General features: G+C 70.6%; 100 protein-coding genes and 3 tRNA genes (1 of these 103 running past the window's edge). 49 read left to right on the forward strand and 54 right to left on the reverse strand.

Annotated elements, in window-relative coordinates; translation table 11 throughout:
* The 3 genes from DJ021_RS00005 to DJ021_RS00015 all read right to left on the reverse strand — a co-directional run.
* Positions 1–562, reverse strand: a 562-nt coding sequence (locus DJ021_RS00005) for a GTP-binding protein (protein WP_133254904.1), incomplete at its 3' end; no start/stop codon positions are given.
* A 44-nt stretch (positions 563–606) separates the two neighbouring features.
* A tRNA-Gly gene (locus DJ021_RS00010) sits at positions 607–680 on the reverse strand.
* A gap of 46 nt (positions 681–726) precedes the next feature.
* Positions 727–812: transfer RNA gene (locus DJ021_RS00015), tRNA-Tyr, on the reverse strand.
* A 130-nt stretch (positions 813–942) separates the two neighbouring features.
* On the opposite strand from DJ021_RS00015, the gene rlmB reads away from it, so the two are divergent.
* The 4 genes from rlmB to DJ021_RS00035 all read left to right on the forward strand — a co-directional run bounded on the left by rlmB (position 943) and on the right by DJ021_RS00035 (position 3,524).
* Positions 943–1,740, forward strand: coding sequence for a 23S rRNA (guanosine(2251)-2'-O)-methyltransferase RlmB (gene rlmB, locus DJ021_RS00020; protein WP_111455581.1), 798 nt, complete (start codon positions 943–945; stop codon positions 1,738–1,740).
* Positions 1,741–1,801: 61 nt separating this feature from the next.
* Positions 1,802–2,563, forward strand: coding sequence for a YjbE family putative metal transport protein (locus DJ021_RS00025; protein ID WP_111455582.1), 762 nt, complete (start codon positions 1,802–1,804; stop codon positions 2,561–2,563).
* 72 nt (positions 2,564–2,635) lie between these two features.
* The gene (locus DJ021_RS00030; RefSeq protein ID WP_111455583.1) at positions 2,636–2,998 is read left to right on the forward strand and encodes an ArsR/SmtB family transcription factor; all 363 of its coding nucleotides are present in this window, start codon (positions 2,636–2,638) and stop codon (positions 2,996–2,998) included.
* Complete coding sequence (locus DJ021_RS00035) at positions 2,991–3,524, forward strand: SRPBCC family protein (RefSeq protein WP_111455584.1); 534 nt, start codon at positions 2,991–2,993, stop codon at positions 3,522–3,524. The genes DJ021_RS00030 and DJ021_RS00035 overlap by 8 nt, the downstream gene beginning before the upstream one ends.
* A 166-nt stretch (positions 3,525–3,690) precedes the next feature.
* Here DJ021_RS00035 and metG read toward each other — a convergent pair whose 3' ends face one another.
* On the reverse strand, positions 3,691–5,514 hold the full coding sequence (metG, locus tag DJ021_RS00040) for a methionine--tRNA ligase (protein ID WP_111455585.1): 1,824 nt from the start codon (positions 5,512–5,514) through the stop codon (positions 3,691–3,693).
* Positions 5,515–5,693: 179 nt separating this feature from the next.
* On the opposite strand from metG, the gene DJ021_RS00045 reads away from it, so the two are divergent.
* Positions 5,694–6,122 carry a DUF1761 domain-containing protein gene (locus DJ021_RS00045; protein ID WP_111455586.1) on the forward strand — a complete coding sequence of 143 codons (429 nt, stop codon included), beginning with the start codon at positions 5,694–5,696 and terminating at the stop codon, positions 6,120–6,122.
* Between the two features lie 40 nt (positions 6,123–6,162).
* On the opposite strand, the gene DJ021_RS00050 is transcribed toward DJ021_RS00045, so the two are convergent.
* Positions 6,163–6,516, reverse strand: a complete 354-nt coding sequence (locus DJ021_RS00050; protein WP_111455587.1) for a DMT family protein — start codon at positions 6,514–6,516, stop codon at positions 6,163–6,165.
* Positions 6,517–7,046: 530 nt separating this feature from the next.
* Between DJ021_RS00050 and DJ021_RS00055 the strand changes: the two genes are divergently transcribed.
* Genes DJ021_RS00055 through DJ021_RS00065 form a run of 4 tightly spaced genes read left to right on the forward strand, consistent with a single transcriptional unit; the run spans position 7,047 to position 8,096 of the window.
* The gene (locus DJ021_RS00055) at positions 7,047–7,241 is read left to right on the forward strand and encodes a hypothetical protein (protein WP_111455588.1); all 195 of its coding nucleotides are present in this window, start codon (positions 7,047–7,049) and stop codon (positions 7,239–7,241) included.
* Between the two features lie 25 nt (positions 7,242–7,266).
* Positions 7,267–7,626: a DUF6481 family protein gene (locus tag DJ021_RS00060; protein WP_111455589.1), complete on the forward strand. Its 360-nt coding sequence runs from the start codon at positions 7,267–7,269 to the stop codon at positions 7,624–7,626.
* Between the two features lie 27 nt (positions 7,627–7,653).
* On the forward strand, positions 7,654–7,824 hold the full coding sequence (locus tag DJ021_RS18775; protein WP_165837055.1) for a hypothetical protein: 171 nt from the start codon (positions 7,654–7,656) through the stop codon (positions 7,822–7,824).
* Between the two features lie 11 nt (positions 7,825–7,835).
* Positions 7,836–8,096 (forward strand): hypothetical protein, encoded by a 261-nt coding sequence (locus DJ021_RS00065; RefSeq protein WP_111455590.1) that lies wholly within the window; start codon positions 7,836–7,838, stop codon positions 8,094–8,096.
* On the opposite strand, the gene DJ021_RS00070 is transcribed toward DJ021_RS00065, so the two are convergent.
* Positions 8,093–8,383 carry a hypothetical protein gene (locus tag DJ021_RS00070; RefSeq protein ID WP_111455591.1) on the reverse strand — a complete coding sequence of 97 codons (291 nt, stop codon included), beginning with the start codon at positions 8,381–8,383 and terminating at the stop codon, positions 8,093–8,095. The genes DJ021_RS00065 and DJ021_RS00070 overlap by 4 nt on opposite strands.
* A gap of 13 nt (positions 8,384–8,396) precedes the next feature.
* Positions 8,397–10,499 (reverse strand): catalase, encoded by a 2,103-nt coding sequence (locus DJ021_RS00075; protein ID WP_111455592.1) that lies wholly within the window; start codon positions 10,497–10,499, stop codon positions 8,397–8,399.
* Between the two features lie 243 nt (positions 10,500–10,742).
* On the opposite strand from DJ021_RS00075, the gene DJ021_RS00080 reads away from it, so the two are divergent.
* Positions 10,743–10,818, forward strand: a tRNA-Thr gene (locus DJ021_RS00080).
* A 34-nt stretch (positions 10,819–10,852) separates the two neighbouring features.
* Here DJ021_RS00080 and DJ021_RS00085 read toward each other — a convergent pair.
* Positions 10,853–11,563 (reverse strand): superoxide dismutase, encoded by a 711-nt coding sequence (locus DJ021_RS00085; protein WP_111455593.1) that lies wholly within the window; start codon positions 11,561–11,563, stop codon positions 10,853–10,855.
* A 38-nt stretch (positions 11,564–11,601) separates the two neighbouring features.
* Positions 11,602–12,648, reverse strand: coding sequence for a Cj0069 family protein (locus DJ021_RS00090; RefSeq protein ID WP_111455594.1), 1,047 nt, complete (start codon positions 12,646–12,648; stop codon positions 11,602–11,604).
* Positions 12,649–12,881: 233 nt separating this feature from the next.
* Here DJ021_RS00090 and DJ021_RS00095 point away from each other — a divergent pair, with 233 nt between their 5' ends.
* The 3 genes from DJ021_RS00095 (at position 12,882) to DJ021_RS00105 (ending at position 17,456) form a co-directional block, all read left to right on the forward strand.
* On the forward strand, positions 12,882–13,910 hold the full coding sequence (locus DJ021_RS00095; protein ID WP_111455595.1) for a LacI family DNA-binding transcriptional regulator: 1,029 nt from the start codon (positions 12,882–12,884) through the stop codon (positions 13,908–13,910).
* Between the two features lie 127 nt (positions 13,911–14,037).
* On the forward strand, positions 14,038–15,666 hold the full coding sequence (locus DJ021_RS00100; RefSeq protein ID WP_243625861.1) for an MFS transporter: 1,629 nt from the start codon (positions 14,038–14,040) through the stop codon (positions 15,664–15,666).
* A gap of 14 nt (positions 15,667–15,680) precedes the next feature.
* Positions 15,681–17,456, forward strand: coding sequence for a glycosyl hydrolase family 28-related protein (locus DJ021_RS00105; RefSeq protein ID WP_165837056.1), 1,776 nt, complete (start codon positions 15,681–15,683; stop codon positions 17,454–17,456).
* Here the strand turns inward: DJ021_RS00105 and DJ021_RS00110 are convergent.
* The 4 genes from DJ021_RS00110 to DJ021_RS00125 are packed head-to-tail and all read right to left on the reverse strand — an operon-like array spanning position 17,435 to position 24,671.
* A complete protein-coding gene (locus DJ021_RS00110) occupies positions 17,435–18,478 on the reverse strand; it encodes a cupin-like domain-containing protein (protein ID WP_111455597.1) in 1,044 nt (347 codons plus the stop codon). The two genes, DJ021_RS00105 and DJ021_RS00110, sit on opposite strands and share 22 nt — an antisense overlap.
* 5 nt (positions 18,479–18,483) lie before the next feature.
* Entirely contained in the window at positions 18,484–20,004 is a 1,521-nt protein-coding gene (locus tag DJ021_RS00115) for a tryptophan 7-halogenase (RefSeq protein ID WP_111455598.1), read from the reverse strand.
* The gene (locus tag DJ021_RS00120) at positions 20,001–21,578 is read right to left on the reverse strand and encodes a tryptophan halogenase family protein (protein WP_341538124.1); all 1,578 of its coding nucleotides are present in this window, start codon (positions 21,576–21,578) and stop codon (positions 20,001–20,003) included. The genes DJ021_RS00115 and DJ021_RS00120 overlap by 4 nt, the downstream gene beginning before the upstream one ends.
* A 51-nt stretch (positions 21,579–21,629) precedes the next feature.
* On the reverse strand, positions 21,630–24,671 hold the full coding sequence (locus DJ021_RS00125; protein WP_111455599.1) for a TonB-dependent receptor: 3,042 nt from the start codon (positions 24,669–24,671) through the stop codon (positions 21,630–21,632).
* 412 nt (positions 24,672–25,083) lie between these two features.
* Between DJ021_RS00125 and DJ021_RS00130 the strand changes: the two genes are divergently transcribed.
* The 6 genes from DJ021_RS00130 to DJ021_RS00155 all read left to right on the forward strand — a co-directional run bounded on the left by DJ021_RS00130 (position 25,084) and on the right by DJ021_RS00155 (position 31,279).
* A complete protein-coding gene (locus tag DJ021_RS00130; RefSeq protein ID WP_111455600.1) occupies positions 25,084–26,475 on the forward strand; it encodes a sugar MFS transporter in 1,392 nt (463 codons plus the stop codon).
* Positions 26,472–27,491, forward strand: a complete 1,020-nt coding sequence (glk, locus tag DJ021_RS00135) for a glucokinase (RefSeq protein ID WP_111455601.1) — start codon at positions 26,472–26,474, stop codon at positions 27,489–27,491. The genes DJ021_RS00130 and glk overlap by 4 nt, the downstream gene beginning before the upstream one ends.
* 65 nt (positions 27,492–27,556) lie before the next feature.
* Positions 27,557–29,644, forward strand: a complete 2,088-nt coding sequence (locus tag DJ021_RS00140) for a glycoside hydrolase family 97 protein (protein ID WP_111455602.1) — start codon at positions 27,557–27,559, stop codon at positions 29,642–29,644.
* Positions 29,645–29,725: 81 nt separating this feature from the next.
* Positions 29,726–30,220: a cupin domain-containing protein gene (locus tag DJ021_RS00145; RefSeq protein WP_111455603.1), complete on the forward strand. Its 495-nt coding sequence runs from the start codon at positions 29,726–29,728 to the stop codon at positions 30,218–30,220.
* 11 nt (positions 30,221–30,231) lie between these two features.
* Positions 30,232–30,684 (forward strand): YaiI/YqxD family protein, encoded by a 453-nt coding sequence (locus DJ021_RS00150; protein WP_111455604.1) that lies wholly within the window; start codon positions 30,232–30,234, stop codon positions 30,682–30,684.
* An 85-nt stretch (positions 30,685–30,769) separates the two neighbouring features.
* Positions 30,770–31,279 carry a c-type cytochrome gene (locus tag DJ021_RS00155; protein WP_111455605.1) on the forward strand — a complete coding sequence of 170 codons (510 nt, stop codon included), beginning with the start codon at positions 30,770–30,772 and terminating at the stop codon, positions 31,277–31,279.
* Positions 31,280–31,506: 227 nt separating this feature from the next.
* On the opposite strand, the gene DJ021_RS00160 is transcribed toward DJ021_RS00155, so the two are convergent.
* From DJ021_RS00160 to mnmH, 4 genes are all read right to left on the reverse strand, one after another.
* On the reverse strand, positions 31,507–34,755 hold the full coding sequence (locus DJ021_RS00160; RefSeq protein ID WP_111458907.1) for an efflux RND transporter permease subunit: 3,249 nt from the start codon (positions 34,753–34,755) through the stop codon (positions 31,507–31,509).
* Positions 34,755–35,891 (reverse strand): efflux RND transporter periplasmic adaptor subunit, encoded by a 1,137-nt coding sequence (locus tag DJ021_RS00165; protein WP_243625862.1) that lies wholly within the window; start codon positions 35,889–35,891, stop codon positions 34,755–34,757. The genes DJ021_RS00160 and DJ021_RS00165 overlap by 1 nt, the downstream gene beginning before the upstream one ends.
* Positions 35,892–36,085: 194 nt before the next feature.
* Complete coding sequence (locus DJ021_RS00170) at positions 36,086–36,856, reverse strand: class II aldolase/adducin family protein (protein ID WP_111455606.1); 771 nt, start codon at positions 36,854–36,856, stop codon at positions 36,086–36,088.
* A 29-nt stretch (positions 36,857–36,885) separates the two neighbouring features.
* A complete protein-coding gene (gene mnmH, locus DJ021_RS00175; RefSeq protein WP_243625863.1) occupies positions 36,886–37,986 on the reverse strand; it encodes a tRNA 2-selenouridine(34) synthase MnmH in 1,101 nt (366 codons plus the stop codon).
* A 28-nt stretch (positions 37,987–38,014) separates the two neighbouring features.
* Between mnmH and selD the strand changes: the two genes are divergently transcribed.
* Positions 38,015–39,058 carry a selenide, water dikinase SelD gene (gene selD, locus DJ021_RS00180; protein WP_111455608.1) on the forward strand — a complete coding sequence of 348 codons (1,044 nt, stop codon included), beginning with the start codon at positions 38,015–38,017 and terminating at the stop codon, positions 39,056–39,058.
* Between the two features lie 62 nt (positions 39,059–39,120).
* On the opposite strand, the gene DJ021_RS00185 is transcribed toward selD, so the two are convergent.
* Both DJ021_RS00185 and glpK read right to left on the reverse strand, forming a co-directional pair.
* Entirely contained in the window at positions 39,121–40,230 is a 1,110-nt protein-coding gene (locus DJ021_RS00185) for a hypothetical protein (protein ID WP_111455609.1), read from the reverse strand.
* A gap of 362 nt (positions 40,231–40,592) precedes the next feature.
* Positions 40,593–42,089, reverse strand: coding sequence for a glycerol kinase GlpK (glpK, locus tag DJ021_RS00190; RefSeq protein ID WP_111455610.1), 1,497 nt, complete (start codon positions 42,087–42,089; stop codon positions 40,593–40,595).
* Positions 42,090–42,218: 129 nt separating this feature from the next.
* Here glpK and DJ021_RS00195 point away from each other — a divergent pair, with 129 nt between their 5' ends.
* The 3 genes from DJ021_RS00195 (at position 42,219) to DJ021_RS00205 (ending at position 44,734) form a co-directional block, all read left to right on the forward strand.
* Positions 42,219–43,340: a DUF2336 domain-containing protein gene (locus tag DJ021_RS00195; RefSeq protein WP_243625864.1), complete on the forward strand. Its 1,122-nt coding sequence runs from the start codon at positions 42,219–42,221 to the stop codon at positions 43,338–43,340.
* Between the two features lie 46 nt (positions 43,341–43,386).
* A complete protein-coding gene (locus tag DJ021_RS00200) occupies positions 43,387–44,169 on the forward strand; it encodes an NAD kinase (RefSeq protein ID WP_111455611.1) in 783 nt (260 codons plus the stop codon).
* 100 nt (positions 44,170–44,269) lie between these two features.
* Complete coding sequence (locus DJ021_RS00205; RefSeq protein WP_111455612.1) at positions 44,270–44,734, forward strand: Hpt domain-containing protein; 465 nt, start codon at positions 44,270–44,272, stop codon at positions 44,732–44,734.
* Between the two features lie 4 nt (positions 44,735–44,738).
* Here DJ021_RS00205 and DJ021_RS00210 read toward each other — a convergent pair whose 3' ends face one another.
* Together DJ021_RS00210 and spbR are read right to left on the reverse strand one after the other, a co-directional pair.
* Positions 44,739–45,524, reverse strand: a complete 786-nt coding sequence (locus DJ021_RS00210; RefSeq protein WP_111455613.1) for an NUDIX hydrolase — start codon at positions 45,522–45,524, stop codon at positions 44,739–44,741.
* A 53-nt stretch (positions 45,525–45,577) separates the two neighbouring features.
* Positions 45,578–46,726, reverse strand: coding sequence for a SpbR family protein (gene spbR, locus DJ021_RS00215; protein ID WP_111455614.1), 1,149 nt, complete (start codon positions 46,724–46,726; stop codon positions 45,578–45,580).
* A gap of 181 nt (positions 46,727–46,907) precedes the next feature.
* Between spbR and DJ021_RS00220 the strand changes: the two genes are divergently transcribed.
* A complete protein-coding gene (locus tag DJ021_RS00220; protein ID WP_111455615.1) occupies positions 46,908–48,104 on the forward strand; it encodes a CaiB/BaiF CoA transferase family protein in 1,197 nt (398 codons plus the stop codon).
* 15 nt (positions 48,105–48,119) lie between these two features.
* Positions 48,120–48,857, forward strand: coding sequence for a proteasome-type protease (locus DJ021_RS00225; protein WP_111455616.1), 738 nt, complete (start codon positions 48,120–48,122; stop codon positions 48,855–48,857).
* On the opposite strand, the gene DJ021_RS00230 is transcribed toward DJ021_RS00225, so the two are convergent.
* Positions 48,854–49,681: a transglycosylase SLT domain-containing protein gene (locus tag DJ021_RS00230; protein WP_111458910.1), complete on the reverse strand. Its 828-nt coding sequence runs from the start codon at positions 49,679–49,681 to the stop codon at positions 48,854–48,856. The two genes, DJ021_RS00225 and DJ021_RS00230, sit on opposite strands and share 4 nt — an antisense overlap.
* A 146-nt stretch (positions 49,682–49,827) precedes the next feature.
* Between DJ021_RS00230 and DJ021_RS00235 the strand changes: the two genes are divergently transcribed.
* Positions 49,828–50,514, forward strand: coding sequence for an energy transducer TonB (locus DJ021_RS00235; protein ID WP_243625865.1), 687 nt, complete (start codon positions 49,828–49,830; stop codon positions 50,512–50,514).
* On the opposite strand, the gene DJ021_RS00240 is transcribed toward DJ021_RS00235, so the two are convergent.
* Positions 50,511–51,680: an acyl-CoA dehydrogenase family protein gene (locus tag DJ021_RS00240; RefSeq protein WP_111455618.1), complete on the reverse strand. Its 1,170-nt coding sequence runs from the start codon at positions 51,678–51,680 to the stop codon at positions 50,511–50,513. The two genes, DJ021_RS00235 and DJ021_RS00240, sit on opposite strands and share 4 nt — an antisense overlap.
* Positions 51,677–52,711 (reverse strand): NAD(P)/FAD-dependent oxidoreductase, encoded by a 1,035-nt coding sequence (locus DJ021_RS00245; protein WP_111455619.1) that lies wholly within the window; start codon positions 52,709–52,711, stop codon positions 51,677–51,679. Before DJ021_RS00245 ends, DJ021_RS00240 begins: the two co-directional genes overlap by 4 nt.
* A gap of 110 nt (positions 52,712–52,821) precedes the next feature.
* Between DJ021_RS00245 and DJ021_RS00250 the strand changes: the two genes are divergently transcribed.
* Positions 52,822–53,388: a hemerythrin domain-containing protein gene (locus tag DJ021_RS00250; protein WP_111455620.1), complete on the forward strand. Its 567-nt coding sequence runs from the start codon at positions 52,822–52,824 to the stop codon at positions 53,386–53,388.
* A 211-nt stretch (positions 53,389–53,599) separates the two neighbouring features.
* Positions 53,600–54,394, forward strand: coding sequence for an enoyl-CoA hydratase (locus tag DJ021_RS00255; RefSeq protein ID WP_111455621.1), 795 nt, complete (start codon positions 53,600–53,602; stop codon positions 54,392–54,394).
* 10 nt (positions 54,395–54,404) lie between these two features.
* Here the strand turns inward: DJ021_RS00255 and DJ021_RS00260 are convergent, their stop codons facing one another.
* Both DJ021_RS00260 and DJ021_RS00265 read right to left on the reverse strand, forming a co-directional pair.
* Positions 54,405–55,469, reverse strand: coding sequence for an AI-2E family transporter (locus tag DJ021_RS00260; protein ID WP_165837059.1), 1,065 nt, complete (start codon positions 55,467–55,469; stop codon positions 54,405–54,407).
* Between the two features lie 29 nt (positions 55,470–55,498).
* A complete protein-coding gene (locus DJ021_RS00265; protein WP_111455623.1) occupies positions 55,499–56,425 on the reverse strand; it encodes a LysR family transcriptional regulator in 927 nt (308 codons plus the stop codon).
* A gap of 105 nt (positions 56,426–56,530) precedes the next feature.
* Between DJ021_RS00265 and DJ021_RS00270 the strand changes: the two genes are divergently transcribed.
* Entirely contained in the window at positions 56,531–57,109 is a 579-nt protein-coding gene (locus DJ021_RS00270) for an NADPH-dependent FMN reductase (RefSeq protein ID WP_111455624.1), read from the forward strand.
* 12 nt (positions 57,110–57,121) lie between these two features.
* Entirely contained in the window at positions 57,122–57,934 is an 813-nt protein-coding gene (locus tag DJ021_RS00275; RefSeq protein ID WP_111455625.1) for a DODA-type extradiol aromatic ring-opening family dioxygenase, read from the forward strand.
* 81 nt (positions 57,935–58,015) lie between these two features.
* On the opposite strand, the gene DJ021_RS00280 is transcribed toward DJ021_RS00275, so the two are convergent.
* From DJ021_RS00280 to DJ021_RS00295, 4 genes are all read right to left on the reverse strand, one after another.
* Positions 58,016–60,439, reverse strand: coding sequence for an ATP-binding protein (locus tag DJ021_RS00280; protein ID WP_111455626.1), 2,424 nt, complete (start codon positions 60,437–60,439; stop codon positions 58,016–58,018).
* 63 nt (positions 60,440–60,502) lie between these two features.
* Complete coding sequence (locus tag DJ021_RS00285) at positions 60,503–61,309, reverse strand: TrmH family RNA methyltransferase (RefSeq protein ID WP_111455627.1); 807 nt, start codon at positions 61,307–61,309, stop codon at positions 60,503–60,505.
* Positions 61,310–61,352: 43 nt separating this feature from the next.
* Positions 61,353–62,252 (reverse strand): NAD(P)H-hydrate dehydratase, encoded by a 900-nt coding sequence (locus DJ021_RS00290; RefSeq protein WP_111455628.1) that lies wholly within the window; start codon positions 62,250–62,252, stop codon positions 61,353–61,355.
* Complete coding sequence (locus tag DJ021_RS00295; protein WP_111458911.1) at positions 62,249–63,013, reverse strand: histidine phosphatase family protein; 765 nt, start codon at positions 63,011–63,013, stop codon at positions 62,249–62,251. The genes DJ021_RS00290 and DJ021_RS00295 overlap by 4 nt, the downstream gene beginning before the upstream one ends.
* A 202-nt stretch (positions 63,014–63,215) precedes the next feature.
* Between DJ021_RS00295 and DJ021_RS00300 the strand changes: the two genes are divergently transcribed.
* Positions 63,216–64,472 (forward strand): cytochrome P450, encoded by a 1,257-nt coding sequence (locus tag DJ021_RS00300; RefSeq protein ID WP_111455629.1) that lies wholly within the window; start codon positions 63,216–63,218, stop codon positions 64,470–64,472.
* Here the strand turns inward: DJ021_RS00300 and DJ021_RS00305 are convergent.
* Both DJ021_RS00305 and DJ021_RS00310 read right to left on the reverse strand, forming a co-directional pair.
* Positions 64,469–65,149, reverse strand: a complete 681-nt coding sequence (locus DJ021_RS00305) for a 2OG-Fe(II) oxygenase (RefSeq protein ID WP_111455630.1) — start codon at positions 65,147–65,149, stop codon at positions 64,469–64,471. The genes DJ021_RS00300 and DJ021_RS00305 overlap by 4 nt on opposite strands.
* Positions 65,150–65,219: 70 nt before the next feature.
* A complete protein-coding gene (locus DJ021_RS00310) occupies positions 65,220–66,038 on the reverse strand; it encodes an acyl-CoA thioesterase (protein WP_111455631.1) in 819 nt (272 codons plus the stop codon).
* Between the two features lie 98 nt (positions 66,039–66,136).
* On the opposite strand from DJ021_RS00310, the gene DJ021_RS00315 reads away from it, so the two are divergent.
* Positions 66,137–66,997 (forward strand): pirin family protein, encoded by an 861-nt coding sequence (locus DJ021_RS00315; protein ID WP_111455632.1) that lies wholly within the window; start codon positions 66,137–66,139, stop codon positions 66,995–66,997.
* Here the strand turns inward: DJ021_RS00315 and DJ021_RS00320 are convergent.
* Both DJ021_RS00320 and DJ021_RS00325 read right to left on the reverse strand, forming a co-directional pair.
* Positions 66,994–67,764 carry an SDR family NAD(P)-dependent oxidoreductase gene (locus DJ021_RS00320; protein WP_111455633.1) on the reverse strand — a complete coding sequence of 257 codons (771 nt, stop codon included), beginning with the start codon at positions 67,762–67,764 and terminating at the stop codon, positions 66,994–66,996. The two genes, DJ021_RS00315 and DJ021_RS00320, sit on opposite strands and share 4 nt — an antisense overlap.
* 23 nt (positions 67,765–67,787) lie before the next feature.
* Positions 67,788–68,024, reverse strand: a complete 237-nt coding sequence (locus DJ021_RS00325; protein ID WP_111455634.1) for a hypothetical protein — start codon at positions 68,022–68,024, stop codon at positions 67,788–67,790.
* A gap of 439 nt (positions 68,025–68,463) precedes the next feature.
* Here DJ021_RS00325 and DJ021_RS00330 point away from each other — a divergent pair, with 439 nt between their 5' ends.
* Positions 68,464–69,240 carry a Crp/Fnr family transcriptional regulator gene (locus DJ021_RS00330; RefSeq protein ID WP_111455635.1) on the forward strand — a complete coding sequence of 259 codons (777 nt, stop codon included), beginning with the start codon at positions 68,464–68,466 and terminating at the stop codon, positions 69,238–69,240.
* A 13-nt stretch (positions 69,241–69,253) separates the two neighbouring features.
* On the opposite strand, the gene DJ021_RS00335 is transcribed toward DJ021_RS00330, so the two are convergent.
* Positions 69,254–70,657 carry an AMP-binding protein gene (locus tag DJ021_RS00335; protein ID WP_111455636.1) on the reverse strand — a complete coding sequence of 468 codons (1,404 nt, stop codon included), beginning with the start codon at positions 70,655–70,657 and terminating at the stop codon, positions 69,254–69,256.
* Positions 70,658–70,690: 33 nt separating this feature from the next.
* Positions 70,691–73,402, reverse strand: a complete 2,712-nt coding sequence (ppc, locus tag DJ021_RS00340; RefSeq protein ID WP_111455637.1) for a phosphoenolpyruvate carboxylase — start codon at positions 73,400–73,402, stop codon at positions 70,691–70,693.
* 93 nt (positions 73,403–73,495) lie between these two features.
* Between ppc and DJ021_RS00345 the strand changes: the two genes are divergently transcribed.
* Positions 73,496–74,776, forward strand: coding sequence for an amidase (locus DJ021_RS00345; protein ID WP_111455638.1), 1,281 nt, complete (start codon positions 73,496–73,498; stop codon positions 74,774–74,776).
* On the opposite strand, the gene DJ021_RS00350 is transcribed toward DJ021_RS00345, so the two are convergent.
* Together DJ021_RS00350 and DJ021_RS00355 are read right to left on the reverse strand one after the other, a co-directional pair.
* Entirely contained in the window at positions 74,773–77,286 is a 2,514-nt protein-coding gene (locus DJ021_RS00350; RefSeq protein WP_111455639.1) for an ABC transporter permease, read from the reverse strand. The two genes, DJ021_RS00345 and DJ021_RS00350, sit on opposite strands and share 4 nt — an antisense overlap.
* Positions 77,283–77,972, reverse strand: a complete 690-nt coding sequence (locus DJ021_RS00355) for an ABC transporter ATP-binding protein (RefSeq protein ID WP_481374184.1) — start codon at positions 77,970–77,972, stop codon at positions 77,283–77,285. Before DJ021_RS00355 ends, DJ021_RS00350 begins: the two co-directional genes overlap by 4 nt.
* 65 nt (positions 77,973–78,037) lie before the next feature.
* Between DJ021_RS00355 and DJ021_RS00360 the strand changes: the two genes are divergently transcribed.
* Positions 78,038–78,682: an arylesterase gene (locus DJ021_RS00360; RefSeq protein WP_111455641.1), complete on the forward strand. Its 645-nt coding sequence runs from the start codon at positions 78,038–78,040 to the stop codon at positions 78,680–78,682.
* On the opposite strand, the gene DJ021_RS00365 is transcribed toward DJ021_RS00360, so the two are convergent.
* Together DJ021_RS00365 and DJ021_RS00370 are read right to left on the reverse strand one after the other, a co-directional pair.
* Positions 78,679–79,677, reverse strand: coding sequence for a YncE family protein (locus DJ021_RS00365; RefSeq protein WP_133254906.1), 999 nt, complete (start codon positions 79,675–79,677; stop codon positions 78,679–78,681). The two genes, DJ021_RS00360 and DJ021_RS00365, sit on opposite strands and share 4 nt — an antisense overlap.
* Before the next feature lie 73 nt (positions 79,678–79,750).
* Positions 79,751–80,437, reverse strand: coding sequence for a phosphatase PAP2 family protein (locus tag DJ021_RS00370; RefSeq protein ID WP_165837060.1), 687 nt, complete (start codon positions 80,435–80,437; stop codon positions 79,751–79,753).
* A gap of 411 nt (positions 80,438–80,848) precedes the next feature.
* On the opposite strand from DJ021_RS00370, the gene DJ021_RS00375 reads away from it, so the two are divergent.
* Both DJ021_RS00375 and DJ021_RS00380 read left to right on the forward strand, forming a co-directional pair.
* Positions 80,849–81,898, forward strand: a complete 1,050-nt coding sequence (locus DJ021_RS00375) for a glycosyltransferase family 2 protein (protein ID WP_207801737.1) — start codon at positions 80,849–80,851, stop codon at positions 81,896–81,898.
* Positions 81,862–83,373 (forward strand): ArnT family glycosyltransferase, encoded by a 1,512-nt coding sequence (locus DJ021_RS00380; RefSeq protein ID WP_133254907.1) that lies wholly within the window; start codon positions 81,862–81,864, stop codon positions 83,371–83,373. Before DJ021_RS00375 ends, DJ021_RS00380 begins: the two co-directional genes overlap by 37 nt.
* A gap of 13 nt (positions 83,374–83,386) precedes the next feature.
* On the opposite strand, the gene DJ021_RS00385 is transcribed toward DJ021_RS00380, so the two are convergent.
* Both DJ021_RS00385 and DJ021_RS00390 read right to left on the reverse strand, forming a co-directional pair.
* Positions 83,387–84,064 carry a sugar transferase gene (locus DJ021_RS00385; protein ID WP_111455645.1) on the reverse strand — a complete coding sequence of 226 codons (678 nt, stop codon included), beginning with the start codon at positions 84,062–84,064 and terminating at the stop codon, positions 83,387–83,389.
* A gap of 369 nt (positions 84,065–84,433) precedes the next feature.
* Positions 84,434–84,625: a hypothetical protein gene (locus DJ021_RS00390; RefSeq protein WP_111455646.1), complete on the reverse strand. Its 192-nt coding sequence runs from the start codon at positions 84,623–84,625 to the stop codon at positions 84,434–84,436.
* A 153-nt stretch (positions 84,626–84,778) separates the two neighbouring features.
* Between DJ021_RS00390 and DJ021_RS00395 the strand changes: the two genes are divergently transcribed.
* The 7 genes from DJ021_RS00395 (at position 84,779) to DJ021_RS00425 (ending at position 95,744) form a co-directional block, all read left to right on the forward strand.
* A complete protein-coding gene (locus DJ021_RS00395; protein WP_111455647.1) occupies positions 84,779–87,502 on the forward strand; it encodes a family 16 glycosylhydrolase in 2,724 nt (907 codons plus the stop codon).
* 62 nt (positions 87,503–87,564) lie between these two features.
* The gene (locus DJ021_RS00400; protein ID WP_111455648.1) at positions 87,565–88,467 is read left to right on the forward strand and encodes a glycosyltransferase family 2 protein; all 903 of its coding nucleotides are present in this window, start codon (positions 87,565–87,567) and stop codon (positions 88,465–88,467) included.
* Between the two features lie 122 nt (positions 88,468–88,589).
* Positions 88,590–89,267 carry a polysaccharide biosynthesis/export family protein gene (locus tag DJ021_RS00405; protein ID WP_165837061.1) on the forward strand — a complete coding sequence of 226 codons (678 nt, stop codon included), beginning with the start codon at positions 88,590–88,592 and terminating at the stop codon, positions 89,265–89,267.
* Between the two features lie 237 nt (positions 89,268–89,504).
* Positions 89,505–91,715: a GumC family protein gene (locus DJ021_RS00410; RefSeq protein WP_165837062.1), complete on the forward strand. Its 2,211-nt coding sequence runs from the start codon at positions 89,505–89,507 to the stop codon at positions 91,713–91,715.
* A gap of 20 nt (positions 91,716–91,735) precedes the next feature.
* Positions 91,736–92,659 carry a glycoside hydrolase family 16 protein gene (locus tag DJ021_RS00415; RefSeq protein WP_111455651.1) on the forward strand — a complete coding sequence of 308 codons (924 nt, stop codon included), beginning with the start codon at positions 91,736–91,738 and terminating at the stop codon, positions 92,657–92,659.
* Positions 92,656–94,197: an O-antigen ligase family protein gene (locus DJ021_RS00420; protein ID WP_111455652.1), complete on the forward strand. Its 1,542-nt coding sequence runs from the start codon at positions 92,656–92,658 to the stop codon at positions 94,195–94,197. Before DJ021_RS00415 ends, DJ021_RS00420 begins: the two co-directional genes overlap by 4 nt.
* Entirely contained in the window at positions 94,194–95,744 is a 1,551-nt protein-coding gene (locus tag DJ021_RS00425) for an oligosaccharide flippase family protein (protein ID WP_111455653.1), read from the forward strand. The genes DJ021_RS00420 and DJ021_RS00425 overlap by 4 nt, the downstream gene beginning before the upstream one ends.
* 7 nt (positions 95,745–95,751) lie before the next feature.
* On the opposite strand, the gene DJ021_RS00430 is transcribed toward DJ021_RS00425, so the two are convergent.
* From DJ021_RS00430 to DJ021_RS00440, 3 genes are all read right to left on the reverse strand, one after another.
* Positions 95,752–96,738 carry a glycosyltransferase family 2 protein gene (locus DJ021_RS00430; protein ID WP_111455654.1) on the reverse strand — a complete coding sequence of 329 codons (987 nt, stop codon included), beginning with the start codon at positions 96,736–96,738 and terminating at the stop codon, positions 95,752–95,754.
* Positions 96,735–98,000: a glycosyltransferase family 2 protein gene (locus DJ021_RS00435; RefSeq protein WP_243625867.1), complete on the reverse strand. Its 1,266-nt coding sequence runs from the start codon at positions 97,998–98,000 to the stop codon at positions 96,735–96,737. Before DJ021_RS00435 ends, DJ021_RS00430 begins: the two co-directional genes overlap by 4 nt.
* 193 nt (positions 98,001–98,193) lie before the next feature.
* Complete coding sequence (locus tag DJ021_RS00440) at positions 98,194–99,375, reverse strand: glycosyltransferase (protein ID WP_243626096.1); 1,182 nt, start codon at positions 99,373–99,375, stop codon at positions 98,194–98,196.
* 139 nt (positions 99,376–99,514) lie between these two features.
* On the opposite strand from DJ021_RS00440, the gene DJ021_RS00445 reads away from it, so the two are divergent.
* The gene (locus DJ021_RS00445) at positions 99,515–100,615 is read left to right on the forward strand and encodes an acyltransferase family protein (RefSeq protein WP_165837064.1); all 1,101 of its coding nucleotides are present in this window, start codon (positions 99,515–99,517) and stop codon (positions 100,613–100,615) included.
* On the opposite strand, the gene DJ021_RS00450 is transcribed toward DJ021_RS00445, so the two are convergent.
* Positions 100,612–101,760 (reverse strand): L-lactate dehydrogenase, encoded by a 1,149-nt coding sequence (locus DJ021_RS00450; protein WP_111455657.1) that lies wholly within the window; start codon positions 101,758–101,760, stop codon positions 100,612–100,614. The two genes, DJ021_RS00445 and DJ021_RS00450, sit on opposite strands and share 4 nt — an antisense overlap.
* A gap of 124 nt (positions 101,761–101,884) precedes the next feature.
* On the opposite strand from DJ021_RS00450, the gene DJ021_RS18610 reads away from it, so the two are divergent.
* Entirely contained in the window at positions 101,885–102,190 is a 306-nt protein-coding gene (locus DJ021_RS18610; protein ID WP_133254908.1) for a hypothetical protein, read from the forward strand.
* A gap of 34 nt (positions 102,191–102,224) precedes the next feature.
* Here the strand turns inward: DJ021_RS18610 and DJ021_RS00460 are convergent, their stop codons facing one another.
* The gene (locus tag DJ021_RS00460) at positions 102,225–102,983 is read right to left on the reverse strand and encodes a hypothetical protein (protein WP_133254909.1); all 759 of its coding nucleotides are present in this window, start codon (positions 102,981–102,983) and stop codon (positions 102,225–102,227) included.
* Between the two features lie 172 nt (positions 102,984–103,155).
* On the opposite strand from DJ021_RS00460, the gene DJ021_RS00465 reads away from it, so the two are divergent.
* Positions 103,156–103,485, forward strand: coding sequence for a hypothetical protein (locus DJ021_RS00465; RefSeq protein ID WP_165837065.1), 330 nt, complete (start codon positions 103,156–103,158; stop codon positions 103,483–103,485).
* Positions 103,486–103,500: 15 nt separating this feature from the next.
* On the opposite strand, the gene DJ021_RS00470 is transcribed toward DJ021_RS00465, so the two are convergent.
* The 6 genes from DJ021_RS00470 to rlmJ all read right to left on the reverse strand — a co-directional run bounded on the left by DJ021_RS00470 (position 103,501) and on the right by rlmJ (position 108,998).
* On the reverse strand, positions 103,501–104,184 hold the full coding sequence (locus DJ021_RS00470; RefSeq protein ID WP_111455661.1) for a cytochrome b/b6 domain-containing protein: 684 nt from the start codon (positions 104,182–104,184) through the stop codon (positions 103,501–103,503).
* Position 104,185: 1 nt separating this feature from the next.
* A complete protein-coding gene (locus DJ021_RS00475; protein ID WP_111455662.1) occupies positions 104,186–104,692 on the reverse strand; it encodes a c-type cytochrome in 507 nt (168 codons plus the stop codon).
* A 66-nt stretch (positions 104,693–104,758) separates the two neighbouring features.
* Complete coding sequence (locus DJ021_RS00480; RefSeq protein ID WP_243625868.1) at positions 104,759–106,909, reverse strand: AsmA family protein; 2,151 nt, start codon at positions 106,907–106,909, stop codon at positions 104,759–104,761.
* 69 nt (positions 106,910–106,978) lie between these two features.
* The gene (locus DJ021_RS00485) at positions 106,979–107,539 is read right to left on the reverse strand and encodes a sugar transferase (protein WP_111455663.1); all 561 of its coding nucleotides are present in this window, start codon (positions 107,537–107,539) and stop codon (positions 106,979–106,981) included.
* Positions 107,540–107,603: 64 nt separating this feature from the next.
* The gene (locus DJ021_RS00490) at positions 107,604–108,095 is read right to left on the reverse strand and encodes a flagellar biosynthesis protein FlhF (protein WP_111455664.1); all 492 of its coding nucleotides are present in this window, start codon (positions 108,093–108,095) and stop codon (positions 107,604–107,606) included.
* Positions 108,096–108,176: 81 nt separating this feature from the next.
* Positions 108,177–108,998 carry a 23S rRNA (adenine(2030)-N(6))-methyltransferase RlmJ gene (rlmJ, locus tag DJ021_RS00495; RefSeq protein WP_111455665.1) on the reverse strand — a complete coding sequence of 274 codons (822 nt, stop codon included), beginning with the start codon at positions 108,996–108,998 and terminating at the stop codon, positions 108,177–108,179.
* Positions 108,999–109,076: 78 nt separating this feature from the next.
* Between rlmJ and DJ021_RS00500 the strand changes: the two genes are divergently transcribed.
* Both DJ021_RS00500 and DJ021_RS00505 read left to right on the forward strand, forming a co-directional pair.
* Positions 109,077–110,174 carry a DNA topoisomerase IB gene (locus DJ021_RS00500; RefSeq protein ID WP_424444175.1) on the forward strand — a complete coding sequence of 366 codons (1,098 nt, stop codon included), beginning with the start codon at positions 109,077–109,079 and terminating at the stop codon, positions 110,172–110,174.
* 134 nt (positions 110,175–110,308) lie between these two features.
* Positions 110,309–111,526, forward strand: a complete 1,218-nt coding sequence (locus DJ021_RS00505) for an LLM class flavin-dependent oxidoreductase (RefSeq protein ID WP_111455666.1) — start codon at positions 110,309–110,311, stop codon at positions 111,524–111,526.
* Between the two features lie 6 nt (positions 111,527–111,532).
* Here the strand turns inward: DJ021_RS00505 and DJ021_RS00510 are convergent, their stop codons facing one another.
* A protein-coding gene (locus DJ021_RS00510; RefSeq protein ID WP_111455667.1) for a TonB-dependent receptor crosses the window boundary here: on the reverse strand, positions 111,533–111,704 show its final stretch. The gene runs 1,829 nt beyond the window's last position; only the last 172 of its 2,001 coding nucleotides appear in the window; its start codon lies beyond the right edge, outside the window; its stop codon occupies positions 111,533–111,535.

Raw genomic sequence — 111,704 nt, forward strand, 5'->3', positions numbered from 1 at the left:
CGCCGATCGGCGCGTCGCGGTTCTCCACCGCCGCCAGCGCCGAGCCCTTGACGATCGGGATGTCGTCGCCCGGGAACTGGTAGGACGACAAGAGCTCGCGCACTTCCATCTCGACGAGGTCCAGCAGCTCCTCGTCGTCGACCATGTCGACCTTGTTCATGAACACCACCAGCGCCGGCACCCCGACCTGGCGCGCCAGCAGGATGTGCTCGCGGGTCTGCGGCATCGGGCCGTCGGCCGCCGACACCACCAGGATCGCGCCGTCCATCTGCGCCGCGCCGGTGATCATGTTCTTCACGTAGTCGGCGTGCCCCGGGCAGTCGACGTGCGCGTAGTGGCGGTTCTTGGTCTCGTATTCCACGTGCGCGGTGTTGATCGTGATCCCGCGCGCCTTCTCTTCCGGCGCCGCGTCGATGTCCGCATAGGCCATCGCCTTCGCACCGCCCGCCTTCGCCAGCGTCATCGTGATCGCCGCCGTCAGCGTCGTCTTGCCGTGGTCAACGTGACCAATCGTGCCGATGTTGCAGTGCGGCTTGTTGCGTTCGAACTTTTCCTTGGCCATCGGGATCCTGCGGACTTTGCTTTGAAATCGGGTTTCTAGACGGTTGGAGCGGGTAGCGGGAATCGAACCCGCATATTCAGCTTGGAAGGCTGCTGCACTACCATTGTGCTATACCCGCATAAGGCTTGCGGGGTGACCGCATATCTCCTCATCGGTCCGACGCGTGGTGGGGGAAGTAGGACTCGAACCTACGAAGGCGTACGCCAGGGGATTTACAGTCCCCCCCCTTTGCCACTCGGGACATTCCCCCGCGCGCTCGGAGCCAGTCGAGGCTCTGACAAAGGCTTCCGCCTGAAGGCGCGGGCGGTGATAAGACCGCCTCGCAAGGCCCTACAAAGCGGCAACCCCGTCTAGGGCCCCAATTTGGAGCGCGTCTTATAGTGGCCTCGTATCCCGAACGCAACGACGCCCGGAAGGGTCGAAAGCCAGGCCGCCCGGGCCACTTCCACAAGCGTCCCGAAACCGCCTCCGACGACTGGATCTGGGGCTGGCATGCGGTGGAGGCCGCACTGGGAAATCCGCGTCGCGGCGAGCCGCTGCGCCTGCTGGCGACGCCCGAGCGCGCCCGTCAGATCGAGCAGGGATTCGGTCGGCTTGCGGCGCTGGAGTCCGCCGACAACCAGCTGATCGCCCAGCAACTGCCGCAAGGCGCGGTCCACCAGGGCGTGGCCCTGCGCACCCCGCCGCTCGAATCGGCGGAGCTGGAGGACTTCGAGGCGCGGCCCGGCGCCGTCCTGCTGATTCTCGACCAGGTCACCGACCCGCAGAACGTCGGCGCCATCCTGCGCTCCGCCGCCGCCTTCGGCGCGGCCGGGGTCGTCCTGCAGGAACGGCACGCCCCGCGATTCACCGGCGCGCTGGCCAAGGCCGCCGCCGGTGGCCTGGAGCGGGTGCCGGTGGCCCGGGTGGTCAACCTCTCCCGCGCCCTCGAGCAGCTCACCGAGCTCGGCTGGCGTGCGGTCGGCCTGACCGGCGAGGCGGAGCGCGACCTGCACGCCGTGCTGGACGGCGGGCCGGTGGTCCTGGTGCTCGGCTCGGAAGGCGAAGGCCTGCGCCGGCTGGTGGCCGAGCATTGCGACGAGCTGGCGAAAATTCCCATGCCCGGCGGCTTCGAGAGCCTGAACGTCTCCGCCGCCGCCGCTGTGGCCCTCTATGAGGCCGCCCGCCCGCGCAGCTGAACCGGAGCCTTCCGCCCGCGGAGGTGTTGCTGCGTCTCCAGCCCTGTCACATGAGGTCTTGATGGCGTTTGCGATCCCCAACCTGGCCGGCGCCGGCGCCGTCGCCGCCTTTGCCCAGGTGGTGATGATCGACCTGGCCCTGGCCGGCGACAACGCCGTGGCCGTGGGTCTCGCCGCCTCCGGCCTGCCGCCGCACCAGCGCCGCCGGGCCATCGTGCTCGGCCTGGCCGGCGCGGTGGTGATGCTGATCGGCTTTGCGCTGATCACCGTCCAGCTGCTGAAGCTGATCGGCCTGCTGCTGGCCGGCGGCGTCCTGCTGCTCTGGGTCTGCTGGAAGATGTGGCGAGAGCTGCGCGAGCAGGGCCGCGAAGAGGGCGCCGAAGGCGAGGCCGCGCTGGAGGCCGCCACGGGCGTCGTCATCGGCGCGACGCCGCGCGCCGCCCCCAAGGCCAAGACGCTGCGCCAGGCGCTGCTGCAGATCCTGCTCGCCGACCTCACCATGTCGCTCGACAACGTGCTGGCGGTGGCCGGCGCGGCGCGCCAGCACCCGACGGTGCTGATCGTCGGCCTGCTGCTCTCGATCACCCTGATGGGGGTGGCCGCCAGCTGGATCGCCAAGCTGCTGCACCGCTTCCGCTGGCTGGGCTACGTGGGCCTGGCGATCGTCTTCTACGTGGCCCTGCACATGATCTGGGAAGGCGCCCGCACCGTCGCCATCGATCTGAACAGGACCGCCGGCTACAACGCCGCCATGCCGAAATCGCTCGATATCAAGCCGGGCGAGGTTGTCGAGCGCAAGGCCGGGGCCAAGCCGGCGCCTTAGGGCCAGACGCGCACGCGACGATCCTCAACCATCCGGTTGACAGTCCGATTCGCCGCCTTCATATTCAACCACATGGTTGAACTTCAAGCCGCGACAAAGCTCGACGCCGTATTCCACGCGCTGGGAGACGCCACCCGCCGCCACATGCTGCGCGACCTCGCCGGCGGCGAGCGCAGCGTCGGCGAGCTGGCCGCCCCCTTCGAGATCTCGCTGGCCGCGGCCTCGAAGCACATCAAGGCCCTGGAGCGCGCCGGCCTGGTTCGCCGCACGGTGGCCGGCCGCAAGCACCTCTGCCGCCTGGAGGCCCGCCCCCTGGAGGGCGCCCACGAGTGGCTCGGCTTCTACAAACAGTTCTGGAGCGGACGCCTCGACATCCTCGAAAGCCTCCTTCGCCAGGAGGACGCCGCTAAATCGCAAGGAGAAGACCATGACTGACACCACGACCCTCGACGCCTACGGCGTTCTGATTGAGCCCATGACGCTCCGGCTCCAGCGCATGCTGCCCGGCCCGATCGAGCGGATCTGGTCCTACCTCACCGAGAGCGAACTGCGCGGGAAGTGGCTGGCCACCGGCGAGATGGAGTTGAAGCCCGGCGGGGCCTTCGAGTTCGTCTGGCACAACGACCGGCTCACGGATCACCCGGAGGACCGGCCGGCAGGCATTGAGGCGCAGCACAGCATGCGCAGCCAGGTCGTGCAGGTCGATCCGCCGCGGCTGCTCACCATCGCCTGGGGGGAACGCGGCGACGTCACGTTCGAACTGGAGCCGCGCGGCGCCGAGGTGCTGCTGACCGTCACCCACCGCCGCCTGCCGGACCGCGACACCCTGCTGAAGGTCAGCGCCGGCTGGCACGCCCACCTCGACCTCCTGGGCGTCCGCGTCCGAGGCGGTCAGTCGACGTCCTTCTGGCGCGAATGGTCGCGGTTGCGCACGGACTACGACGCGCGCCTGCCGCATTAACGAGGAGTCATTTGGCCCGGACGCCGGCGCTTGCTTAAGTCCGGGCCATGCTCAAGCTATCTATCTGGGACAGCGGTCGGCACGACCGGCCTGCTCGGACCCGATGGCGTGGTGGAGATCCAGATGATCGCCTACGCGCCGCGGAAAGCCCGCTAGGCCAGTCAGCCTAGGCGGGCTCGACCGCCGTCTCCGCGCCGCCGAACCGCGCGACCCACTCCGCCACCTGGGCCTCCTCGACCTTGCGGAACAGCACCTCGGGCGCCTTCACCGTCCGGCCGGGCTCCAGGATGTCCAGCACGCCCTCGCCGTCCAGGCTCGGCCAACGGCCGGGGAAGCTCTCGCCCACCGCCAGTGCGATGGTCTCGGCGGCGAACGGGATGAACGGCTCGGAGACCTTGGCGAACAGCGCCACCAGGTTCAGGCCGTAGCGGACGCTGACCGCGGCGCGCTCGCGGTCGGTCTTCACCGCCGTCCAGGGCGCGGCCTCGGTGAGGTACTGGTTGCCCAGCACCCAGAGCTGGCGCAGCGCCGTCGCCGATTTGCGGAACTCGCGGTCCTCCATGTGGCCGCTGAGCTCTCGCAGCTTGGCCAGCACCTCGTCCTCGAGCTTCGCCTCCAGCGGCCCTGGCTCGCCGCCGGCGGGCACGACGCCGTCGAAGCGGTTCTCGGTGAACTTCAGGATGCGGTTGACGAAATTGCCCAGCACGTCGGCGAGGTCGGCGTTCACCTGCGCCTGGAACTGCTCCCAGGTGAAGGTCGCGTCGGAAGTCTCCGGCGTGTTGGCGGTGATCCACCAGCGCCAGTAGTCGGCCGGCAGCAGCTCCAGCGCGTGGTCCATGAACACCCCGCGCTGCTGCGAGGTGGAGAACTTGCCGCCGTAGTAGTCCAGCCAGTTGAAGCCCTTCAGCTGGTCGACCAGCTTCCAGGGCGCGTTCTCGACCGTCGCCCAGGTCCCGTCCGCCTGGAGGCGCTCGTTGATCCCGATCAGCGTGCAGGGGAAGCCGACGGTGTGGAAGGGCACGTTGTCCTTGCCCATGAACTCCACATAGGTGACGTCCGCCGCCGCCGGCTGCCGCCACCAGCGTTCCCAGTCCTCGTCCTTGGCCGGCCCCTGCTCCGCCTCGGCGGCGCGGGCGTCGGCCCATTCCCAGGTGGCGGCGATGTACTCGATGGGCGCGTCGAACCAGACGTAGAAGACCTTGCCGGCCAGCCCTTCGATATCGGGCGTCTGGCCCTGCGGGTTCGGGCCCCACTCGAAGGCGTTGACCGGCACGCCCCATTCCAGGTCGCGGGTGATGCCGCGGTCCTGCAGCCCCTCGTCCAGCCACTTCAGCGCGATGGAGGTGACCAGCAGCGGCCAGGCGTGGCGCTTGGACTCGATCCAGCTGCGCAGCTTCCCGGAGAACAGGCTCTGGCGCAGGAACAGGTGCTTGGAGCCGCGGATCTCGATGTCCGTGGAGCCGGAGATGGCCGAGCGCGGGTGCAGCAGGTCGGCGGGGTCGAGCACCCGGGTGCAGTTCTCGCACTGGTCGCCGCGGGCCGCGTCATAGCCGCAGTGCGGACAGGTGCCGATCACGTAGCGGTCCGGCAGGAAGCGCTTGTCGGCGTTGGAATAGACCTGCTGGGTGATCCGCTCCTCGATGAAGCCGGCCTCCCACAGGGTCTGGGCGAAGCGCTGCGTCAGCCGGTGGTTCTGCGGCGAGGACGAGCGGCCGAAATGGTCCCAGGACAGGCCGAACCGGCGGCCGAGGTCGTGCTGGACGGCGTGCTGCTCGGCGCAGAAGGTCGCCGGATCCTGCCCCGCCGCCGCCGCCGCCAGCTCGGTCGGGGTGCCGTGCTCGTCGGTGGCGCAGATATAGAGGGTCTCGCGGCCGCGCGAGCGCTGGAACCGGGCGTAGACATCGGCCGGCAGCATCGACCCCGCCAGCGTCCCCAGGTGCTTGATCCCGTTGATGTAGGGCAGAGCCGAGGTGATCAGGATGCGGGACATGGGCGCTTTGCAGGGGGTTCGCGGAAACCGGGGCTTATAGGCTCACCCTCCCGGTTCGCCAAAGCCGCGCACAAGAAATCCTCGCCAACCACCGTTATCGGAGTCACGGTCCCGCCAGGGCGAAGACGGCGGCCCTTGAGTCGTCAAGAGAACACGCCGTCTTATAAGGGAGAATACGCATGTTGAAGGGCGTCAATTGGATCGCCGTCATCGTTGCGGTGGTGCTGCTCGAAGGCTTGGGGATGCTCTGGTACGGGCCGTTGTTCGGCCAGGCCTGGGTCGCCGCCTTGGGACACACGCCGGATATGGCCAACCAGAACGTGATGATGGCCTTGGGCGCGGTGAATACTCTGATCGTGGTGCTGGGGCTCGCCTGGCTCCTCCGCCGGGCGGGGGCCACAAGCGTCAACGCGGCGATCATGGCCTCGCTGGCCGCCTGGTTCTTCTTCAGCTTCACGACCCAGGCGCTGGAGTACCTCTACATGGGCATGAGCCTGCCGTTCGTAGCCATCAACATGGGCTACCTGCTGGTGTCCTTCGTGGTCGCCGGCGCCACCCTGGCGCTGGTGAAGATCGGCGCGCCGGCCGGCCGCGCGGCCACAGCCTGAGCGTCTCGGAACGCCCCGCCCGGGCGGGTGGGGCGTCTCCTCAGAACGGTCCCTTGAAGACCACGAAGGCCCCGGCGGCGATCAGGCCGAAGCCGACGGCGTGGTTGACGGTCAGCCGCTCGCCCAGCCAGGTCACCGAGAAGACGGCGAACACCGCCAGGGTGATCACCTCCTGCATCGCCTTCAGCTCCGCCGGCTCATAGACCGCCCGCCCGATGCGGTTGGCCGGCACCGCCAGGCAGTATTCGAAGAAGGCGATCCCCCAGCCGATCACCACGATCAGCCACAGCGGCCGGTGCTCCACCTTCAACTGGCCGTACCAGGCGAAGGTCATGAACACGTTGGAGGCGACCAGCATCAGCACCGGCGCGATCGCCGTCCAGTTCAAGGGCATCGACGGGGGACTCCGGTTGTTCCGCGGATGGGCGTTGGCGGCGCTGTAGCTCGCGCTCGCGCGGGGAGCTAGAGCGCCGGAACGTGGTCGAACCATGGCTGCGCCTGCTCCAGTTGCGCCGCCAGCCGGAAGAGCACCCCTCCTCGCCCATCCGTCCGACGAACTGCATCCCGATCGGCAGGCCGGAGCGGCTCCGGCGGAGAACCCATCGACGCAGCCGGTTCAATTTACTCAGCAATCGCGGCCCTCTGCGGACCCGAAGCGCGACAAAAATCCGCCGGGCCCGGAATTTTCGTGGCTTTCGGAGAGGTTTCGTGACACATTCAGCCTATCGAATATCGTTCTGGTTCGGTTGCTCTCCATGCTCGTTCCTCGGATCGAGCTCCCGGGCCTGCCTCGACCCTCCTCACGAATTTGATCGTCCGCGCTGCCGGCGCCGATGAAAACTTACACTCGAAGGTGACACCTGTGGCGACCCGCGCCACGTCGGCAGGGCGTCACGCGCCAAAACCAAGGAAGGCCGCACGCTGATGACCATGCCAACCGTCGAACGCGCCTACGCCCTGGCCCGCTCCGGCCAGTTCAGCGATCTCGACCGGCTCAAGGACCGGCTGAAGGCCGACGGCTGCCGTGCCGTCGACGCGCTGCTCGCCGCCCGCTCCATCCGGGGCCATCTCGAGGCGATCTGCGCCGCCTCCTTCAAGCCGCCCGTGCATCCGGAGTGATCCGGCCGGCCAACCCGAAAGCCACATGAACGAGATCCAGAAGACCGGCTACGCCGAGCGGTTGAAGACTGCGGCGGACGCCAAGAAGGCCCTGCTCGAGAAGTTCAAGCCGAAACCCACCGTCACCGATCCGCTGTTCGCGGAACGCGCCGCGATGAAGGCCGCCGAGCTCGACCGCGTGCGCGATGAGCGCGCCGTCGCCAAGGCCGACGCCAAACAGGCTGCGGCCGACGCCGAGGAAGCCGCACGCCAGGCCGAAGCCGACGTGGCCGCCGCCGCCCTCGACGCCAAGCGGGGCGAGCGCAAGGAGCGCAAGGCCCTGACCAAGGCCGAAGCCCAGGCCAAACGCGACGCTCGTTACGCCGCCCGCAAGGCGCGCCAGTAACCGCCGTCCCCTACCGGAGATCGCCACATGGCCCGCAAGCCCAACTACCAGTTCGAACGCATGGAACGTGAGCGCATCAAGGCGAACAAGGCCGCCGAGAAGGCGCGCGCCAAGCGCGAGCAGCAGGAACACGACCGCGCCCAGTCCGATCCGGCCCAGTCCGCGGGCGAAGCCCCGGCCGCTGACGACGACAGCTGAAAGACACCCCGATGCAGACCGCGACCATCTTCAACCATGAGACCGTCGTCCTCGACGGGGAGAGCTTCGCGGACTGCGAATTCCGGTCCTGCCGGATGATCTATTCCGGCGGCGAGCTGCCCCACTTCGACAGCTGCCGCTTCGACGAGTGCGAGTGGAAGTTCGAAGAAGCCGCCATCCGCACCCTCGGCTTTCTGAAGCTGGTGTGGGGCGTCGGCGGCAAGGCCCCTGTGCAGGCCATGATCAAGGAAATCACCGGCGGCGGCCGCTAGCCCTTGCTCAGACGCCGGCCGTTGGCGCGGACCTTCCGGCGGTAGCTCGCAACCGCGCGTGACGGCGCCAGGTGGCCCTTTCCGGTCATCACGCTCGTCACCACCTGCGCCTGCGTCTCGGCTGCGGCGCGCATCTTCTCCGTGACCATCAGCTGAGCCTCGGCCGCGGCGGCGGGACCGCCGGCCGCGAGCTTCATCATCCGCAGAGTCATGACCCTCTGAGCCTCGACGCCCAGCCACAGGCTGTCGACGCCAAGCCTCAGCCAGGGATTTCCACGCGTCCTCATCCGAGCCTCCCGGTCACGCCAGCATCCTGACGCTCGGCTCGCGGTCCCATTGGCGGGTGCGCGCCGGCGGCAGGAAGGCTTCGGCGCCCGAGCCCAGGTCCACCACCCCGGCGTCGGTCTGCACGCCGGCCTTGTCGAGCAGCGGCTTCGCCTGCGCCGTGAAGCCGATCGCCTTCAGGTGCACGAAGGCGTTCGCCACGAAGTCCGTCGCGGCGCTCTCGCCCAGCAACTGGGCGCAGCCCTCGGCGGACACAACCACGGCGACCGCGTCGAAGATCACCGACGGACTGCCGGCGAGCTGGCCGTCGGCCTTCAGGACATCGCCGCCCTTCAGGGTGACCCCGCCGATCTTCGGCGCCACGACCTTCACCGTCGCCCCCTCGCCTTCGGCGGCCTTGCGAACCGCCTCGACGATGGCGCCGTCCGCGCCGTCGGTGACCAGGATGCCCACCGCCCGCCCCATCAGCGTCTGCGGATATTTGCCGACGATCCGCAGCATGGGCGAGAGCTCCATGTCCTTCGGCTCGACCGCGGGCTCGGCTCTGGCGGGCAGATCCATGTTGAGCCCCGTCGCCACCCGCTGGGCGAGGTCGCTATCGACGTTCTGCAGGTTGGCCAGGATGCGCTGGCGGACATGCTCGAAGCTGCACTTCGACAGCTCGAACACGATGGCGCTGGCCAGGTGGGCCTGCTCGATCCTGGTCTGCGAGCGGAAGAACAGGCGCGCCTGGCTGTAATGGTCGGCGAAGGTTTCGGCGCGCAGGCGCACCTTCGGCCCCTCGACCGCCATGGCGGCGGTGCGGAAGCCGCCCTTCGGATCTTCGCGCGGCCCGCCCTCCTCGCCCGCCTCGGCGAGGCTGTTGGGCTCGTAGTTGGCGCGGCCTTTCGGGATCTGCATCTGCATGTGCCCGTCCCGCTGCATGTTCTGGAAAGGGCAGCCCTTGGCCTGATTGATCGGCAGCTGGTGGAAGTTGACGCTCCCCAGCCGCGACAGCTGGGTGTCCTGGTAGGAGAACAACCGCCCCTGCAGCAGCGGGTCTTCGGAGGCGTCGATGCCCGGGGGCATATTGGTGGGCAGGAAGGCGGCCTGCTCGGTCTCGGCGAAGAAGTTGTCCGGGTTGCGGTCCAGCACCATGCGCCCGACCACCTGGATCGGGACCATCTCCTCGGGGATCAGCTTGGTGGCGTCGAGGATGTCGAACGGCAGGGCGTCGGCCTCGGCCTGGCTCACCAGCTGGACGCCGAATTCCCACTCGGGGAAATGGCCGCCGGCGATCGCCTCGTGCAGGTCGCGGCGGTGGAAGTCGGGGTCGGCGCCGGCGATCTTCAGCGCCTCGTCCCAGCAGGTCGACTGGGTCCCGAGCTTGGGCCGCCAGTGGAACTTCACGAAGGTGCCCTCCCCCTTCTCGTTCACCAGGCGGAAGGTGTTGACCCCAAAGCCCTCCATCATCCGGAACGAGCGCGGGATCGCCCGGTCGGACATCGCCCACATGACCATGTGGGTGGCTTCCGGCATCAGGCCGATGAAGTCCCAGAAGGTGTCGTGGGCGCTGGCGGCCTGCGGATAGCCGCGGTCGGACTCCATCTTCACCGCGTGGATCAGGTCCGGGAACTTGATGGCGTCCTGGATGAAGAAGACCGGGATGTTGTTGCCCACCAGGTCCCAGTTGCCCTCGCGGGTGTAGAACTTGACGGCGAAGCCGCGCACGTCGCGCGGCGTGTCGACGGAGCCGGCGCCGCCGGCCACGGTGGAGAACCGGGTGAACACCTCCGTCCGCTGGCCGACCTCGGTGAGGATGTTGGCGCGGGTGTAGGGGGCCAGCGACGTGGTCAGCTCGAAGAACCCGTGCGCCGCCGAGCCGCGGGCGTGGACGATCCGCTCGGGGATGCGCTCGTGGTCGAAGTGCTGGATCTTCTCCCGCAGGACGAAGTCCTCCAGCAGGGCCGGTCCGCGCGGGCCGGCCTTCAGCGAGTTCTGGTCGTCGCTGAGCGGCACGCCGAAATTGGTGGTGAGCCTGCCGTCCGGCTGACTGGCCGTCTGGTGCAATTCGCCGCCGGGCGCGACGATCAGTTTGGAATCCGGAGCGCTCGGCGCCCTGCCCTTGTCGTTTGGCATGTGATTGTCCCGGCTGCGTCCGCTGGCGCGAACTCATGGGCTAACGCCGGCCCGCCGGATTGGTCGCTAAGGTGACGCCTGCTCGGGCGCCGCGACCCTCGTCGCGCAAGCGTGCGCCCGCCGCCCTGCCGCGCAGGCGGTTGCCGCCGGGCGGCCGGAACGTCTAAGGAAGACCCCCGCGGGTCGGCTCAAAGGGTTGGACCGCCCGCAGGCGCTGTCCGTGGCCAGACGGGCAGCAAGAGCGCCGGATTAGCTCAGCTGGTAGAGCAGCGGTTTTGTAAACCGAAGGTCGCGGGTTCGAGTCCTGCATCCGGCACCACCTACGCGCTGGGCCCAGCGGCCCGCTCCCGCCGTCAAGCGACGGTCGCGCGGCGGAAGGCGTCGTTGGCGTGGCCCCACGAGAACGCTTTCATGAAGGCGTCCACATAGGCCGCGGCCTTGGCGCCGTAGTCCATGTGATAGGCGTGCTCGTACATGTCGAGCGCGAGCAGCGGCGCGCCATCGGCGAGCGTCATGGTGTGGTCGGCCGCCCAGGTGTTGACCAGCCGCCCGTCGCGGCGGCTGTGGGTGAGGATCACCCAGCCCGAGCCGCCGCCCAGCGCCTTGCCCATGCCCGCGAACTCGGCCCCCCAGCGGTCGTGGCTGCCGAAGTCGCGCTCGATGGCCTTGGCCAGCGCCGGGCTCGCCGCCGCCCCCGGCGCCAGGCCGGCGAAATAGGCCTCGTGCAGGATCATCGAGTTCCAGGCGATCAGCTCCTCGCGCTTCAGGCCATTGACCTCGAACACCGGCGCCGTGGCCGGATCGAGATTGCCGAACTCGCCACGGATCGCGCCCAGCCGCTTCACGGCGCCGACGTAGTTGTTGTCGTGGTGGCTGACGAGCAGCTTCTCCGACAGACCCGGCACGGCCTTCGGGTCGAACGGCAGCGGCTGCGGCTGCGGCGCGAAGGCCGATGCGGCTGGGCCGGCGGCCGGCTGGGCGGCGGCCGAAGATGCGGCGGCCGCGGCGCCGGCAAGCGCCAGGCCGCCCAGAAGCAGGCGGCGATCGACGGTGGGTTCAGTCATGGAAGTCTCCGGTCAGTGGGTGGCGGGGAAGAGGAAGGTCACGCGTCGGCCGCTCGCCGGTTGCGCCTTTCGACCAAGCGCTGGCGCAGGGTCTCGGCGAGCGCGGCAGGCGCTTCGTCGGGGATCGGGAAGACCGAGCTCGCATTGATCTCGCAGAGCACATAGCTGTCCTCGCCCTCCGGCGTTCTTGGACCGAGCAGGAAGTCGGCGTCCCAGATCACCGGCAGCGCCGCCGGATCGATGTCGAGCCGTCGCGCCATGGCCGGCGTCCAGTCCTGGTCCATCAGGCCCCGCAAGCGCTGGAACCGCACATCGTCGGGCCCCGAATAGAGTCGCGGGCTCGCCGGCCCGGCCTCCGGCGGCGCGAGCGCCCGGACAAGCTGGCGCCCAAACCCGACCACTTGGCCGCCGGACATGTAGCAGCGGACCATGCCGTCCAGATGACGCAGCTGGAACGGCTGGTCGATCAGCCGCCCGCCCTCGGCGAAGTAGTCACGGCAGAGAGACATGAATGCCGCGAGCGACGTCACCTCCGGCTCGGCCGCGCGCCGCGCCTCCTGCACGCGCACGGTTTCCGCGCCGGCCGCCTCCACCTTCCAGACGCCGATGCCGCCATTGCCGCGGTTCTGCTTGAGCACGCGGGGGCCGGCTGCGACCCGGGCCGGGAACTGGGCCTCGAACGCCGCCGCCGTCTCGTACAGATGCGTGTCGGTTCCCCAGTCCAGCTCGCGGGTCCGGTAGAGGACCTCCTTGACGCCCATCTTCCCGATCACGTCGGGGTGGGCGCTGACGAGGATGCCTGCAGAGGCCAGGTGGCGGAGCAGGCGGTCGAGCGCCGTACGGCGCAGGCCGCCGGCGATCGGGTCCGCCCAGACCAGGACGGCGTCCATCGGCAGCAGTTGGTCGCGCACCTGATCCATCAACTCGTCGGAATAGACGGCGGGTTCGGCGGCGATGCCCTGGCCTTTCAGCGCCGCGAACACGGCCGCCAGACGGCTGGTCTCCGGCCGCGCCTCGGCCCGCGCCTGGGCGTCGCCGCGCCAGAGGATGGCCACTTTGAAGCGGTGTCGGTCCGGTTCAACCATGCGCGCTCCCGCCGGCCGCAGGGCCGGGTTGCAGGAGCGGGTCTTGGACGGCGAACCGTCTGGCCGGGCGCCCGCATCGGCCCGGAAGAGGCCAGACTAGCCCGATGGCCAGCCGGTTCAAGTCCCTCGCGGCGCGGCGCCCGGTCCCGCTGGCCGGGCTCCCCTCCTGGCCATTCCGCCTGCGACCCTTGCGGCGCGCGTCGCGCAGCGGATATGGATGAAGCCCCAAGCGGATGGATGTCTTGCCAACAGTCACCATCGACGACGTTGCGGAACTGGCGGGCGTGTCGATCAAGACCGTCTCGCGCGTGCTCAACCAGGAGCCGCACGTGCGTGAGGCGACGCGTGAGCGGGTGCTGAAGGCGGCGAAGGAGCTGGACTACACCCCCAACGTGTCGGCCCGCGCGCTGGCGGGCGCGCGCTCCTACCTGATCGGCCTCTACTACGACAATCCGAGCCCGGGCTACGTCGGCCAGGTCGAGCAAGGCGCGATGGCCGCCTGCCGTCCGGCGGGCTACCACCTCATCGTCGAACAGGTCCAGGAGGCCGGGGCGACGCTGCGGGAACGGATCGCCGCCTTCCACGCGCGCGTCCGTCCCGAAGGGGTGCTGCTGACGCCGCCGCTCTGCGACCTGCCCGAGGTGCTCGAAGCACTGGACGCCGCCAAGGCCAACTACGTCCGCATCGCGCCGTCGCGCGATCTCGAGCGCAGCCCCTACGTCTACATCGACGACCGCAAGGCCGCCGAGGAGATGACGCACTACCTGCAGGGGCTGGGTCACCGCGACATCGCCTTCATCCAGGGCCCGCCGGACCACTTCGCGGCGGCCCGCCGCTGCGAGGGGTTTCTGGACGCGATGGCGAGCGCGGGCCTGGCGGTGCGTCCCGAGTGGGTTCAACCCGGCGAGTTCTCATTCCGGTCCGGCTCGGAAGCCGGGGAGCGGCTGCTGTCGTCGCCTGACCGGCCCACGGCCATCTTCGCCGGCAACGACGACATGGCGCTCGGGGTCATGGCGGTGGCCAACCGGCTGCAGATCGAGATACCGAGCGGTCTGTCGGTCGTCGGTTTCGACGACTCGCCCAGCGCCCAGGTGGTCTGGCCCCAACTCACCACCGTTCGCCAGCCGACCGCCGAAATGGCCGCCGTCGCCGCGGAGATGCTGATCGGCCGCCGCGCCGCCGCCCGTGGGCCGCGGGGCCGCCTGCTCGCCTTCACCCTGGTCCCGCGTCAGTCCTCGGGGCCACCTCCGGGCGCGGCTTAGCCGGCGGTACAGCGCAGTTGTGAACGCGGTTCTCCCAACCTATCCTCCATTCGGGGGTGGGCCGGTCCCATCGAGCATTTGCCGCTGACAGCGCTGTCGGCCGGCCTTCGAGTGGGAGAACACGCCAGTGACCATTCCGGGGGGATCCACCAGCGTACTCAGCGACCGCCGCGGCGCATGGGCCTTCTGGATCGGCTGCGCGGCGGTGACCGCCGGCGTGCTGGCGCATCTGCCGATGGTCTGGATGGCGCGCGACATGGGCTTCCAGCTGGCCGGCATGCCGATGGATCCGGCCATGATCGGCGGCATGGGCCTGATCGTCGTCGGCGTCGCGGTCGCCGGGTTCGGACTGCTGCCGCGGCGCAACCTCCAGGCCGAAGCCCAGGCCGCCCGCGTGCACGTCTCGGCCGCCGAGGACGCGCCGCTGACCGCGGCCCACTGGCGGCTGATGGCCCTGCTCGTCATCGCCCTGGTCATCGACGTGATGAAGCCCGCCAGCCTGGGGTTCGTGGTGCCCGGGATGATCCGCGAATACGGGGTCCCGAAGTCCACCGTCGCCCTGCTGCCGTTCGCCGCCCTGGCCGGCACGGTCGCCGGCTCGATCGTCTGGGGGCTTTTGGCCGACATCTTCGGGCGGCGGGCGTCGATCCTGCTGTCGGCGGTGATGTTCGTCGGCACCTCGATCTGCGGCGCCATGCCGAGCCTGTGGTGGAACATCGCCATGTGCTTCCTGATGGGCGCCGCCGCCGGCGGAATGCTGCCGGTGGCCTACGCCCTGCTGGCCGAGAGCATGCCGTCGCGGCACCGCGGCTGGAGCATGGTGCTGATCGGCGGCCTCGGCGCGGTCGGCGGCTATCTGGCGGCCAGCGGCCTCTCCGCGGCGCTGCAGCCCGCCTTCGGCTGGCGGGTGATGTGGTTCCTGGGGCTGCCCACGGGGCTGATCCTGATCCTGCTCAACGGCGCGATTCCGGAGTCGGCCCGGTTCCTCCTCAGCGTCGGCCGCGTCGAGGAGGCCCACGCCGTGTTGCGCCGGTTCGGCGCACGCATCATCGCGGGACCCGACGACGGCGCCGCCGACGCCGAAGCCGGGCTTGCCCACGGCCCGGTCGCGACACCGCCGCTGGCGCGAAACCACCTCAGCAAGACCCTGTCGCTGTCGATCGTCGCCCTGACCTGGGGACTGGTGAACTTCGGCCTGCTGCTGTGGTTGCCCGCCGACCTCACCGCCAAGGGCTACTCGATGGAAGCCCTGAGCCGCCTCCTGGCCCTCTCCGCCCTGATCGCCGCCCCCACGGTCTTCCTGAGCGCCTTCCTCTACAGCCGCTGGAGCACCAAGTGGTCGCTGGTGCTGATGATTGGGATCATGGCCCTGGGCCTGGCCCTGGTGCTGCACATCGAGACGACGTCCGGCCCGAGCCTCAGCCCGATCCTGCCGATGGCGCTGTTGATCGTCGGCTCCAACGGCGTGCTGGCCATCCTGCTGCCCTATGCGGCGGAGAGCTATCCCCTGCGCGTGCGCGGCCGCGGCGCCGGGTGGGTGGCGGCCTGCTCAAAGTTCGGCGGCCTGCTCGCCCAGCTCCTGGCGATCCTGGCCGCGGCCCCGGCGGTGGGGCCGGCCGCGGGCCTGATCATGATCCCGACCCTGCTGGCCATGGTCCTGATCGCCTGGTTCGGGGCGGAGACCCGCGGGCGCGACCTGCGCGACCTGGAGGCGGACCCCTCGCCGCTCCTGGCAACCGCCCGCAGCGGCGGCTAGGCGCGGAGCGCGGCTTGGCGGGGTTCTGGAAATCGATCCTGCTGGCGGCGATCCTTGAGACCGCCGCGTGGGCGAGCTTTGCGGCTGAGCCGTCGCCGACGCCGGCCACCGTGGCCGCCCTGCCGCCGCAGGCGACCCTGGGCCGTGGCGCGCGGGCGCCCTTCGTCGAGTACGAAGCGGAAAACGGCCTGACCAACGGCAAGATCATCGGCCCGGACCGCACGTTCACGAGCCTGGCCGCCGAAGCGTCGGGACGGCGCGCCGTTCGCCTGGAGGGCGTCGGCGGCTACGTCGAGTTCATCCTGGATCGGCCGGCCGACGCGGTCAGCCTGCGCTACGCCCTCCCGGACGCAGCCGATGGCCGCGGCCTCGACGGTCAGATCGCCATCTACGCCGACGGGGTGCGGCTGGGCGCGCTGGCTCTGACCTCTCGCTATGGCTGGTTCTATGGCCGCTATCCGTTCACCAACCAGCCGGGCGACGGGCGGCCGCATCACTTCTACGACGAGAGCCGGCTTCGCCTCCCAGCCGTCCTGCCGGCGGGAACGCGGGTGCGGTTCGTCGTCGAAAAGCCGGATGCGGCGGCCTGGCGGGTTCTCGACCTCGCCGACTTCGAACGGGTCGGGCCACCGGCGCGCCGGCCGCCGAACGCCATCTCGATCCTGGGATTCGGGGCCGACCCCTCCGGCGCCAGGGACTCCCTGGCGCCCATCACCGCCGCCATCGCCGCCGGCCGGCGATCGGGGCGACCGGTCTGGATCGACCCGGGCGTCTATCGGGTGGACGGCCACCTCGTGGCGGACCGGGTCACCCTGGCCGGAGCGGGGCCGTGGTATTCGGTGCTCACGGGCCGCGGCGTGGGCGTCTATGGCCGCGCGGCGCCCCACGGCAGCCGGGATGTCGTTCTGCGTGACTTCGCGATCATCGGCGAGGTCGAGGAGCGGGTCGACAAGGCCAGGCTGGCCGGCGTCGGCGGGGCGATGAGCCGCTCGGCGATCTCCAACCTCTGGATTCAGCACACCAAGGGCGGCCTCTGGTTCGACGGCCCGATGTCGGCGATCCGCGTGCGCGGCCTGCGCATCCTCGACCAGACCGCCGACGGCCTCAACTTCCACCGCGACGTCGCCGATGCGGTGGTGGAGGACACGTTCGTGCGCAACGCCGGGGACGACGGCCTCGCCTCCTGGTCACAGGGCAAGGGCAACCGCCGCATCACCTTCCGCCGCAACACGGTCATCGCGCCCGTGCTCGCCAACGGCATCGCGGCGTACGGCGGCCGCGACATCACCATCGAAGGCAACCTGGTCGCCGACACCGTCACCGAGGGCGGCGGCCTGCACCTGGGCAGCCGCTTCGAGGCCACGCCGTTCGGAGGCCAGATCCGCCTCACCGGCAACACCACGGTTCGAGCCGGCGTGCTGGACCCGAACTGGCGGACCGGCGTCGGGGCGCTGTGGCTCTACGCCCTGGACGGGCCGATCGACGGGGCGCGGATCCGGGTGGAGGACACCGACCTCGTCGACAGCTCCTACGAGGCCATCCAGTTCACCGGCAAGCCGATACGCGGCGTCAGCTTCAGCCGCATCACCATCGACGGGGCTGGAACCTATGCCGTCCAGCTGCAGTCGAGCGGCGCGGCCACATTCGATCGGGTCAAGTCCCGCGGCCTGGGGATCGGCGGCGTCCACGACTGCGGCTCGGGGTTCGAGGTGGTCCGCGCAGCGGGGAACGATGGCTGGGAGACGACCCTGTGCCCCGCGGCTGGGGTTCAGGGCGCCGCCCGCAGGTAGGCCGCCATCAGCTGCTGCTTCAAGGCGCGGCGGAACGCCGGGCTCATGGGCCCCAGCGCGCCTTGCAGGTCGGCCGGGATGTGCGCCCTCGCCTCGCGGGTCGCGCCAAAGACGTGCGTGTCGAACATCGCCTTCCAGTAGGCCCGCTCGCCGGGCGGCAGGTCCCGCAGCGCCAGCAGCGCCGTCTGGAAGCAGTCGCTGGCCCGCTCCAGGCCCTCCCCCGCCTCGCCCCACCAGTAGTTGACCATGGCGTTGTAGGGATCGAGCGAGGTGACGTGGTGCCACCAGTATCGGGGCATGAACAGCGCGTCGCCCGGCTCCAGAAAGGCGACCTGGGCCGCGGCGATCGCCTCGCGGTATTTCGGAAAGCGCGCCAGGTCGGGGGCCTCGGGGTCGACCAGCGACAAGGGCGGCGGGGTCTCCAGCGGCCCGACGTAGAGGTTCGCCACCTGCTCCGGCGGGAACAGCAGGAACCTCCGGCGGCCGGCGATCACGCAGGCCAGGTTGTGGTCCGGGTCGTGGTGCGTCTGGGTCCGGATCGGGCCGCCCAGCCACAGCCGCGGCATGACCTCGGGCGGCAGCAGGGCGAGCGGGTTCTGGCGCACGAAGTCCGCCAGGTGGCTGGCCAGCGGCAGCATCTGGATCGCCACGTAGGGCGCGCCCTCACGGCCTGTCAGGGCGCCGATGCGATCGAGGGTCTCGGTGATCCCGCACTGACGCTTGGAGAAGCTGAACTCGGACATGTCGGGGCCATAGCCGAACCGGCCACGGGTGCTCGGCGGCGCCTCCATGACCGGCGCCAGGGCGCCGCGGTCCATCGCCTTCAGGTAGCCGTTTAGCGCCTCCGGCGAGCGGCGTCCGGCCGCCAGCGCCGGCCAGTCCTCGAACACGCCCCTGAGGATGAGCGGCCGACCCGCGCGCACCATCTCCTCGAACCCCTCCCTCGAGGGCGGCGGGGCTACCGGCGTGCGCGGCAACCGATCGAGGTCGCCGGCCGCCTCGGGCGCAACAGCCTTATCCATGGGGCCTAGCTGCCGCTCGCGATCTCGGGGACCTTTTCCCGCCGACAGAGCCGGTCGAGATATTGCTGGTGGGACGGCTGCTTCAGGACCTGCTCCTTGATGAAGCCCAGGATGCGCCGGAACTCGCGCTTGACCTCTTCCGGCGAGGTCTGGTCGATGATCGGGATGTGGCTGCCGGGCATCAGCCCCTGGCCGACAAACAGCGCCCGCCAGCTGTCGATCAGGAAGGTCTCGTCCTCCAGCAGCGTCGCCTCTCCCCGGGCGGCGAAGGTCTCGATCTTGTGGGTGAGTTCCGGCGAGGCCGGCGCGCGGCGCGCGGCGCTCCAGAATTCGGAGTCTCCGTAACGGTTGAGAACGTAGAAGGCGGACTGGAAATCGCGGATCCGCTCGAACGCCGATTGGGTGATGCGATTGTATTCCTGGCGCTCCACGGCGAACGCCCCGCCCAGCGGAAAGAGCTCGAGGAGATGCACCAGGCCGAGTTGCACCGCGTGAAGCTCCACCGCATGTGTCGCGTCGAAGAGGCAGGCCGCCTCGCCGAGCGCGACGCAGTTGCGGGCCCAGGCGACGAGCCGGCGGCCGGGATCGGCCCGGCGCACTACGGCGTCGTCCAGGTCGAGTTGCGCGACCTTCGCCGCGCCCACCAGCGCGGCCCCGTCATCGCAGTAGGCGCTGGAATAGGCCTGCACGATGTGGGTCGCCGCCTGGGTCGGGAACAGGCCCACCCAGCCGGCCTCCCAGGCGCGCAGTTCCGCGTAGACCGGCGCGGCGGCGTAGGGCGCGGCGCGCGCCACCAGCGTGCGGTCGGCGACAAAATGGCTGCGCCAGTCCTCCCGCCCGACGCCGAGAACGCCAGCGATCAGGCAGCCTTCGGCGCCCGAAGCGTCGAGGAAGAACTGCCCCTCGACGCGCCGGCCCCCGGCCAAATCGAGCGCCAGGATGTCGCCGCTGTCCGGATCGAGCACCGCGTGAGCCGCGTCCGTCTGAAGGGCGGTCACACCGTGTCGGACGGCGAGCGTCTTCAGCACGCTGGCGTAGGCCAAGGCCGGCAGATGGTAGCCGTAGTCCGTCCGACCGAACCGCTCGGTGGTCTCGTCCGGCAGCAGCATTCGGCCCTGCTTGGCGGCGGCCGCGGTGAGGGAGAAGTCCTCCAGCGCCACCGACAGGCCCAGGCTGCGGGCCTTGAGCCAGTAGGCGAAGAAGTCCTTGTGATCGATCGCCGCGCCATAGGAGCCGTAGGCGTGGAAGAAGCTCGGGCCGGCGCCGCCGGAGGACTGGAAGTTCTGCCCGAGGCTGAAGCTGCCGCCCGCCAGCCGAAGCAGTTGCGCCTCGTCCAGCTGGAGCAGGTTATGGAAGGCTTCGAGCGCCGGCAGGCTGGCGTAGACGTCGGCCGGGCAAAGGCGGCTGGGCAGCTCGACAGCGGTGACCCGCACGCCGGGCCGTAGCGCGGCCTGGATCACGCTGGCCGCAAGCCACAAGGCCGCATCCCGCCCGACGACGACGACCTCGGTCAGCGGCGCGCTCATCGGACAGTCGCCAGGGGCTGCGGGCCGGCGCCGGCGCCGGCGGGGTCGCAGTAGTTCGCAATGAAGTCGGAGTGGGAGGACATCGCCGCGACGTTGGCGTCGATCCGCGTCTTCAGCCGCGCCAGGTGCGCCTCGGCGTCGGCGAGGCTGAGCCCCTCGGCCAGCCGGTCGTAGCCTCGCGGGACCACGCCCTGCCCCATCAGGACCGAGAGCCAGCTGTCGCGGGCGAACAGCCCGTACTTGTAGTCCGGCGTCCAGGCGCGCGCCTCGAACAGGCTCATCTTCTGCACGAGGCTGTCCGGGATCGGCATGGTGCGCACGTAGTCCCACAGCGCTTCGCCGCGCCGCGCATTGGCGCGGTAGTGGAGGATCAGGAAGTCGCGCACCCGGTCGTACTGGATCGCGAACAGCCGGTTGAATTCATTGGCCAGCCTGGGGTCCATCCGCGCGCCCTCGCCCGGCTTCGGCATGAGGTTCGCAAGGTCGGTCACCGCGCCCTGGATCAGGAAGATGCTGGTGGACTCCAGAGGCTCCAGGAAGCCGCTGGCGAGCCCGACGGCGACGCAGTTGCCGCTCCAGGCCAGTTCGCGGCGGCCCGGGCTGAACCGCAACAGCTTGGGCTCCGCCAGGGCCGGCCCGTCCAGCGCCCGCAGCAGCACCTCGCGCGCCCTCCCCTCGTCGGTGAACCGGCTGGAGAAGACATAGCCGTTGCCGGTGCGGTGCTGCAGCGGGATGCGCCACGTCCAGCCGGCTTCCTGCGCCGTGGACCGCGTGTAGGGCGTGAAGTCGGCCGTCCGCTCGCAGGGCACGGCCAGCGCCCGGTCGCAGGGCAACCACGGGGTCCAGTCCTGCCAGCCCACCTTCAGGGCGTCGCCGATCAGCAGGGCGCGGAAGCCGCTGCAATCGATGAACAGGTCGCCCTCGACGCGGGCGCCGCTCTTGAGCGTCACTGCCTCGATCAGGCCGGACTCGCCGCCGCAGGCGACCTCGACCACCTGGCCCTCGATCCGCTGTACGCCACGCGCGGTCGCCCAGCGGCGCAGGAAGCTCGCATAGAGGCTGGCGTCGAAGTGATAGGCGTAGGCGTAGGTCGAGCGGATCGACTTGGAGTCCTCGCTGGGAAATTCGAAGGCTCCGGCCCGGCAGGCGGCCACGGCGTAGGAATAGGCCTCCAGCGGCGCGACCGGGACGCCGGCGGCGCGCGCCCTCAGCCAGTGATGCTGGAAATGCACCCCGCCCCATGGCTCGCCGAAGGTCCCGAACGGGTGGACGTAGCTGTCGCCCGGCGCGCCCCAGCCGCGGAACTCGATGCCGAGCTTGAAGGTGCCCTTGGTCTCGCTCAGGAACTCGGCTTCCCGGATGCCGAGCATGTCGTTGAAGATCTTGATGTGCGGCAGCGTGGCTTCGCCGACGCCGACCGCGCCGATCTCGTCGGACTCGATCAGGGTCAGCGAATAGGCCGAGGGGTCGAGCAGCCGCGACAGGCCGGATGCGCACATCCACCCCGCCGTACCGCCGCCCACGATGACGACCCTGAGCGCCGCGCTATCCGCTGGGTTGCGTTCCATGGTCATGCAAGCTGCGCCTTGGACGGCGTTGCCGCAACAACGCCGTCCAACTGCGCCCTAGTACTTGAAGCGGACGCCGAACTGGATCCGCCGATCGCTGCGGATCCACGAGGAGTCGATCTTCACCGCCTTGGCCCCCGGCGTCGCGGCGGAGTCGCCGAACACCTGCTGCTGGAAGACCGTGGTCGTATTCAGCAGGTTGGAGCCTTCGAGCGACAGCTCGATTCTCGGACCCAGCTGGTAGCGGATCGAGCCGTCGAGGAAACCGGCGCCCTTCTGCCACATCGGCAGACCGATGCAGCAGTCGAGGTTGTTGGTCAGGAAGTCGGAGCGCCAGTTGTAGGCCAGCCGCATGGCGAGCGGGCCTTTCTCGTAAAGCCCGACCACGTTGAAGGCGTCGTCGGAGATGCCCGCCAGCCGGTGGGAGTCGATGACCGCGCCGTTGACCTGCAGGCCACCGCCGAAGCCGACCGTACCCCCGGCCGCATAGCCCGGCTCGGTGGCCAGGTTGGAGTTGTTGATCCCGTGCTGGATCGTGTGGGTGTAGTTGGCCTGCATCCCCAGGCCGCTCCACACGCCCGGCAGGAAGTCGAAGAAGGTCTGGAAGGCGACCTCGAGGCCCTCGAGGCTGCCGCCGCCGTTCTCGTTGCGCGGACCCCGGATCGTGACGTTCTGAGTCACGCCATTGTTGGTGAACGAGCGCTGGAACTCGCCGTAGGCGATGCTGCCGTTCAGCTTCTTGTAGAACAGCGCGATGGTGAAGGAGCTGCTTCTGTTGAAGTAGTTCTCATACGAAATGTCGAACTGATCTGCCGTGATCGGGTGCAGGGCGCCGTAACCGGAGTCCGCATTGAAGATGAAGTTGTACCCCGTCACGTTGGCCGCGACGTGCGCCGCAGTCGGCGAGTTGTAGACCACGTACGCCGAGTTCGGCCCTACATCGATCACCGGCTTCTGGATGTTGGCGAAGTTCCGCAACAGGCCGAAGTCCGGACGCGCCAGGGCGCGCGACGCCGCGAAGCGCAGGAACTGGCGGTCGGTCAGGCCGAACCGCACGTTGAAGCTCGGCAGCCAGTCGTCATGGGACCCGCCGAATGAGTTCAGCGACGAGCCGCCGTTGCTGAAGGCCAGCAGGGCCGGGGTCGCATAACACGCCGGGTTGACGACGACGTTGCTGGGCAGGGGCGTGCCACAAGGTATGGCGGTGAGCTGCCGGTACCAATCGGCCGTCGGGTAGGCGACGCCGCCGGAGCTGGTCAGTTCGCTGCGGACGAAGCGCACGCCGACGTTGCCCTGGACGGTGACGCCGTTGAAGATCGTCACGTCGTCGCCGCCGAAGCGCAGCATGGCGTAGGCCGCCTTGGTCTTCTCCTCCACATCCAGGATCTCGGGAGGGACGAAGCAGCCGTCGGTGTTGGCGGCGCGGTCGCAGAGCGGCGTCCAGCCCAGCGGCGAGTTGGTGGTGGCCTGGCTCAACGCCTTGATCAGGCCCGCCCGGTCCGCCAGCGTCTGCTGGCTCAGGAACACCATCCCCGGGTTGGGGAAGACGTCTCCGTTGTAGAACGAGCCCAGGCCCGACGACGCCCAGATCCCGGCGCCGTAGCCTTGGAAGTTCCCGGCGTGGCCGCAGGCCGCCGGATAGGCGGCCGGCGTCGTGTTGTCGATGTTGAAGCCCGGGCCGTTGCAGTTCCAGGGCGCAGACACAGGCGACCAGTTGTAGGTCGAGTAGTGGACCTGCTGGCTACGATCGGCGTAGCGCACGCCGACCTTCAAGGAGTTCAGCCAGCCGCCCTGCTGGAAGCTGTATTCGGCGTCGGCGCGCAGGGCCAGTTCATCGGCCTTGTTGCTCTCGTAGTGATCCTGAATGTACGGGATGTAGTAGTTGTGCGGGTTGGTCAGCCCGCCCGCCGCGTAGTTGATGTTGGAGCCCGGCAGCAGGGTGATCTGCGGCGTCCCGTCCCCGTTGACGCTGTACTGGGCGTTGGCCATGGTCGTTGCAGCGACCAGGATGTCATAGTTGTCGGTCGTGGCCTTGATGTACTGCGCGTCGAAGCTGGCGCGCAGGTTTTCGGTGACCTTCCACTTCAGGTTCGCGGAGAGGTCCTGGGTGCCCTCGGAGTGGTTGAAGTTGCGGGCTTCGTCGTTGACGTAGATCCCTTGACGCTGCGTCGTGCAGCTCGATCCCGGCCCGCAGTAGTTGACGAACGGCAGGCCCGGCACGGCCGAGCCGCGGTTGATGTTGTCCTGCGTGCTGCCGCCCCAATCCCCCGTGGACTGCGTGAGCACCCCGGAGACCAGCATGCCGTCGGCGCCGAAGACCAGGCCCGGCGTGCCCGGCGCGGGACCGATGCCAGCGGTGGTCAGCGGGTTGTAGGCTGGCGAGCCGAACGTGCCGAACAGGCTGACGTTGGCGCTCTTCTCCAGCCAGGCGTTGCGGTAGTAGGAGTCGTTGTACTGGGTGGTGAACTCCAGGGTCCCGGGGTTGTTCTCCCACTGGAACGCCAACGACGTCCCGTGCCGCTTGCGGTCGTAGTTCACCTGCGAAAAGTTCACCTGGCCCGGCATGTACTGCCAGGTGGAGCCGCCGTAGGGCGAGGCCGTACAACCCACCGCCCCGTTGGTGATGATCGGCTTGCCGGTGGCGTCCTGGTATCCGGCCGAGCAGAAGGTGCCGATCCGCTGCATGACCACGCCTTCGGTGCGGGTCAGGATGTGTGAATCCGCATAGTTGGCGAGCACCCCGATCCGGCCGAGCTCGGTGTCCCAGGTCTTGGCGATGATCCCGGAGTACTCGTAGGTGGTCTTCTTGCCGCGGTCGCCGTAGTTCCCCTTCACGGAGCCGGAGATCAGCTGGTCCCCGGAGTCGAACGGCAGCCGCGTGCGCAGGTTGACCGTGCCGGCGATGCCGCCCTCGATCATCTCCGCGGTGGCGTTGAGTTGATCGACGGTCGCACTTGAGCCGTCGGCGGTTGCGACAGGCGCGTCGGCGGCGTCCGCGGCCCAGGCCGGGCAAGCGACCGCCACGGCGGCCAGGGTGATCAGGGAAGCGCCACCGCCGAGCACGGCTTTGCGACCCCTATCGAGGATGGACCTTCTCATTCGCTTACCTCCCACGAAGGGCGGTGCTTCTGAGGCGCCGCGCCTTGCCCATTTTCCCGTCTCGTCGCACCCGATCTGCAGCGCCCCGGTGAGGACCGCCGCAAGGTCGCGACTGGCTCCGGACGACCCCGCCGGCGTTTCCGACAGCGCTGTCAACTGGAGTAAAATAAAACGGCGCAACCGCACCGCATTCACCGCGCCGGATTCTCGACGCACCGCGATATGTATGACGAAGTCCGCAAGCTTGACCAGTGGGGATTTCACGGCTCTGTCAAATAGGGCCGGCCATTGTCGGCCGGCGTGACATTTGTGACACTCTCGTCAATTCCGGAAATTGACAGCGCTGTCGGGAGCGATTTATGGTGACGCTGAATCGCATCGCCAAGAACCTGCGGGCAAGGACGAGGAAACCATGGGCCAGACCGCATCTCCCGTCGGCGCGCGCGCGCCGGGCGCCCTGGCGACCGCCGCCGGAGTGGCCACCTGGCTGGTCCCCTTCGTGGTGATGCTGTTCTTCGCCTGGGGCTTCGCCACGGTGATGATCGACACCTTGATCCCCAAGCTGAAGGGGCTCTTCGCCCTGAACTACGCCCAGGCGATGCTGACCCAGTTCGCCTTCTTCATCGCCTACTTCGTCATCTCCGTGCCGGCCGGCATGCTGCTGTCGCGGATCGGCTACCTGCGCGGCATCGTCGCCGGCCTGGTGGTGATGGCGCTTGGATGCCTGATGTTCGCCCCGGCCGCCTCGGCGGGAGTCTATTGGGGCTTCCTGGCGGCGCTGTTCATCATGGCGGCCGGCATCACCACGCTGCAGGTTGCGGCCAATCCGCTGATCGCGATCCTGGGCTCGCCCGACAAGTCGCACTTCCGGCTGAACCTGGCGCAAGCGTTCAACTCCCTCGGGACCTTCATCGGCCCGTTCATCGGCGCCGCCGTCATCCTCAGGAGCGGCGTGACCCCGCCCGATCCGAAGACCACGCCGCCCGCCCTGCTCGAGAGCTACCGGGTCACTGAGGCCCATGCCGTGCAGGCGCCCTTCCTCGGCATCGCCATCGGGCTGATCGCGCTGGCGGTGATCTTCTGGCTGTTCCGCAACAACACCGCGGTCCCGGCCCCCGCGCGTAACGAGACCGGGCTGGCGAGCTTCAGGCTTCTGCGCCGCCCGCGCCTGGCGCTCGGCGTGCTCGCGATCTTCCTCTACGTCGGCGCGGAGGTCTCCATCGGCAGCCTGATGGTCAACTACCTGCTGCAGCCCAAGATCCTGGGCCACACCGCCGGCGTCGCCTGCCACCCCGTCGCCTTCGACCTGCTGCGGGTGTTCTACCCCTGCCTTCACACCGCCCAGGACGCCGGCAAGATGGTGTCCTTCTACTGGGGCGCGGCCATGGTCGGCCGGCTGATCGGCTCCGGCGCCCTGTTCCTGCGGGCCCCGGCCGGCCGGCTGCTCAGTCTCTGCGCCCTGGCGGCCGGGCTGCTGGTCGCCGTCTCGGCCGCGAGCACGGGCTGGACCGCGGTGGCGGCGATCATCGCCGTGGGCCTGTTCAACTCGATCATGTTCCCCACGATCTTCACCCTGGCCATCGACGGCATGGGTCCGAAGACGCCGCAGGCCTCCAGCCTGCTGTGCATGGCGATCGTCGGCGGGGCGATCATTCCCTTCATCACCGGGGCGACGGCCGATGTGGTCGGGCTCAGCCTGGCGTTCGCGGTGCCGATCGCCTGCTACGCGCTGGTCGCGCTCTATGGCCAGTTCAGCCATTCGCGGCCGGCCGGCGAGGTCGCGCCGGCGATGACCGCCCCGTGAGTCCTGCGTCGCGGTCCGGCCTGCAGCTGGTCGGGGATGTGGGCGGCACCAACGCGCGCTTTGCGCTCGCGGACATCACCGGCCCGACCCCGCGCCTCTTCGCCTGCGAGAGCTTCCTGTGCGCCGACTATCCGGGCGTCGAGCAGGCTATCGATCACTATCTCCGCGGCGCGTCGGCCCAAGGCGCGCGTCCCCGCGCCGCCGCCATCGCGGTGGCCGGGCCGGTCACCGGAGGCGCCGCCGCACTGACCAACGGCGCCTGGCGCGTCTCGGAGGCGGCGCTGATCGACGCCGGCTTTTCGTCGGCGCGGGTGATCAACGACTACACCGCCCTGGCCCTGTCCGTGCGCCATCTGGAGCCGCAGGACCTGGGCGCGATCGGGGCGACCCCGCCCACGGCGGCCGAGGAGACCGTGGTCGTCCTGGGCGCAGGCACCGGCCTGGGCGTCTCGGCGGCCGTGCGCGACGGGCGCTCCGAGGCCATTGCCACCACCGAGGGCGGACACATCGCCTTCGCGCCCGGCGACGAGATCGAGATCGAGATCCTGCGCCAACTCACCACCCAGTTCGGTCGGGTGTCGCTCGAGCGGCTGCTGTCCGGGCCCGGCCTGGTCAACCTGCGAGCGGCGCTGGCGCGCATCGATGGCCGGGAGCCTGAGCCCCTGACCCCCGAGGCGATCGTCACCCGGGCCACGGCCGGCGAGGACGCCCTGTGCGTCGAGAGCCTCGATCGGTTTTGCGCCATCTACGGCGCAGCCGCCGGCGACATCGCCCTGGTCTATGGCGCGCGCGGTGGCGTCTACCTCGGCGGCGGCATCGCCGCCAACATCGTCGACTGGCTCCGCCAGAGCGCCTTCCGCCGCCGGTTCGAAGCCAAGGGTCGTTTCGTGGGCTACCTGGAGCCCATCGCGACCCAGGTCATCCTGCATCCCTTCGCGGCGCTGCTCGGCGCGGCGCAGTCCCTTCAGCCTGGCCGCGATGCGAGTAGCTTGGCCATGGCCGCCGATGTCCCCTGAACCACAACCACGCCTGAGCCCCGCGGACCGATGCGGCGGGCCTCAGCGCGAATGAAAGCGCCGCCATGACCTTCCTCATCCCGCTCTGTCGCCTGCTGTTCATCGGCCTGCTGTTGGCGGCGACGCCCGCCCTGGCGGCGACGCCGATCCACGCCTCCTCGCCGGGCGACGTGCTCACCGTCGAGGTCTCCACCGACGGCGACGGCCGCGCCAGCTATGCGATCAGCCGCCTCGGCAAGCCGGTGATCGCGCCCTCCAAGCTCGGGTTCCTGTTCGTCGACGCGCCGAAGTTCGACCGCAGCCTGGTGGCCTCGGACCTTGGCCGGCGATCGGTCGACGAGACCTGGGAGCAGCCGTGGGGCGAGTGGCGCCATATCCGCAACAGCTTCAACGAACTGCGCGTGGGCCTGACCGAGATCGGCGGGCTGAAACGCCGTATCGACGTGGTGTTCCGCCTCTACGACGACGGGGTCGGCTTCCGTTACGAGTTCCCGGACCAGCCCCAGCTCAAGACCGTCAAGATCGGCGAGGAGCTCACCGAGTTCGTCATGGCCCAGCCGGGCGAGGCCTGGTGGAACACCGCCTTCGAGTGGGACCGCGAGGAATATCTCTACAACCGCACCCGCATCGAGGAGGTGGGGCTCGCCCAGACCCCGATGACCGTGCGCTTCGCCGACGGCCTGCACGTGGCGATCCACGAGGCGGCGCTGGTGGACTACTCCGGCATGAACCTGGCCCGGGTCGAGGGCCGCCGCTTCAAGGCCGCCCTGACGCCCAGCGTCGGCGACGCCAAGGTGACCCGCACCGCCCCCTTCCCCACCCCCTGGCGCACCCTGCAGATCGCCGACAGCGCCGGCGGGCTCTACATGTCCAACCTGATCCTGAACCTGAACGAGCCGAACAAGCTGGGCGACGTGTCCTGGTTCAAGCCCACCAAGTTCGTCGGCATCTGGTGGGACATGCACCTCGACAAGAAGACCTGGAGCACCGGCCCGCGCCACGGAGCCACGACCGCCGAGACCCTGCGCTACATCGACTTCGCCGCGGCGCACGGCTTCGGCGGCGTGCTGGTGGAGGGCTGGAACAAGGGCTGGGACGGCGAGTGGTTCGGCCACGGCGACGAGTTCAGCTTCACCGAACCGGCCGCCGACTTCGACCTCAAGAAGGTCACCGCCTACGCCAGATCCAAGGGCGTGCAGCTGATCGGCCACCACGAGACCGGGGCCAACGCCGCCCGCTACGAGAGCCAGATGGACGCGGCCTTCGCCCTCGACGAGCAGCTCGGGATCAGCACGGTCAAGACCGGCTATGTCTCCGACGCCGCCCAGGCCCAGGTCATCGGCCTGGACGGCAAGCCGCACCTGACCTGGCACGAGAGCCAGGACATGGCCCGCCACTACCTCAAGGTCGTGGAGGCTGCGGCCCGCCACCATGTCGCGATCGACACCCACGAGCCGATCAAGGACACCGGCCTTCGCCGCACCTATCCCAACTGGGTCTCAGGCGAAGGCGCCCGCGGCCAGGAATACAACGCCTGGGGTAACCCGGGTAATCCGCCCGAGCACGAGACCAACCTCGTCTTCACCCGCATGCTGAGGGGGCCGATGGACTTCACGCCGGGGGTGTTCGGCATGAAGACCCGCTCGCCCGACGGGGTGCCGACCACCTGGGCGAAGCAGCTGGCGCTGTACGTGGTACTCTACAGCCCCGTGCAGATGGCCGCCGACCGGATCGAGAACTACGAGGCCAACCCGAAGCCCTTCAAGTTCATCGAGGAGGTGCCGACCGACTGGTCCGACACGCGCGTGCTGAACGGCGAGGTCGGCGACTTCGTCACCATCGCGCGGAAGGACCGCAAGTCCGACGACTGGTATCTGGGTTCGATCAGCGACGAGTTCGGCCGGGCCCTGACGGTCCAGCTCGGATTCCTCGATCCCGGCCGGCGGTATCGCGCGGAGATCTATCGCGACGGCCCGGGCGCCGACTGGAAGAAGGCGCCCAGCGACATCGTCATCGAGCAGCGCCAGGTGACCGCCGCCGACACCCTGACCCTGCGCCTCGCGCCGGGCGGCGGTCAGGCGATCCGTTTCACGCCGATCGACGGAGGGCGCAGGCTGCGCGGCCCCGAGCGCCCGGCGAAGCCCCGCCCCTAGCCGCCGTCAGCGCTCTGGGCGCCCTGGCGTCGGATGTGGCATGGCCTCATGCTGATCCGACGTTGGGGGAGAGTGAGTTCGATGAAGACGTTCCTGGCCGCCGCCTCGGCCGCCATGGCTCTGGCCGTCCCCGTCCATGCCCAGACGGCCGCGGCCGCGCCGCCCGCGGCGATCAAGACCTTCGCCGCCTCGGCCGAGCTCGACGCCCTGATCGCCCAGGCCAAGCAGCAGCGGAAGGACGGCCAGGCGCTGGTTTCCCTACCCCTGCTGCGCCTGCCGCCGGCCATGGCGCGGCTCGACTACCGGGCGAGCCTCGGTCCGGCCAATCTGCACAAGGCCGAGATGGAGATGTTCTACGTCCTGGAGGGCTCGGCGACCCTGGTGGTCGGCGGCGTCCTGGTGGATCCGACGCCCGCCAACGGCGGCAACCTGAACGGCGCCTCGGTGGCCGGCGGCGAGTCCCGCCGCATCGCCCGCGGCGACGTACTAATGATCCCGCCGAACACGCCCCACTGGTTCAGCGCGGTGGATCGCCTGGTGGTGATCTCCGTCCACACCCCGGCCGCGGCCTCCTAGCCGAGCTCGCCATGCGCATCTTCATCGACGCCGACGCCTGTCCCGTGAAGGATGAGATCTACAAGGTGGCCGCCCGCTACGGCCTGAAGACCTTCGTGGTGTCCAACAGCTTCATCGCCATCCCGCCCTCGCCGCTGATCGAGCGCCGGATCGTCGAGGCCGGTCCCGACGTGGCGGACGACTGGATCGCCGACCAGGCGGAGCCGGGCGACATCGTGGTCACCAACGACATCCCGCTGGCCGACCGGGTGCTGAAGAAGGACGCCGCGGCGATCGCCCCGAACGGGCGGCCGTTCACGCCGGATTCCATCGGCCAGGCGCTCGCCCAACGCTCGATCATGGAGCACATCCGCTCGACCGGAGAGATCACCGGCGGCCCGCGGCCGTTCGACCGGTCCGACCGCTCGCGCTTCCTCCAGGCGCTGGACGAGGCGGTCAACCGCGAGGGGCGCAAGCGGCGCTGAAGGCCGGGCGGCCATCGCCGATCGCGCCGCTTGCATCGGCTTCGCCTTGCGCTAGCTTGCCGGCCGTTTTCCGAGGAGGATTTCCATGCGCAGCCTGGTCTTGACGCTCACCGCCGCGGCCGTCGCGGTCGGTCTTTCGGGTTGCGGGAAGTCCTCCACCCAGCAGCCCGACCAGAGCGCCCAGGCCACCTCCGGCGCCCCCCAGGCCGCCGAGCCGACCGAGGCCGACAAGAAGGCCATCCTGGCGTCGCTGCCGGCGCCCTACAACACCGCCGACCTCGCCAACGGCCAGGGCAAGTTCGCGCTCTGCAGTTCCTGCCACACGATCACCGCGGGGGGCCCCAACATGACCGGCCCCAACCTGCATGGCATCATCGGCGAGAAAGCCGGCATGCAGCCGGCGAGCTTCCACTTCTCCGACCCGATGAGGGCCGCCGGCTTCACCTGGGACCCGCAGCACCTGGACCAGTGGCTCGCCGATCCGAAGGCCATGGTGCCCGGCACCAAGATGACCTTCCCGGGTTTCAAGGACCCGAAGGACCGCACCGACGTCATCGCCTATCTGATGGTCGAGAGCGGCTACAAGCCGCAATAGTCCCGCTCTCCCCTGACGCGATTTAGGTGTCTAGACAACCTTGACGAGAAATACGGCCGGGCGCATCCTCGGTCCGTCGAACCTGCATCTGTCCGACGACTTCCCTCCGCCCCGGCGTCCCCAATGCCGGTGCGGAGCGCGCAGAACGGGCATCCCCTGCTCCGCTCGGCGCGTCCCGCTTTTGGCCTTCCCCCACAAGGGGAAGGCCTCCTTTTTGGGGCCCCGACCTACTCCGCGGCGTTGGCGACGCCGGCCTTCTCGGCGTCCTCGAACGCCTCGATCCGCCGCGCGGTGGCCTGCGGCGACTTCGTGAACCGCGCCAGCAGATTGTAGAACACCGGCACCACGAACAGCGTCACCAGGGTGGCGAAGATCACGCCGAAGAAGATGGTCACCCCGATGGTCTTGCGGCTCTCGCCGCCGGCCCCGCCCCAGACGATCAGCGGGATCGCGCCCGCCGCCGCCGAGATCGAGGTCATGATGATCGGGCGCAGCCGCAGGGAGGCGCTCTCGATCACCGCCTCGCGGATCGACAGGCCCTCGTCGCGCAGCTGGTTGGCGAACTCCACGATCAGGATGCCGTTCTTGGCCGCGATCCCCACCAGGATGATCAGGCCGATCTCGCTGTAGGTGTTGATCGTCGAGCCGGAGACCAGCAGGCCGAAGAGGCCGCCCAGCGCCGCCACCGGCACCGTCAACATGATCACGGCCGGGTGGATCCAGCTCTCGAACTGCGCGGCCAGCACCAGGAACACCAGCAGCAGCGCCAGGCCGAAGGCCAGGCCCACCGAGCCGCCGGCCTCCAGGTAGTCGCGGGCCATGCCGCCCCACTTGTGGCTCGCGCCGGTGCTCTGGCGGGCGATCTCGGCGTCGAAGAACTTCACCGCGTCGCCCACCGTGTAGCCGGGGTTCAGCTGCACCGAGAGGGTGATGGACCGCAACCGGTCGACCCGGACGCGGTTGGGCGTGTCGCCGCTCACCTTGCTGGTGGTCACCGCCGACAACGGCACCGTCGCGCCGGAGTTGGCGCGCACGTAGACCTTGCTCAGGTCCTGCTCGGTCATCCGCTGGGCGCGGTCGGTCTGCAGGATGACGTCGTATTCCTGGCCCGACTTGACGTAGGTGGTGACCTTCTCGGAGCCGAACAGCGCCTGCAGCGCACTGCCCACCGACTGCGCCGACACGCCGAGGGCCGCGGCCTTCTCCTTGTCGATGTTGACCAGCAGCCGCGGGCTGGTGGGCTCGTAGTCCAGGCGGGCGCGGGCCATGCCGGGATTGTTCTGCGCCGCGGTCAGCAGGGGCTGCACGACGGCGTCGATCTGCGGGTACTCGTCGCCCAGCAGGATGAGGTCGACGTTGCTGCCGCCGCCGCCGCCGCCCCGCTGCAGGCTGGGCCGCACCGAGGCGACCACACGCGCCCCGGTGATCGAGGAGAATTCGCGGTTCAGCTGCGCGGCGAGGTCCTGCGAGGTGACCTTGTGCTTGGCGTTGTCAGGCAGCAGCACGTTGGCGTTGCCGGAATTGAACTGGTTGTTGCCGAAGCCGGGGATCGAGACGGTGTAGCGCTCGGCGATGCCCTGACGGCGCAGCTCCTGCAGGCGCCTCTCGACCTGCTTGGCGATTTTGAAGGTGTAGTCGTAGCCGGAGCCCTCCGGCGCCTGGACGCCGATGTCGACCCGTCCGCGGTCCTCGTTCGGCACCAGCTCCTTCGGCAGGGTCTGGAACAGCAGGGCCGCGGTGAGCGCCAGCAACAGCACCAGGCCGCCGGCCGCGATGGTCGCCGTCGTGCGGCCGAGCAGCCCCTCCAGCGAGGCCTGGTAGGAGGCGCGCAGGGCGTTCATGCCCCGGTCGACGTTGCGCGCCAGGAAGCCTTCGCCATGCGCAGGCCGCAACAGCTTCGACGCCAGCATCGGCGACAGGCTGAGCGCCAGGACCGCCGAGAACGCCACCGCCGCGGCGATGGCCACCGCCAGCTCGACGAACAGCCGGCCGATATAGCCGGGCATGAACATCAGCGGCGCGAACACCGCGATCAGCACGATGGTGGTGGCGACGACGGCGAAGAACACCTGCCGCGCGCCGCGCTGCGCGCCGACGATCGGCGGCTCGCCCTCGTCGATGCGTCGCTGGATGTTCTCCACCACCACGATGGCGTCGTCGACCACCAGGCCGATCGCCAGCACCAGCGCCAGCAGGGTCAACAGGTTGATCGAGAAGCCCAGCGGGGCCAGCACGATGAAGGTCGACAGGACGCAGATCGGCGCCACGACCGAGGGGATCAGCGCCGCCCGCCAGGTGCCCAGGAACAGGAAGTTGACCAGCGCCACCAGCGCCAGCGAGATCCCCATGGTGATCCACACCTCCTGGATCGCATGGCGGGTGAAGGCCGTGTAGTCGATGGCGACGATGATCTTGGTGCCCTTGGGCAGGGTCTTGTTGATCTCGGCGACCGCCTTGGTGACCCCGTCGGAGATCTCCAGGTCGTTGGCCTGCGACTGGCGGGTGATGGCGATGCCGACCTGGTCGGCGCCGTTGGACCGGAACAGCCGCCGGCGCTCGTCCGGCCCCTCCTCCACCCGCGCGATGTCGCCCAGGCGGGTCACGTAGCCGCTGGAGATGCTGGACGTCGACATGGTCGACATCGTCCCCTGCGCCGCGCCGGCCGTGGCCGCCGTGCCGCCCAGCGCGGCGGTCCCCTGGGTCTGGGTGCGCGTGGTGGTCGTGGCCGCCGAATTGCCGGGCACGATAGGCATCCGCGCGAACTCGGCGGCGGTCGAATAGCCCCGGGCGACACGGATGGTGAAGTCCTTGGCGGGCGCTTCCAGCGCGCCGGCCGGCAGCTCGAGGTTCTGGCTGTTTAGCGCGTTCTCGACGTCGGAGACGGTGATGCCGCGCGCCGCCATGGCGTTGGGATCGAGCCAGATCCGCATGGAATAGAGCTGCGATCCCGCCAGGAACACCTGCGCCACGCCGGGCACCGTCGACAGCCGCTCCACCAGGTAGCGGTTGGCGTAGTCGGAGAGCTGCAGCCGGTTCAGGGAGGTGGAGATCATGCTCAGGAACACGATCGGCTGGGCGTCGGCGTTGGCCTTGGCGATCTGCGGCGGGTCGGCCTGCAGGGGCAGGTTGGCGGTCACGCGGCTGACCGCGTCGCGCACGTCGTTCGCCGCCTCGTCCAGGTTGCGGTCGAGGGTGAACGAAATGCTGATCCGCGACTGCCCGTCGCGCGAGGACGAGTTGACCCGGTCGATGCCCTGGATGCCGGCGACCTGGCGCTCGATGACCTGGGTGATCCGCTCCTCGACCACCTCGGCCGAGGCGCCGCGATAGGTGGTCTGCACCGACACCACGGGCGGATCGACGCTCGGCAGCTCCCGCACCGGCAGGGCGGTGAAGCTGGCCAGGCCGATGACGCACAGGATGATCGCCGCCACCGCGGCGAAGACCGGCCGCCGGACGGAGATGTCGGAGAGCATCATGCGGCGGGGCCGCTCGCCACGCGGACCGGCTGGCCCGGCTGGATCTTGTTCAGGCCGTCAGCGACCACCTGCTCACCGGACCGCAGACCCTCGGTGATCTCCACGAACCCGTCCTGCCGCAGCCCGGTGATCACCGGGCGCTGCTCGGTGGTCGTGCCCTTGCCGTGCGCACGCAGCACGTAGACGAAGGCGGAGTCGCCCTGGACCTGGAGGCCGGATTCCGGCGCCGCCACCCCCTGGCGGGTTCCCCGCGCGATGGACACGCGGATCATCATGCCGGGCTTCAGCCGCCGATCGGCGTTGGGGAATTCGGCGCGCGCGGTGATCGCCCGGGTGCGCTCGTCGACCCGGGTGTCGAGCTGGGCGATGCGGCCCTTGATCGTGACGCCGGGGTAGGCGTCGACGTGGGCGGCGATCGGCTGGCCCGGAGCCAGCTGCGCCAGATAGCGCTCCGGCACCTGGAAATCGACCCGCATGGCGGAAACGTCGTCCAGCGTCACGATTGGGGCGCCCGGATTGACCAGCGCCCCAGGCGCGATGTCGGACAGCCCGACCACGCCGGAGAACGGCGCGCGGATCAGCCGGTCGGCCTGGCGCGCCTTGGCGACCGCGACGTCGGCCTGCGCGGACAGGTAGGCCGACTGGTACTGGTCGATCGCGGATTTCGCGGCGAAGCCCTTTTGGCCAAGCGCCTTCCAGCGGTCGTACTCGCGCTGCGCCTGCACGAGCCGCGCCTCGGCCTGGGCGAGGCCGGCGTCCTGTTCGGTGTTCTTGAGCTCCACCAGGATCGCGCCGCGCGGCACGAACTGGCCGTCGGTGAAGCGCACCTTGTCCACCAGCTGGGTGGTGGCCGCCGTCAGGGTCACCGATTGGCGGCCCTTGGCGACGCCCAGCACTTCGATCGAATCGGTGAAGGTGCGGGCCTGGACCGTGGCGGTGGAGACCTGCGTCGGGCCGCCGCCGCGTCCGCCCCGGTGTCCGCCGGCGCTCTCGCCTCCGGATCCTTGCATACCGGCCGCCTCCGCGCCGGCGGCCGGACCCTGTCCGCGCTTAGACGCCAGCTTCAGGCCGCCGACGATGACCATCACCATCAGGACCACGAGGGCGCAGACCAGGAAAAAGTGGCGTCTCAACAAGCCAAGGTGCTCCGTGGCCTCGGACATCAAGGCGCAATCAGGGACTAAATCAGGGGGCTCTTAAGTGCTTCGCATACACTCCGTCCAGTAACAGAACGATGGCTTTGCGTTTCTGTTCTGCAACAAGGTGGCGAAAAGGCGCCAGGCGCCCGGATCAGAGCGCCTCGTCGAGGCGGCGAACCTGACCTCTGCTAGGCGTCGTAGCCCGGCAATTCCCGATCCAGCCGGCGCAGCGAGCCCGGCCAGGCCAGCGCCCCGCCGATCCCGCGCGACACCTGGCTCCTGACCTCGTTTTGCGAGGCCTCGGGGGCGAGCAGCAGGTTCTCGCGACCGGCCGACAGCGCCATCACCTGCATCTTGCAGGCGCGCTCCAGGTAATACATGCCGATCCAGCAGTTGGCGGCGGTGTCGCCCACCGACAGCGTGCCGTGATTGCGCAGCAGCATCAGGTTCTTGGCGCCGATGTCGGCGACCAGGCGCTCGCGCTCGTCGAGGTTCAGGGCGATGCCCTCGTAGTCATGGTAGGCGACCTGCGGCATGACGATCAGCGCATGCTGCGACAGCGGCAGCAGGCCTTCCCTGTTCGCGGCCACCGCCACGCCGTGGTCGGTATGCAGGTGCATGACGAACCGGGCGTCCTCCCGGGCGTGGTGGATCGCCGAGTGGATGGTGAAGCCCGCCGGATTGATGAAATAGGGCGTCTCCTGGAGAATATTGCCTTCCAGGTCGATTTTCACCAGCGACGAGGCCGTCATCTCGTCGAACAGCATGCCGTAGGGGTTGATCAGGAAATGGTGCTCGGGTCCCGGGATGCGGGCCGAGATGTGGGTGTAGATCAGGTCGTCCCACCCGTGCAGGGCCACCAGCCGGTAGAGCGCGGCCAGGTCAACCCGCGCCTGCCACTCCTCGGCGCTCACCTTGCCCTTCAGCGAAGTCACGCCGGTCACCGATCCGTCCGCCATCGGGGTCTCCTGTTCCAGGATTATCGCCGTTAAGGGTCGCGCCGCGCACCGCCAGCGTCAAGCGCGCCGATGAGCCGGGTCGCCGCCTCGGCCGCGGCGGCCTGGCTGGCAGGGTCCGACGGGTCGAGCTCGATGCGGCCCAGCGTCGGACGGCCGGCCTTGCGGCGCGCGCGGTCGTAGGCCGGATCGTAGTGCAGTTCGACCAGCGCTTCGGCGAGTTCCGCGAAGGCCCCGGCGTCGGCCAGGGCCCGCCAGTTCTCCAGGCGCTTGCGGCTGGGATAGACGGGGAGCTGACCGAACGCCGTCTCCAGGGCCGCGCGGTCGCCGACGATGTCGCCATAGGCGGCCACCAGATAGCGGGCGCGCGCCGGCCGCGCGGCGGCGAGCTCGATGTGCGGCGCTTCGGCCAACCGCTTCCACAGCGCCGGCGGCACCATGCGGTCGCCGATCTTGCTGCTCTCGGCCTCCGCCACCACGACGCGCGCCGGATCGAGGCCGTCGAGGGCCGCGAGCAACCGGCTCTCGAACAGCTTCTGGCTGGGCTGGGCGCGACCGAGCCCGCCGAACAGCGAGCCCCGGTGCTCCGCCAGGCCTTCGAGGTCGAGGACCTGCAGGCCGCCCGCGCCGAGCCGCTGGAGGATCTCGGTCTTGCCGGCCCCGGTGTGGCCGTCGAGCAGCACGAAGCGCAGGGCGAGCTCGCCGTCGTAGAGCCGCGCCGTCACCTGCCGCCGATAGGTGCGGTAGCCGCCGCTCAGCACCGTCGTGCGCCAGCCCACCTGCGACAGGATGGTGGCCATGGCGTTGGACCGCATGCCGCCGCGCCAGCAGTAGACCAGGGGCGCGAACGACCCGTCGCGATCGGCCAGCGCCCCTTGCAGGTGCCGGGCGACGTTGCGCGCCACCAGGGCCGCGCCCACCCGCCGGGCCTTGAAGCGCGATTCCCGGACGTAGATCGTCCCCACCTCGGCCCGCTCGGCGTCGTCCAGCACCGGCAGGTTGACCGCGCCGGGCACGTGGTCCTCGGCGAACTCGCCGGGGCTGCGCACGTCGATGATCATGTCATGGCGCGCCAGGGCGGCGGCGCTCACGTCTTCGGTGAGCTGCAAGGTCATCGCGGTGCTATACCGCATCGCCGCTAAAACACCCCTGGAGAGCTCAATGCCCGACGCCGTGCGCCTCACCTCCCTCGCCCATGGCGGCGGCTGCGGCTGCAAGCTGGCGCCGGCGGTGCTGCGCGACATCATGAGCCGGATGCCGGCGGCGGCCGCGTTCTCCGACCTGATGGTGGGGACCGAGACCTCCGACGACGCCGCGGTCTGGCGGCTGAACGACAGCCAGGCGCTGATCGCCACCACCGACTTCTTCATGCCGGTGGTCGACGACCCCTTCGAGTTCGGACGGATCGCGGCGACCAACGCCCTGTCCGACGTCTATGCCATGGGCGGCGCGCCGATCCTGGCGCTGGCCATCGTCGGCATGCCGGTGGCCCAGCTCTCCCCCGACACCATCGGCGCGATCCTGGCAGGCGGCGCCTCGGTCTGCGCCGCGGCGGGGATCCCGGTGGCCGGCGGCCACTCCATCGACAGCGTCGAGCCGATCTACGGCCTGGTGGCGCTGGGGCTGGTGCATCCCGACAAGGTGCTGAAGAACAGCCGCGCACGCGCCGGCGACGTGCTGATCCTCACCAAGGCGCTGGGCGTCGGCGTGCTCAGCGCCGCGTTCAAGCAGGAACGGCTCGACCCGGCCGGCTATGCGGCGCTGATCGCCTCGACCACCCAGCTCAACGTGGTCGGCCGCGAGCTGCCGGACATCGACGGCGTCCATGCGGTCACCGACGTCACCGGTTTCGGCCTGCTGGGCCACACGCTCGAGATGTGCCGCGGCGCGGGCCTGACGGCGGAGATCAGGATCGAGGCCGCCGCCCTGCTGCCCGGCGTCGAGGCCCTGGCCCGCGCCGGGGTGCGCACCGGCGCCTCGACCCGCAACTGGGCCAGCTACGGCGAGGCGGTCGGCGCGCCGGCCGACCTTCCCGACTGGCGCCGCGACCTGCTCACCGACCCCCAGACCAGCGGCGGCCTGCTGATCGCGGTCGCCCAGGACCAGGCCGACGAGGTGCTGGCGCTGGCGCGGCGCCGCGGCTTCGACCACGCCCGCGTCGTCGGACGGCTGGTCGACGGCGCGCCGGAAGTGCGTCTGGTCTGACCCAAAGGAAAAGGGGCGGCCCGCCGGGCCGCCCCTTGAGGCTTTCTCGATCGCTCGCCGGCTTAGACCGGCATTTTCCGCTTGGTGAATTCGCGGCCGATGATGGCGACGTCTTCGCCGCCGCCGCCCGCTGCGACCACCATGGTGCCGTCCTTGATCTGCTGGATGACGTGGTTGTGGCCCGGCTCGACTTCGGCGGCGTTGAGGAACATGACCTTGTTGGTCTTGCACTGCGCCAGCACCCGGCCGCGCACGGCTTCCATGTTGGGGAGCGCCGAGACGTCCTCGATCACCTTGCCGCTGGCGTCACGGACCACCGGGTGGCCGGAGAGGCCGCCGTCTTCAACCCCGTGATAGCCGTTGAGCCACAGGTTGTGGTCGCCCGGGCCCCATTCCGCCATCGCCAGGCCGGGGATGGCCAGGGTCTGGGCGACGGTCTTGTCGGCGTAGGTGTCCTCGATCTTCACGCCGAACATGATCTCGCCCCGGGGGTTCAGCGGCCACAGGTCGGCGATGTGCTGATAGGTGCCGCCCGAGACGCCCCAGATGTCCGCCGCGTAGCTGGCGCTGTTGCCGCGGATGCCCTGCATCTTGACCTTCGGCGTGTTGGGGAAGTCCTGGAACGGATAGCGCGAGCCCATGTGCATGTAGGTCTCGATCGCCTTGGGATCGCGGGCGTGGCAGATGTGGATGCCCATGACGCCGGTGCAGAGGATCTGCTCGATCACCCAGGTGTTGGCCCGCGCATAGGCTTCGTCCAGGCCGATCACCGGCGGGCAGACGAACACCGTCGGCAGCCGGTGGCCTGAACGGGTGCCGCCGCCGTCCTTGAGGCCGCGCATGAACTCGCGCAGCTCCTTCAGGTCGAAGCAGCCATGCTCCATCTCGTAGTTGATCGCGTCCGCCCAGGTCTTGCACATCTTCTTGCCCTGTTCGTACGGATCGACGCCCGGGCCGACGCCGGCGCCGGTGTAGTAGATGGGCTGGCCGTCCTCCCACAGCTCGATGCACTTGTTCAGGCGCCGCGGCTTGTAGTTCAGGTCGACGGAGGACGGCTGCTTGCCGGAGTTGATCGGGCGGCTGCCGCGCGATTGCGCCATCGCCTGGGTCGCTGCGACGCCCGCGCCGAGCACGGCGCCGGCCAGCAGGAAGTCCCTTTTCTTGATGTCCATGACGTTTCCTTGTTTCCCCTAGAGATGAAAAAGGCCCGTCCGGTTGATCCCGGCGGGCCATTGAAGGTCGTTAGGTCTCCGGCAGGAGCAGGACGCCGGCGCAGTCGAGCGCAGTGATGAGCCATTTCTGCATGCAGTCCCCCAGCTTCAGGCGGCGCGTTTCGACCCAGAGGCGTGAGGAGGATCGGTCGATCCCTGGCCACGCTCGATCATGTATACAACATTGTTCGGAGAAATGCATTCCCCAACGTCGAGGGGGCGAATCCTCCGCCCGTCGGCGGGGCAAAGCGCCGTCGGGCCCGCCACGAGCCTCAATTCTGTATGCAATCGAAACGCAGGGCCGGATGCCCTGCCCGGCGCGCCTACTCGGCGCGCACCCGCGCCACGGCGTCGAGCCAGCGCGCGTAGGCCGCCTCGCGGCGATGAGCGTCCATCTTCGTCTGGAATCGCTCGGTGCCGGGACGCGAGGCCGCAGCCTCCTCCACGTCGCGGTAGACGCCGGCCCCGACGCCGGCGAACAGGGCCGCGCCCAGCGCCGTGGTCTCCTGGTAGGTCGCCCGGCAGACCGAGATGCCGGTCAGGTCGGACAGCCGCTGGCTGAACCAGGCGCTGCGCGACATGCCGCCGTCGATCCGCATCTCCACCCCGTTGTGGAAGGCGTCCGGCGCATCGGCGCGCATGGCTTCGAGCAGGTCGCGGGTCTGCAGGGCGCTGGCGTCAAACGCCGCCTGGGCGATCTCGGGCAGCCCGGCGTCGCGGGTCAGGCCGAACACCGCGCCGCGGGCGCCGGCGTCCCACCAGGGGGCGCCGAGGCCGGTGAAGGCCGGCACCAGCACCACCCCGTGGTCAGCGCGGGCGCTGGCCGCCAGCTGCTCGGCGCCGGTCGGCCCGCCGCCGACCTTCAGCCCCTCGTTCAGCCACTGGACGGCGGCGCCGGCGATGAAGATCGCGCCTTCCAGCGCATAGGTGGTTCGCCCGCCGACCCGCGCCGCCACCGTGGTCAGCAGCCGCGAGCGCGAGGGCGCCGGGGTCTCGCCGGTGTTCAGCAGCATGAAGCAGCCGGTGCCGTAGGTGGCCTTCATCTCGCCGGGGCGGATACAGCCCTGCCCCATCAGCGCCGCCTGCTGGTCGCCGGCCACGCCGCAGATCGGCACGGCGCGGCCGAGCAGCGCCGGCTCCGTCTCGCCGAACGCGCCGGCGCAGTCGCGGACCTCCGGCATCAGCCCCAGCGGGACCCGCAGCATCTCGCCCATCTCCGCCGACCAGGCCTGGGCGCGGATGTCGAACAGCAGGGTGCGCGAGGCGTTGGTGGCGTCGGTGGCGTGCACGCGCCCGCCGGTCAGCTTCCAGATCACCCAGCTGTCGATGGTGCCGGCCAGGAGCTCGCCGGCCTCGGCCCGGGCGCGGGCGCCGTCGACCCGGTCCAGCAGCCAGGCGATCTTGGCGCCGGAGAAATAGGGGTCCAGCAGCAGGCCGGTGATCTCGGTCACCCGCGCCTCGTGGCCCTCTCCGCGCAGGCGCTCGCAGGCGTCGGCCGTGCGGCGGTCCTGCCAGACGATGGCGCGGTGGATGGGCTTGCCGGTGGCCCTGTCCCAGACCACCACCGTCTCGCGCTGGTTGGTGATGCCGATGGCCGCGACGTCGTCGATCCCGCGCGCCGCCTTCTGCACGGCCTCGCGCAGCACCGCGACGCAGGCTTCGAAGATCTCGTCGGCGTCGTGCTCCACCCAGCCGTCGGCCGGGTAGAACTGCTGCAGCGGCCGGCCGGCCTCCGCCAGCGCCTGGCCCTTGGCGTCGAACAGGATGGCCCGTGTGCTGGTGGTCCCCTGGTCCAACGCCAGGATCAGCGGCTCGGCCATTCTCGCCCCCCTCTTTGACCTCTGACCTGTCCGTGCCCGGACATGGTCTACGGCCCTTAAACATGTTTTCACACGGACCTTGCAGACTGCTTAGGGCTTCGTTCGGACTAGGGAAATGGGGGATCCGGCTTGAGCCTCGCCGCGAGCAGCGACAGCCTTCTGGACCTCGCCAAGCGGCGGACGCCCGCCGACCGCGAGCGCCTGCTGCTGGCCATCGTCGACCTGTGCGACGCCGGCGAAGCCGCGCCGGCCCACGAGGTCGCCGCCGTGCAGGACCTGTTGTCCTCCATCTTCATGCAGCTGGTGGTCGAGGCGGAGCGCGACATCCGCCGCCGCCTGGCCGAGAAGCTGGCCGCCGCCGACTGGGCCCCGCCGGCCCTGGTCAACGTGCTGGCCCTCGATGAGATCGAGATCGCCCGGCCGATCATCGCCGCCAGTCCCGTGCTCAAGGAGCACAACCTCGTCCGCCTGCTGGTCGAGGCCACCATCGAGCACCAGATCGAGGTCGCCCGCCGGCCGAACCTCGGCGGCGTCGTGGTCGCCGCCATCCTGCGCCAGGCCGAACCGGCCGTGCTGACGGCGCTGGCCGGCAATCCGACCGCCGAGCTTACCGACGCCGACATGCGCCAGCTGGTGGCCGCGGCCCGCCGCGTGGCGGCGCTGCGCCTGCCGCTGTCGCGCCATCCGAAACTGACCTCCGACCTGGCGATGCAGCTCTACGTCTGGGTCGGTCAGGCGGTTCGCCACGCGCTGGCCGAGCGCTTCCGTCTCGACAGCCCAGCCCTTGAGAAGGCGCTGGCCGAGTCCCTGCGCGAGGCGCATGGCGCCGTGGCCACCGACTCCGAGGGCGTGGTGATCATCGCCCGGGACGGCGAGCGCGAGGAGATGGAGCGGCGGCTGATCGACAAGCTGCACGACGCCGGCCAGCTGCGCCCGGGCTACCTCCTGCGCGCCCTGCGCGAGGGGCGCCTGACCCTGTTCGCCACCGCGCTCGCCCGCCTCGGCCGCTTCGACACATCGCACGTGCGCCGCGCGCTGGATTCCGACCGGCCCGAACTGCTGGCCCTGGCCTGCGCCGCCGTCGGCATCGACCGCAGCGTCTTCCCGACCATCCTGCAATCCGTGCGTGAGCTGAACGCCGGTCGCCCCTCCGGCGGCGCAGAGGGCGCCCGCAGGGCCGCCGGCGCCTTCGGACCGGTCTCGCCGCTGGTGGCCGGCGCGGCCTTCCGCCAGGCGGCCGGCGCCGCCTGAAGGCGGGTTTGACAAGCCGCCGCGCTTGCCCGCTTTTGACGCGCCCATGTCCCAGCTTGAGCCCATCGCGACGCGCATCGCCTTCGTCGCCAGCGACCGCCCCGAGGCGCTGGAGGCGCGCGAGCGCCTGGCCGCCCGCTATGGCGACGCGCCGGAGGGGCAGGCGCAGGTCATCGTCGCGCTCGGCGGCGACGGCTTCATGCTCGAGACCCTGCACCGGCAGATCGAGACCGGCGCGCCGATCTACGGCATGAACCGCGGCTCGGTCGGCTTCCTGATGAACGAGTACAGCGAGGACGACCTGCTGGAGCGGATCGCCGCCGCCGAACGCGCCGTCATCCATCCGCTGCAGATGACCGCCGTCGACGTCCACGGCTTCATGCACAAGGCGCGCGCCATCAACGAGGTCTCGCTGCTGCGCCAGACGCGGCAGACCGCCAAGCTGCGCATCTCGATCGACAGCAAGGTGCGGCTGAGCGAGCTCTCCTGCGACGGCGCCCTGGTGGCGACGCCCGCCGGGTCGACCGCCTACAACCTCTCGGCCCACGGACCGATCATTCCCCTGGACGCCCGGGTCCTGGCGCTGACCCCGATCAGCGCCTTCCGCCCCCGCCGCTGGCGCGGTGCGCTGCTGGCGCACACGGCCCGGGTGACCTTCGAGATCCTCGAAGCCGACAAGCGGCCGGTCAGCGCCGTGGCCGACAATTTCGAGGTTCGCGACGTGCTGGAGGTGCATGTCGCCGAGGACCGCGACATCGCCCTGCGGATGCTGTTCGACGCCGGCCGCAGTCTCGAAGAACGCGTTCTGGCAGAGCAATTTTCCGCATAGATACCGGGAGTTGCAACTCTCACGCCTTGTTAACGGCTGGCCTTTACCTTCGCCTTAAGAGGCAGGAGGCCCCTTCGTGAGCCAGCAGAATTCCGGTCAGATGATCCAGGTGCCGAACACCCTTCGCCTGAAGGTTGGCGGCTCGGGCCGTATGGGCGCCATCGATCCCGCAGCCATCGCCAAGGCCGAGGCGGCGCTGAAGAGCCTGTCCGGCAACTTCGCCCAATGGCTGCAGGACGAGATCACCAAGCTCGAGGCCGCGCGCCAGCAGGTCCGCGCCGACGGCATGACGCAGGAGACCATGGAGTCCCTGTACCTTCGCAGCCATGACCTCAAGGGCCTGGGCACCACCTATGGCTTCCCGCTGATCACCCGCATCGCCGGCTCCCTGTGCCGGCTGATCGACGAGAAGGAAAAGCGCACCAGCGCGCCGATGCCGCTGGTCGACGCCCACATCGACGCCATCAAGGCCGCCGTCCGCGACGACATCAAGGACGTCGACCATCCGATCGGCAAGGTGCTGGTCCAGGAACTGGAAGCCCGGGTCGCCGAAACCGGCGCCTGAGGCCTCACATCACGTTTTCCAGCGGCTCCTCGACCACGCCGTAGCCGGCGTCGGGCGGCAGCACCAGCACGCGCCCGCGCTCGCGCGCCTGGACTTGCGGCTGGACGGTGACCAGCGTCCGGGCGGCGGCCCGCGCCACGGCGTCGTCAGCGCCTGAGGCCTCCGCCAGCAGTTGCAGGTTCATGCGGGTCGGGAAGATCACCTTGCGCTCGCCGGCCGCGGCCAGCCGCAGCGCCTCCCGCGGCTCGACCCACTCCGCATCCACGGTCTCACGGCCGTCGCAGGCCGCCAACTGGTCGTCGGGCGCCACCACCGCATAGAACCAGGTGTCGAAGCGCTTCGGCGTCAGCGGCGGCGTGATCCAGCGGGCGAACACCGTCAGCGCGTCCAGCTCCAGCTGCGCGTCGAGGTCGCGCACCACGTCCAGGAAGTGGGTCTCGCCGCGGTCGACGGCGGCCCGGACCTCCATCGGACAGGCCTCGCCGCCGATCGGCGCGCCGTTGCGCCGCCGGGCCAGCAGGATGCCCGCCTCTTCGAACACCTCGCGGATGGCGGCGATGCGCAGGGCCCGCTGGTCGCCGTCGAACGTCTCCCAGCCCAGCACGTGCTCGGCCCAGGCGGGGTCGTGGTCGCCGGCGTGGGTCTTGCCGCCCGGGAACACCAGGGCGCCGGACGCGAAGTCGATCTGATGATGGCGCTTGACCATCAGCACCTCGAAGGCGGGGTCATCGCGCAGCAGCAGGATGGTGGCGGCCGGCTTGATGTCGGCGGAGGCTGGGACGTCGCTCATGCCGCCAGCAAGTCAGGTCGGCGCGGTTCGTTCAACCCGCGCGTTGGCGCGCGTCAGGCGCTTTCGGCGGCCTGGAGGCTGTCGCGGGCCTCGCGGGAGACGCGGTCCATCTTGTCCAGCAGGTAGTCCACGTCGTCGCGGGTCGCCGAGTGCGGCTGGGTCAGGAACCGCTGCAGCAGCTTCTCCTGGAAGCGTTCGCGGTCGCGGGCGCCGCCGTCGAATTCCATGGAGTGGAAGGTGTCCACCGCCGCCCGGAAGGCCGGGAACACCCGCGCCGGCAGACCCGCCCGCTCGTAGATCGCCCGCAGGCCCAGCGGACCGGCGTCGTGGATCATCAGCCAGGTGCGGTGGTGCGGCACGCCGGCCAGTTCCGCCACCCCCCACTCGAAGAAGGTCATGTGGCCCTGCGCCAGCGCCCGCAGCAGCAGCGAGGGGGTCAGCCGCTTGCCCTGGTTCAGGTAGCTGACGAAGCCCTTAACGTCGGCGGTGCGGCCCGCCTGATCGACCAGGTCCACCGTCGCCCGCTCGGCGGAGCCGACGGCGATCTGCAGCGCGATCTCCGGCGACACCGCGTGATGGCTGATCAGGTGGTCGCGGACCTGCTCGCCGACCAGGGTGATCAGCCGCTCGCTGACCGACAGCGGCAGCACGGCGCGATAGGCCACCGCGGCCAGCACCTTCTCCGAGGTGTCGAACCGGTCGATCACGCGCTGGAGCGCCTTCTCGGCGAAGTCGGCGTTGTCGTTGGCGCAGGCGGTAATTAGCGCTCGCTCGCCGCCGGCCTCGGCCAGGGCCTCGGTGACCTTGCGCGACAGCTTCGGCCGCTTGGCGATGGCCAGCTGGCGCACCGGTCCGCCCAGCCGCACGATGTCGGCGAGGTCGTCGTCGGTGAAAGCCGGCGAGAAGCTGAGCATCGGCAGCGAGATGCTCTCGACGTCGCGGGCCAGCCGCAACGCCACCTCGCGCGGGACAAGCGGCGATTCCTTCAGGGTGACGGCAAGCGCGCGCCGCACCAGCTCGGCGGCGTCGCGGGCCATGATCCCGAGGATCTCGGCGGCCAGCTCGCGCTCCTGGTCGCTCAGCGGCAGGCGCTCGATGGAACGGCAGAGTTTCTGGGCCGCGGCCGCCCGCTCGTCGGGGGTGGCCCCTTTCACGAGCGTACGGATGTCCTCTTCCGTCAACGCCGCGCGCGTCGTCGCCATGTCCTGAGAATTCCCCCGCCCCTGCAGGACCGGAGTCCCACGAGTCGAGACTGCCATGGTTATGCTTAACGAGAGGTTGCCGGCCGAATCTGTTGATTAACCCTCGGGCGCTCCCGTCGGCCGGTAATGCTCCCCGTCCGGGCTCGCCTGGGCTAGCCTGGGGAAAACCCGGGAGGGGCGCGTGCTGCTGCAGGGCCTGAAGGTCGTCGAATTCGCCGCCTACATCGCCGCGCCGGGCGCGGCGGGCATCCTCGGCGACTGGGGCGCGGAGGTGATCAAGGTCGAGCGACCGGGCGGCGATTCCATGCGGCACGTGTTCGCCGACGTGAAGGGCGAGCTGGCCGGAAACCCCACCTTCGACCTCGACAACCGCGGCAAGCGCGGGATCGTGCTCGACATCTCCAAGCCGGAAGGCCGCGACGCCTTGGCGAAGCTGGCCGCCGACGCCGACGTCTTCATCACCAATGTCCGGCCCGCGTCCCTGAAGCGCGCCGGCCTCGACGACGCCAGCCTGCGCGCCGCCAATCCCCGGCTGATCTACTGCGTGGTCACCGGCTATGGCCTGGAAGGACCCGACGCCCACAAGCCGGGCTTCGACGTCACCGCCTTCTGGGCCCGCGCCGGGGTGGCGAACATGACGGCGCCGAAGGGGACCGATCCCTTCATGCTGCGCTCGGGCTTCGGCGACCACATCACCGCGCTCGCGACCGTCTCGGCGATCCTGGCGGGTCTCTACGAGCGCGAGCGCACCGGCGTGGGACGGCTGGTGCAGACCTCGCTGCTGGCCACCGGCGTCTACACCGTGGGATCCGACCTCGCCGTGCAGCTGAAGTTCGGCAAGCTCGCCTCCAACCGCGACCGGGCCCACCCGCTCAACCCGCTGGCCACCTTCTACAAGAGCGCCGAGGGCCGCTGGTTCGTGCACAACCCGCGCGGCGGGACCGGAGACTGGCCGACCTTCGCCGAGGTGGCCGGACGCCCGGACCTGCTCGACGATCCGCGCTTCAAGACCGGCCGCGATCGCCGCGAGAACAGCCCGCTGCTGGTCGCCGAGTTCGACGCCGCCTTCGGCGCGATGAGCTTCGAGGAGATCGCCGGCCGCCTCGACGCCGCGGACCTGGTCTGGTCGCCGGTGCAGACGCCCGCCGACGTCGCCGCCGACCCGCAGGTGGCCGCCGCCGGCGCCCTGGTGCAGGTCGAGGACGGCCAGGGCGGTACCTACGCCTCGCCGGCCGCGCCGGCCCGCTTCCCCGGCGCGGACGCCACCGTGCGCCCGCGCGCGCCGCTGCTGGGGGAACACACGCGCGAGGTGCTCGCTGAACTGGGCTACGGCCCGGGCGAGATCGAGGCCATGTTGGCGACAGGAGCGGCGGCCTAGCCGCCAGACGGACCCATGACCTATTGCCTTGGCGTTCTGCTGGCGGAGGGCTTGGTGCTGGCCTCCGATTCCCGGTCCAACGCCGGCGTCGACCAGATCGCCAGCGTGCGGAAGCTGAACCTGATGCCGCCCGCGACCGACCGGGTGATCGCCATCCAGTCCGCCGGCAACCTCGCCACCAGCCAGGCGGTGGTGACCAGCCTTCACGAGGCCTTCGGATCGGGCGACGGCGCGCGCGACCTGCGGCTCGCCAAGACCATGTTCGAGGTGGCCGGCATCGTCGGCGCCCGACTGCGCGAGGTCGTGGCCGCCGACGAGAAGTTCGTCGAGCCCTACGGTGACCCCAACGCCAGCTTCCTGGTCAGCGGCCAGATCCTCGGCGAGGCGCCGCGGCTGTTCCAGATCTACTCGGCCGGCAATTCCATCGAGGCCACGGTGCGCTCGCCCTTCCTGCAGATCGGCGAGACCAAATACGGCAAGCCCATCCTCGACCGGGTGCTCACCGCCAGCACGCCCCTGAACGAGACCGCCAGGCTCGTCCTGCTGTCCTTCGACGCGACGATGCGCAGCAACCTGTCCGTCGGTCTGCCGATCGACCTGCTGATCTATCGGGGCGACAGCTTCTCCACCGCCAACCTGGTCACGGTGGAGGACGGCGATCCGTACTGGAACACTCTGCGGCGCACCTATAGCCAAGGGCTCACGGCGCTGGTTTCGAGCCTTCCCCCGCCGCCGCCGGCCTGGGGCGCTTAGCTCTCGCTTCGCGAATCGGAGAGCAGGCGCAGCATCTCGGTCGTGAACAGCGAGCCCGCCAGCCGGGAGCCGACGCCGGCCTGGTCGGCGGGCTGCGAGCCGCGCAGGATCATCGACACCAGGGCGTCCTGCTCGCGCATGCGGTCGGCGCGGCGGGCCGAGGCGTACTGGATGAAGGCGCCGTCGTCATTGGCCGGGACGTCCGCGGACTCCACCGGCGCGCCGGCCCCGGCGGTCTTGGTGAGGTTCGCATAGACCTCGGCCACCGAAGCCGCCCGGCCGTCCCGGTAGAAGATCGACTTGTTGGCCCGCGCCGCGTCCGGGAACAGGTGCGCCGCCGTGGCCGCCGGGCTGGCCTGCACCGCCTCGATCAGCTTCGCCGAGCCCTGCGGCCCCAGGAAGTGCGCCGCGTAGAGCTCGCCGGCCGTCGGGGGGCGTCCCACCCGGCCCTTCAGGTAGGCGGCGTGGTCGGAGGCCAGTTCGCCGGCCATCAGCGAGGCGGCGTGCGGGTCGAGCCGCAGGTCCATGACCGCCTTGCGCGCCTCATCGCCGGTGACGTGATAGCGGCCGTCGCCGCCCTTGCTGATCAGCTCGGCGTAGCGAGCGTAGCCGTACTTCGAGCCGTGCTGTTTCAGGGTCGAGAGCCAGGTCTGCTCCACGAACTGGAAGAGGCCGGCGGCGGACGACGTGCCGGCCTTGGCGCCGGGGTTCATGCCGCTTTCGCGCCCGGCGGTCTTCATCAGGAACGAGAAATCCACGCCCGTGGCCTGGCTGGCGCGCTGGATCGCCGCCTCCACCACCCCACGGATTCCCTCGATCGCCATGCCTGACTCCTGGGCCAGCATGGTTAACGGGCCGCTAACCATGCCGCGAAGGTCGCCTCGGGTGGTCGTGAGGGTCCTTACAGGAGGACTTGCCAGCGGAGTTCACCCATGTAATTTATTACGCATGTGAACCACAGGAGCGCGCCGTGATCCTCCGTCAGTCCCTGCCCGTCGCACCCGCCCCGCATCGCCACCGCCTTCCGCCCCATTTCCGCATGGCGGTGGGCGTCTCGGTCGCCCTGCATCTCGCGGCCGGCTCCTATGTCGTCTACATGAAGTTCAACTCGCCGCCGCAGCTTCCGCCACCGGCGGAGCGCATCATCCAGGTCCCGATCATCGACTGGCCGGCGAAGCCGCCGGAGGCGCCGCCGGTCGCCAAGCCGGTGACGCCGCTTCATCCGCCGATCCAGCGCAACCTGCCGATTCCCGAGCCGGTCCCGGTGGCGCCGATCGACAGGCTCACGCCCCCGGCCATCGAGCCGGTCCGGACCCTGGACCCGCCGCCACCTCCTCCGGAGGCCGCGCCGAGCGCGCACAGCGTCATCCAGCCCACCTGGCTGCGCAAACCCAGCGCCGAGGACATGGCCCGCTACTACCCCGAGCGCGCCCAGCGCCGCGGCCTCGTGGGCGCCGCCACCCTCGCCTGCTCGGTCACCGCGGCGGGCCAGGTGCGGGACTGCCGCGTCGCCGCGGAGACCCCGGCCAACGAGGGCTTCGGCGACGCCGCCCTGAAGCTCGCCCGGTTCTTCCGCATGAGCCCGCAGACCCTGGACGGTCGGCCGGTCGACGGCGGCGTGGTCAACATCCCGATCCGCTTCAACCTGGCGGGCTAGTAGCTCTTCGGCAGCTTCAGCACGCGTTCGGCGATGTAGTTGAAGACCATCTCGCGGCTGATCGGCGCGAGCCGGGCGATCATCGACTCGCGGAAGTAGCGCTCGACGTCGAATTCCTTGGCGTAGCCCATGCCGCCGTGGGTCAGCACCGCGGTCTCGCAGGCGTTGAAACCGGCCTCGCCGCCGAGGTACTTCGCGGCGTTGGCCTCCGCCCCGCACTCCCGGCCGGCGTCGAACAGGGCCGCGGCCTTGAAGGCCATCAGGTTGGCGGCTTCCAGCTCCGCCCAGGCCTTGGCGAGCGGATGGGCCACGCCCTGGTTCTGGCCGATCGGCCGGCCGAACACCACGCGTTCCCGGGCGTAGGCCGCGGCCCGCTTCAGCGCCGCCCGGCCGAGGCCCACGGCCTCCGCCCCGAACAGCACCCGCTCGGGGTTCAGCCCCTCCAGCAGGTAGTAGAAGCCCCGCCCTTCCTCGCCCACCAGGTCGTCGGCCGGGACCGGCAGGTTGTCGATGAAGACGCTGTTCGACTCCACCGCCTTGCGGCCCATCTTCGGGATCGGAGTGGCCTGGATCCGGCTGCGGTCGAAGTCGGTGTAGAACAGGCTGAGGCCCTCGGTGGACTTCTTCACCTGGTCGCGCGGCGTGGTGCGGGCGATGATCAGGATCTTGTTGGCCCGCTGGGCCGAGGTGGTCCACACCTTCCGCCCGTGGATGAGATAGCCGTCGTTGGTGCGCTCGGCGCGGGTGGTCAGGCTGGTGGTGTCGAGGCCCGCGTCCGGCTCGGTGATGCCGATGCAGAGCTTGTCTTCGCCCGAGATCAGCCGGGGGATCAGCCGCTTCTTCTGGTCCTCGGTCCCGAACTTCGCCAGCGGCATGGGGCCGAAGATGTTCAGGTGCAGGGCGCTGGCGCCGGTGAACCCCGCCCCGGACTCGGTCACCGCCTGCATGGCGATCGCCGCCTCGGTCAGCCCCAGGCCCGAGCCGCCCAGCGCCACCGGCATCGCCGCGCCCAGCCAGCCCGCTTCGGCCATCGCGGCGACGAAGTCCTCCGGGAACCGGCCGCTCTCGTCGGTTCGCCGCCAGTAGTCGGCGTCGAAGCGCGAACAGAGCCGCAGCACGCCCTCGCGGATCGCCTCCTGCTCGTCGGTGAACCAGAAGCCGTTCATGCGCCCCCCCGAAACCGCGCAGGGTCCAGCCTGCCGGCATAGGGGCCAAGCTCACGCCCGGTCACGCAAGCGGCGATGGTCTGCGCCACCAGCGGCGCCAGCAGCCAGCCGTTGCGCCGCGCGCCCGTCGCCAGAAGCACGCCGGGCGTCGCGCTCGCGCCCACCAGCGGCAGGCCGTCCGGCGTCGCCGCCCGCACCCCGGCGAACAGCTCGTGCGGCGCGCCCGCGACCGCCGGGAACAGCCGCGCGCCGGCCGCGGCCAGCGGCTCGACCTTGGCGGGGTCGATCGCCGGGTCCGCCACGCCCGGCTCCATGGTCGCGCCGATCGCCAGCCCGCCCTCGGCCGGCACGGCGTAGACGCCCTCGCCGCGCACCGTCACGCCGCCGCCCCTTGGCGCGGCGATCCGCAGGATGTGGCCCTTGATCGGCGTCAGCACCGCCAACTCCGGCGCCAGGTCGGCGAGGCCTTGGGCCGCGCCGGTGGCGATCACCAGGATGTCCGCCGCCCCGCGGTCGGCGACGGCCTCCCGGCGGAACGCGACGCCCGCGGCGGCCGCCGCCAATCTCAGCGCCGCGAGCCCCGCGCGAGGGTCCAGCCGCCAGTCCTCGCGGCTGAGCAGCATGGCCTCGAGCGCACCCGACAGGCCGGGCGCCAGGTCCTCGGCGGTCGTGCGCGGGAGTTCGGTGGGATGCAGCCCGAGGCGCGTCACGCCGGCCGCCACCTCGGCGATCCACGCGCCCCGCCCGGCGGCCAGGGCGCCCGCCCGGTCGAGCCTCACGCCGGACCGCGCCTCCAGGGCCGGCCAGAGGTCGCGCGCGGCCAGCAACAGGTCGAAGTGCGCCGCCGCCTCCGCATCGAGCACCGCCTCGAACACCGGCGCCAGCATGCCGGCCGCCACGCCGGAGGCGTTGGCGAAGGGTTCGGCCGGATCCCAGACCGTGACCTCGCAGCCCGCATCGGCCAGCGCCAGGGCGCAGCTCAGCCCCAGCGCGCCCGCCCCCGCCACCGTCACCTTCGCCGCGCTTTGCATGCGCCTAACGAGCGGTCCGGACAGCGAAAATCAAGAGGAACCGGCTCAGACCACGCGGGTTCAATGGCCAGTCGGGGCGATCCTGCCCTATCCGAACACGGAGAGCGACCATGGCCACAGCCACTACCTCGAGCGGCGGCAAGAAGAGCGCCTCGACGAAATCCGCCGCCAAAAGGGCGCCTGCGAAGAAGACCGCCGCCTCCGCCGCCCGCGCGCAAGACGCCGTCGCCCTGCTGAAGGCCGACCACCGCGCGGTCGAAAAGCTGTTCAGCCAGTTCGAACAGGCCAAGGACGACGACCGCAAGGGGCAGATCGCCGCCCAGATCTGCATGGAGCTGCGCGTCCATACCCAGATCGAGGAGGAGATCTTCTACCCCACGAGCCGCGAATTCCTGAAGGACGACGACATCGTCGACGAGGCGGTGGTCGAGCATGCCGCCGCCAAGGACCTGATCGCCGAGATCGAGGCCATGCAGCCCGGCGAAGACCTCTTCGACGCCAAGGTCACCGTGTTGCAGGAGCAGATCGAGCACCACGTCGAGGAGGAGGAAAAGGAATTCTTCCCGCAGGTCCAGAAGACCGACATGGACCTGAAAGCCATCGGCCAGCAGATGAAGGCCCGCAAGGATGAGCTGATGGCGCAGATAGATGGTGGCCAAGGCCGCGCCGTCCAGTAGGCCGACCGGGCGGATGGCCGAAGCCCTCGATCCGCCCTGCCGCCAGCGGTGGACGAACCGGCGACGTTCGTCCGCCGCGAGGCGTGCGGCCGTCACCGCCATATCGCCGCTTCGGTCGCGCCGCGAGCAGTTCGGCGACGTCGGCGCCGCCTAGGCTTGGCCGTCGTTCGCCTCTAGGCTCGTCATGTCGCCGCCAGGCCGCAGGTGAAAAATGATCCCCTCCGTCAAGGTGCGTTACGAGGACCGCCATGGCGGCCGCGTGGCCTTCGTCTGCATCGACCGGCCGGAGAAGCTCAACAGCCTCTCGGCGGAGATCATGCGCGCCTTCACCGACCTGTTCCACGGCCTGGCCGCCGACCTCCACCTGCGCGCCGTCGTGCTGACCGGCGCGGGATCAAAGGCCTTCATCGGCGGCGCCGACATCCAGGAGATGGCCGCGCTTTCCGGACCGGCCGAAGCGCGGGCCTTCATCGCCCTGGTGCACGGCTGCTGCCGCGCGATCCGCGCCGTTCCGGTCCCGGTGATCGCCCGGATCAACGGCTTCTGCCTCGGCGCCGGCCTGGAGGTGGCCGCGTCCTGTGACCTGCGCCTGGCCGCCGACACCGCGGTGTTCGGGATGCCCGAGGTCAAGCTCGGCCTGCCGTCGGTGGTGGAGGCCGCGCTCCTGCCGTCGCTGATCGGCTGGGGCCGCGCGCGGCGCATCCTCTACACCGGCGAGACCTTCGGAGCGGCCGAGGCCCTGGCCTGGGGCCTGGTGGAGGAGGTGCACGCGCAGGCGCTGATGGACGCCGCCGTCGAGGACCTGATCGACAAGCTGCTGGACGCCGAACCGCGCGCCGTCCAGCTGCAGAAGGCGCTGATGCAGCGCTGGGAGGAACTCCCTGTCTCCGGCGCGATCCAGGCCGGGATCGAAGCCTTCGAGGACGCCTGGACGACCGACGAGCCGTCGCGCGCCATGGCCGCCTTCCTGGCTCGCCGGCAGTCGGCCAAGAAGTCCGGGCGCTGAGGGGCGCTGGCTAGGTCTTGCCGCTGGCCACTGCGGCGGTGTCCGGTTCGTGCAGGTAGAGCCGCCGCACGATCACCAGCAGGACCACCGCCAGCGGCGTGGCGAACACCACGCCGAGCGCCCCGAACAGCAATCCGAACGCCAGAACCGAGAACAGGGTGAGCGCCGGCGGCACCGAAACCACGCGCCGCTGGATCAGCGGGATCAGGACGTGACCTTCGAACTGGTGGACGGAGACGTAGAACAGCAGCGTCCAGGCGACCGTCTGCGGTCCGAGCGTGACCGCCAGCAGCAGCGCGGGCAGGGCCGACACCGCCGCCCCGACGATCGGCACGAACTCCGCAATCCCGCTCAACAGGCCCAGCGCCAGCGGCGCGGGCAGGCCCAGCAGGACGGCGCCGATGGCGGTCAGGACGCCCATGGTCAGCATGGCGAGGCCGGTGCCCACCAGCCATCGGCGCAGCGCCACCCCGATATCCTCGACCGTGTGGGTGACCGCCTCTCGCGCGGCGGACGGAACCAGCTTGAGGAGGTTGCCGACATAGAGCTGCGGCTGGGCGGCGAAATAGACTCCCGCGACCACCACCACCACGCACTCCGCGATCGCGCCCAGGCCAGATCCGGTGATCCGGCCGATACGGCTGGCGATCGGCCCAAAACCGGCCATGCTGAGGCCGCTGGCCTGATGCAGCCGGTCGAGCAGCCACTGGCCGACTTCATAGGTCGAGATCTGCCGCTGAGCGGCCGCCCAGGCCGCGGGCAAGGCGTGTTGCAACTGGGTCAGTTGCAGAGAAACCTGCGCGCCCACGAACCAGGCCACCCCGGCGATCAGGACGATCAGGGCCGCCACCGTGACGCCCAGCGACCAGCCCGCGTCCAGCGGCGTGCGCCTGCGGATCGGATCGGCCAGCGCTGTCAGGAGCACCGCGACCAGCGACGCGCCGAACGCCAGCAGGAAGACGTGCAACCAGCGCAGCAGGATCAGCGCCAACGCCGCCACCGCCACGGCGATCAGCAGCTTATGGACGTACGGGACGAGGTCTTCGGAGCGCGGGGCGCTGGGTCGCGGCGGCATGTCCCGAGCCTCGCCCTTGTCTCGCGCCTTCACAATGCCAAATGCGTTTCGCCCCAGCCCTGATGCCATTCCGGCTCGCCGGCGTAGCGCTTGGCCAGGAAGTCGACGAACACCCGCACCTTGGCGGCGAGGTGGCGAGCATGCGGATAGACGGCGTGGACGTGGATCAGCTCCGGCTCGAAATTGCACAGCAGCGGCACCAGCCGCCCGGCGCGCAGGTCCGCGGAGGCGGCGAACGCCGGCGTGCGGGTGATGCCGAAGCCTGACCGCGCCGCCGCCACGCAGGCGTCCGCGCCGCTGAACCGCAGCCGGCCATGCACCCTAACGTCGCGGTAGTCGCCATGCCGCCCGAACCGCCAGACGAGCGGATCGGGAAGGTTGGTGTCGATGACCGCCTCGTGCTGCGAGATGTCCTCCAGGGCCTGCGGAACCCCGGCCCGCTGCAGGTAGCTCGGCGAGGCGCAGGTCACCATGCGCACGGCGGCCAGCTTGCGCGCGACCAGCGAAGAGTCCGAGAGCTGGCCGATCCGCACCGCCACGTCGAAGCCCTCCTCCACCAGGTTGACCATCCGGTCGGTGGCGGAGACGTCCATCGACACGTCCGGATAGGCGGCGGCGAAGTCCAGCAGGGCCGGCGTCAGCTGGGTGGCGCCGAACGACACGGGCGCCGAGATCTTCAGCAGGCCGCGCGGTCCCGTCTGGTCGCGCACCGAGGTGTCCAGAGCCTCGAAGTCCTCGAGCAGCAGCCGGGCCCGTTCCAGATAGGCGCGGCCGGTGTCGGTCAGCGAGACGTCCCGCGTCGTGCGGTTCAGCAGGCGCGCGCCCAGCCGGTTCTCCAGCCGCGCCACCAGCTTCGAGACCTGGGCGCTGGACACCCCCAGGCGCTTGGCGCCTTGCGTGAAGCTGCGGGCGTCGGCGACCGCGGCGAAGGCGCTCATCTCGTCAAAGCGGTCCATGGGACTGTTTCCTATTCAGAACTATATTGGTTCTGCATGGCCTGATTATCAACTGCGCGGACGGGACCATCTTAGCCGGGCAATCACCCGTAGGAGGGATACCCCATGTCTCAACCCCGTACCGTCGCCGTCGTCGTCGGCAGTCTTCGCAAGGACTCCGTTAGCCGCAAGGTCGCCAAGGCGTTCGCCGCGCTGGCCCCGAAGAACCTGAAGTTCGACTTCGTCGAGATCGGCGACCTGCCGCACTTCGACCAGGACCTGGAGTCCGATCCGCCGGCCCAGTGGACCGCCTTCCGCAATCGCGTGTCGGCCGCCGACGCCGTGCTGTTCGTCACGCCCGAGTACAACCGCTCGGTCCCCGGCGTCCTGAAGAACGCCATCGACGTCGGTTCGCGCCCCTATGGGGCCAGCGCCTGGAACGCCAAGCCCGGGGCGGTGATCAGCGTCTCGCCCGGCGGCATCGGCGGCTTCGGCGCCAACCACCACCTGCGCCAGTCGCTGGCCTTCCTGAACGTGCCCCTGCTCAGCCAGGAAGCCTATGTCGGCAACGCCTTCGCGCTGTTCGACGAGACCGGCGAGCTGGTGAACGAGTCTACCACCGAATTCCTGCGCGGCTATGCTCACGCGTTCGCCGAGTGGGTCGAACGCATCGCGGGCGACACGGTGGAGCGCAAGGCGGCCTAGGAGGTCCTGTCCATGACCCTTCCGACCTACTTCATCCCGCACGGGGCGGGTCCCTGCTTCTTCATGCCGTGGACCCGCGGCCCCGCCGACACCTGGGACAAGACGGCGGCCTGGCTGAAGGGCCTGGTCGCCACCCTGCCCGAGCGTCCCAAGGCCATCCTCATCGTCTCCGGCCACTGGGAGGAGCCGGCGTTCACCGTCGGCGCCTCCCCCGCGCCGCCCTTGATCTTCGACTACTTCGGGTTCCCGCCCGAGACCTACCGCCTGACCTTCGACGCGCCGGGCTCGCCCGAGCTGGCGCATCGGGTGCGCGACCTGCTGGCGGCCGCCGGCCTGCCGGCTGCGGAGGACCCCGACCGCGGCTACGACCACGGGGTGTTCGTGCCCCTGAAGCTGGTGACGCCGGACGCCGACATCCCGGTCGTGCAGCTGTCGCTGAAGGCCGGCCTCGACCCGGCCGAGCATCTGGCCGCCGGCCGGGCGCTGGCCCCGCTGCGCGACGAAGGCGTGCTGATCGTCGGCTCCGGGATGAGCTGGCACAACATGCGCGGCTTCTCGCCGGCGTTCACGGCGAAGTCGGAGGCCTTCGACAGCTGGCTGTCCGAGGCCCTGGCCGACCCGACCCGGCGCGAGGAGGCCGTCCGCCACTGGTCGCAGGGCCCTTACGCCCGTGAAGCCCACCCGCGGGAGGAGCACCTCGCGCCGCTGTTCGTGGCGGCCGGCGCCGCCGAGGGCGAACCGGGCCGGCACGCCTTCCGCGACGTGGCCATGGACGTGGTGATCTCGGGCTACGAGTTCGGCGCGCCGGTGACGGCGAACGCCTGATCCCGCTCTCCTGCGAGCGGCCGGAGGTCTTCCTGGCGGCGTCTCACACACCCGCCGTCGGGAAGGCCTCCGCGTCCGGGCTTAAGCGACCGCCGAGGCCTTCGAGCCGCCCGGCGACGCCAGGGCGGTCTTCAACGCGGCGAACAGCCGGCCCGCCTCGATCGGCTTGGCGACGAAGCCGTCCATGCCGGCGGCGATGTAGGCCTGGACCTGGTGATCCATGGCGTTGGCGGTGAGCGCGACGATCGGCGTCCGCGCCCTGCCCTGTTCGGCCTCCAGCCGGCGGATGATCGCCGTCGCGCCGGGGCCGTCCATCACCGGCATCTGCACGTCCATCAGGATCAGGTCCCAGGGCTCCCGCTCCCAGGCGTCGACCGCCGCCCGGCCGTCGAACACCATCACCGGCTCGACCCCCAGCTGCGCCAGGAGCGTCCTGAGCACCAGCTGGTTCATGCTGTTGTCTTCCGCAGCCAGGACCCGCAGCGCGCCGATCCGATCACCGAGCTCCGCCGCCGCGCGGCCCTCAAGGCGCCCCTTGGCCGTCCGGCCCAGCTTCTCCAGCGGCAGGGTGATGGTGAAGGTCGCGCCTTCGCCGGGACGGCTCGCCACCGCGATGTGGCCGTCCATCAGGTCGGTAAGGTCGCGGCAGATGGCCAGGCCCAGTCCCGTGCCGCCGTAGCGGCGGGTGGTCGAGGCGTCCGCCTGTTCGAACTTGCGGAACAGCTGCTTCTGCTGATCGGCGGTCATGCCGATGCCGGTGTCCGCCACCGTCAGCGTCAGCCCCTTGCGTGACCGGTCGACGCTCACCTTCACGTTCCCCGCCTCGGTGAACTTCAGCGCGTTGGAGAGCAGGTTGTGCAGGATCTGGCGCACCCGCAGGGCGTCGCCGCGATAGGTGCCCCGCGCCGCCGGCCGCACCTCCAGCTCGAAGGCCAGGCCCTTGTTGTCGGCCACCGCCGAGAAGGTGGCGTGCGCGCCCTTGGCCAGGTCGCCGACGTCGAACTCGCCGTCTTCCAGCACCAGCTTTCCAGCCTCGATCTTCGACAGGTCGAGCAGGTCGTTGAGGATGGCCAGCAGCCCTTCCCCCGACTGGCGGATCACCTCCAGCCGCTCGCGCTGCACCGGGCACAGCGCGTCGGCGGCCATCGCCTGGGCCATGCCGAGCACGCCGTTCAGCGGGGTGCGGATCTCGTGGCTCATGGTCGCCAGGAAGGCGCTCTTGGCGTGGTTGGCGCTCTCCGCCCCCTCCTTGGCCTGGATCAGCGCCTGCTCCTGCGCCTTGCGATGGGTGATGTTCTGCAGCGCCCCGACCATGCGGAGCGGCTCGCCGTCCGGGCCGCGGATGACGCGGGCGGTCCCGGCGGTCCAGACTTCCCGCCCGTCGCTGCGCGCGACGCGATACTCAGGATGATGCGGGCCGCCTTCGGCGACGTGCCGTTCCCAGGACGCGATCACACCCGGCCGGTCGCGGGGATCGACGGTGCTCCAGAGGTCGCGCGCCAGCTCCTGGTAGGTCTTCGGTTCGCTGAAGAAGGTGTCCTCGGCCCCGACCTTGACCAGCTCGCGCCGTACGAAATCCAGCTCCCAGACGTGGATGTCGGCGATCTGCAGGGCCAGCTTCAGCCGCTCCTCGGAGCGCTCCGTGCGCTCCAGCGCCTCCACCATGTCGGTGATGTCGTGCGACAGCAGGATCAGGCCGCCGATTTCGCCCGCCGCATCGCGCCAGGGCGCGACCTCGGCCCGGAGCCAGCCCATCCGGCCGTCGGGACGCGGCGCCGCCACGCGGTCGGCGCTGACGCTCTCGCCGCCAAGGCACCGCTCCAGGGGCTCGCGCCAGCGCTCGTAGACGTCCGGCGCAAGGTCGAACAGCGAGCGGCCGAGGATCTTCTGGCCCTCCAGGCCGCGGCTCTTCAGCCACGGCGGGCTGCCGCCCAGCACCCTCATCTCGCGATCGGTGAGCACCAGCGAGACCGGGGCGGCGGCGACGATGGCCGCCAGGGTGCGGCGCGCGACGTCGCGTTCGCGGGTGGAGGCCTCGCGGGCCCGGTTGGCGTTCACCCGCGACCATTCGTCGGCGACGAAATCGGCCAGGTCCTGCAGCCGTCCGGCCAGCTGGACGTCATGCGGCCGCGGCTGCAGCCCAGCCACGGCGAGCACGCCTGGGACGGAGCCGTCCTCCAGCCGGATCGGCGCGGCGGCGTAGAACCGCGCGTAGGGCGGGCCCTTGACGGCGGCGAGGTCGCAGAAGCGGGGATCCTGGCTGGCGTCGCCGACCCAGAGCAGACGGTTCTCGGCGACGGCGATGCTCGCGGCCGGCGCCTCCGGCGGCATCTGCCCCTCGGGATCGTGGCTGCGCCAGGCGGGCCCGTCACCGACCAGGATGATCTGGGCGTCGCAGTTCCCGAACAGGGTCCGGCCGAGGCGGCGCGCGCGATCGAACACCGGACCGGAATGTTCGAGCTCCGGCGGCCGCGTCGCGACCGTCCGCGCCTTGTCGCGCCCCATCGACTTCCCCCGCGGGCGGATCGCCCTGCCGCACAATGTTCTGCGACCTAGGTTAAAGTCGCCTTAGCCGGCCTCTGCGCGGGCTGCGGCGAGGTGATGCAGCACGATCCCGCTGGTGGTGGCGACGTTGAGGGAATCGAAGCCGCCGGCCATGGCGATTCCCACCGTGCGGGTGCGCGCAAGCACCTGCGGCGCCAGGCCCGGTCCCTCGGCCCCGAACAGCACCGCGGTCCGCGCCGCCGGCCGCCAGGCCCGCAACTCCGTCTCGCCCTGCGGCGACAGCGCCACCACCTCGAAACCGGCGCCGGCGAGCGCCTGCACGAGGTCGGTCCCGCGGTCCAGCTGGGCGAACGGCGTGGTCAGCGCCGCGCCCACCGAGACCCGGATGGCCTTGCGATAGAGCGGGTCGCAGCAGTCGGCGTCCAGCAGCACCGCATCGGCGCCGAAGGCCGCGGCGTTGCGGAACAGCCCGCCCATGTTGTCGTGGTTGGCGATCGCGCACAGCCCGACCACCAGGGCCTGCGGCGGCAGGCCGGCCAGCAGCGCCTGGGCGGCGCGCGGCGCCCGCTCGCCCAGGGCGAGGATGCCGCGGTGGATGGGAAAGCCGGCGATGGCGTCCATCACGCCCTGGCTCGCAACATAGACCGGGACGGTCGCCGGCAGTCCCGCGAGCACGTCCTCCAGCGCCCCAACCCGCGCCTCGGCCAGCAGGACGGAGCGCAGCGGATGGCGGCCGCCGCGCACCAGCTTCTCCAGCACCACCCGTCCCTCGGCCACGAACAGGCCTTCGCGGCCGGCAAGATCGCGCTCGCGAACCGCGCGGTAGCCTTCGATCCGCGGGTCGTCCGGGTCGGCGACGTGGACGATCATTCAAAGGCGGTCCTGCTGACGGCGCGAGCGTGCGCCGCGTTCCTTAGCCGCCGCCGGCGCCGCCCTCCAGCGCATCCAGCACCGGGGCGATCTCCTCCAGCAGCTCACGCGCCAGGAAACCCAGCCGCCCGATCCGCCGGCTCAGGCGCACCCCGGCCTGGCCGTGGACGAACACGCCCCAGGCTGCGGCCTGCGCCGGCGAGGCCCCGCGCGCGAGCAGGCCGGCGATGATCCCGGCCAGCACGTCGCCCGAGCCGGAGGTGGCCAGGCCCACCGCGCCACCCTCGTGCCGCCACGCAGCGCCGTCCGGCGTCACCACGAAGGTCACCGCGCCCTTCAGGGCCACCACCGCCTTGAGGTCCGCCGCGGCGCTGCGGGCGGCGGCCAGCGGGTCCGCCTGGATCTGCGCCTTCGTGCGGCCGGTGAGCGCCGCCATCTCCCCGGCGTGGGGCGTCAGCACCATCCGTCCGCCGCGCAGCCGGGCGCGGGCCGGATCGTCGGCCAGCCCGCGCATGGCGGCGGCGTCCACCACCACCGCGGGCCCGTCGCCCTCCAGCAGCCGCAGCGCCAGCTCACCGGCCGAGCCCTCGTCGAGCATGCCCGGACCGATCACCGCCGCGTCGCACCGCTGCAGGGCCTCGGCGAGGTCCGCGGCGGCGTCCGGCGACAGCTCGCCGGTCCCGGTCTCGGCGGCCGGGAACACCCGCGCCTCGGGCACGGCCAGGGCCAGGGCCGGGGCGAGACTGCGGGGCGCGCCAATCTGCAGCTTGCCGGCCCCTGCCCGCAGCGCCGCCACGGCGGTGAGCAGGGTCGCGCCGGCCACCTGCGCGCCGCCGGCCAGCACCAGCACCCGCCCGCGGACCTCCTTGTCGCCGTCGTCGGACACCGGCGGCGGCGGCCAGCCGCGCAGCAGCTCGGGGGTGATCTCGGTCGCGCCGGTCATCGGGCGGCGACAGCGGCGTCCGGCTCGCTGGTCACCGGCGCGCCGGCCTGCTCCAGCGGGGCGGTGAAGTTGTAGCGGAACAGCTTCAGCTCCCCGTTCGGCCCGCAGGCCCGGTCCAGGCGGTATTCGGTGATCGAGCAGTTGGCCACTTCCCCGGCCCGATCGATGTCCAGGATCTCCGCCTCGGTCATCTGCTCCAGCAGGTAGCGCATGCAGAGCACCACCACCTGGTGGCTGACGATCATCACCCGCCGCTCCGCATAGTGCAGCGACAGGGTGTCCAGGGCGCTGCGCAGCCGCAGGATCACGTCGCACCAGCTCTCGCCGCCCGGCGGCCGATGATAGAACTTGCCCAGCAGCCGCCGGAACTCGGCCTGGTCGGGATAGAGCTCGCCGATGCCATGGCGGGTCAGCCGGTCGAGCACGCCGAACTCCTTCTCCCGCAGGCGCTCGTCCGGTGTCGGCCGGTGCGCATCGGGCGAAAAGCCGCCGCACCCGCGGGCGACGTCGGCGGTGCGCAGGGCCCGCAGGTAGGGCGATGTCAGCACCACCTCGGGCCGCTCGTCTTCGGGCTGGGCGGCGAACCACTGGCCCAACGCGCAGGCCTGCGCCTCGCCCAGCTTCGACAGCGGCACGTCCACGTCGCGCTCGGCGATGTCGATCCGCCCCAGCCCGGCCGCGTCGGCCCGATCGCGGGCCACATTGCCGGCGCTCTCGCCGTGCCGAACGATCCACAGCCGCTCCGGCCACCTCGACGCCACGTGATCTCCTTCGCTCAGGTCGTCCTCAAGGTTGAGCAAACGCCAGCCCGGGCGATGGGCTCCGGCGAACCGACCGCCCAAGGCGCTTTTCGCCGCCGGCCTGCCCCGGTGCGGCGATCACGAAACCGCGTGAAGCGGCTCTACAAAATTGACGCAGGCGTCATCTTCGGGCTACCCATGGTGTAACGACCGGAGGAAGACCATGGCTGACGGAAACATCGCGCAGCTCAAGAACGCCCGCGAGCAGGCCTATTCGACACCGCTGGAGGACCTGAACCCGGCCCAGCCGGAGCTCTTCCAGGCCGATACCATGTGGCCGATCTTCGAACGCCTGCGGAAGGAAGCTCCGGTCCACTACACCCGCGAGCACGAGTTCGGCCCCTACTGGTCGATCACCAAGTACAACGACATCATGGCGATCGACACCAATCACCAGGTGTTCTCGTCCGAGGGCGGCATCACCATCGCCGAGCAGACGCAGGGCGAAGGCCCGTTGCCGATGTTCATCGCCATGGACCCGCCCAAGCACGACGCCCAGCGCAAGACGGTGAGCCCCGCGGTCTCGCCGATGAACCTGCAGGTCATGGAGCCGCTGATCCGCGAGCGGGCCGCCAAGATCCTCGACAGCCTGCCGATCGGCGAGGAGTTCGACTGGGTCGACAAGGTGTCCAAGGAGCTCACCGGCATGACGCTGGCGACGCTGTTCGGCATGCCGCAGGAGGACCGCCGCCAGCTGATCTACTGGTCAGACGTGGTCACCGCCGCGCCCGGCCAGGGCCTCGTCGACACCATCGAGCAGAAGATGGCGATCTTCGTCGAATACCACGCCTACTTCACCAAGCTCTGGAACGAGCGGGTGAACACCGATCCGACCGGCGACCTGGTCTCCATGCTGGCGCACGGCGAGGCGACCCGGAACATGGAGCCGCGCGAGTACTTCGGGAACATCGTCCTGCTGACCGTGGGCGGCAACGACACCACCCGCAACACCATCTCCGGCTCGGTGCTGGCGCTGAACCAGAACCCGGACCAGTACAAGAAGCTACGCGAGAACCCGGGCCTGATCCCCTCGATGGTCTCCGAGACCATCCGCTGGCAGACGCCGCTCGCCCACATGCGCCGCCGCGCGCTGCAGGACTTCGAGTTCCAGGGCAAGACCATCCGCAAGGGCGACAAGGTGATCATGTGGTACGTCTCGGGCAACCGCGACGACGAGGTGATCGAGAACCCGAACGCCTACATCATCGACCGCGAGCGGCCGCGGACCCACATCTCCTTCGGCTTCGGCATCCACCGCTGCGTCGGCAACCGGCTGGCCGAACTGCAGCTGAAGATCATCTGGGAAGAGATCCTCAAGCGCTTCCCGACCATCGAGGTGGTGGGCGAGCCCAAGCGCGTCTACTCGACCTTCGTGAAGGGCTACGAGACCCTGCCGGTGGTGATCCCCACCCGCAACTAGTCCAGCGCCGCCGGCCGGTCGGGGAAGGCCAGCTCCTCGCGGGCACGCCAGGCGTCGGTGACGAAGTTGACGATCATCGAGCGGCGCACGCCCTCGATCGTCCGCGGCTCGAAACCGTGCCAGGTGCGATCCGAGGGCACGAAGGCGATGGCGGTGTTCCAGCCGAACGGGATGCGCTCGGTCCAGGCCCCCGGCCCCAGGTAGAGGTCCGTCCCGAGTCCTTCCTGGCCCGCCCCACCAAACTGGAACAGCAGGGTGAAGGTCTTCACGCCGAGGTCGGTATGCGGCTCCAGCCAGAAGCCGTCGACGTCGAGCGCGTACTCGATCCGCAGGAAGCTCCCCACCAGTAGCGCGCCGGTGAGCATCATGACCGCGCGCAGCACCGCCGCGCTCTGAAAGGCCTCGGCCACCGCCCGCGCCTGCGGAACCTCGTCGAGGACCTGGCCGGCGAAATACCGCCGCGTCGGATTGTGCAGCTCCCGCCGGCCGGAGATCCCGCCCAGGTCAGGCGCGGTGAAGGGCAGCGCCGCCAGCTGCCGCGCCACGGCCTCCGGCAGCAGGCGGTCGAGCCGCCAGTTGGGGAACGGCCGGTCCCGATAGGCCGCGCGCGCCAGGCTGGACCTGATGGACTGGGCGACCTCTGCGGCCACAGCGATCTGCGGGCTGGCCAGCGACATGCGATCCCTTCGCACCCCCGCGGACAGATGACACGGCTTCCGGCCTCGACGCCTTAACCCATGATGCGGTTCAGCGGTCTTCCGGCCGCTCCCGCACCCGCACGATCAGCGACTGGCTGGCGGTGGCCATCAGCTCCCCGTCCTGGGCGAACAGATACATGGCGCCGTGGCCGAAGCCGCCGTGCACCCCGTGGATGCGGATGTCGCAGAGCACCCATTCGGTCGGCACGATCCGCCGCACGCGGATGGTGTTGTCCAGACTGTTGCCGCCGGCGTTGCGGCCGAGGGCGTTGCCGATCCCCGAGGGCACGAAGTCGGCCATGATCGCCAGCATGGAGGCGTCGATGGCGAACCGTTCCCGCGGCCGGATCCAGAGCAGGGAGCGGCCGTCCTCCTCCGGATTGCCCTCCCGCGCCTTGCCGTAGCGGCCCTTCGCCACCCGCACCTCGATCCGGCTGTGCAGGGCCTCGCCGTCGCCGCGCCAGTGGTCGGCCGGGTCGCAGTCCTCCGGCCGCGGCGCCTCGGGCATCGGCAGCCATTGTTCCGAGATCTCGCTCGGGCGGCTGCCGAGGGCGGCGTTGACGGTGAAGATCTCCTTGTCGTCCACGTGGCCGACGACGCGGGCCTGGGTGATGTGCTTGCCCACCGCCGGGGTCCAGACGTCCAGGTCCACGATGCTGGGCGGCCGGGCGTAGGAGAGGTACTGCGCGGTCGCCCAGACCACCGGCCGGCCGCAGGTCCGCTCCATGGCTCCGATCGCCGAGGCCAGGCCGACGCCGCCGAACATGAACAGGTTGTCCGGCGGTCCGACGCAGACCGCCGGCGAGAGCGGCATGAACCACCGATGCGGGTTGTGCGTGGCGCGCAGGTCGAAGAAGAGGTTGTCCATGCCGCTTCTTGAGCGCGGCCGTAGCGGGTCGCAAGTCTCAAAGCTGCGCGCCCGCGGCAGGACGCCTATATGGGTCCGGAACGCCCCAGGAGCCGCCGATGCCCGCCAAGACCGTCATCGCCCAGCATGCCGCCTACCGCGACGACATTGGCGACCTCATCACCCGCCGGCCGGTGCCCGGCCCGGGCGTGGAGCAGGTCGATCCCTTCCTGTTCCTGAACCACCACGGACCGCAGACCTACGGCCCCGACAACAACGGCCTGCCGTTCGGGCCGCACCCGCATCGCGGCTTCGAGACGGTGACCTTCATCCTCGACGGCGAGCTGGCCCACCGCGATTCCGCCGGCCACGAAAGCGTCATCCGCGCGGGCGGCGTGCAGTGGATGACCGCCGGCTCGGGCCTGGTGCACGAGGAGGTCTCGCCGGAGGACTTCAAGCGCCAGGGCGGCCCCATGGAGATCCTGCAGCTGTGGGTCAATCTGCCCGGTCGGCTGAAGATGAGCACGCCGCACTATGTGGGCGTCCAGGCCGACCAGATCCCCGCCCTCACCGCCGACCAGGGCCGCGCCACCGTCAACCTGATCTCCGGCGCCTGGGGCGGGCAGACGGGTCCGATCAGTTCGCTCACCGGGATTTTCATGACCACCATCGACCTGAAGGCGGCCGGCCGGGTCGGCTTCGGCTCGCTCGCCGGTCGCAACGTCTTCCTCTACGTGGTCCGCGGCCAGGTCGGCGTGAACGGCATCGCCGCGGCGCCCTGGAACCTGGTGCAGCTCGATCTGGACGGCGACATGGTCGAGATCGTCGCCGACGAAGACGCCTTCGTGGTGTTCGGCCACGGCGAGCCGATCAACGAGCCGGTGGTGGCCCACGGTCCCTTCGTGATGAACACCCGCGAGGAGATCGTGCAGGCGATCCGCGACTACCAGGCGGGCCTGTTCGACGCGGTCAGCGCCTAGAAGTTCACCCGCTGCGAGATCGCGCCGTCCACCAGCATGTTGATGCCGGTGGTGAACGCCGAGCGGGGGCTGGCCAGGAACACCGTCGCCGCGGCGATCTCCTCCGGGGTCGCCATGCGTCCGGTCGGATTGCGCTTGATCATCTGCTCGAACAGGCCGGGCATGTTGGCCTGCACATTGCCCCAGACGCCCCCCTCGAAGAGCACCGTGCCCGGCGAGACGACGTTGCAGCGGATCCGCTTGGCGGCGTTGGCCCGCGCCAGGCCCTTGGCGTAGTGGATCTGCGCGGCCTTCATGGCGCCGTAGGCCGACGGGCCGCTGGCTTCCGCCGCCGACACCGACGAGGTGATGATGAAGGCCGCATCGCCGTGATCCGCGGCGGCCTTCTCGAGGAAGGGCCGGGCGGCGTCGAAGCTGCGGACGGCGCCCATCACGTCGACCTCGAACATCGCCTGCCATTCGGCGTCGCCAGCGCCCTGGACCAGGGCGCTGGCGTTGGAGACCAGCGCGTCGATGCCGCCCAGGGTCTCGCCGGCCGCCTGGATGAAGCCCTTCAGGGCTGGGCCGTCGGCGATGTCCACCGCCTGGCCCCAGGCCTTCACACCCTTGGCCTCGAGCGCCTTGACGGCTTCGGCGACCTGTTCGGGGTTGCGCGCGCAGATGGCGACGTTGGCCCCTTCGTCGGCGAACAGCTCTGCAATGCTGCGGCCGATGCCGCGCGAGCCGCCGGTGACGATCGCGGTCCTGCCCTTGAGTTGAAGGTCCATGCGTTGCTCCCCAGAACGGTCGGTCAGGCCGCCTTGTCAGGGCCGGAACGCCAGGCGGCGACCCTGCCGAAAGTCAAACCCTGCACCACCACGGAAAAGATCACCACCGCGAAGGTGGTCGACGGGATCAGGCCCGCCGAGCCACCGCAGGCCACAGGCGCGGGCCCGTGGCCCCTCGCCCGTACTCGCCGGCCGGATCGAAACGCCATCCAGCCCCAGCCCGCGCCCGTCGCGAAACAGGTGTCGTCCCGCCAGATCATTCACTACCCCAGGTAGCTTTGAAGAAGCTGGCCGAGACATCTCCGGCCCCGTTCCGACAGCGAAGGTCTTTGAAAATATCCAGGAGGATGACCCCGCCGCAGAGGGAGGCCAATGCTTGAGCCTGTCTGTCGACTGTTCGACAGAACCGAGGCCGAGGTGGCGACTCGGCCCGACATACTCACCCTTGACGTCTCCACGGAGAGCAGGCGAACTGGATTCGATCCGCTTCTCGCCCTCCGCATCGGAGGCCGCGGCGCGGGTTGGATATTCGTCGGCAAGCGGAACTTTTACGTCGTAAGACCTATTCCATGAGACAGGGGCGTCGCGGCCTCTCTTCTGGTTACTCCAGGTCGTCAGTTCGCCCGGGGTTGAGAAGGGAAAGTCCCGACAACATCTGCGGCTGGCGTGCAGCCGCGACGTAGAACAGGGGAGTGCCGGATGACGGGCCGGTTCAAACCTCGCCTTGCGCCGAGACCGCTGGATTCGGTCCTGCGCAGGCTTCGATCGCTCTCGGGCCTCTCGGAGGCCGAGCAGGATCTGGTTCGAAACCTCAGCGAACGCCGGGAACGCCATGCCGCGGGCGATGAGCTGATCGCCGAGGGCCAGACCGGGCGCCGGGCGCGGTTCGTGGTTTCCGGCTGGGCCTGCAACCAGCGCGTCCTGCCGGACGGCCGCCGACAGATCTTCAGCTTCCTGGTCCCTGGCGACGTCTTCGGCCTGTGCGAACGACCCGCTCCGCCCGCGCTGTCGAGCGTGGTGGCGCTCACCGCGCTGGAAACCGTCGAGGCCGAACCCGTGGTCGAGGCCGCGCAGTCAGGAGAGGCCCCGGGCCTCGCCCGTGCGCTGGCGGTGGCCCGGCTCCTCGATCAGGGCCTGCTGTTCGACCACATGGTCCGGCTGGGCCGCCAGACCGCCTACGAGCGGGTGGCGCACTTCCTCCTGGAGCTCCAGCGGCGGCTGGAGCAGGCCGGTCTCGGCGACAGCCAGCGCTTCCCGTTGCCGCTGACGCAGGAGATCCTGGCCGACGCGCTGGGCCTGAGCATCGTGCACGTGAACCGCACCCTGCAGCAGCTGCGCCGCGAACGGCTCATCGAGTTGCGGTCGGGCGTCGCCATCCTGCTGCAACCGGAGCTGCTGGCCGGCATCGCCGACTATCGGCCTACCAGCCTTGGCCGGGTCCCACCGGCGGCCCGCACGGATCGCCGGCCCGCCTGACAAACGGGCCCGGTCAGTCGGCGAACAGCCGCGCGTAACGGTCGCGCAGCAGGTTCTTCTGCACCTTGCCCATGGCGTTGCGCGGCAGCTCGGCCACGAACACCACCCGCTTCGGGGCCTTGTAGGCGGCGAGCCTCTCGCGGGCCTGGGCGATCAGCGCCGCCTCCTCGCCCTCGCCGATGACCACCGCCACCACCCCTTCGCCGAAGTCCGGATGCGGCACGCCGACCACCGCGCTTTCGGCGACCCCCGGCAGCTCGTCGAGCACCAGCTCCACCTCCTTGGGATAGACGTTGTAGCCGCCCGAGATGATCAGGTCCTTGGCGCGGCCCGAGATACACACCCGTCCGTCCGGGTCCTGATGGCCGACGTCGCCGGTGATGAAGAAGCCGTCGGCCGTGAACTCCTCGGCGGTCTTCCCCGGCATCCGCCAGTAGCCGGAGAAGACGCTGGGGCCGCGGATCTGGATGACGCCGGTGGCCTCGTCGCCGCCGACGCGCAGCTCCACGCCCGGCAGCGGATAGCCGACGCTGCCGGCGATCCGCTCGCCGTGCAGCGGGTTCGAGGTGATGATCACCGCCTCGCTCATGCCGTAGCGTTCGAGGATGCGCTGGCCGGTGCGCGCCTCGAACTCCGCAAATGTGGATTCGAGCAAGGGCGCGGAGCCGGAGATGAACAGCCGCACGTGCGCCGAGCATTCGCGGGTGAAATCGGGATTGGCCAGCAGCCGCGTGTAGAAGGTCGGCACGCCCATCATCACGGTCGACCGCGCCAGGCCAGCCAGCACCTCGGCGTCCGTGAACTTCGGCAGCCAGACCATCGGCGCGCCGCTCAGGAAGGCGCAGTGCAGGGCCACGAACAGGCCGTGCACGTGGAAGATCGGCAGGGCGTGCAGCAGCACGTCGTCGGGACCGAAGCCCCAGGCCGCGTGCAGCGCCAGGGCATTGGCGGCCAGCGCCCCATGGCTCAGCATCGCGCCCTTCGACCGCCCGGTGGTCCCGCTGGTGTAGATGATCGCCGCCAGGTCGGCGGCCGACCGCGGCACGGCGGCGCCCAGCGGCTCGGCCGGGGCGCCCGCCAGGAACGCCTCGGCGTCGTCGACGAACACCCGCGGCTCGGCGTCGCGGCGGAAGTAGTCGACCTCGGCGGCCGTGTAGGCGGCGTTCAGAGGCAGGAAGACGGCGCCGGCCTTCAGCGCGCCCAGGTAGACCATCACCGCCTCGGGGCTCTTTTCCACCTGCAGGCCGACCCGGTCGCCCGGCCGTACGCCCTCGGCCATCAGGCGTGCGGCGACCCGGCCGGCGCCGGCCTCCAGCGCGCCGTAGCTGATCGCCGAGCCGTCGCTCAGCAGGAAGCAAGGCCGGCTGCGGTCGGCGGGGAAACGGCTGGCGAGCAGGTCGTAGAGGTTCTCGGACATGACCCTTGGTTAGCCGATGGCGCGGCCGCAGGGCTAGCCGGTGTTCCGCAGGCCCGCGGCGATGCCGTTGATGGTCAGGTGCACGCCTTCGCGGACCGCCTCGTCGTCGTCGCCCAGCCGGCGGCGGCGGATCAGCTCGATCTGCAGGTGGTTCAGGGGATCGATGTAGGGCAGCCGCGAGCGGATGATCGCCGCCAGGTCCGGGTTGTTGTCCAGCAGCGCCGTCTGGCCGGTGATCGCCAGCAGGGCCTCCACCGTCCGGTCCCATTCGGCGCGGATCTGGCCGAAGACGTTGTCGGCCAGCGCCCGGTCCTCGACCAGGCCGGCGTAGCGCGCGGCGATGGCCATGTCGCCCTTGGCCAGCACCATCTCCATGTTGGCCAGCGTCGAGGAGAAGAACGGCCAGCTTTCATGCAGCTCGCGGAGCTGGTCGATGGAGACGCCGGCCTTCTCCACCGCCGTGCCGAAGCCGTACCAGCCCGGCAGCATCGCCCGCGACTGCGACCAGGAGAACACCCACGGGATGGCGCGCAGGCCCTGGATGCTGCGGGTGGCCTGCCGCGAGGTCGGCCGGCTGCCGATGTTCAGGTCGGCGATCTCGCTGATCGGGGTGGCGGCGTAGAAGTAGTCGACGAACCCGGGCGTCTCGTAGACCAGCGCCCGGTAGCCGGACATCGCCGCGCGGGCCAGCGCGTCCAGGGCCTTGGAGTGCGGCGCTGCCAGGTCGGGCCCGGCCTCCTTGCGCAGCGACGCCAGCACCACGCCGGCGGTGAGCGTCTCGAGGCTCTGCCGCGCCAGTTCCGGGTCGGCGTATTTGTTGGCCACCACCTCGCCCTGCTCGGTGATGCGGATTCGGCCGTTCACCGTGCCCTGCGGCTGGGCCATCAGAGCCTCGAAGCTGGAGCCACCGCCACGGCCCACCGCGCCGCCGCGGCCGTGGAACAGCTGCAGCCGCAGTCCCGCGCCGCCGACCACCGAGGCCAGGGCGCGCGAGGTCTTGTGCAGCTCCCAGGTCGAGGTGAGATAGCTGCCGTCCTTGTTGGAGTCCGAATAGCCGATCATCACCTCCTGCAGGCCCGGCTGGGCGAGCAGGTCATGGACCAGCGGCAGCGCCAGGTAGCGGGCCATGGTCTTCGGCGCGGCGCGCAGGTCCTCGATGGTTTCGAACAGCGGCTCGGCGAACACCTCGGCGCGCGGCGGGGCCCCGGGCGCGAACAGGCCCACCTCCTTGAGCAGCAGGTAAACTTCCAGCAGGTCGGAGACCGAGGTGGTGTTGGAGACGATGTAGGCGCGGATCGACTCCGGTCCGTAGCGACGCTTGACCTCCGCCGCCGTCGCCAGCGTGGCCAGCTCGCGCTGGGTCTCCTCCGAATAGGTCGCAAACGGCGAGGCGAGCAGCCGGCCGTGGCCGAGCTCGCGCAGCAGCAGGTCGCAGCGCGCCGCCTCGTCCATCGCCTCGTAGTCGGCCGCGACGCCGGCGGTCTTCAGCAGTTCGGCGACCACGCGGGCGTGCACCGCCGAGTTCTGGCGCATGTCCAGGGTCGCGAGGTGGAAGCCGAACACGTCGACCGCGCGGATCAGGTCGGGCAGCGGCCCCTCGGCGAAGGCGGGACCGTGCTTCTGAAGCAGCGCGTCCAGCACCGTCTCGAGATCCGCCTTCAGGGCATCCGGCCCGGCGTAGGGCTCGGCCCCGGTGGCCGACGGCCGCGGCGGCGCCTCCCCCGTCAACAGCGGATAGGTGGCCGCGAGCCTGGCGTAGATGCCGGTCAGCGCCTGGCGGTAGGGCTCGTCGGAGCGATGTGGCGAGGGATCGTGCGCCTTGTCGGCCAGCGCCTGCAGCCCGGGCGTCACGCCCTCCAGGTCGGTGGAGATGGAAAGCTCGGCGCCCAGGGCGTGGATGCGGTCCAGGTACATCCGCAGGGCCGCCCGCGACTGTCGCGCCAGGGCCTGGCGCATGACCTCGGCGGTCACGAAGGGATTGCCGTCGCGGTCGCCCCCGACCCACGAGCCGACCCGCAGGAAGCTGGCCAGCCGTTCGGGCTCGCCCGGAACGCCCTGCCCCAGCACCCCCTGCCAATGGGCGTAGAGCCTCGGCAGCTCGGCCAGGAAGCTGCGTTCGAAGTAGGAGACGGCGTTCTCGATCTCGTCGCTGACGGCGATCTTGACGTTGCGCAGCAGGCGGGTGCGCCAGAAGATCGAGACCTGCCGGAACAGCTCCTTCTCGATGGCCGCGCGCTCGCCGTCGGTGCGGGCGCTGTCGAAGCCGTCGAGGTCGTCGGCGATGGCGCTTTGCCGGTCGAGCACGCTCTTGCGGCGCACCTCGCTGGGGTGGGCGGTGATCACCGGCGCGATCAGGGCCCCGGCCAGCAGCTCCCTCACCGTCGCACGGTCCACGCTCTCGGCGCTCAGCGCCCTGAGCGCGCCGGCCAGGGTGTCGGCCCGCGAGTCCCCGGCCCGGCCGCGGCGGCGCTGGATCTGGTCCTCGGCGATGTTGGTGATCTGCAGGAAGCAGGCGAAGGAGTGGGCGAAGCGCACCGTCTCCTCCAGGCTGAGCGAGCCCAGCCGCTCAGCCATCAGCCGCGCCGCCTCCGGCGTGCCTTCGCGATGGAAGGCGACCGAGGCCTGGCGGATCTCCTCGATCTGGTTGAACACCGCCTGCCCGTCCTGGGCGCGGATGACGTCGCCCAGCACGCGGCCGAGGAAGCGGACGGTGGAGCGAAGCTGATCGGGCAGCGACTGCGTCATGGGCCACCTAAAGGCACGAAGATATTATGCCGTCATCTGGTTTCGGGGTGTCGGCTCGGCGATAGTCCGCGCCGAATTGGAAGGAAACCCTGGATGACGCCCGACCAGGCCATCGCCCGTATCCGCCGTTACGACGGTCGGCTGAAGGCCTTCGTGCGCGTGTTCGATCCGCCGCTGGCCGGCGACATGACCGGCGGACCGACCTTCGCCATCAAGGACCTGTTCGACGTGGCGGGCGTCCCGACCGGCGGCGGCGCGCAGGTGCCGCTGAATCCCAATCCGCACAGCCACGCGGTCGTCGTCCAGCGCCTCCTGCAGGCGGGCTGGACCGCGGTCGGCAAGACCCACACCGTCGAGCTGGCCTATGGGGGCTGGGGCACCAACCGCGCGGTGGGCGCGCCGTGGAACCCCTGGGACGCCGCCACCCACCGCGCGCCGGGCGGCTCCTCCTCCGGTTCGGCGGTGGCGGTGGCCGCGGGCCTGTGCGACGCCGCGCTAGGGTCGGACACCGGCGGCTCGGTGCGCATCCCCGCGGCGGTCTGCGGCGTGGTCGGCCTGAAGCCGGGCCGCGGCCTGGTCAGCCTGAAGGGGGTTCATCCGCTGAGCCCGGCCCTCGACACCGTCGGGACGTTGGCGCGCTCGGTGGAGCTCGCCGCCCGGGCGCTTGCGGTGATCTCCGGGCCCGATGGCGCCGCGGCGGTGCGCGAGCCCTTCGACGCCGAAGCCGCCCTGGCGCTGGATGTGCGCGGCCGGCGGCTGGCCGCCATTCCGCTGGAGGACCTGGGCGAGGTCGCCCCCGAGGTCGGCCACCTCTACCTTGAGGCGCTGGAGCGCCTGCGCGGGACCGGCGCGGTGGTCGAGATGATCCAGCCGCTGAAGTCCCTCGACCAGTCGTTCGCGCCCAACGGCATGCTGATGGCCGGAGAAGGCTGGCGCATCTGGGGCGAGCGGATCGAGCGGCACGAGGCGGTGATGGACCCGTGGATCGTCCGCCGCTTCCGGGCCGGCCGCGACTTCAGCGACGCGCAGATGGAAGAGGCCCACGCCCGCCGCACGGCCGACCAGGCCGAATTCCACGCCTGGATGACCCCGTTCGACGCCCTCCTCAGCCCCACCTGCCCGATCGCCGCCCCGCCGCTGGCGACGGTCGACGAGACCGCCTCCCCGCTCAGCCGGCTGACCCGCGCCGCCAACTACCTCGATCTGCCGGGGATCACCGTGCCCTGCGGCCTGACCCCGGAGGGCCTGCCGGCCGGGCTCCAGATTCTGGGACGGCCGCGGGACGAAACCATGGTGGTGGCCCTGGGCGCCGCCTACGAACGGGTGTCCGGCTGGACCGGGCGCAGTCCGGACCTGAGCGGGTTCGAAGCCTAATCGGCGCGCAAAGCCGGCGCGGGTCGTTTGGAGAGCGCCTGGAAGGCGGCAATCAGGCCGCCGAGGCCGGCGAACACCGCCGCGCCGGCCAGCAGGGCGGCGACGCCGGCCCAATCCATGCTCCAGTGGGCCTGGAAGACCTTCACCACCACCGGCCAGGCGGCGGCGTAGCCCAGCGCCACGCCGGCCGCGCCGGCGATCACCCCGACCAGACCGTACTCCAGCACATAGGCGGCGAGGATCTGGCCGCGTGAGGCGCCCAGCACCTTGAGGATCGCCGCCTCCCGGACCCGCGCCCGCGCCCGCGCGGCGATGGCTCCGGCCAGCACCAGGAGACCCGCAAGCGCCGCTACCGCGGCCGCGCCGCGCACCGCCAGCGCCACGCGATCGAAGAGGTCGGTGGCGGCCTCCAGCTGCTCGCGCACCGAGATCACGTTCACGTCCGGGAAGTCGCGGCCAAGGGCGCGGGTCACCGCCGCCTCCTGCGCCTTGGTCGCCTTGGCGATGGCCACGTGGCGCAGGTCCGCGCCGGCCAGGGCCGAGGGCGTCAGCACCAGGGGGAAGCTCGCGCCGAACGCTCCGAACTCCACCTTGCGCAGCACCGCCACCCGAGCGTCGATGTCGCGGCCGAGCACCGACAGGGTGATGGTGTCGCCGACCTTCACGTCCGTGGCGCGGGCGACGTCCACGTCCATCGCCAGCAACGGCGGCCCGGCGTAGTTGGCCGGCCACCAGTGTCCCTGCACGATGCCGGACGATGGCGGCTCCGGGCCGATGGCCGACATGCTGACGTCATTGTCGTAGGCCCAGCGCTCGGATTCGCGGATGGTCCGCGCGTCCACCGGCGTCCCGCGCACGCCGGAGATGCGGCCGGAGACGAAGGGCGCGCGCAGGTAGGTGTCGGAGGTCAGCCGCCGCCCGAAGGCGCGGGCCACCTCGGCGTCGAACGCCTGGGCCCGGTCGCCGGGGACGTCGGTGAACACCAGGGCCGGGGCGGTGCGGGGCGCGATCTCGGAGACCTGCCGCAGCAGGCTGGACTGGATCAGCACCACCGCCGCCAGCAGGGCGACACCGAGGCCGATGGCGGGCGCGGCGGTGCGCGCCGCCGAGTGGGGGCCGGCCAGATTGGCGAGGCCGATGCGCAGCGGCCCGTGCGCCCCGGACCTCAGCCGCCCCGCCGCCACCGCCGCGCCCCAGCCGAGCGCCCAGAGCAGGCCGAAGGAGACCGCCACGCCGCCGATCATCAGCCCGGCGGCCAAGGGGGTCGGGGCGGTGACGATGGCCAACGCCGCCAGGCCCACCGCCGCTATGGCTGCGCCGACGATCTCGGGTCCTAGCCGCAGGCTGCCGGACAGGTCGCTGCGGAACAGGCTGGCGGGCGGGGTCGCGCGCGCCCGGCCGAGCGGCGCCAGCGAGAAGGCCGCCGCCGACAGCAGGCCGAAGGCCGCGGCCTTGACGAGCGGCCAGGGATAGACGGCGAACAGGGCCGGGATCGGCAGCTTGTCCTGCACCAGGGCGCCCAGCGCCAGCGGCGCGGCCGCGCCCGCCGCCAGACCGATCAGCACCCCCAGCGCCGCCAGCAGGCCGATCTGCGCCAGGTAGATGTCGCGCACCAGCGCGCCCTCCGCCCCCAGCGCCTTGAGCGTGGCGATGGCCGGCTTGCGGACCTCCAGATAGGCGCTGACCGCCCCGAACACGCCGAGCCCGCCCGCCACCAGCGAGGCCAGGCCGATGAAGCCGAGGAAGTATTCGAGCTGGTCGATCATCCGCCGGATGCCCGGCGCGGCGTCGTTGCGGTCGCGGACGCGGCGGCCGTGGACGACCTTGCCGACCGCCGCCTTGCCGGCCTCCAGCGAAGCGCCCGGCGGCAGGGCGATCCGCGCCGTCTCGGCGAACGGCAGGCCCGGCGCGAGGAAACCGCCCTTCTCCACCGTGGCCAGGCTGGTCAGCACCCGCGGGCCCAGGGCGAACCCGCGCGACAGCCGGTCAGGCTCCTGCAGCAGGATGGCGCGGGCGACCACCGGCTCGTTGCCGACCAGGAACCGGTCGCCGAGCTTCAGGTGCAGCCGCTCGAGCAGGGCGGCTTCCACCGCCGCGCCGGCGACGCCGTCGCGCACCGCCACCGCGTCCGCCACCGAGGCCGCGCCCTGCAGCCCCACCGTGCCCGCCAGCGGATAGCCGGCGCTGACGCCGCGCAGCTCCACGAGGCGCCGCTCGCCGGACGGGGCTTCGGCCATCGCCTTGGAACCCACCGCCCAGGCGACCCGACCCAGTTGCTCCAGGCCCGCCCGCTCGCCAGGACTGAACCGTCGTTGGTGGGTGGAGACCGAAAGGTCGCCGCCGAGGATTTCGCGCGCCTGGCCGGCCAGGCCCTGGCGGAAGGCTTCGGCGGTCGAGCCGGCGGCGGCGATCGCCGCCACGCCGAGCGCCAGGCAGGCGAGGAAGATGCGGAAGCCGCGGACGCCGGCCCGCAGCTCCCGGGCCGCGAACCGCAGCGACAGCGGCATCATGCGGAAACCCGAGCCTTGTCAGCGGCCAGGCGCCCGTCGCGCAAGCGTACCGCGCGGTCGGCGCGGGCCGCCAGCGCCTCGTCGTGCGTCACCAGCACCAGCGCCGCGCCGGTCTCCGCCACCAGGTCGAACATCAGCTCGGCCACGTGGGCGGCGTTGGCGGCGTCGAGGTTGCCGGTCGGTTCGTCGGCGAACAGCAGGGACGGCCGCGAGGCGAGCGCGCGGGCCAGCGCCACCCGCTGCTGCTCGCCGCCGGAAAGCTGGTGCGGATAGTGCCGGGTGCGACCGGCGAGGCCCACGCGGTCGAGCCAGACCCGCGCCGTGGCCGTGGCGTCCGGCGCCCGGGCGATCTCCAGCGGCGCGGCGACGTTCTCCTCCGCCGTCATGTTCGGCAGCAGGTGGAAGGCCTGGAAGACCAGGGAGACCCGCCCGCGCCTCAGCCGCGCCCGGCGGTCCTCGTCGAGGCCGGCGAGGTCCTGGCCGAACAGCAGCACGCGGCCGCCCGTGGGGCGCTCCAGGCCGGCGGCCACGGCGATCAGCGAGGACTTGCCGGAACCGGAGGGGCCGACCAACGCCACCCGTTCGCCCGCGCCCACCCGTACGTCCAGGCCACGCAGGATCTCCACGGGACCGGCGGCGGACGGCAAGGTGAGCGAGACCTGTTCCAGGACGAGCGGATCGGCGATCTGGTCGGTCAAGCAGGCCTCAGGCGTTTGAGAGTGGGAGCGGACCCCCTAAATAGGACAGCCTCATGGCCGATACACCGTTCCGCACCGTTTCCCGCCGCGCCCTGCTGGCCGCGCCCCTCGCCGCCCTGCCCGTGCGGACGCTGGCCGCGAACGGCAAGGTGGTGACCGTGCTGGGCGACTCCATCACCGCGGGGCTGGGACTGCCCGCCCAGGCCGCCCTGCCGAACCAGCTCCACCTGGCCCTGCAGCAACTCGGCGTCGCCAGCGTGGTCCGCGGCGCGGGCGTCTCCGGCGACACCACCGGCGGCGGCGCGGCCCGCGTCGACTTCAGCGTCCAGCCCGGCACCGCCGTCTGCGTGGTGGCGCTGGGCGGCAACGACCTGCTGCAGGGGATCGACCCGCGCACCACGCGCGCCAACCTCGACAAGATCCTGCGCCGGCTGAAGACCCGCCATATCGGCGTGGTGCTGGCCGGGATCGGCGCCCCGAGGGAGATCGGCGCCGGCTATGCGCGGGACTTCAACGCCGTGTTCCCCGCGCTGGCGCGGCAGTACGGCGTCGCCCTCTACCCCGACCTGCTGGCCGGCGTGGCGCGCAACCGCGCGCTGATCCAGGGCGACGGCCTGCACCCCAACGCGCAGGGGGTGCAGATCATCGCGCGCCGGCTGGCGCCGGTGGTCGCCAGGGAGCTGGCGAAGCAGCCCTAGGCGCCGACCACCAGCAGGCGGAAACTGCCGGGCGTCATCGGAGGCCGCCCGCCCGCCGCCGGCGCCGGGCCGTAGTCCGCGCTCGGCAGGTAGACGCGGCCGGTGCGGGGATCGAGCGCGATGGTCCGGGCGCCTTTCCGCGTCGGCACGGTCTCCACGATGCTCGCGCGGCCGTTCTTGAAGGCCACCACGGACAGGGTTCCGGCGCCGCCGGCCGGCACGAAAGCCAGGTGGCGGGCGGGGTCGAACGCAATCCCGTCCGCGCCCTTGCCGGTCGGCAGGGTCTGCAGCACCTTGCCGGTGGCGGCCTGCACCACGTCGGTGGTCCCGTCGCAGGCGGCGATCAGCAGCTTGTCCTGGGCGTCATAGGCGAGCCCCGTGGGCCCGTCGCAGCCGGTCAGCGCATAGCGGGCCAGCACCTTGCGGGCGGCGATGTCGATCACCGCGATCTGATTCTTGTCCTCGATGTTGACGTAGGCGCGCCCGGCCCCGTCCACCGCCGCGGCCTCCATGTCGCCGCCGACGTCGATGGTGGCGACCGCCTTGTGCGCCTTCGGGTCGATCAGGGTGACCTGGCCGCTCGAGTGGTCCATCACCAGCGCCAGGCCGCTGTGGGCGTCGAAGGCCGCCGCATCCGGATTCTTGCCGGTGGGCACGGTGGCGAGCGCGGCGCCGGTCTTGGCGTCCACGAACACCGCGGTGTTCGTCCCGCCGTTGGTCACCAGCAGCTCGGCGCCGCCGTTCACCGGCATGGCGTCATGCAGGCGCTGACCGGGCGCCAGTCCAGGGGTGACGGCCTTGGTGGCCAGGTCCACCGCCATGATGGAGGTCCCGCGGGCGACCAGCACCCGGTTGGCGCCGGCGTCCACGCGCACGTAGTCCCAGCCGCCGTCCGGACCGGCGATTCGGTCGATCACGTGATGACCCGGTCCCGCGGCCTGCGCCGCACCCGCCGTGGCCAGGAGGCTCAGGGCCCCGACAATCCATCTGCGCATCTCAGTTCGCTCCCATGGCCGACCACACGGCGCCGCTACGTAAAGACCATCTCCGGCCCGTGTGTCAGTTTGATTACGGCTTTACCGTGGTCGCCCGGCGATCAAGGCGCAATAGAACCATCCAGGCGGCGAACGCCGCGGCGGCTCCGGCGCACCATCCGGCCAGAACGTCGCTTGGCCAATGGACGCCGAGATAGATCCGGCTGAAGCCCACCGCGATCATCAGCACCACGGCCAGGCCGAACACCAAGGCCTTGGTCGCCCGGCGCGGCTCGAGGCTGGCGATCAGCATGGCGAGGGTCAGGTAGGTGGCGGCGCTCAGCATCGAGTGGCCGCTCGGGAAGCTCGCCGAATAGACATAGCTGCCATGCGGCACGAGGTCCGGCCGCGGCCGGCCATAGAGGGTCTTGAGCTGTTCGCTCAGAAACTGCGAGATCAGCACCGTCCCGGCCAGGATCGCGGCGTGCAGCCGCTTGCGATGCAGCAGGAAGGCCGCCGTCCCCACCACCGTCACGATGGTCAGGACGGTGAAGCCGCCCAGCGCGGTGAGGTCGCGCATCGCCTCTTCGAGCGAGGGCGGGCCGATGGGATCGCTGAGGTTGCCGGGGGTGCGGAGCATCAGCAGGATGCGGCGATCGATCGCCAGGGTCTCGCCTTCCGCCATCTCTCCGGCGATGCCCAGGAAGGCCCAGACCGCCGCCGCCGCCGCGATCAGCAGAATGAGCGCCCGGGATTCCAGGCGCCGCAGCAAATTCAGCATCGTGACGACGTCCCGCGGTTGATCCTGGGTAAGAACCCGCGACACCTGATCTCGCTCCATGGTGGCGGTCAATCGTCCCGCCTGGCCGGGGGACCCGCGAGACGTGCGCTGATCCGCCCTTCCCGACGGCTGGCGCGACGGCCATTTTGAGTCTACTCGTGCGCACGCCGACGCAGCGTCACACCGCTGGCGGCGCAACGGCCGGGGGCTTCCAGCGATTCGCCGGCCGGAACTATCCTGCGCCGGCGGAAAGACAGCTGAGCGGCGAACACGCACGCCCACGGGGAGTCTTTGTTGCTTCAGGATTCGGCCGCACGGAGGCGCACGATCCCACCTACGCCAAACTCCGCCGGGCTCGAACTCGACGCGGCAAGCGCGCAATCCGCGTCCGCGCTCGAGCTGACCGTCGTGGTGCCGACCTTCAAGGAGGCCCCCAACGTCGCCCCTCTGGTGGCCAAGCTAGAGGCGGCGCTGGAAGGCATCGCCTGGCAGGTGATCTTCGTCGACGACAATTCCCCCGACGGCACGGCGGCGGAGGTGAAGGCCATCGCCCGGATCGACCGGCGGGTCGCCTGCCTGCGCCGCGTCGGACGCCGGGGCCTGGCCGGCGCCGTGATCGAGGGCGCACTGGCCAGCGCCGCGCCCTTCGTGGCGGTGATCGACGGCGACATGCAGCACGACGAGACCCTGCTGCCGGCCATGCTCCAGGTGCTGCGCGGCGGCCAGGCCGACCTGGTGATCGGCAGCCGCTATCTGGGTCACGAGGCGCGGGTGGTGACGGGCCTGGACGCCCGCCGCCGGCTGGTCAGCCGATTCGCCAACTGGCTGGGCCAGCGCGCCCTTTCCGTGCAGCTTACCGATCCGGTGAGCGGATTCTTCATGATACGCCGGGAGCTGATCGACGCCGTGGCGCCCAAGCTGGCGGCCAACGGCTTCAAGGTCCTGTTCGACATCGTGGCCTCGCAGCCGACGCCGCCGCGCTGCGTCGAGCTGGGCTATGAGTTCCGTCCTCGCGTGGCCGGGGAGAGCAAGCTCGACCACGGCGTTGTCGCCCACTACCTCACCCTGCTGGGATCGAAGATGAGTCGTGACGTCATTTCGCCCCGCGCCCTGATGTTCCTGGCCGTGGGCGCCAGCGGCGTCCTGGTCAACGTCGCGGTGGTCTACGCCCTCGCGGGCATGCCGTTCCTGGACGCCCAGGCGATCGGGGCCGTCGTGGCGATGACCTCCAACTACCTGATCAACAACACCATCACCTATCGCGACAAGCGCAAGCGCGGCGTGGCGCTGCTGACCGGCTACCTGAGGTTCTGCCTGCTCTGCGCGATCGGACTGGCGGCCAACGTGGCGGTGGCCAACCTGGTGTTCCAGCATGTGCCCCAGCGCTGGGTCGGCGTGCTGGCCGGCGCCGGCGTCGGCGCCGCGTGGAATTACGTGACGACCTCGTTGGCGGTGTGGTGACAGCGCGGGCGCTCACTCCCCAGCGCAGCCTGATCCTCATTGCGCTGGTCCTCACCGGCCTGCGCCTCGTCGCGGCCGGAACGATCCACCTCACCGAGGACGAGGCCTACTACCGGCTTTGGGCCGAGCACCTGCAGCTCGGATACTTCGACCACCCACCGATGATCGCCTGGTGGATCCGCGTGGGCGAGATGATCGCCGGCGACAATCCGCTGGGCCTGCGGCTGCTGCCGACCCTGGCCACCGGCCTCACCACCTGGATGATCGGCGACCTGACGCTGCGTCTCGGGGCGCGGCCGCAGACCGCCGTGCGTGCGGCGCTCTGGTACAACGCCACCATCACCGTCGCGCTCGGCGGCATGCTGGCGATCCCCGACGCGCCGGCCAGCCTGTTCTGGACCCTGACCATCTGGTGCCTGGCGTGGGCCTGGGAGAGCGGCCGGGGCCTGTGGTGGCTTGCCGCCGGGCTGGCGGCCGGCCTGGCGTGCCTGTCGAAATACTCCGCCCTGTTCCTGGCGCCCGGCGTCCTGCTGTGGCTGTTCCTGATCCCCCGCGGACGCGAGGAACTGCGCCGGCCGGGCCCCTGGGAGGCGGCGCTGATCGCCGCGCTGCTGTTCTCCGTGAACGTGGCCTGGAACGCCGAGAACGGCTGGCCGACCTTCATCCGGCAGTTCGGGCGGGTGGCGCCCGGCGGCCTGCACCCTGCCCACATGGCCGAGTTCGTCCTCACCCAGTTCCTGCTGCTCAACCCATTCATCGCCGTCTACGCCCTGCGCGGCGTGGGCCTCGGCTGGCGCACGCGCAAGGAGCCAGGCGCGACGCACCTGATGCTGCCGATCGCCACCTCGGCGCCGTTCGCCCTCTACCTGCTGGTCCACAGCCTGCACGACCGGGTGGAGGGACATTGGCCGGCGCCGCTGTTCGGGGCCTTCGCCATCTGCGCCGCGGTCGCGGCCGAGCGGGGCGCCGAACTGGGCCGGGGACGGCTGGCGCGGTGGATCACGCCGGCCGCCGGACTGACGGCGGCGGCGGTCGCCCTGATCTATGCCGCCCTGCCCCAGAGCGGGCCCCTCGGCCGCTCGGATCCTACCCTGCCGATCCGGGGCTGGCCGGGCCTGGCCACCGACATCGAGCGACTTCGCATCGCCCAGGGCGCGGCCTGGGTCGGGACCCAGAGCTACGGGGTCGCCGCCCAGCTTGACGCCGAGCGCCGGATCGGCGCGCCGCTGCTGGAGATCATCGAGCGGGACCGCTACCGGAAGGACGCGCCCGTGCGGCCGGATTTCACCCGGCCCGGGGTGGTCGTCGACCTGGACCGGCGCCTCGTTCAGGCGGATCTGCTCAAGTGTTTTGCGGATGTCCGGCCGGCGGGGATACTGATCCGCGCCGGTTCGCCGGCCCGAGGGGCCCGCTACGCCGCCTTCCGGGTCTCCGGGCCGCGCCTGGACGTGTGGAACCAGGGCTGCGCGCGGTAGGCGCCGCGCGCGTTCAGTAGGAGCCGCGACGGCAGAGCACGGCCGGCACGGTGCGGGCCAGGACCGAGGCGTCCAGCCAGACGTTGCGGCGGCTGGCGTAGACGCAATCCAGCGCCACGCGGGTGCGGTAGCTGGTGTCGTTGCGGCCGCTGACCTGCCACAGGCCGGTGATCCCGGGCTTCACGGCGCAGTAGTGCCGGAACCGGCGGCCATACTTGGCGACCTCGGCGTCCACGATCGGCCGCGGCCCGACCAGGCTCATCTCCCCGCGCAGCACGTTGAACAGCTGCGGCAGCTCGTCGAGGCTCGACTTGCGCAGGAAGGCGCCCAGCGGCGTCACCCGCGGATCGTTGCGCAGCTTGTGATCCTTCTCCCACTCCGCACGGGCGACGGGATCGCGCGCCAGCAGCTCGGCCAGGCGCTGCTCGGCGTCCACCGCCATGCTGCGGAATTTCAGGCAGGGGAAATGGCGACCGTTACGCCCGATGCGCCGATGAGCGAATACCGCGCCGCCGCCATCCTGCATGTATACAGCCATGGCGACCACGATCATCAAGGGCGCCAAAAATAGCAAAGCCAGCAATGCGATCGTGACATTCATGGTCGTGGTCACATGATCGTCGACCGACACACGGCTAACAGCTCTCCGAGCTTGGACGAAGACCTGGGGCGAGAATGCGATTTCTGACATTGATCACGGTTCGGAAGCACGTGGCGGAGCCATTCTCCACCAGGACTGCCGGGAAACACGTGGCCACGGTATCGGTTCCGCTCAAGGTCATCATTTGGGCGATCGACCTAATATCGCACCAGTATGGTCAAGCTTCCGACCGCGCATCACCTTGCGCCGGCCGCCACCTTGGGGTTCCTTGACCGCGGACAGGAGAATATCGAGTGATGGAGGAATGATGGAGGACTGGGCGGCTATCAAGGCTACGCTTACCGCGTGCTCCGTCGGGTGGCCTGTGGTGGCCAGCCTGGGCGTGGTGTTGTGGTCTAAGGCGCGCGCCCGGGGCCCAATCGTCCGCGCCATGCTTAAGCCTGTTAAGTCGGCGGCGCGCTAGGCCGCCGCGGATCTCGCCTCCCCCAACAGCGGCGCGGCCTTCAGCGTCAGGTCCACCGCGGCCTGGGCGCGATCGCGGCTCACATCCGCACCGCGAGCGACCGTGACGCCGTCCTCATCGTAGACGCTCCACCGCCAGCCGGTTTCGACCTGGCTCAGCGAATAGGCGAACGACCGCGGTTCATGCATCCCCAACCCTCCAGTCCGGACGGGAGCTGAAACACCTTCACCGGCGAAGTGGTTTCCACGACGGCCGTCACAATTTCGCAATTGCGGAATCGCGAAGCCCGCGAACCAATCGGCAGCTGCGTCGTTGTGCTCCCCGCCTGTGGAGCTTGTGACGTGACCTATTACAACTGGCGCGGCCAACCGATGCCCGAGACCGCCCCCGAGCAGGGGCGCATCGCGGGAACCGCGGCGGGCGGTGAAACCATGACCGCCCCGGCCGGCAATACGTCCGTCTCCGGCGAAGGCGGCGGCGACGTGCTGATCGGCTCGTCCGGCGACAACCGGCTCTGGATCACCGATCCCCACGACGTGGTGCAGGAGCAGCCCAACGGCGGGGTCGACACCGAGATCGGCTGGACCTCGGTCAAGCTCGCCGCGAACGTCGAGAACCTGACGGTCAACGGCGCCTTCAACTATGCGGTCGGCAACAGCCAGGACAACCTGATCGTCGTCGACGACGCCACCCACTGGCTCTACGGCGGGGCGGGCAACGACGTGCTGGTGGGCGGCCCCAGCCAGAAGAGCACCTTCATCGTCAAGGCCGGCGAAGGCGACGACGTCATCTACAACTGGAACGGCAACGACCAGGTCCAGCTGCTGGGCTATGGCTTCAACAGCGCCACCCAGATCCGCGGGGCGATGACCCAGCAGGGCGCGGACACAGTGCTGGCCCTGCCGAACGGCGAGAGCCTGACCTTCCGCGGAGTCACGCCAGGCGCCTTCGCCGACCGTCAGTTCCTGCTGCCGCTCGACACCTCGAAGCTCGGCGCGATGACCTTCGACGACGAGTTCAACAATCTTTCGGTTTACGATCCGTCCAAGCAGGTCGGGACCTGGAACACCAATTTCGGCGGCAACCTGAAGGACCAGTGGGCCTACACCCTGGTCTCCAACGGCGAGCAGCAGGTCTACGTCCAGCCCGGCTTCCAGGGCCGCGGCGAGGCGGCGCTGGGGATCAATCCCTTCTCGGTGTCCAACGGCGTGCTGACCATCTCGGCCAGCAGCATCCCGGCCGACCAGCAGTACGCCGCCTGGGGCGCCAACTATTCTTCGGGCATGCTCAACACCCTGGGGTCATTCGAGCAGAAGTACGGCTACTTCGAGATGCGCGCCGAACTGCCGACCGCCACCGGCGCCTGGCCGGCGTTCTGGATGATGCCCTCTCCCTTCGTCTCCGGCGTCGAGGCGGACATCACCGAAGGCCTCGCGACCACGCCCAACTTCAACTACGTGCGCGCCGCCGGCGGCGCCGAGACCCAGTACGACAACACCTACAAGATCGATCCGACCGGCTTCCACACCTACGGCATGCTGTGGACGCCCTCGACGGTGACCTTCTACTACGACGGCGTCGCGGTGCTGCAGGGGGCCACCCCGGCCAGTTGGACCCAGCCGATGGCGATGATCCTGAACCTCGCCGTGGGCGGCTGGGGCGGAACTCCGGATTCGTCGACGTTCCCCGCCAACCTGAAGATCGACTACGTCCACGCCTACGCGCTGGCGGACGGCTCGAGCCAGGTCGTGCAGGAGACGCCGGCGGCTCCGGTCGCCACCCTGCACGACGACGGCGCGACCAGCGGCCAGGCCAATGTCCCGGTGACCTTCGCCGACACGGGCCAGCCGGTGACCAGCGCGCATATCCAGGTGTTCGGCTCCCATCCCACGACCTTGCCGCCCGGCAAGACCTTCGTGATCTGGGAGGACTCCGGCGCGGTGTTCGGCGCGGTGTCGGACGGCGCGACCCTGAGCAAGGCCACCGCGCTGATGGCCGGGACCGCCGGCCAGTTCACCGGCGCCGGGACCTGGCTGAGCGACGGCAAGGTGGTGTTCGCCTATCTCCAGCCCAACGCCTCGGGCGGCCAGGACGCCTGGGACATGGTGTTCGATCCGTCGAAGCTGACGTTCGTGCGCCAGGACCTCGGGCCGGCCACCGGCGGGGTGCACTTCGTGGCCACCGGCGACGGGGGGTTCGCGGTCAGCTGGCACGCGCCGGACGGCACGGTGCAGGCGCGCGGCTATGACGAATACGCCTACGGCGGCGACGTGCCCGGCTGGTACGGCCCGGTGCGGCAGGTGACCGGCGACTTCGTCGGCGTCACCGCCGACGGCCACGTGATCGCCGCCAACGGCTCGGGCCAGGAACTCTACGACCTGATGGGCGCGTCGACGGCCCCCGGCCCGCCCGCCGGCGGGACGCCCGGCGCCACGGCCGGCCCCGACGTCCTGCAGGCCAGCGCCAGCCTCACCGAGATCCACGCCGGCGCCGGGAACGACACGCTCACCGGCTGGTCGGGGCGCGACCTTCTCTGGGGTGAGGACGGAAACGACTCCATCGTCGGCGGCTCAGGCTTCGACAACATCAACGGCAACAAGGGCGACGACACCATCGACGGCGGCGCCGGCGGCGACGACTGGCTGGTCGGCGGCCAGGGCAACGACCTGATCACCGCCCACGCCGGCGGCAACATCCTCTACGGCAACATCGGCAACGACACGCTGAACGGCGGCTCGGGGAGCGAGATCCTCCGCGGCGGCCAGAACGACGACGTCATCTATGGCGGCGCGGGCAATGACTGGCTGTCGGGCGACCGCGGCAGCGACACCCTCACCGGCGGCGCCGGGGCCGACATCTTCCACACCTTCGCCGACGCCGGGATGGACCGCGTCACCGACTTCAACCTGGCGGAAGGCGACCGGGTGATGCTCGACCCGGGCAGCGTCTACACGGTCAGCCAGGTCGGCGCCGACACCGTCATCGCCCTGACCGGCGGTGCGCAGATGGTCCTCGTCGGCGTGCAGGCGTCCTCGCTCACCGGCGCGTGGATCTTCGGCGCCTGAGCTCGGGAACCGCCGCGCAGCCCAGCCATTTCCGCCACGGTGAAGGTATCGGGGCGAGATCCATGACCGTAGCGACCCAGGTCGATGTGGGCGTCTGTACATACCGCCGGCCCGGCGTGGCCGACACCCTGGCCTCGCTGGCGCGCCAGTCGCTGCCGCCGGGGGTGAGCCTTCGCGTAGTGGTGGCCGACAACGACATCGAGCCCTCCGCCGAGGTCCGCGTCCGCGCAGCCGCTGCGGCCCACGGCCTCGACGTCGCCTATGTGCACGCGCCGGCCCGCAACATCTGCGTCGCCCGCAACGCCTGCCTGGACGCCGCCACCGGCGACTGGCTGGCTTTCCTGGACGATGACGAGACCGCCTCCCCCGGCTGGCTTGCCGCCCTGCTGGACGAGGCGCGGCGCGGCGACTGGGACGCGGTGCTGGGGCCGGTGAAGGCGGTCTACGGCGCCGATGCGCCCGGCTGGCTCGCCGCCGGCGACTTCCACTCCACCGCCCCGGTCGAGGTGGCGGGCCGCATCCTCAAGGGCTACGCGGGCAACGTGCTGATCCGGCGCAGCGCCATCGCCGCGCGGGGCCTGCGGTTCGACCTGGCGCTTGGTCGCCAGGGCGGCGAGGACGACGACTTCTTCTACCGGCTGACGGACGCCGGCGGGACCATCGGCTTCGCGCCTGATGCGCTGGCTTTCGAGCCGGTGCCCCCTGGACGCGCCTCGCTCGGCTGGTTGCTCAAGCGCGGCTTCCGCACCGGGCAGACCCATGGCGCGCGGCTGATGGATCGTCATCGCGGCGCCGCTCGCCTGGCCCAGATCGGCGTCGCCGGCGCCAAGGGGGGCGCCTGCATCGCCGGCGCCGCGGCCTCCGCCCTCTCGCCCAGGGCGCGCAGCCGGTGGCTGGTGCGCGGCTCGCTGCACGCCGGCGTCGTCGCGCGGCTGGCCGGCCTGCGGGAGCTGCAACTCTACTGAGCCACGCAACATCTTCTTTCCGGGCCATGGAACGCGGCGCGCCCGGGGGGAGTTGGTGCAGCGCGGCAATGGTTGTTCCGGCCTGCCGCAATCGTCTGGTCGCGATTTCGGAGATTAATCACATGCGTAGGCGTCTGCCCTCGCTCGCCGTCGTAGCGCTCCTGGCGTTCGCGAGCTCTACCGCACTGGCCGCCGGCGGCAACCTGCCGCCTCCGGACTCGGTCGCCCAGCTTCGATCCGGCGCCGACTATCGGATCGGTCCCCAGGACACCCTCGACGTCAACGTCTCCCAGCTGCCCGAGCTGTCGAAGACCTTCCAGGTGGACTCCGGCGGCAAGATCCTGCTGCCGCTGGTCGGCCAGATCCAGGCCGCCGGCCGCACGCCCGCCGAGCTCTCCGACGACATCGCGAGGGGCCTGAAGAAGAGCTACATGAAGGACCCGCAGGTGGTCGTCGCGGTCAAGGACGCCCAGAGCCAGCGGGTGACCATCGACGGCGCGGTGACCCAGCCCGGCGTCTACCCGCTCACCGGCCCGACCACCCTGCTCCAGGCGGTGTCGCTGGCCAAGGGCCCCGATCCCAGGCTCGCCAACCCGAAGAAGGTCGCCGTGTTCCGCACGATCGGCGGGTCCCGCCACAGCGCCTTCTACGACCTGACCCAGATCCGCTCGGGCAAGACCGAGGATCCGCAGGTCTACGGCAACGACATCATCGTCGTCGACACCTCCGGCGGGAAGTCCTTCATGCAGAACTTCTCCGGCGGGTTCAGCCTGCTGGGCATGCTCGTCCGTCCCTGGTGACCGCCGCCTGTCCCTGAGCTCCGCGGTCGCACAAGGCGCCGTTCCGACGGAACCGCCTCGCCGCCTCGGGGTTATCGGTGGCGCTAGTTTTTCCAAAGTCTGGGTGAAGCCTTTGGGGGCTCAGGTCGAGGAGCGCGCGATGACCACGGACCCTGCGTCCCTACGCGCGAAATCCAGACCCAAAGCGCCCCACCTGAGGGACCCTCACCCTGCCGCATGTCTGAACGCAGGTCGCACATGAACAATCTGATTCCGCTCTCGCACGAGTTGCCCGCGCACCCCGGACAGCCCTTCCGGCCGATCGAGCCTGAGCGCATGCACCTGCGTCAGCTGTTCGGCATCCTGCTGCAGCGGGCCAAGCTCGGCCTGGGTGTGGCCGGGGTGGTCTTCATCCTGGTGCTGGCCGCCTTCGCCATGAAGACCCCCGCCTATTCGGCCATGGGCTCGGTGGTGATCGATCCCAAGCACGAGAACCTGGCCCGCGCCGACCAGCAGCAGGGCGGCCTGCCGCCCGACACCAGCGCGGTCGACACCCAGGTCGAGATCCTCCGCTCCCCGGTGCTGGCCGAAACGGTCGTGCGCCGGCTGAAGCTCTACAACGATCCCGAGTTCAACCCGCAGATGGCGCCGGGCTTCTTCGGCCTGGCCCCCGCGCGTCCGCCGGTCGCCAATCCCGATCCCCGGCTGGTCGCCCGGGTCACCAGCACCGTCCTGGCTCACAGCTGGGCGCGCCGGGCCGGCCTGACCTACGTCGTGCAGGTGGGCTTCACCTCGTCGTCGCCGGCGAAGGCGGCGCTGATCGCCAACACCTTCATGGACAGCTACCTGCAGCGCCAGCTCGACGGAAAGCTCAGGGCCGTGACCCGCGCCAACGGCGAGCTGGGCATGAGCCTGGAGAAGATGCGTCGCGACGCCGAAGTCGCCGAGGCGCGGGTGCAGGAATACAGGAACGCCCACGGCCTGTTCAGCGCCGAGGGCGCGACCATGGCGGAGCAGGAAGTCTCCACCATCAACCAGCAGATCGCCATCGCCAAGGCCGACACCGCCGAGAAGCGCGCCCGCCTCGCCGCGGCCATGGTCCAGCTGCGCAACGGCCAGGGCGGCGCCGACGTCGGCGCGGCGCTGGGCTCGGACACCATCAAGGAGCTGCGCAAGCGCGAGGCCGAGGTGTCCGTCAAGCTCGCCCAGCTGCAGACCGACTTCAAACCGGAATACCCGGAAGTGAAGCGCACCCAGGCGGAACTGACCGACATCCGGCATCAGATCCAGAGCGAGATCAACCGCATCCTCTCCAGCCTGCGCGCCGAAGCCAGCGCCGCGGCCGGACGCGAGGCCTCCCTGCTCGGCAGCCGCGGCGTCGCGCAAGGCGGGCTGGCGGCCAACGGCCAGGCCCAGGTCGGCCTGCTCGCCCTGCAGCAGCGCGCCGACGCCGCCAAGCAGATCTACGAAGCCTATCTGAACCGCGCCAAGCAGGTGGCGGCCGAGGGCAGCCTCCAGCAGGCCGACGCCAGCGTCAATTCGCCGGCCACCATCCCCACGAGCCCGTCGTCGCCGAACATGAAGCTGGGCGCGGCGCTGGCCTTCCTGGCGGCCCTGATCTCGGCCGGCGCGGCCATGCTGATGGCCGAATTCTGGGACAAGCACCTGCGTTCGCGCCTCGACGTCGAGCGTGAGCTGGGCGTGCCCTTCGCCGGCGTCCTGCCCGACTTCCGCTCGATCAAGCCCAAAGGCCTGCGCGGCCCGGCGGCGGAGCCGTCGGAATATCTGGTCAGCCACCCGTTCTCCGGCTTCGCCGAGGCCTTCCGCAACCTGCGCGCCTTCCTGATGATCAGCGCCCGCGGCGACGACGCCAAGCTGATCGCCATCACCTCTGCAGTCCCCCGCGAAGGCAAGAGCCTGACCTCGTTCTGCCTGGCCCGCACCCTGGCGCTCTCCGGAGCCCGGGTGGTGCTGGTCGACTGCGACCTGCGCCAGCGCGGCGTCACCAAGCTGATCGGCCCGCGCGAGATCGGCCTGGTCGAGGTCGTGCAGGACAAGATCCCGCTCGCCGAAGCCCTGGTGCACGACGCCAAGAGCAACTGCTTCGTCCTGCCGGCGACCGGCAAGTCGGTGCCTCACGACCTGTTCTCCAACCCGGAGACCGACGAGGTCTTCCGCCAGCTGTCCGCCCAGTTCGACTATGTGATCCTCGACGCGCCGCCGATCCTCGGCGTCGCCGACGCCCGCATCCTGGCGGCCAAGGCCGACCGGGTCCTGTACCTGGTGCAGTGGAACAAGACCCCGCTGCGCGCCGCCCAGTCGGCGGTCGACATCCTGCAGGAGTGCGGGGCGAACGTGGCCGGGGCGCTGCTGACCAAGGTCAATGTGAAGGGCCAGGCCCGCTACGGCTACGGGGACTCCAGCGACTACTACGGCTACTTCAAGAACTACTACATCGCGGCCGCCTGAGCCCCGGGACCGACGCGAACATGGCTTCCAATCGATCCGCGCTCGCCGCCACCGCGCTGGCGCTCGGCCTGGCCGCCTGCCTGAGGGCCGGTCCGCCGGCGGCGGCGGCGACCGCGCCGCTGGCGAAGAGCCCCGACGGCCGGCCGCTGGCGGTGACCTTCGCCGACGACTTCGACAGCTTCCGGCCCTGGGTCGGCGGCAAGGGCGTCTGGCGGACCACCTACCGGGACGGGCGCGACGATCACGGCGACGACTTCAACCTGCGCACGCTGAAGTGGAACAAGGAGCTCGAGCTCTACGTCGATCCGCAGATGCGCGGCCACCATGGCCCGCATGGCGACCATGAGGGCTCCGGAAACGGACAGGCCGACGAGAAGCCGCTCGGCCTGAACCCCTTCGCGGCGCGCGGCGGCGTGCTGCAGATCACCGCCCAACCGGTCTCCCCGCAGCTCGCCGATCGGCTGGGCGGGTTCCGCTATACCTCCGGCCTGATCAGCAGCCAGCCGTCGTTCACCCAGACCTACGGCTACTTCGAGATGCGGGCGAAGCTGCCGCGCGGCAAGGGCGTCTGGCCGGCCTTCTGGCTGCTGCCCGCCGACCTGGAATGGCCGCCCGAGATCGACGTCATGGAAAGCGTCGGCGACCCGGCCAAGGTCTATGTCACCGCCCACAGCAAGACGGTGAAGGCCGAGGGCACGGCGGTCGACGTCAGCCCCGACGCCTTCCACACCTATGCGGTGAGCTGGGACCGTGACCAGTTGATATGGTTCGTCGACGGCCGCGAGGTGAAGCGCCAGCCGACCCCGCCGGACATGCACAAGCCCATGTACCTGCTCGCCAACCTGGCGCTGGGCGGCGACTGGGCCGGCCAGCCGGACGCCACCACGCCCTTCCCGGCCCAGCTGAGCATCGACTACATCCGCGCCTACCGGTTCGCCCCGTGACCGCGTCCTGGGAGAGCTTCAACGCCCGGTCCCGGCCGCGCCGCATCCGCGGCGGCGAGATCCCGGCGCCCGATCCGGTCGCCTGGCGCGAGCAGCGCCGCGCCGCCGCCAAGGCCGCGGTCGCAGCCTCACGGCGCAGGGCCGAGCAGGCCGCCGATCCGCGTGAGGACCAGCCCGTCGCCGGTCTGCGCATCGGCCGGCTGAACATCGACCTGGACGGCGTCTTCGCCTTTGCGCTGTTCATGCCCATGCTGCTGATCGCCAACCTGGGCACCCTGGGCGCGGCCATCGTGGCGGCCCTGGCGCCGCTCTATCTGTTCGCACGCCGCAAGCAGTTGGGGCGGGTGCTGATCCCGCGGCTGCCGCTGTTCGCCCTGGCCGGCGTCGCCGTGTGCTCGGTGATCTGGTCCGAAGCGCCCGGCGAGACGATGAAGACCTCGCTCGAGTTCGCCATCACCATCGCCATGGGCCTGCTGCTGTCTTCCGCCCGAGACCAGGGCGCGGTCCTGCGCGGCATGGCGCTGGCCTTCCTGCTCTATATGGCCGCGGCCATGGTGATGGGCGGCACGGTGGCGATCGGCGTCGGCGCCGGCGGCGAGGCCTTCTCCGGCCTGACCTCCAGCAAGAACCTGCTGGCCGACATCGCCTCCACCGGCCTGATCGTCTCCGTGGCCATGGGGCTGATGGCGCTCCGCGCTCGCGACTGGATCTGGGTCGGCGTCGCCGCCGTGGCGGTGCTGCTCGACCTCTACGCCGTGGGGGCGGCGCGCTCCGCCGGCGCCCTGCTCGGCCTCGGCATCGCCCTGGGCGCCGTGCTCGGCCTGCTGCCGCTGCTGGTGGCGGGCAAGGCGGTCCGAGCCTCGCTGACCGCCCTGCTGGCGATCATCCTGCTGGCGGTCGGCCTCAGCTATCGCTGGCTGTCGACGACGATGATCGAGCTCGGCGCCAACCTGTTCGACAAGGACCCGACGCTCACCGGCCGCACCTATCTCTGGTACCGCGCCGCCGACCTGATCCGCGAGCGGCCGGTGCTCGGCCGCGGCTACGGCGCCTTCTGGATCCAGGGCAACATCGACGCCGAGGGGCTGTGGCGCTACTTCGGCATCGAAAACCGCGGCGGGTTCACCTTCCACAACACTCTGGTCGGGATGCTGGTGGCGCTGGGCTGGCTGGGCGCCCTGGTGTTCGGCGCGACCCTGCTGATCGGCGCCGTGGCCCTGATCCGCAAGTTCGTCGTGCGCCCGAACCTGGCGATGGTCTTCTGGATCAGCATCCTGCTCTACCAGGTCTCGCGGATGGGGATCGAGGAGATCGGCACGGCCCCGTTCTACTTCTCCACCGCCCTGACCTTCGCGGCGCTGGGCGCCGCCTTCGGCCGGGTCCGCGCGCCGCGCGTCGCCCATCGTCCCTACCGCCAACCGCAGATCGTACAGGTCCAGTCGCTGGACTACGGCGACCAGGCCTGGGCCAACCCGCGGCTGACGCCGGTGCGCGGCTCGCTGCGCGTGCTGCGGCCCGACCCCGAGAGCGGGCGATGAGCACGGCGGGCGAGGCAGGCGCCCGCCCGGCCAAGGCGGGACGGCTTCATCGCACCTCCATCGGCGCGCTCGCGCTGACCGGCGCCAGCGCGCTGCGGCTGATCCTGCAGTTCGCCATGCTGCCGATCCTGGCGCGGCTGATCGGCCCGGCCGAGTACGGCCTCGTATCGCTGGCCATGCCCTTCATCCTGCTGGCCAACGTGCTGTCGGACGGCGGCATGGGCTATGCGCTGGGCCGGCAGAAGGACGCCAGCCCGCTGCTCGAATCCACCGTCTTCTGGCTGGCCGGCGCGCTCGGGCTGGCGCTCGCCCTGTTCTGCTGCGCCGCCGCCTTCCCCATGGGCCTGATCCTGCACCAGCCGCGGCTGCCGGTGCTGATCATGGCGCTGTCGCCGATCCTGCTGCTGAACAGCCTGACGGCGGTGTCCAACGGCCGGATCATCCGCGAGGGCCGCTTCGCCGTCTTCGCCGCGGGCGACGTGATCTCCACCGGCGCCGGCGCGGCCGCCGCCTTCGCCGCGGCGCTGCACGGCTGGGGCGCCTGGAGCCTGGTGGCCCAACAGCTGGTGCTGTGGGTCTGCAAGATGGCCTGGGTGACGTTCAAGGGCGGCGCCGCGATCGGCTTCCGCTACCGCTTCGAAGAGGCGCGCGGCCTGCTCAGGTTCGGGTTCAGCACCATCGGCGCGATCCTCGCCGACTTCGTGTCGCGCAACGTCGACAGCCTGATCGTCGGCGGCGTGCTGGGCGCGACCTCGCTTGGCTACTACGCCATGGCCTATCAGATCGTCCGCGTGCCCGACATGCTGATCTCCGGGCCCCTCTACCTGTACATCTTCACCGCCGTCTCCCGCACGGCGCACGAGGGCGGCAAGGCTGCGATCCAGAGGCTGGCGACCGCCGGCCTGCGGCTGGGATCCTCGGCCCTGGCGCCCCTGTTCTGCGGCCTGGCGCTGATCGCCGACCTGGCGGTGAGCCTGGTGCTCGGCCCCAAGTGGCTGGGAGCCATCGTCCCGCTCCGCTACCTGGCCGGCGCCGGGTTCTGCTTCTGCATGTGCTCGATCATGGCCACCACCCTGATGGGGCTCGGGCGCTCGGCGCTGCAGTTGCGGATGTCGCTGATCCTCGGGGCGGTGACGGTGGTGGTCGTGGCGGTGGCCGTGCGCTTCGGCCTCGGCCCGGTCTCCGGCGCCCTGGCCGGCGGCATGGCGCTGGTCTGCGGCTACTACATCCACCAGCTGGCCGGCGACCTGAAGATGCCACGGCTGAGCCTGCTGGCGTCGTTCGCCCCAGCCGCTCTCGGCTGTGCGGCCATGGCGGGGGTGGTGCTCCTGGCGCGGCGCGTGCTGCAGAACGCCCCGCCCGTCGCGGAGCTGGCGCTGATGGTCGGGCTGGGCGGGGCGGCCTACCTCGCCGTCCTGTGGGCCGTGGCGCGCCACCGCCTGCTGGCCGACGCCCGCGCCTTCGCGCACGCCCAGGCCGACAAGCCGAGCGCGGAGACCACGGCGGAAACGGCGGAATTGACGGAGATGGCCGCCGGCGCGGCGTGACCGCGGCTCAGGCCGGGCTCGGCGACGCCATCGTGGGCAGCTTCACCCTCGCGGCGAGGCGCGCCAGACGCGCCCTCACCGGCATCGCCAACAGCGGCCAGGCCGAGGGGCGTGCGGCGCCGGCCACCAGGCCGCCCGGGAGGTCGCCGGCCTTCAGCCGTTCGATCACCCGGTCATAGGCCAGCGCGGCTTCGAGCGAGCGGCGGCGTGCGGCCTGCGCCTGGCGCACGGCCTTCGGCTGGCGGGCGAGTTCCGGCGCCACATCGGCGTCGGCGGCCAGCATCTGCTCGATGTGATCGCGGCACATGACGTGCGAGATGGAGGCGGCGTGCTTGCGGTAGCGGTAGAGCGCCCGCGGCTCCAGCCGCATGCCAACGCCCTTGGCCAGCAGGCGCAGGACCAGGTCATAGTCCTCGCCGATGCGCAGGTCCTCGCGGTAGCGGACGCCGGCCTGGCGCAGGCTCTGAGCGCAGAACAGCGGCTTCAGATAGCCGAGCCCCGGCCGCTTCGCATACATCCGCGCCGAGCCGATGTAGTCGGCGAGCGTGATCCAGCGCGGCTCCGCGAACGCATGCCCGCACAGGAACGGCCGCCAGGGCGCGTCCGAGCCGTCGGTGAACACCATCAGGTTGTCGACCACGATCTCGGCGCGGTCGGCCTCGCCGCGCGCCACCAGGGTGGCGAGGCGGTCCGGGGCCATCAGGTCGTCGCTGTCGAACACCGCGATCCAGCGGCCGGTCGCCGCCTCGATGGCGCGGTTGCGCGCCGCCGCCGGGCCGGCGTTGCGGGGCTGCACCAGCACTTTCACGCGCGGATCGCCGGCCGCCTCGCGCGCGATCACCGCCAGGCTGTCGTCGGTGGACCGGTCGTCGACGATGATCAGCTCGAGCGAGCTCAGCGTCTGGTCGAGCACGGACCGCATGGCGGCGGCCAGATGCCGCGCGCCGTTGTAGTTGGCGGTGATGACCGAGACGACCGGCCGCTCGCCCGTCATGGCGCGGCCTGCGCTTCAGACAGCATCGGGGCGGCAGGCTCCCGCTGGCCGAGGTGGCTCAAGAGCTGGACCCAGAAGCCGCTCGACCAGGCCAGGTGCATGATCATGGCGGCCGGGCCGGACATCAGGGCGGCCGGATCGCGCTTGCGCAGGCCGAGCAGGACGCCGAAGCTCAGGGCCGCCAGGGCCCAGACCAGCGCCGGGATGACGAAGGGCCAGAACAGCGGCGCGGCCAGGGCCGAAACCACCGCCGGCGCCACAGCCAGCGGCAGGGTCTGGCGGATCTTCAGCGGCGTGTAATGCTTCAGCACCGTCCGCGCGCGGCCCTTGCCGTAGCTGAAATACTGCTTCCACAGCGCACCCGGCGTGCTGCGCGGATAGTAGCCGATGCGCACCTGGTCGGTGAGCCAGATCTTGCCGCCCTGCTGGGCCAGCCGCAGGTCCAGCTCGGCGTCTTCGTTGTGGCTGAAGGTCTCGTCGTAGCCGCCGATCGACTGGAAGGCTTCGCGATTGAACAGCGCATGGTGGCCGTGATCGACCCATTGGCCGGCGGTGGCCAGCCGGTGCGCCGAGCCGCCGGTGCCCAGCACCGAGTTCTGGGCCGCCGCCACCGCGCGCTGGAACCCATCCTCGCCCACGGTGTCCATGGAAACCACCACCGAGGTCGCGCCGGTGCGCATCGCCTCGGCGATCAGGCTGGAGGCGTAGTTCTTCGGATAGTCGGCGTGGGCGTCGACCCGGACGAGCCACGGCCGGTCCCCGCCCAGGGCTCGGGCGGCGAGGTTCAGCGCGGCGCTCTGCAAGCGGCGGGGATTTTCCAGCAAGCGCACGCGCCGGTCGTCGGCGGCGATCCTGGCCACGATCTCGCGGGTGCCGTCGGTCGAGCCGCCGTCGGCGACCAGCAGCAGCGGATCCACCAGCCCGTCGTCTTCCAGGATCCGCGCGATCACCGAGGCGATCACCGCGGCTTCGTTGAGGGCCGGAATGACGATCAGGGCGCGCTTGCGCGGATCGGCGACGACGCCGGCCTGGTTGCCGTTGGCCGGCGTCGCCGGCATGCGGATGAAGGCTTCCGGGGCGATGCGGTCCCAGGCGGCCGGCCAATTGGCCTCGACCTCGCCCACGCCCGGCGCGCGGCGTCCGAGCGGTGCGAAGGAACGCAGTTCGCCGAGGCCGTTGTGCTCGACGGGCGAGCCTACGGAGGTCTCCTCGTCCAGACCGTCCTTCGACAGCGATTGCGGATTGGCCTTGGGGCTCAGCATTGGCGGGGAGTTCCGTTGTTCGACCAGCTGTCGCGAAGCCAAGCTCCTCCTCGCGACGCAGCTTAAACAGCAAGCCCCTGTTGTGGTTCCGCTGGAAAGCAACGTTCTCTGTGTCGTCTTTCCGACCGTGGCGAAAAGCGCCCAGTACGTTGTAAATCCCGGGTTTCCGCGGAACTTGTTCGCCAGGACGGGCTTAGGCGACGAGCTTCGTTTCAGCGGCGAGCGGCTGTTGCCGCGTCAGCCCGACAGGGCGGTCGACCAGGGCCTCGACCAGCCGGCCGCAGTCCCCCGCATCGGCCACGAAGGCGCTGCTCGGAACCGCATCCAGCCGCTGGCGCAGCCCGGCGTAGGTCTCCGCGGTCAGCCCCTCGAGAAAGCCTTCCAGCTCCCCCGGATCGCCCAGCCGGACGCCGAACCCGTGCTCGGCCAGGTAGCGCCCGGTCTGCACGCCGGCCAGGGCGATCGGCGTCGCGCCGTAGCGTCCGCTCTCATAGATCCGATTGGGCAGCAGCCAGGAGGAGTTCTGCCCCTCCTCCATGTAGTCGATGGCCCAGCTGAAATGGACGTCGCCATAGAGCCGAGGCAGATCCGCGGCCGTGTAGGCGCCGCCGAAGCTCACATTCGGCGCGGCCGCCACCTGGGCGTCGAAGTCGTCGAACTCGGTGTACGCCGGCCGCCCGTGGATCACGACCTCCACCAGGTCCGGCCGCCGCGCCGCCAGGGCGGTGAGGATGTCGAGGCTCTTGCGGCAGCGGATGGCCCCCATCCAGCCGATCCGCCACGGCGGTCCGGGCGGCCGCGGCGCAGGCCTGGCGGTCTGGCGGGGCTCCAGCTCCAACACCTTGTTCTCCATCAGCAGGGTCGGGATCGGCAGCGTGGCCCCCACCCCCTGGCGCGGTTCGAAATAGGCTTCCAGGAAGGCCGGCGAGCTGACGATCAGCAGGCTCGCGCGCCGCATCAGCGCGCGCTCCACCGCCCGCATGGCGCGGCTCTTGGCGCCCTCGCCCAGCATCAGGCGGTGGATGTCCAGGCATTCGTAGACCAGGGGCGCGTCGAGCCTGCAGGTCCGGCGGGCCGCCTCCGCCACCGCCAGCATCTCCAGGGTGCGGGCCATCACCACCTCGGCGCCGGCCAAGAGCTCGCGCCAGCGGCCGGAGGTCAGGGCGGCCCGCGCGGTCGCCTTGGCCCGGTGTCCCAGCCGCGCGTCATAGGTGCGGCCGAGGTCGACGGCGGGCGCGCCGGCGATGGTCTCCGGCGCGGTGTCGGTGCGGCGGAAACCCAGCACCACCGGCTGCGCGCCACCGGCCTGCAGCATGCGCACCCGGCGGGTCACCGCCGGATCGGCGAGGTCATGGACGAAATAGGCCAGCTTCACCGCGCGCAACCCTCCCCAGCTCCAGCATGCCGGCTTCAGCATGACGGACGCGAACCAAACGCGCGGCAAGCCGTTTGGAACCAAGCAAATGATCGCGTCGCCGGTTCGACGGGGCCGATCGGCGGGAGGGGCCTTGTCAGTGCAACCGGCGCGTCAGACGGAAGGTTCCCCGCCGGCTAAGGCCAAGGCGCCGGGCGAGGTCCGGTCCATCCAGTACCTGCGCGGGATCGCGGCTTTCGGCGTGCTGATCTACCACGCGGTCGACCGGGCCGGCGGCGCGTTCGGCGTCGGCGCGGCCGGGGTCGACGTCTTCTTCGTGATCTCCGGCTTCATCATGTGGGTGGTGACCTGCCGCCGCCCGCCCTCCCCGGGCCAGTTCCTGCTGCGGCGGGTGGAGCGGATCGTCCCGCTGTACTGGATGGTCACGCTGGGCGTGGCGGCGATCGCCGTCCTGGTCCCCGCCGCCTTCCCGGCGATGAAGCCGACGCTCTCCCACGTCGCCCAGTCGCTGTTGTTCGTGCCGCACCATGACGCCCAAGGGCTGATCGCCCCGCTGATCGTCCCCGGCTGGACCCTGAACTACGAGATGTTCTTCTACCTGCTGTTCGCGGTCGGCCTGCTGGCGCCGGCGAAGCTGCGGCCCTGGGTGGTCAGCGCCGCCCTCGTGGCCCTGGTGGCGATCCGGCCGCTGGGCGACGTGCAGAACCCGGTCTGGGCCACCTACACCAATCCCCTGCTGCTGGAGTTCGGCGCCGGGGTCTGGCTGGGCAAGTGCTGGTCGGAGAACCGGCTGCCCGGCCGCGGCCTCTCCTGGGCGATGATCGCTGCGGGCGTCGCCGGCTTCGTCGCCGTCAGCCTCGCCGGGATCGATGTGGAGCCGGCCCGCATCCTCTACTGGGGCCTGCCCGCCGCCCTGCTGGTCACCGGCGCGGTCAGCCTGGAGCGGCACGGCCGGATCGCCGACTGGCCGCCGCTGCGCGCCCTCGGCGACGCCTCCTATTCCGTCTACCTGGTGCACGGCCTGGCGATCTCCGCGGCTTTCCGCGCCCTGCAGATGGCCCACGTCACCGCGCCCGCTGTCGTGCTGCCGGTGTCGCTGATCGTCGGCGTCGTGGCGGGCCTGGCCACCTACCGGCTGGTGGAGAAGCCGCTGATGCGCCTGTTCAAGACCGGCCTGGGCGCGCACCGGCCGAAGGCCCCAACGCCCCTGGCGGGCGTCGCGCCCGCCCCCGACGCCTAGTCGTCCAGGCGATCGAGCAGGTCCGGGCCGGCGTCGCGCACCGAGCTGCAGCCGGTGAGGATCATCGCCACCGCCAGCTCCGAGCGGAGCCGCGCCAGCATCTGCGCGATCTGCGCCTCGCCGCCGGCGGCCAGGGCGTAGGCCCAGGCGCGGCCGACGAAGCAGGCCTTCGCGCCCAGCGCCACGGCCTTCAGCACATCCAGTCCGGAGCGGATGCCGCCGTCCACGTAGACCTCCAGGTCGCCGCCCACGGCGTCGGCCACCCGCGGCAGGGCGGAAATCGAGGATCGTACCCCGTCGAGCTGCCGGCCGCCGTGGTTGGAGACCACCAGCCCCTGGGCGCCGGCCCGGACCGCGTCGCGCGCGTCCTGCGGATCGAGCACGCCCTTGACCACGATCGGACCGTCCCAGGCCTCGCGGACGAAATCGAGGTCGGCCCAGGTCACCGAGCGGTCGAAGTTCCGCGCGATCCAGCTCAGGTAGTCGGTGACGCTCTGGCCCTCCTGCACCGCCCCGGCCACCGATCCCAGGGTGTGCGGCCGGCCGCGCGCCCAGACATCCCACATCCAGCCGGGATGGCTGAGCCCGTCCAGCGCCTGGTTCAGGAATCCGGACAGGCCGCTCGAACCGGTGAAGCCGGACCGCACGTCGCGGTAGCGGGCGCCGGGGATCGGCAGGTCGACGGTGAACACCAGCACCGGACTGCCCGCCTCCCGGGCCCGCGCGATCAGCTCGCGCATGAAGCCGCGGTCCTTGAGCATGTAGAGTTGGAACCAGGGAGCCGGGCCGGCGCGGACCACCTCCTCCACCGAGCACACCCCGACCGTGGAGAGGCAGAACGGCACGCCGGCCGCCGCCGCGGCCCTGGACGCCTGCACCTCGCCGCGCCGGCCGAACATGCCGGACATGCCGACCGGCGCGAGGCCCACCGGCATGGACAGCGTCTGCCCCAGCGTCTCGACGGCCATGTCCAGCGTGGTCATGTCGCGCATCACCCGCTGGCGCAGCGCGATCGCCTCCAGGTCCTCGACGTTGCGCCGCAGCGTCGCCTCCGCGTAGGAGCCGCCGTCGATATATTCGAAGAACATCTTCGGCAGCCGGCGACGCGCGAGCTCCCGATAATCCGACACCGACGCCGCGCGCATCTTCCCTCCCCTTGGCCTTCAGCCCGGACCCGACGGCAAGTTATCAATAGCGATTGCGGCCGTCTTGGATCGGGCGCGAACAATGACCTGGGGCGTCATAGGCCATTCCTCAGGAGAACCTAAGATGCGAACGACCTTGATCATCAGTGGAATTCTATCGCTCGCCCTGGCGCTGCCGGCGGCGGCGCAGACGACCGGCGCGGGCGGATCCACCAGCGGCTCGACCATGAGTCCGTCGACGAGCGCCGGCTCGACCGGCGCCATGAGCAGCACGACGACCACCAAGAAGAAGGCGGCCAGGCATAAGAAGACTCATCGCTCCGCCGCCGCGGCGGCCAGCGGCTCCAACACCAGCAGCACGTCCAAGATGAGCAGCCCGGCCGCGACGGGAACCACCACCACGCCTCCGTCCAGCACGACTCCGCACTGACCCGGTCCGGCGGAAGGCCCAGCCTTCCGCCGGCCTAGGCCGAGGCCGTCGCCGGCGCCTCCGCGACCGCCGGCGCCGGTGGGCCCATGACGATCCAGACCTGATGGCCCCGCGCCATCAATTCGCCCGTGGCGCTGAACAGGGCCACGCCCGCCAGTTCCTTGCGGCCCTCGCGCGCCAGCGGCCAGGCGGTGACGATGCACGCCTCCCCGACCCGCGGCCGACGCAGGACCTCGCCGGTCATGGTGCCGAGCAGCGCGCCGTGGCGGCCTTCCTTCGCCACCCAGGCGAAGTAGCCGGGGCAATCCAGCGCCGCCCAGACAACTTCGGTCGTCGCCAGGCCGGCGGCGTCGGCGAAGGCCGCGTGCGGTGTCCAGACCCCCGCCAGATGGCCCAGCGGCGCGCCCTCGATCTGACCGGCGAACACCCGCAGCCCGTCGCCCTCGTGGCGCTCCGGTCCGCAGGTGAAGCAGATCGGGTGGAAGCGCTGCTCCAGTCCGACATAGCCGCGGCCGGCCGCGCGGGCCGCCTCCAGGCTGGGCGGCTCCGGCGGAGTCGGCAGCTCCGCGCCGGACGCCGCCTGGCTCTTGCCGACCAGCGCCCCGTCGGCGTCGGTCATCAGGAGGGCGCCGTTCTCGGTCTCGAGATGGAGTTCGACATCCAGGGGAACCCGGGCGCGCAGCACCGAGGTGGCGGGACCGTCGATGTCCTTCGCCAGCACGCCGCAGACATAGCCGCCGTTGCCGGAGTTCGGGGGGCCGCAGAACTGCTGGCCGATCATGATTTTAGGCAAACCGAATGACTCTTGGCTGAAATGATCAAATCAATGGCCAAGGCTCCCACAAAATCTGGCCGCAGCGGAAGAGCCAAAATCCACCGCCCGGCGTTGGAGCGATGGGGCGGGCGCTGTAGCTTGCTCGCCAACCGCCCCCGGGCGGACTCAGAAGCCTATCGAGGAGAATGCGGTGAGCGAGCGGATGGAACGACCCTGGGCCCTGATGCGCCACCACGCCGGCTGGGCGGACGTCTTCCACATCGAGAGCGAGACCCCGGATTCCATCACCGGCTTCTATCCGGACCGGGAGACGGTCGGTCCACCGGTCAACTATTCGGTCCGCGCCGTGCTCGCCCGCTATCCGACCCTCGAAGCCGCCCGCAGCGCGCGCGAGGAGGCGGTCGCCGAATGGCGCAAGCATGACGCCGCCGTGCGCGACGCCGAGACCCAGCTGCGGGAAGCCGAAAAGGCCCGCGAGGACGCCTGGGTCAAATGCCTGCGCGACGCCGCCGAGCGGTGACGAGGCGGAAGGGGCTCAGAGGCTGAGCCCCTTCGACACCCACCAGGCGAAGGCCGCGGCCAGTACGGCGATCAGCACCGCGCGCCACGCAGGCGCAAAGCTCAGGGCCGGGTCGGCCGCGAACCGCCGGCGGCCGGTGATCATCGGCCCGATCAGGTTCGAGCGCTTGTAGGCCAGGTAGAAGACCACCGCCGCCACGTGCAGAACGACGAGCGCCTGCAGCGCCGAGAAGCTCCAGTGATGCCAGGCGGCGAACAGCCGGCCGGTGTCGAAGTCCACCCGGTCCGACAGCGGCCCGGACTCCAGGCCGTCGACGTCCACTGCGAACAGGCCGGTGACGACCTGCACGACCGAGACGGCGAGAAGGGCCAGCACGCTCCAGGCGCCCAGCGGATTGTGGCCGGGCACATCCGTCCGCGTGCGGCTGGGCAGGGTCTTAAGATAGGCAAGCGTCGCGCCAGGGCCGCGGACGAAGCTGGCGAACCGGGCGCTGCCGGAGCCTGCGAACCCCCAGGCCAGCCGGAACGCCAGCAGGCCGAGCACCGCATAGCCGCTCCAGCGGTGCCAATCCATGTGGCCGGTCTCGCCCGCCCACCAGGAGAAGGCGATCAGCGCCGCCAGCGCCCAGTGGACGATCCGCGTGGGCGCGTCCCACAGCCGGGCGCGGACAGCGGCGCCTGCCGGATCCGCCGCGGCCACCCTAGGTCTTCTCGGGCACGCGATACTTGTCGTGGCAGTTCTTGCAGGCCCCGCCGGTGGCCTTCGCCTGCGCCTTGATCGCGGCGAGGTCCCCGGCGCCGGCGATCTCCTGCAGCTTGCCGCTTTCGACCTGCAGGCGGTTGACCGCGGCCGCGAAGCCGGCGGCGTCGCGCCAGACTTCCGGCTTGGCGTCAGTCTTGAAGCCGGACTCCACGCCGCTGCCCTTCGGGAACCAGGTGGGCAGCTGGGTGGTCAGACCCTTCAGCTTGGTGGCGTTGGTGGCGATCAGCGCCTTGTTCGGATTGCTCTTCTTCAACTCGTCGTTGATGGCCTTGAAGGCCGCGCCCTGCTGCTTGAAGTTCTGATGGCGCATGTAGGCCGCCTTGGCGCCTGGCGCGCTCGGCATCGGCCCCATGTGCTCGTGGGCGAAGGCCCCGCCGGCGGCGCTCGCCGCACCAATCGCCATCGCGAGCGCCAGCGCGCCGCCCCTGCCCAACGTCATCGCCATGAAGCGTACCTTCCGATCCGAGCCCTGGCGGACATTGCCGGGGCGACGGAGCGGCCGTCAACGGGCTCAGTGCGCGGCGGTCGCCGGCGCGGACTTCACCGGCGCGCCGTGCTGGACGCCCTCCGCCATCAGCGAACCGCAGGCGGCGTCCTTGGCCAGGCCGGGATCGATGAACGGAAGGACGGCCGCCAGCGGCGAGAGCAGGGTCGCGAGCGCCACCGCCACGCCGCCCTGGGCGATCGTCTGGCCGGGTTGCACCCCGAGCTTGGGGCGCAGGATCGGCCCGTCGACGGTGATCGGCAGCAGCAGATGGACGAGCCGGAATTCTTTGGAGTGGCCCTGCAGGCGGAACGCCATGCGCTCGGTGCCCATGTTGACCGTGCCGGAGCCGGTGATCAGCACCGGACCGGTGTCGACGACCACATGGTCGGCGTTGAGCACGCCGTTGACGGCCTGGAAGTGCGCCACGCCGCAGCGGATGGGCGTGGTCTGCTGGTTCTTGGACATCAGCAGGCCCAGGCCCTTGACGACGTTGACGCCGGCCAGCTCGGCGAAGGCCTGGCGGATCTCGCCGCCGGGGACCACCAGCATCACCTGGCCGTTGGCGTTGGCGAACGCCTTGTGGACGGAATCCCCGGTCCCATGCAGCTGGGCGCGGCCGACCAGCGAGCCGCCGAACGGGTTCGCGCCGCCGATGCGGACGGGGATGAGCTCTTCCAGCCGCGCGTTCGACAGGCGCAGATCCAGATCCGTGACGGGCATGGCCTTGCGGGCGTCGAGGGTCACGTGGCCGGTGATCCTGCCCTGCGGCAGGTCGAGCGCGACCGGATCGGCCTTCAGCACCCCGGCGTTGAGTTTCACCCGCACCGAGCCCGACCTCAGGTTCACCGGGGCGTTCTTGATGGAGGCCGCCTTGAAGGTGACGTCGGCGTCGATGGCGCGGATCCGGTCCACCTTCAGGGTGGCGTCCGGCAGCATCCGCTGCTCCGCCTGCAGCTTGCGGGCGACCGCCACCTGGGCCGGCGAGGCGACCTTGCCGTGCTTGGGCGCGCCGCCGAAGACCGCGCCGAGGTCGGGGAAGTCTAGCGCGTTGGAGCGCAGGTCGGCGTTCAACAGCGGCCGGTCGCCGCCGGTCTTCACCGAGATCTTGCCGCTGAGGTCGGAGCTGCCGACCCGTCCCCCAAGGCCGTCGATCCGCCACAGGTGCACGTCGCGCGACAGCCGGGCGTGGAGGCTGTACGGCGGCGAGTTCGGCAGCGGCACGCCGGTCAGGCCATAGAGGTCGGCCAGGTCCGGCCCGCGGGCGGTGGTGTTCATGTAGAACTGGCCGAGGTCGAACGGCTTGGGCACCGCGCCCTTGGCGGTGACGTAGGTGTCGCCGGCGCGGATGTCGGCGTCGAACGGATAGGGCTTCTTGCGGTCGATGTTGAGCAGCGGCCCGCCCACCACCTGCAGGATGAACGGCTGCTTGTTCAGCGCCCCACGCCCGGTCATTTCGAAACCGCGGTTGTCGCCGCCGAGCCGCTCGTGGGCGTTGACCGTGCCGTTGAAGGTCAGGCCGCGCTTGGCGTCCTGATAGCTCAGGTGGCCGTCGTCGATGATGAAGTTGCGGATCGGCGGCAGCCGCAGCGGCTGGTCCTTCTGCTTGCCGTCCGAGAAGTCGTAGTTGGCCCGACCCTGGGCGTCGCGATACAGCCGCACGTTCGGCTGGGTGAACCGCAGCAGCCGCAGGTCGACGTGGCCGGTGAGCAGCGGGATCAGCCGGATCTGCACGGCGATGCGGCCGATGTCGGCCATCTTGTCCTTGCCGGCCCAGCCGGGGTTGGCGACCTTCACCCCGTCCACGGTGGCGCTGGGCTGCCAGGACCACAGGTGGACGTTGAGGGGGCCGTCGATGGTCACCTCGCGGTGCATCCGCGCCGAGGCGATCCGGGCGACGGGCCCGCGGAACCAGTTCCAGTCCCAGATGGCGATCAGGATGGCCACGGCGAGCACCAGCACCGCCAGCACGCCGCCGATCCACGCCATGGTCTTGCGCGTCGGCCGCTTCAGCCGGGTCTGCCCCAGCCGTTCGCGGGTCGCTCGCCACTGATCTCGGGTCCAGGTCCCGGCGCGCTGCATCGGCCGGCGCTCGCCCGTCTCGGGGCGGCGCGCAGGAGCCTTGGCGCCGTCGCGACGGCGACCAGGCTCGGGGTTCGGATAGGATTCGGTGGTCAAAAGGATTCCGCTCCGCAGCACGCCCGGAAGCCTAACGCACGCGCCCCACTGCGCAGTTCCCCTCAAACCCTAATGGCTTACGCCGCGGCCTCCGGCGGCGGCGCGGGCGGTCGCCAGGAGGATGCGCAGGTCGAACAGCAACGACATGCGCTCCAGGTATTCGCAGTCGAGCTTCACCTTATCCGGGATCGGCAGCTCGTCGCGCCCATTGATCTGCGCCCAGCCGGTGAGGCCGGGCCGCAGGCGGTCCACGCCGCCCTCGGTGCGCAGCGCCACCAGGTCATCCTGGTTGAACAGCGCCGGACGGGGCCCCACCAGGCTCATGTCGCCCTTCAGCACGCTCCACAGCTGCGGCAGCTCGTCGAGGCTGGTCCGGCGCAGGAAGCGACCCAGCGGCGTGATCCAGCGCTCGGGGTCGGCAAGCAGGTGCGTGGCGACCTGCGGCGTGTCGGTCCGCATGGTGCGGAACTTCGGCATGGCGAAGAAGCAGTTGCCGCGGCCGACCCGCCGCGACCAGTGCAGCGCCGGCCCCGGACTCTCCAGGCGCACCGCCACGGCGAGCGCGACCAGCACCGGCGACAGCACGATCAGGCCGGTCAGCCCGCCTGCGATATCCACCAGCCGCTTCACGACGCCGCGAAACTCCCTCGCCCGGACCTGCCGGTTCTAGGGCGCCGCGCGGCGCCGCGCCAACTCAGACGGTCGGCGGCTCCGACGACCGGGCCTGGGGCTTGGCCTTGGGCGCGATCGAGCGCGGTTCCGACGGCTCAGGGCGCGGCGTGGGTGCGACGGCGCGCGGCTCCGGGGGAGCCGCCATTTCCAGCGTCGGCGCTGCGGCGACCTCGTTGGCGGCGTCCAGCGCCTCGACCACGGGGGCGATCGGCGCAGCTTCGCCGCCGACCGGCGCCGGCGGCAGCTCCGGCTTGGCCAGGGCTTCGAGCACAGGCTCAGCGGCCGACGTCGCGGCGTCGGCGAGGTCGACGGCCTTTTCCGGCGCCTTGGCCGTTCGGGCGAACATCGCCTCCAGGTTCTCCGGCCGGGCCCATTGGGTCATCCACCACCAGGCGACGCCGCTCATGGCGACCCCGGCGAACAGGCCCCACAGCGGCGTGGCGAAGCCGATGAGGGCCTCGGGGGCCGGCGGTTTGGGGAAAAGCTCACGTGTCTCACCAGCGATCATGGTCATGGCGACCTCCTGCGGCTACAGCGACTTTATTGCGTCGCAACATAACACGCCGTCGCTCTCGCAGTTGCGAAATTCCGGTGACTAGATGCGATGGACGCGCCCCGCGCCGCGATCGCCCAAGGTCTGCGCAGTCCAGCCGCAGATCGCCTCCAGCGTCGGCGCCATCTCCTCCGGCCCGCCGACCAGCACCAGGGCGCAGCCGTTCATCTTCATCGGATCGGTCAGCGGCCGCATCCGGGTCTCCGCCACCAGGGCCGGCGCCTGCGCCCCGTCTTCCAGGTCGCGCAGGAAGGCGTCGAAGGTCTCGAGGTCCTTCAGCGGCAGCCAGACCAGCAACTGCGCCAGAGGGTTCTTGCGCCGCACGCCCGCCACCGTGGCGACGATGCGGGCATAGTCGTCGGCGCGCTCGAACGGTGGGTCGATCAGCACCAGCACCGCGCCCTGCCGGGGGCAGCGCTCCACCGCCATCGCATAGCCGTCCGCGCACAGGGCGCTGACGTTCGGGCGGCCCTTCAGGAGGTCGCGCAGCGCCGCGTGCTCCTCAGCCCGCAGTTCGCAGGCCAGGTAGCTGTCCTGCGCTCTCATCCGCTCGGCGATCAGCCAGGGCGATCCGGGATAGCGCCGCACCGGCCCGCCGCCGTTCAGCGCCTTCACCGCCTCGACCAAAGGCGCAAACGCGGCCGGCGCATCGCGCGCCGCCATCAGCCGGACGATCCCGGCGTCGGCCTCCCCGGATTTGCGCGCCTCCGGGCCCGCCAGGTCATAGAGCCCGCGGCCGGCGTGGGTGTCGATCACCGCCAGCGGCCCGGCGCCCGCGGTCATCCGCCCCAGCAGCTGCAGCAGCGCGGCGTGCTTGACCAGGTCGGCGAAGTTCCCGGCGTGGAAGGCGTGACGATAGTTCAAGGGCTTATCCCGAGCTCTGGCAGGAACCGGCGCTGCGCATACCACGTTGCGGGCGAGCCAGAGGAGGGCGCGGTGCAAATGGCCAGGGACATGCCCGACAACCAGACGCCAGCCGCGCCGGCGCTGGAGGACGTCGAGGCCGCGGGCCTCAGCTACGTCAGCGACCAGGATCCGGGCCTCCGCCGCGAGAAGGCGGGCGCCGGCTTCGACTACCTGCGCCCGGACGGCTCCGCGGTCAGCGACGAGCGCACCCTCGACCGCATCCGCAAGCTCGCCATCCCGCCGGCCTGGACCGACGTCTGGATCAGCCCCAAGGCCAACGGCCACATCCAGGCCACCGGCCGCGACCAGAAGGGCCGCAAGCAGTACCGCTACCACGACGGCTGGCGGCAGGTGCGCGACGGCCACAAGTACGACCGCCTCATCGCCTTCGGCCGCGCCCTGCCGAAGCTCCGCGCCCGCGTCGACGCCGATCTCGCCAAGCGCGGCCTGCCCCGCGAGAAGGTGCTGGCCGCCGTGATCCGGGTCATGGAGATGACGCTGATCCGCGTCGGCAACGAGGAATACGCCAAGGCCAACAAGAGCTTCGGCCTCACCACCCTGCGCGACCGCCACGCCCGGATCGGCGCCGGCGGGGCGGAATTCGAGTTCCGCGGCAAGAGCGGCAAGATGCACAAGACCAGCTTCCGCGACCGGCGGCTGGCCCGCATCGTCAAGGCCTGTCAGGACCTGCCCGGCCAGCGGCTGTTCCAGTACATCGACGAGGACGGCGAACGGCGCGCCGTGGAGTCCGCCGACGTCAACGCCTACCTGCGCGAGGTGCTGGGCGACGACTTCTCCGCCAAGGACTTCCGCACCTGGGCCGGTACCCTGAACGCCGCCCGCGCGCTCGCCATGCAAACCGAATGCGCCAGCGCCTCGGAGGCCAAGCGAAACATCAACACCTGCGTCAAGGCGGTGGCCGGCCTCCTGGGCAACACCGCCGCCGTCTGCCGCGGCGCCTACATCCATCCGGTGGTGCTGGAGTCCTACGCCGAAGGCGCCCTGCCCCTGAAGCCCGGCAAGAGCGAGCGAGCCTTCGAGCTGGCGGTGCTGCGCTTCCTGGAGGCGGCCCGCGACAAGAGCGAGGCGGCCGCCACGGCCGCCGCCCGGGACGTAGCGCGCCAGGCCGCCTGACCGGCCAGGCTTGAGCAGCCAGGCTTGACCGCTCAGGCCTTGACCCCGGGGCATGCTGGCGCGGCCCGGCTGAACGGCGCTATGGTCGTCCCCAAACGACGCGGGGGGCGCCCGCGCTCCTGGGAGGACACCGCGTGCTCGGACCGCGCCTGCGCTTCGGCGCCTTCATCGCCCCCTTCCACCCGGTCGACGAGAACCCGACCCTGGCGATCCAGCGCGACCTGGAGCTCGTCCAGTGGCTGGACGAGCTGGGCTATGACGAGGCCTGGATCGGCGAGCACCACTCCGCCGGCTACGAGCTGATCGCCTCGCCGGAGGTGTTCATCGCCGCCGCGGCCGAGCGCACCAAGCACATCCGCCTGGGCACCGGCGTCGCCTCCCTGCCCTACCACCACCCGCTGATCCTCGCCGACCGCATCAACCAGCTCGACCACATGACCCGCGGCCGGGTGATGTTCGGCGCCGGCCCCGGCGCCCTGGTCTCCGACGCCTGGATGATGGGCATTCCGGTGCAGAAGCAGCGCGACCGCATGGACGAGGCGCTGGGCGTGCTGGTCCGCCTGTTGCGCGGCGAGGAGGTCACCCATGCCTCGGACTGGTTCGAGCTGGCCAACGCCCGCCTGCAGATGACGCCCTACTCGCGGCCGTCGGTGGAGATGGCCGTGGCCAGCCAGGTGTCGCCGACCGGCGCCCGCGCCGCCGGCCAGCACGGCCTGGGCCTGCTGTCGCTGGGCGCCACCACCACCGCCGGCTTCAACGCGCTGGCCTCCAACTGGGCGATCGCCACCGAGCAGGCCGCCGAGCACGGCCAGACCATGGACCGCAACGCCTGGCGGCTGGTCGGGCCGATGCACATCGCCGAGACCCGCGACCAGGCGATGGAGGACATCCGCTTCGGCCTCGAGAAGTGGATCTTCTACTTCCGGGAGATCGCCAACCTGCCGCTGGTGCCGGAGGGCGACGATCCGGTGCAGGCGATGATCGACACCGGCATGGCGGTGATCGGCACGCCCGAGGACGCCATCGCCCGCCTCGACCAGCTGGTGGAGGAGTCCGGCGGCTTCGGCGCCTTCCTGCTGATGGCCCACAACTGGGCGCCCTGGGCGGCCACCAAGCGCTCCTATGAGCTGATGGCGCGCTACGTCTTCCCGAAGTTCCAGCAGCTCAACGTCAACCGCGAGGCCTCGATGAACTGGGTGCGCGGCAACAAGGACGAGTTCACCAGCCAGGTGCGGCAGGCGGTCGGCGCCCGTATCGTCCAGCACATGATGGAGAAGGGCGCGGACAACATCCGCCCCGACATCGTGGCCATGATCACCGGCGCGGCGTCCAAGGAGACGCCGGCCGAATAGTCCTCCCTATCGGCGATAGGCGAAGCCGACCCGGAAGGTGCGGGGCTGGGCGTAGCTGTTGATGCCGTCGGCGGTCTGGGCCGTCACGATGCCGGCGTCGCCGAGATTGTCGACCGCCACATAGACCTCCGAGCTGGGCGCGATGCGCCAGGCCGCGCGGGCGTCCACCTCGACGCCG

Source organism: Phenylobacterium hankyongense, assembly GCF_003254505.1.
GTDB lineage: Bacteria > Pseudomonadota > Alphaproteobacteria > Caulobacterales > Caulobacteraceae > Phenylobacterium > Phenylobacterium hankyongense.

What these genes read in the sequence shown, in the direction of transcription:
- DJ021_RS00200 (WP_111455611.1), top strand. Translation starts at nt 43,387, where the DNA reads ATGTCCCAGCTTGAGCCCATCGCGACGCGCATCGCCTTCGTCGCCAGC.
- DJ021_RS00110 (WP_111455597.1), bottom strand. Translation starts at nt 18,478, where the DNA reads ATGGATAAGGCTGTTGCGCCCGAGGCGGCCGGCGACCTCGATCGGTTG.
- DJ021_RS00250 (WP_111455620.1), top strand. Translation starts at nt 52,822, where the DNA reads ATGGCCACAGCCACTACCTCGAGCGGCGGCAAGAAGAGCGCCTCGACG.
- DJ021_RS00285 (WP_111455627.1), bottom strand. Translation starts at nt 61,309, where the DNA reads ATGATCGTCCACGTCGCCGACCCGGACGACCCGCGGATCGAAGGCTAC.
- DJ021_RS00260 (WP_165837059.1), bottom strand. Translation starts at nt 55,469, where the DNA reads ATGCCGCCGCGACCCAGCGCCCCGCGCTCCGAAGACCTCGTCCCGTAC.
- DJ021_RS00025 (WP_111455582.1), top strand. Translation starts at nt 1,802, where the DNA reads ATGGCGTTTGCGATCCCCAACCTGGCCGGCGCCGGCGCCGTCGCCGCC.
- DJ021_RS00430 (WP_111455654.1), bottom strand. Translation starts at nt 96,738, where the DNA reads ATGACGGGCGAGCGGCCGGTCGTCTCGGTCATCACCGCCAACTACAAC.
- spbR (WP_111455614.1), bottom strand. Translation starts at nt 46,726, where the DNA reads ATGGCGACGACGCGCGCGGCGTTGACGGAAGAGGACATCCGTACGCTC.
- DJ021_RS00225 (WP_111455616.1), top strand. Translation starts at nt 48,120, where the DNA reads ATGACCTATTGCCTTGGCGTTCTGCTGGCGGAGGGCTTGGTGCTGGCC.
- DJ021_RS00410 (WP_165837062.1), top strand. Translation starts at nt 89,505, where the DNA reads ATGAACAATCTGATTCCGCTCTCGCACGAGTTGCCCGCGCACCCCGGA.
- DJ021_RS00055 (WP_111455588.1), top strand. Translation starts at nt 7,047, where the DNA reads ATGACCATGCCAACCGTCGAACGCGCCTACGCCCTGGCCCGCTCCGGC.
- DJ021_RS00435 (WP_243625867.1), bottom strand. Translation starts at nt 98,000, where the DNA reads ATGCTGAGCCCCAAGGCCAATCCGCAATCGCTGTCGAAGGACGGTCTG.
- DJ021_RS00070 (WP_111455591.1), bottom strand. Translation starts at nt 8,383, where the DNA reads ATGAGGACGCGTGGAAATCCCTGGCTGAGGCTTGGCGTCGACAGCCTG.
- glpK (WP_111455610.1), bottom strand. Translation starts at nt 42,089, where the DNA reads ATGGCCGAGCCGCTGATCCTGGCGTTGGACCAGGGGACCACCAGCACA.
- DJ021_RS00415 (WP_111455651.1), top strand. Translation starts at nt 91,736, where the DNA reads ATGGCTTCCAATCGATCCGCGCTCGCCGCCACCGCGCTGGCGCTCGGC.
- DJ021_RS00390 (WP_111455646.1), bottom strand. Translation starts at nt 84,625, where the DNA reads ATGCATGAACCGCGGTCGTTCGCCTATTCGCTGAGCCAGGTCGAAACC.
- DJ021_RS18775 (WP_165837055.1), top strand. Translation starts at nt 7,654, where the DNA reads ATGGCCCGCAAGCCCAACTACCAGTTCGAACGCATGGAACGTGAGCGC.
- DJ021_RS00205 (WP_111455612.1), top strand. Translation starts at nt 44,270, where the DNA reads ATGATCCAGGTGCCGAACACCCTTCGCCTGAAGGTTGGCGGCTCGGGC.
- DJ021_RS00310 (WP_111455631.1), bottom strand. Translation starts at nt 66,038, where the DNA reads ATGGACAACCTCTTCTTCGACCTGCGCGCCACGCACAACCCGCATCGG.
- DJ021_RS00150 (WP_111455604.1), top strand. Translation starts at nt 30,232, where the DNA reads ATGCGCATCTTCATCGACGCCGACGCCTGTCCCGTGAAGGATGAGATC.
- DJ021_RS00140 (WP_111455602.1), top strand. Translation starts at nt 27,557, where the DNA reads ATGACCTTCCTCATCCCGCTCTGTCGCCTGCTGTTCATCGGCCTGCTG.
- selD (WP_111455608.1), top strand. Translation starts at nt 38,015, where the DNA reads ATGCCCGACGCCGTGCGCCTCACCTCCCTCGCCCATGGCGGCGGCTGC.
- DJ021_RS00240 (WP_111455618.1), bottom strand. Translation starts at nt 51,680, where the DNA reads ATGAACGGCTTCTGGTTCACCGACGAGCAGGAGGCGATCCGCGAGGGC.
- DJ021_RS00045 (WP_111455586.1), top strand. Translation starts at nt 5,694, where the DNA reads ATGTTGAAGGGCGTCAATTGGATCGCCGTCATCGTTGCGGTGGTGCTG.
- DJ021_RS00130 (WP_111455600.1), top strand. Translation starts at nt 25,084, where the DNA reads ATGGGCCAGACCGCATCTCCCGTCGGCGCGCGCGCGCCGGGCGCCCTG.
- DJ021_RS00305 (WP_111455630.1), bottom strand. Translation starts at nt 65,149, where the DNA reads ATGTCGCTGGCCAGCCCGCAGATCGCTGTGGCCGCAGAGGTCGCCCAG.
- DJ021_RS00500 (WP_424444175.1), top strand. Translation starts at nt 109,077, where the DNA reads ATGGCCAGGGACATGCCCGACAACCAGACGCCAGCCGCGCCGGCGCTG.
- DJ021_RS00265 (WP_111455623.1), bottom strand. Translation starts at nt 56,425, where the DNA reads ATGGACCGCTTTGACGAGATGAGCGCCTTCGCCGCGGTCGCCGACGCC.
- DJ021_RS00320 (WP_111455633.1), bottom strand. Translation starts at nt 67,764, where the DNA reads ATGGACCTTCAACTCAAGGGCAGGACCGCGATCGTCACCGGCGGCTCG.
- DJ021_RS00090 (WP_111455594.1), bottom strand. Translation starts at nt 12,648, where the DNA reads ATGGTTGAACCGGACCGACACCGCTTCAAAGTGGCCATCCTCTGGCGC.
- DJ021_RS00095 (WP_111455595.1), top strand. Translation starts at nt 12,882, where the DNA reads ATGGATGTCTTGCCAACAGTCACCATCGACGACGTTGCGGAACTGGCG.
- DJ021_RS00325 (WP_111455634.1), bottom strand. Translation starts at nt 68,024, where the DNA reads ATGATCTGGCGGGACGACACCTGTTTCGCGACGGGCGCGGGCTGGGGC.
- DJ021_RS00160 (WP_111458907.1), bottom strand. Translation starts at nt 34,755, where the DNA reads ATGCTCTCCGACATCTCCGTCCGGCGGCCGGTCTTCGCCGCGGTGGCG.
- DJ021_RS00230 (WP_111458910.1), bottom strand. Translation starts at nt 49,681, where the DNA reads ATGGCGATCGAGGGAATCCGTGGGGTGGTGGAGGCGGCGATCCAGCGC.
- DJ021_RS00400 (WP_111455648.1), top strand. Translation starts at nt 87,565, where the DNA reads ATGACCGTAGCGACCCAGGTCGATGTGGGCGTCTGTACATACCGCCGG.
- DJ021_RS00060 (WP_111455589.1), top strand. Translation starts at nt 7,267, where the DNA reads ATGAACGAGATCCAGAAGACCGGCTACGCCGAGCGGTTGAAGACTGCG.
- DJ021_RS00345 (WP_111455638.1), top strand. Translation starts at nt 73,496, where the DNA reads ATGACGCCCGACCAGGCCATCGCCCGTATCCGCCGTTACGACGGTCGG.
- DJ021_RS00120 (WP_341538124.1), bottom strand. Translation starts at nt 21,578, where the DNA reads ATGACCATGGAACGCAACCCAGCGGATAGCGCGGCGCTCAGGGTCGTC.
- DJ021_RS00475 (WP_111455662.1), bottom strand. Translation starts at nt 104,692, where the DNA reads ATGGCGATGACGTTGGGCAGGGGCGGCGCGCTGGCGCTCGCGATGGCG.
- DJ021_RS00245 (WP_111455619.1), bottom strand. Translation starts at nt 52,711, where the DNA reads ATGCAAAGCGCGGCGAAGGTGACGGTGGCGGGGGCGGGCGCGCTGGGG.
- DJ021_RS00280 (WP_111455626.1), bottom strand. Translation starts at nt 60,439, where the DNA reads ATGGGGCGCGACAAGGCGCGGACGGTCGCGACGCGGCCGCCGGAGCTC.
- DJ021_RS00405 (WP_165837061.1), top strand. Translation starts at nt 88,590, where the DNA reads ATGCGTAGGCGTCTGCCCTCGCTCGCCGTCGTAGCGCTCCTGGCGTTC.
- DJ021_RS00170 (WP_111455606.1), bottom strand. Translation starts at nt 36,856, where the DNA reads ATGGCGGACGGATCGGTGACCGGCGTGACTTCGCTGAAGGGCAAGGTG.
- DJ021_RS00145 (WP_111455603.1), top strand. Translation starts at nt 29,726, where the DNA reads ATGAAGACGTTCCTGGCCGCCGCCTCGGCCGCCATGGCTCTGGCCGTC.
- DJ021_RS00370 (WP_165837060.1), bottom strand. Translation starts at nt 80,437, where the DNA reads ATGCTGAATTTGCTGCGGCGCCTGGAATCCCGGGCGCTCATTCTGCTG.
- DJ021_RS00075 (WP_111455592.1), bottom strand. Translation starts at nt 10,499, where the DNA reads ATGCCAAACGACAAGGGCAGGGCGCCGAGCGCTCCGGATTCCAAACTG.
- DJ021_RS00330 (WP_111455635.1), top strand. Translation starts at nt 68,464, where the DNA reads ATGACGGGCCGGTTCAAACCTCGCCTTGCGCCGAGACCGCTGGATTCG.
- DJ021_RS00035 (WP_111455584.1), top strand. Translation starts at nt 2,991, where the DNA reads ATGACTGACACCACGACCCTCGACGCCTACGGCGTTCTGATTGAGCCC.
- DJ021_RS00365 (WP_133254906.1), bottom strand. Translation starts at nt 79,677, where the DNA reads ATGCGCAGATGGATTGTCGGGGCCCTGAGCCTCCTGGCCACGGCGGGT.
- DJ021_RS00315 (WP_111455632.1), top strand. Translation starts at nt 66,137, where the DNA reads ATGCCCGCCAAGACCGTCATCGCCCAGCATGCCGCCTACCGCGACGAC.
- DJ021_RS00275 (WP_111455625.1), top strand. Translation starts at nt 57,122, where the DNA reads ATGACCCTTCCGACCTACTTCATCCCGCACGGGGCGGGTCCCTGCTTC.
- mnmH (WP_243625863.1), bottom strand. Translation starts at nt 37,986, where the DNA reads ATGCGGTATAGCACCGCGATGACCTTGCAGCTCACCGAAGACGTGAGC.
- DJ021_RS00450 (WP_111455657.1), bottom strand. Translation starts at nt 101,760, where the DNA reads ATGCGCGCGGCGTCGGTGTCGGATTATCGGGAGCTCGCGCGTCGCCGG.
- DJ021_RS00085 (WP_111455593.1), bottom strand. Translation starts at nt 11,563, where the DNA reads ATGACTGAACCCACCGTCGATCGCCGCCTGCTTCTGGGCGGCCTGGCG.
- DJ021_RS00255 (WP_111455621.1), top strand. Translation starts at nt 53,600, where the DNA reads ATGATCCCCTCCGTCAAGGTGCGTTACGAGGACCGCCATGGCGGCCGC.
- DJ021_RS00125 (WP_111455599.1), bottom strand. Translation starts at nt 24,671, where the DNA reads ATGAGAAGGTCCATCCTCGATAGGGGTCGCAAAGCCGTGCTCGGCGGT.
- DJ021_RS00210 (WP_111455613.1), bottom strand. Translation starts at nt 45,524, where the DNA reads ATGAGCGACGTCCCAGCCTCCGCCGACATCAAGCCGGCCGCCACCATC.
- DJ021_RS00030 (WP_111455583.1), top strand. Translation starts at nt 2,636, where the DNA reads ATGGTTGAACTTCAAGCCGCGACAAAGCTCGACGCCGTATTCCACGCG.
- DJ021_RS00050 (WP_111455587.1), bottom strand. Translation starts at nt 6,516, where the DNA reads ATGCCCTTGAACTGGACGGCGATCGCGCCGGTGCTGATGCTGGTCGCC.
- DJ021_RS18610 (WP_133254908.1), top strand. Translation starts at nt 101,885, where the DNA reads ATGCGAACGACCTTGATCATCAGTGGAATTCTATCGCTCGCCCTGGCG.
- DJ021_RS00065 (WP_111455590.1), top strand. Translation starts at nt 7,836, where the DNA reads ATGCAGACCGCGACCATCTTCAACCATGAGACCGTCGTCCTCGACGGG.
- DJ021_RS00360 (WP_111455641.1), top strand. Translation starts at nt 78,038, where the DNA reads ATGGCCGATACACCGTTCCGCACCGTTTCCCGCCGCGCCCTGCTGGCC.
- DJ021_RS00385 (WP_111455645.1), bottom strand. Translation starts at nt 84,064, where the DNA reads ATGTCAGAAATCGCATTCTCGCCCCAGGTCTTCGTCCAAGCTCGGAGA.
- DJ021_RS00490 (WP_111455664.1), bottom strand. Translation starts at nt 108,095, where the DNA reads ATGACCATGATCGCTGGTGAGACACGTGAGCTTTTCCCCAAACCGCCG.
- DJ021_RS00290 (WP_111455628.1), bottom strand. Translation starts at nt 62,252, where the DNA reads ATGACCGGCGCGACCGAGATCACCCCCGAGCTGCTGCGCGGCTGGCCG.
- ppc (WP_111455637.1), bottom strand. Translation starts at nt 73,402, where the DNA reads ATGACGCAGTCGCTGCCCGATCAGCTTCGCTCCACCGTCCGCTTCCTC.
- DJ021_RS00155 (WP_111455605.1), top strand. Translation starts at nt 30,770, where the DNA reads ATGCGCAGCCTGGTCTTGACGCTCACCGCCGCGGCCGTCGCGGTCGGT.
- DJ021_RS00425 (WP_111455653.1), top strand. Translation starts at nt 94,194, where the DNA reads ATGAGCACGGCGGGCGAGGCAGGCGCCCGCCCGGCCAAGGCGGGACGG.
- DJ021_RS00335 (WP_111455636.1), bottom strand. Translation starts at nt 70,657, where the DNA reads ATGTCCGAGAACCTCTACGACCTGCTCGCCAGCCGTTTCCCCGCCGAC.
- DJ021_RS00185 (WP_111455609.1), bottom strand. Translation starts at nt 40,230, where the DNA reads ATGGACATCAAGAAAAGGGACTTCCTGCTGGCCGGCGCCGTGCTCGGC.
- DJ021_RS00270 (WP_111455624.1), top strand. Translation starts at nt 56,531, where the DNA reads ATGTCTCAACCCCGTACCGTCGCCGTCGTCGTCGGCAGTCTTCGCAAG.
- metG (WP_111455585.1), bottom strand. Translation starts at nt 5,514, where the DNA reads ATGTCCCGCATCCTGATCACCTCGGCTCTGCCCTACATCAACGGGATC.
- DJ021_RS00300 (WP_111455629.1), top strand. Translation starts at nt 63,216, where the DNA reads ATGGCTGACGGAAACATCGCGCAGCTCAAGAACGCCCGCGAGCAGGCC.
- DJ021_RS00115 (WP_111455598.1), bottom strand. Translation starts at nt 20,004, where the DNA reads ATGAGCGCGCCGCTGACCGAGGTCGTCGTCGTCGGGCGGGATGCGGCC.
- DJ021_RS00350 (WP_111455639.1), bottom strand. Translation starts at nt 77,286, where the DNA reads ATGATGCCGCTGTCGCTGCGGTTCGCGGCCCGGGAGCTGCGGGCCGGC.